This is a genomic window from Paenibacillus sp. FSL M8-0334 (genome assembly GCF_038000405.1).
In the GTDB taxonomy this organism is placed as follows: domain Bacteria; phylum Bacillota; class Bacilli; order Paenibacillales; family Paenibacillaceae; genus Paenibacillus_AQ; species Paenibacillus_AQ campinasensis.
Map to the genome: position 1 here is coordinate 517,645 of NZ_JBBOCH010000001.1, position 115,343 is coordinate 632,987.

General features: G+C 52.8%; 92 protein-coding genes and 1 pseudogene (2 of these 93 only partly in view). 17 read left to right on the plus strand and 76 right to left on the minus strand.

The window, feature by feature from the left end; all coding sequences use genetic code 11:
• From MKX64_RS02315 to MKX64_RS02335, 5 genes are all read right to left on the minus strand, one after another.
• On the minus strand, positions 1-943 hold the 5' portion of the coding sequence (locus MKX64_RS02315; RefSeq protein WP_341036218.1) for a response regulator transcription factor. 671 nt of this gene lie to the left of the window's left edge; 943 of the gene's 1,614 nt are visible here — the first part of the coding sequence; the start codon lies at positions 941-943; the stop codon falls past the left edge of the window.
• Between the two features lie 25 nt (positions 944-968).
• Complete coding sequence (locus tag MKX64_RS02320; protein WP_341035271.1) at positions 969-2,771, minus strand: cache domain-containing sensor histidine kinase; 1,803 nt, start codon at positions 2,769-2,771, stop codon at positions 969-971.
• Positions 2,772-2,793: 22 nt separating this feature from the next.
• Positions 2,794-4,281 (minus strand): extracellular solute-binding protein, encoded by a 1,488-nt coding sequence (locus MKX64_RS02325; RefSeq protein ID WP_230875564.1) that lies wholly within the window; start codon positions 4,279-4,281, stop codon positions 2,794-2,796.
• Between the two features lie 271 nt (positions 4,282-4,552).
• Positions 4,553-4,984 carry a zinc ribbon domain-containing protein gene (locus tag MKX64_RS02330; RefSeq protein ID WP_155617257.1) on the minus strand — a complete coding sequence of 144 codons (432 nt, stop codon included), beginning with the start codon at positions 4,982-4,984 and terminating at the stop codon, positions 4,553-4,555.
• 162 nt (positions 4,985-5,146) lie between these two features.
• On the minus strand, positions 5,147-5,767 hold the full coding sequence (locus MKX64_RS02335) for a copper amine oxidase N-terminal domain-containing protein (protein ID WP_095263025.1): 621 nt from the start codon (positions 5,765-5,767) through the stop codon (positions 5,147-5,149).
• 173 nt (positions 5,768-5,940) lie between these two features.
• On the opposite strand from MKX64_RS02335, the gene MKX64_RS02340 reads away from it, so the two are divergent.
• The 5 genes from MKX64_RS02340 (at position 5,941) to MKX64_RS02360 (ending at position 11,219) form a co-directional block, all read left to right on the plus strand.
• Positions 5,941-6,168: a hypothetical protein gene (locus tag MKX64_RS02340; protein WP_095263024.1), complete on the plus strand. Its 228-nt coding sequence runs from the start codon at positions 5,941-5,943 to the stop codon at positions 6,166-6,168.
• A gap of 703 nt (positions 6,169-6,871) precedes the next feature.
• Entirely contained in the window at positions 6,872-7,363 is a 492-nt protein-coding gene (locus MKX64_RS02345) for a cation:proton antiporter regulatory subunit (protein WP_095263022.1), read from the plus strand.
• Between the two features lie 4 nt (positions 7,364-7,367).
• A complete protein-coding gene (locus MKX64_RS02350) occupies positions 7,368-8,606 on the plus strand; it encodes a cation:proton antiporter (protein ID WP_341035272.1) in 1,239 nt (412 codons plus the stop codon).
• Between the two features lie 21 nt (positions 8,607-8,627).
• The gene (locus tag MKX64_RS02355) at positions 8,628-9,515 is read left to right on the plus strand and encodes a YitT family protein (protein WP_341036220.1); all 888 of its coding nucleotides are present in this window, start codon (positions 8,628-8,630) and stop codon (positions 9,513-9,515) included.
• A gap of 135 nt (positions 9,516-9,650) precedes the next feature.
• Positions 9,651-11,219 carry an IS1182 family transposase gene (locus tag MKX64_RS02360; RefSeq protein ID WP_155619198.1) on the plus strand — a complete coding sequence of 523 codons (1,569 nt, stop codon included), beginning with the start codon at positions 9,651-9,653 and terminating at the stop codon, positions 11,217-11,219.
• A 118-nt stretch (positions 11,220-11,337) separates the two neighbouring features.
• On the opposite strand, the gene MKX64_RS02365 is transcribed toward MKX64_RS02360, so the two are convergent.
• From MKX64_RS02365 to arfA, 5 genes are all read right to left on the minus strand, one after another.
• Positions 11,338-11,553, minus strand: a complete 216-nt coding sequence (locus MKX64_RS02365; protein WP_155617254.1) for a DUF2905 domain-containing protein — start codon at positions 11,551-11,553, stop codon at positions 11,338-11,340.
• 235 nt (positions 11,554-11,788) lie between these two features.
• On the minus strand, positions 11,789-12,622 hold the full coding sequence (locus MKX64_RS02370; protein ID WP_095263018.1) for a carbohydrate ABC transporter permease: 834 nt from the start codon (positions 12,620-12,622) through the stop codon (positions 11,789-11,791).
• 3 nt (positions 12,623-12,625) lie between these two features.
• Positions 12,626-13,519: a carbohydrate ABC transporter permease gene (locus tag MKX64_RS02375; RefSeq protein WP_341035273.1), complete on the minus strand. Its 894-nt coding sequence runs from the start codon at positions 13,517-13,519 to the stop codon at positions 12,626-12,628.
• A gap of 24 nt (positions 13,520-13,543) precedes the next feature.
• The gene (locus tag MKX64_RS02380) at positions 13,544-14,869 is read right to left on the minus strand and encodes an ABC transporter substrate-binding protein (protein ID WP_341035274.1); all 1,326 of its coding nucleotides are present in this window, start codon (positions 14,867-14,869) and stop codon (positions 13,544-13,546) included.
• 294 nt (positions 14,870-15,163) lie between these two features.
• Positions 15,164-16,651 (minus strand): arabinosylfuranosidase ArfA, encoded by a 1,488-nt coding sequence (gene arfA / locus MKX64_RS02385; RefSeq protein WP_095397405.1) that lies wholly within the window; start codon positions 16,649-16,651, stop codon positions 15,164-15,166.
• A gap of 461 nt (positions 16,652-17,112) precedes the next feature.
• Here arfA and MKX64_RS02390 point away from each other — a divergent pair, with 461 nt between their 5' ends.
• The gene (locus MKX64_RS02390) at positions 17,113-18,030 is read left to right on the plus strand and encodes an ArsR/SmtB family transcription factor (protein WP_341035275.1); all 918 of its coding nucleotides are present in this window, start codon (positions 17,113-17,115) and stop codon (positions 18,028-18,030) included.
• Positions 18,031-18,150: 120 nt separating this feature from the next.
• Here MKX64_RS02390 and MKX64_RS02395 read toward each other — a convergent pair whose 3' ends face one another.
• From MKX64_RS02395 to MKX64_RS02460, 14 genes are all read right to left on the minus strand, one after another.
• Positions 18,151-18,468 (minus strand): LacI family DNA-binding transcriptional regulator, encoded by a 318-nt coding sequence (locus tag MKX64_RS02395; RefSeq protein WP_341035276.1) that lies wholly within the window; start codon positions 18,466-18,468, stop codon positions 18,151-18,153.
• Complete coding sequence (locus MKX64_RS02400) at positions 18,405-19,160, minus strand: LacI family DNA-binding transcriptional regulator (protein WP_341035277.1); 756 nt, start codon at positions 19,158-19,160, stop codon at positions 18,405-18,407. Before MKX64_RS02400 ends, MKX64_RS02395 begins: the two co-directional genes overlap by 64 nt.
• A gap of 140 nt (positions 19,161-19,300) precedes the next feature.
• The gene (gene iolB, locus MKX64_RS02405) at positions 19,301-20,107 is read right to left on the minus strand and encodes a 5-deoxy-glucuronate isomerase (protein ID WP_095263012.1); all 807 of its coding nucleotides are present in this window, start codon (positions 20,105-20,107) and stop codon (positions 19,301-19,303) included.
• Positions 20,108-20,212: 105 nt separating this feature from the next.
• On the minus strand, positions 20,213-21,235 hold the full coding sequence (gene iolG, locus MKX64_RS02410) for an inositol 2-dehydrogenase (protein ID WP_095263011.1): 1,023 nt from the start codon (positions 21,233-21,235) through the stop codon (positions 20,213-20,215).
• Positions 21,236-21,329: 94 nt separating this feature from the next.
• A complete protein-coding gene (locus MKX64_RS02415; protein WP_155617248.1) occupies positions 21,330-22,784 on the minus strand; it encodes a CoA-acylating methylmalonate-semialdehyde dehydrogenase in 1,455 nt (484 codons plus the stop codon).
• Positions 22,785-22,823: 39 nt separating this feature from the next.
• Positions 22,824-23,822: a 5-dehydro-2-deoxygluconokinase gene (gene iolC / locus MKX64_RS02420; RefSeq protein WP_095397545.1), complete on the minus strand. Its 999-nt coding sequence runs from the start codon at positions 23,820-23,822 to the stop codon at positions 22,824-22,826.
• Between the two features lie 9 nt (positions 23,823-23,831).
• Complete coding sequence (iolE, locus tag MKX64_RS02425; protein WP_230875539.1) at positions 23,832-24,752, minus strand: myo-inosose-2 dehydratase; 921 nt, start codon at positions 24,750-24,752, stop codon at positions 23,832-23,834.
• 121 nt (positions 24,753-24,873) lie between these two features.
• Positions 24,874-26,739 carry a 3D-(3,5/4)-trihydroxycyclohexane-1,2-dione acylhydrolase (decyclizing) gene (gene iolD, locus MKX64_RS02430; RefSeq protein ID WP_095397400.1) on the minus strand — a complete coding sequence of 622 codons (1,866 nt, stop codon included), beginning with the start codon at positions 26,737-26,739 and terminating at the stop codon, positions 24,874-24,876.
• A 143-nt stretch (positions 26,740-26,882) separates the two neighbouring features.
• Positions 26,883-29,120, minus strand: coding sequence for a glycoside hydrolase family 88/105 protein (locus tag MKX64_RS02435; RefSeq protein WP_341035279.1), 2,238 nt, complete (start codon positions 29,118-29,120; stop codon positions 26,883-26,885).
• A 45-nt stretch (positions 29,121-29,165) separates the two neighbouring features.
• Entirely contained in the window at positions 29,166-30,908 is a 1,743-nt protein-coding gene (locus tag MKX64_RS02440; protein ID WP_341035280.1) for a hypothetical protein, read from the minus strand.
• A 47-nt stretch (positions 30,909-30,955) separates the two neighbouring features.
• Complete coding sequence (locus MKX64_RS02445) at positions 30,956-31,831, minus strand: carbohydrate ABC transporter permease (protein ID WP_095263007.1); 876 nt, start codon at positions 31,829-31,831, stop codon at positions 30,956-30,958.
• 67 nt (positions 31,832-31,898) lie between these two features.
• Positions 31,899-32,801 (minus strand): ABC transporter permease, encoded by a 903-nt coding sequence (locus tag MKX64_RS02450; protein WP_095263006.1) that lies wholly within the window; start codon positions 32,799-32,801, stop codon positions 31,899-31,901.
• Between the two features lie 91 nt (positions 32,802-32,892).
• Positions 32,893-34,500, minus strand: coding sequence for an extracellular solute-binding protein (locus tag MKX64_RS02455; RefSeq protein WP_341035281.1), 1,608 nt, complete (start codon positions 34,498-34,500; stop codon positions 32,893-32,895).
• A 221-nt stretch (positions 34,501-34,721) separates the two neighbouring features.
• Positions 34,722-36,971, minus strand: coding sequence for a helix-turn-helix transcriptional regulator (locus MKX64_RS02460; RefSeq protein ID WP_341035282.1), 2,250 nt, complete (start codon positions 36,969-36,971; stop codon positions 34,722-34,724).
• Between the two features lie 276 nt (positions 36,972-37,247).
• On the opposite strand from MKX64_RS02460, the gene MKX64_RS02465 reads away from it, so the two are divergent.
• Positions 37,248-38,486 (plus strand): S-layer homology domain-containing protein, encoded by a 1,239-nt coding sequence (locus MKX64_RS02465; RefSeq protein WP_176475442.1) that lies wholly within the window; start codon positions 37,248-37,250, stop codon positions 38,484-38,486.
• 375 nt (positions 38,487-38,861) lie between these two features.
• Here the strand turns inward: MKX64_RS02465 and MKX64_RS02470 are convergent, their stop codons facing one another.
• The 6 genes from MKX64_RS02470 to MKX64_RS02495 all read right to left on the minus strand — a co-directional run bounded on the left by MKX64_RS02470 (position 38,862) and on the right by MKX64_RS02495 (position 47,005).
• On the minus strand, positions 38,862-40,037 hold the full coding sequence (locus MKX64_RS02470) for a sn-glycerol-1-phosphate dehydrogenase (RefSeq protein ID WP_095397396.1): 1,176 nt from the start codon (positions 40,035-40,037) through the stop codon (positions 38,862-38,864).
• A gap of 140 nt (positions 40,038-40,177) precedes the next feature.
• Positions 40,178-41,848 (minus strand): ribulokinase, encoded by a 1,671-nt coding sequence (locus MKX64_RS02475; protein WP_095263000.1) that lies wholly within the window; start codon positions 41,846-41,848, stop codon positions 40,178-40,180.
• 73 nt (positions 41,849-41,921) lie between these two features.
• A complete protein-coding gene (gene araD, locus MKX64_RS02480; RefSeq protein WP_095397394.1) occupies positions 41,922-42,611 on the minus strand; it encodes an L-ribulose-5-phosphate 4-epimerase in 690 nt (229 codons plus the stop codon).
• A 121-nt stretch (positions 42,612-42,732) separates the two neighbouring features.
• Positions 42,733-43,812, minus strand: coding sequence for a GntR family transcriptional regulator (locus tag MKX64_RS02485; RefSeq protein WP_095397393.1), 1,080 nt, complete (start codon positions 43,810-43,812; stop codon positions 42,733-42,735).
• A gap of 106 nt (positions 43,813-43,918) precedes the next feature.
• Positions 43,919-45,406, minus strand: a complete 1,488-nt coding sequence (gene araA / locus MKX64_RS02490; protein ID WP_095262997.1) for an L-arabinose isomerase — start codon at positions 45,404-45,406, stop codon at positions 43,919-43,921.
• 714 nt (positions 45,407-46,120) lie between these two features.
• Entirely contained in the window at positions 46,121-47,005 is an 885-nt protein-coding gene (locus tag MKX64_RS02495; RefSeq protein WP_095397391.1) for a glycerophosphodiester phosphodiesterase, read from the minus strand.
• A gap of 267 nt (positions 47,006-47,272) precedes the next feature.
• Here MKX64_RS02495 and kduI point away from each other — a divergent pair, with 267 nt between their 5' ends.
• The 4 genes from kduI (at position 47,273) to MKX64_RS02515 (ending at position 50,773) form a co-directional block, all read left to right on the plus strand.
• Positions 47,273-48,106 carry a 5-dehydro-4-deoxy-D-glucuronate isomerase gene (kduI, locus tag MKX64_RS02500; protein ID WP_341035283.1) on the plus strand — a complete coding sequence of 278 codons (834 nt, stop codon included), beginning with the start codon at positions 47,273-47,275 and terminating at the stop codon, positions 48,104-48,106.
• A 39-nt stretch (positions 48,107-48,145) separates the two neighbouring features.
• Positions 48,146-48,898: a DeoR/GlpR family DNA-binding transcription regulator gene (locus MKX64_RS02505; RefSeq protein ID WP_341035284.1), complete on the plus strand. Its 753-nt coding sequence runs from the start codon at positions 48,146-48,148 to the stop codon at positions 48,896-48,898.
• Between the two features lie 35 nt (positions 48,899-48,933).
• A complete protein-coding gene (gene kduD / locus MKX64_RS02510; RefSeq protein ID WP_095397388.1) occupies positions 48,934-49,686 on the plus strand; it encodes a 2-dehydro-3-deoxy-D-gluconate 5-dehydrogenase KduD in 753 nt (250 codons plus the stop codon).
• Positions 49,687-49,918: 232 nt separating this feature from the next.
• Entirely contained in the window at positions 49,919-50,773 is an 855-nt protein-coding gene (locus MKX64_RS02515) for a transporter substrate-binding domain-containing protein (RefSeq protein WP_230875538.1), read from the plus strand.
• A 121-nt stretch (positions 50,774-50,894) separates the two neighbouring features.
• Here MKX64_RS02515 and MKX64_RS02520 read toward each other — a convergent pair whose 3' ends face one another.
• From MKX64_RS02520 to MKX64_RS02575, 12 genes are all read right to left on the minus strand, one after another.
• On the minus strand, positions 50,895-51,512 hold the full coding sequence (locus MKX64_RS02520) for a 50S ribosomal protein L25 (RefSeq protein WP_095262991.1): 618 nt from the start codon (positions 51,510-51,512) through the stop codon (positions 50,895-50,897).
• Positions 51,513-51,773: 261 nt separating this feature from the next.
• Positions 51,774-54,158: a type I pullulanase gene (gene pulA, locus MKX64_RS02525; protein ID WP_155617424.1), complete on the minus strand. Its 2,385-nt coding sequence runs from the start codon at positions 54,156-54,158 to the stop codon at positions 51,774-51,776.
• Positions 54,159-54,488: 330 nt separating this feature from the next.
• A complete protein-coding gene (gene ptsP / locus MKX64_RS02530; RefSeq protein WP_095262990.1) occupies positions 54,489-56,210 on the minus strand; it encodes a phosphoenolpyruvate--protein phosphotransferase in 1,722 nt (573 codons plus the stop codon).
• Positions 56,203-56,478, minus strand: a complete 276-nt coding sequence (locus tag MKX64_RS02535) for an HPr family phosphocarrier protein (RefSeq protein WP_095263002.1) — start codon at positions 56,476-56,478, stop codon at positions 56,203-56,205. The genes ptsP and MKX64_RS02535 overlap by 8 nt, the downstream gene beginning before the upstream one ends.
• Positions 56,479-56,582: 104 nt before the next feature.
• Positions 56,583-58,658 (minus strand): glucose-specific PTS transporter subunit IIBC, encoded by a 2,076-nt coding sequence (gene ptsG / locus MKX64_RS02540; protein ID WP_095262989.1) that lies wholly within the window; start codon positions 58,656-58,658, stop codon positions 56,583-56,585.
• A gap of 287 nt (positions 58,659-58,945) precedes the next feature.
• Positions 58,946-59,797, minus strand: coding sequence for a glucose PTS transporter transcription antiterminator GlcT (gene glcT, locus MKX64_RS02545; protein ID WP_095262988.1), 852 nt, complete (start codon positions 59,795-59,797; stop codon positions 58,946-58,948).
• Between the two features lie 259 nt (positions 59,798-60,056).
• Positions 60,057-61,598 (minus strand): flotillin family protein, encoded by a 1,542-nt coding sequence (locus tag MKX64_RS02550; protein WP_095262987.1) that lies wholly within the window; start codon positions 61,596-61,598, stop codon positions 60,057-60,059.
• 5 nt (positions 61,599-61,603) lie between these two features.
• The gene (locus tag MKX64_RS02555) at positions 61,604-62,137 is read right to left on the minus strand and encodes a protease (protein ID WP_155617242.1); all 534 of its coding nucleotides are present in this window, start codon (positions 62,135-62,137) and stop codon (positions 61,604-61,606) included.
• A 459-nt stretch (positions 62,138-62,596) separates the two neighbouring features.
• The gene (locus MKX64_RS02560; protein WP_095262985.1) at positions 62,597-63,760 is read right to left on the minus strand and encodes an iron-containing alcohol dehydrogenase; all 1,164 of its coding nucleotides are present in this window, start codon (positions 63,758-63,760) and stop codon (positions 62,597-62,599) included.
• 154 nt (positions 63,761-63,914) lie between these two features.
• Positions 63,915-65,498 carry a UDP-glucose--hexose-1-phosphate uridylyltransferase gene (locus tag MKX64_RS02565; RefSeq protein ID WP_095397384.1) on the minus strand — a complete coding sequence of 528 codons (1,584 nt, stop codon included), beginning with the start codon at positions 65,496-65,498 and terminating at the stop codon, positions 63,915-63,917.
• A 13-nt stretch (positions 65,499-65,511) separates the two neighbouring features.
• Positions 65,512-66,501 (minus strand): UDP-glucose 4-epimerase GalE, encoded by a 990-nt coding sequence (gene galE, locus MKX64_RS02570; protein WP_095397383.1) that lies wholly within the window; start codon positions 66,499-66,501, stop codon positions 65,512-65,514.
• 2 nt (positions 66,502-66,503) lie between these two features.
• On the minus strand, positions 66,504-67,691 hold the full coding sequence (locus MKX64_RS02575; RefSeq protein WP_095397382.1) for a galactokinase: 1,188 nt from the start codon (positions 67,689-67,691) through the stop codon (positions 66,504-66,506).
• A 192-nt stretch (positions 67,692-67,883) separates the two neighbouring features.
• Here MKX64_RS02575 and MKX64_RS02580 point away from each other — a divergent pair, with 192 nt between their 5' ends.
• On the plus strand, positions 67,884-68,753 hold the full coding sequence (locus tag MKX64_RS02580) for an AraC family transcriptional regulator (RefSeq protein ID WP_095397381.1): 870 nt from the start codon (positions 67,884-67,886) through the stop codon (positions 68,751-68,753).
• A 97-nt stretch (positions 68,754-68,850) separates the two neighbouring features.
• Here the strand turns inward: MKX64_RS02580 and mgrA are convergent, their stop codons facing one another.
• The 3 genes from mgrA to MKX64_RS02595 form a co-directional block, all read right to left on the minus strand.
• Entirely contained in the window at positions 68,851-69,858 is a 1,008-nt protein-coding gene (gene mgrA / locus MKX64_RS02585) for an L-glyceraldehyde 3-phosphate reductase (RefSeq protein ID WP_095262980.1), read from the minus strand.
• A 204-nt stretch (positions 69,859-70,062) separates the two neighbouring features.
• The gene (locus tag MKX64_RS02590) at positions 70,063-70,812 is read right to left on the minus strand and encodes an NAD-dependent protein deacylase (RefSeq protein WP_095397380.1); all 750 of its coding nucleotides are present in this window, start codon (positions 70,810-70,812) and stop codon (positions 70,063-70,065) included.
• Positions 70,813-70,858: 46 nt separating this feature from the next.
• Positions 70,859-71,626: an HAD family hydrolase gene (locus MKX64_RS02595; RefSeq protein WP_341035285.1), complete on the minus strand. Its 768-nt coding sequence runs from the start codon at positions 71,624-71,626 to the stop codon at positions 70,859-70,861.
• A gap of 260 nt (positions 71,627-71,886) precedes the next feature.
• On the opposite strand from MKX64_RS02595, the pseudogene MKX64_RS02600 reads away from it, so the two are divergent.
• A pseudogene (locus tag MKX64_RS02600) lies at positions 71,887-72,126 on the plus strand (KGG domain-containing protein); the annotation flags it as partial.
• 243 nt (positions 72,127-72,369) lie between these two features.
• Positions 72,370-74,058: a dihydroxy-acid dehydratase gene (gene ilvD / locus MKX64_RS02605; protein WP_095397378.1), complete on the plus strand. Its 1,689-nt coding sequence runs from the start codon at positions 72,370-72,372 to the stop codon at positions 74,056-74,058.
• Between the two features lie 127 nt (positions 74,059-74,185).
• Here the strand turns inward: ilvD and MKX64_RS02610 are convergent, their stop codons facing one another.
• Positions 74,186-75,592 (minus strand): polysaccharide deacetylase family protein, encoded by a 1,407-nt coding sequence (locus MKX64_RS02610; protein ID WP_095397377.1) that lies wholly within the window; start codon positions 75,590-75,592, stop codon positions 74,186-74,188.
• Between the two features lie 143 nt (positions 75,593-75,735).
• Here MKX64_RS02610 and ytvI point away from each other — a divergent pair, with 143 nt between their 5' ends.
• On the plus strand, positions 75,736-76,905 hold the full coding sequence (gene ytvI, locus MKX64_RS02615; RefSeq protein WP_095262971.1) for a sporulation integral membrane protein YtvI: 1,170 nt from the start codon (positions 75,736-75,738) through the stop codon (positions 76,903-76,905).
• Here ytvI and MKX64_RS02620 read toward each other — a convergent pair.
• The 15 genes from MKX64_RS02620 to cymR all read right to left on the minus strand — a co-directional run bounded on the left by MKX64_RS02620 (position 76,842) and on the right by cymR (position 93,053).
• Complete coding sequence (locus MKX64_RS02620; protein WP_341035287.1) at positions 76,842-78,650, minus strand: peptidoglycan D,D-transpeptidase FtsI family protein; 1,809 nt, start codon at positions 78,648-78,650, stop codon at positions 76,842-76,844. The two genes, ytvI and MKX64_RS02620, sit on opposite strands and share 64 nt — an antisense overlap.
• Before the next feature lie 220 nt (positions 78,651-78,870).
• The gene (locus MKX64_RS02625) at positions 78,871-81,078 is read right to left on the minus strand and encodes a methyl-accepting chemotaxis protein (RefSeq protein WP_095262969.1); all 2,208 of its coding nucleotides are present in this window, start codon (positions 81,076-81,078) and stop codon (positions 78,871-78,873) included.
• 230 nt (positions 81,079-81,308) lie between these two features.
• On the minus strand, positions 81,309-82,646 hold the full coding sequence (locus MKX64_RS02630; protein WP_095262968.1) for a peptidase U32 family protein: 1,338 nt from the start codon (positions 82,644-82,646) through the stop codon (positions 81,309-81,311).
• Between the two features lie 12 nt (positions 82,647-82,658).
• Positions 82,659-83,594 (minus strand): peptidase U32 family protein, encoded by a 936-nt coding sequence (locus tag MKX64_RS02635; RefSeq protein ID WP_095262967.1) that lies wholly within the window; start codon positions 83,592-83,594, stop codon positions 82,659-82,661.
• Positions 83,595-83,612: 18 nt separating this feature from the next.
• On the minus strand, positions 83,613-84,662 hold the full coding sequence (gene mltG / locus MKX64_RS02640) for an endolytic transglycosylase MltG (protein WP_341035289.1): 1,050 nt from the start codon (positions 84,660-84,662) through the stop codon (positions 83,613-83,615).
• Between the two features lie 83 nt (positions 84,663-84,745).
• Complete coding sequence (locus tag MKX64_RS02645; RefSeq protein ID WP_095262965.1) at positions 84,746-85,057, minus strand: DUF1292 domain-containing protein; 312 nt, start codon at positions 85,055-85,057, stop codon at positions 84,746-84,748.
• Between the two features lie 4 nt (positions 85,058-85,061).
• Positions 85,062-85,361 carry a DUF1292 domain-containing protein gene (locus MKX64_RS02650; protein WP_095262964.1) on the minus strand — a complete coding sequence of 100 codons (300 nt, stop codon included), beginning with the start codon at positions 85,359-85,361 and terminating at the stop codon, positions 85,062-85,064.
• A gap of 18 nt (positions 85,362-85,379) precedes the next feature.
• Positions 85,380-85,790, minus strand: coding sequence for a Holliday junction resolvase RuvX (gene ruvX, locus MKX64_RS02655; protein WP_095397374.1), 411 nt, complete (start codon positions 85,788-85,790; stop codon positions 85,380-85,382).
• A 10-nt stretch (positions 85,791-85,800) separates the two neighbouring features.
• Positions 85,801-86,061, minus strand: a complete 261-nt coding sequence (locus MKX64_RS02660; RefSeq protein ID WP_095262962.1) for an IreB family regulatory phosphoprotein — start codon at positions 86,059-86,061, stop codon at positions 85,801-85,803.
• A gap of 180 nt (positions 86,062-86,241) precedes the next feature.
• Positions 86,242-88,869: an alanine--tRNA ligase gene (gene alaS / locus MKX64_RS02665; RefSeq protein WP_341036222.1), complete on the minus strand. Its 2,628-nt coding sequence runs from the start codon at positions 88,867-88,869 to the stop codon at positions 86,242-86,244.
• Between the two features lie 465 nt (positions 88,870-89,334).
• The gene (locus MKX64_RS02670) at positions 89,335-90,402 is read right to left on the minus strand and encodes an AI-2E family transporter (protein ID WP_095262960.1); all 1,068 of its coding nucleotides are present in this window, start codon (positions 90,400-90,402) and stop codon (positions 89,335-89,337) included.
• 172 nt (positions 90,403-90,574) lie between these two features.
• Complete coding sequence (locus MKX64_RS02675) at positions 90,575-90,781, minus strand: hypothetical protein (RefSeq protein WP_095262959.1); 207 nt, start codon at positions 90,779-90,781, stop codon at positions 90,575-90,577.
• Between the two features lie 11 nt (positions 90,782-90,792).
• The gene (locus tag MKX64_RS02680; protein ID WP_095262958.1) at positions 90,793-91,314 is read right to left on the minus strand and encodes a PRC-barrel domain-containing protein; all 522 of its coding nucleotides are present in this window, start codon (positions 91,312-91,314) and stop codon (positions 90,793-90,795) included.
• Positions 91,315-91,476: 162 nt separating this feature from the next.
• On the minus strand, positions 91,477-92,622 hold the full coding sequence (locus MKX64_RS02685; protein ID WP_095262957.1) for a cysteine desulfurase family protein: 1,146 nt from the start codon (positions 92,620-92,622) through the stop codon (positions 91,477-91,479).
• A gap of 11 nt (positions 92,623-92,633) precedes the next feature.
• The gene (gene cymR, locus MKX64_RS02690) at positions 92,634-93,053 is read right to left on the minus strand and encodes a cysteine metabolism transcriptional regulator CymR (RefSeq protein WP_095262956.1); all 420 of its coding nucleotides are present in this window, start codon (positions 93,051-93,053) and stop codon (positions 92,634-92,636) included.
• Positions 93,054-93,351: 298 nt separating this feature from the next.
• Between cymR and mnmA the strand changes: the two genes are divergently transcribed.
• Positions 93,352-94,467 (plus strand): tRNA 2-thiouridine(34) synthase MnmA, encoded by a 1,116-nt coding sequence (mnmA, locus tag MKX64_RS02695; RefSeq protein ID WP_095397372.1) that lies wholly within the window; start codon positions 93,352-93,354, stop codon positions 94,465-94,467.
• Between the two features lie 91 nt (positions 94,468-94,558).
• Here the strand turns inward: mnmA and nrdG are convergent, their stop codons facing one another.
• From nrdG to MKX64_RS02760, 13 genes are all read right to left on the minus strand, one after another.
• The gene (nrdG, locus tag MKX64_RS02700; protein WP_095262954.1) at positions 94,559-95,059 is read right to left on the minus strand and encodes an anaerobic ribonucleoside-triphosphate reductase activating protein; all 501 of its coding nucleotides are present in this window, start codon (positions 95,057-95,059) and stop codon (positions 94,559-94,561) included.
• A complete protein-coding gene (locus tag MKX64_RS02705; RefSeq protein WP_176475440.1) occupies positions 95,056-97,308 on the minus strand; it encodes an anaerobic ribonucleoside triphosphate reductase in 2,253 nt (750 codons plus the stop codon). The genes nrdG and MKX64_RS02705 overlap by 4 nt, the downstream gene beginning before the upstream one ends.
• Before the next feature lie 319 nt (positions 97,309-97,627).
• The gene (locus MKX64_RS02710) at positions 97,628-98,197 is read right to left on the minus strand and encodes a PCYCGC domain-containing protein (RefSeq protein ID WP_230875536.1); all 570 of its coding nucleotides are present in this window, start codon (positions 98,195-98,197) and stop codon (positions 97,628-97,630) included.
• A 53-nt stretch (positions 98,198-98,250) separates the two neighbouring features.
• Positions 98,251-99,558 (minus strand): replication-associated recombination protein A, encoded by a 1,308-nt coding sequence (locus MKX64_RS02715; protein WP_155617415.1) that lies wholly within the window; start codon positions 99,556-99,558, stop codon positions 98,251-98,253.
• 361 nt (positions 99,559-99,919) lie between these two features.
• The gene (locus MKX64_RS02720) at positions 99,920-102,094 is read right to left on the minus strand and encodes a HelD family protein (RefSeq protein WP_341035292.1); all 2,175 of its coding nucleotides are present in this window, start codon (positions 102,092-102,094) and stop codon (positions 99,920-99,922) included.
• Positions 102,095-102,310: 216 nt separating this feature from the next.
• Complete coding sequence (locus MKX64_RS02725; protein WP_095262951.1) at positions 102,311-103,066, minus strand: tRNA threonylcarbamoyladenosine dehydratase; 756 nt, start codon at positions 103,064-103,066, stop codon at positions 102,311-102,313.
• Positions 103,067-103,100: 34 nt separating this feature from the next.
• Positions 103,101-104,876: an aspartate--tRNA ligase gene (gene aspS, locus MKX64_RS02730; protein WP_095262950.1), complete on the minus strand. Its 1,776-nt coding sequence runs from the start codon at positions 104,874-104,876 to the stop codon at positions 103,101-103,103.
• A 75-nt stretch (positions 104,877-104,951) separates the two neighbouring features.
• Positions 104,952-106,205, minus strand: a complete 1,254-nt coding sequence (gene hisS, locus MKX64_RS02735; protein WP_095262949.1) for a histidine--tRNA ligase — start codon at positions 106,203-106,205, stop codon at positions 104,952-104,954.
• A 635-nt stretch (positions 106,206-106,840) separates the two neighbouring features.
• On the minus strand, positions 106,841-107,269 hold the full coding sequence (locus MKX64_RS02740) for a hypothetical protein (protein ID WP_095262948.1): 429 nt from the start codon (positions 107,267-107,269) through the stop codon (positions 106,841-106,843).
• A 58-nt stretch (positions 107,270-107,327) separates the two neighbouring features.
• Positions 107,328-107,849, minus strand: a complete 522-nt coding sequence (locus MKX64_RS02745) for a type 1 glutamine amidotransferase domain-containing protein (protein ID WP_341035293.1) — start codon at positions 107,847-107,849, stop codon at positions 107,328-107,330.
• A gap of 139 nt (positions 107,850-107,988) precedes the next feature.
• On the minus strand, positions 107,989-108,156 hold the full coding sequence (locus tag MKX64_RS02750; RefSeq protein ID WP_155617237.1) for a hypothetical protein: 168 nt from the start codon (positions 108,154-108,156) through the stop codon (positions 107,989-107,991).
• A gap of 91 nt (positions 108,157-108,247) precedes the next feature.
• Complete coding sequence (gene dtd / locus MKX64_RS02755) at positions 108,248-108,691, minus strand: D-aminoacyl-tRNA deacylase (RefSeq protein ID WP_095262945.1); 444 nt, start codon at positions 108,689-108,691, stop codon at positions 108,248-108,250.
• Positions 108,692-108,763: 72 nt separating this feature from the next.
• On the minus strand, positions 108,764-110,938 hold the full coding sequence (locus tag MKX64_RS02760) for a RelA/SpoT family protein (RefSeq protein WP_095397370.1): 2,175 nt from the start codon (positions 110,936-110,938) through the stop codon (positions 108,764-108,766).
• A 304-nt stretch (positions 110,939-111,242) separates the two neighbouring features.
• Here MKX64_RS02760 and uraA point away from each other — a divergent pair, with 304 nt between their 5' ends.
• The gene (gene uraA / locus MKX64_RS02765; RefSeq protein ID WP_095397369.1) at positions 111,243-112,562 is read left to right on the plus strand and encodes a uracil permease; all 1,320 of its coding nucleotides are present in this window, start codon (positions 111,243-111,245) and stop codon (positions 112,560-112,562) included.
• Positions 112,563-112,704: 142 nt separating this feature from the next.
• Here uraA and MKX64_RS02770 read toward each other — a convergent pair whose 3' ends face one another.
• Positions 112,705-113,223: an adenine phosphoribosyltransferase gene (locus MKX64_RS02770; RefSeq protein ID WP_095262942.1), complete on the minus strand. Its 519-nt coding sequence runs from the start codon at positions 113,221-113,223 to the stop codon at positions 112,705-112,707.
• Between the two features lie 27 nt (positions 113,224-113,250).
• Positions 113,251-115,343 carry the 3' portion of a single-stranded-DNA-specific exonuclease RecJ gene (gene recJ, locus MKX64_RS02775; RefSeq protein WP_095397368.1) on the minus strand. 310 nt of this gene lie beyond the right edge of the window, so 2,093 of the gene's 2,403 nt are visible here — the last part of the coding sequence; its start codon lies beyond the right edge, outside the window — the gene reads right to left on this strand; its stop codon occupies positions 113,251-113,253.

Consider the following 115,343-nt stretch of genomic DNA (forward strand, 5'->3'; position numbering starts at 1 on the left):
GCTCGCGATATGGAATCGCAAGATCATGACCGTAGATCACCCGCTCCTGAAGCGCGCGGCAGGCCTGGGCATACAGATGCGGCGCTTCGGCAAGCGTACCGGTACCGGCACAGATGCCTGCACTCGCCGTCACCTTCAGTACCTCCTTCGTCTGGGACAGAAGCTTGGCTACTTCAGCATGAACCCGCAGCATCGCATCTTTCGGATCCCGCTTCTCATCCACAACAAATATGAGCAGCAGCTGGTTGTCTGCATCCGCACAGCCCCAGCAGGCCGGAGCCGGAAGCAGCTCCTGGGCCAGACACTGGACCGTGAACTGCAGCAGCTCCCGGTCTCCTTGGCGAAACCTCGTCTCTTCCTCCGGGATCGGATCGAGATCGACGACGGCTACCGCTATCTGCGCCTCCTTTTTCAGCGGAATGTACAGCTCTTTGCTTTTGGCCAGAACTTCCTGCTCCGCATATTTACCGCCAACCCATTGAATGAAAAAAAGATGCTGCAAGTGAGGCAAGTTGTCCTTCCAGCGCTGCTCCAAGAGCGCCCTGCGCTGCCACTGCTCCAGATCAGCCCGAAGCTGGGTTCTGGCCTCCAGCACCGCCGCAAGTACCTCCTCCTCACCCGCAGGCTTGAGCAAATATTTCGAAACCCCGTACTCAAGCGCATGCTGGGCGAAGGCAAAATTATCATGCCCGCTCAAAATGATCAGCTTCAACCGATCCAGCTCCTGCCGGTCCCTCAGTTCGCGAAGCAAAGTCAATCCGTCCATCTCGGGCATCTGGATATCGAGCAGCATGATGTCCGGCTTCTTGCGGCTTACAAGCTCCAGCGCCTCCAGCCCGCTCGATGCCAGACCGACCACCTCGATGTCATGCTCCTCCCAGGGGATATTGAAGGCGAGGGCATTCCGTAGTCTCGGTTCATCTTCCACAATCATCAAGTTCATCATCTACGACTCCCCCTTGTCTGTGTTATACGTTCTCATCCGCAGGGCTTTCCAATCTGCAGCGATCAAGCGGAATGGACAGTGTAACCACCGTACCCTTGCCGGGCTCACTGTTCACGTCGATATCAGCGTCCCGCCCGTAATAGAGCTTCATTCTGCTCAAGACGTTGCGCAAGCCGAACAGGTCTTTGACATGCTCCTCGTCTTGGGAGAGTGCCTGCACACTCCGCGCACCCATCTTGGCAAGCTCCTCCCGAATATAAATGAGCCGCTCCTCCGCGATGCCGGGGCCATTGTCCTCCACGCTGATTTTGACGATGCTGCCCTGCTCGATCCAGCTGCTGATTATCAGGCTTCCGCCCTCGCTTCTTCCCTCCATACCGTGCAGGATGGCATTCTCCACCAGCGGCTGAAGGAGCAGCTTGAGAATCGGAACCCTTCTGCTGTCTTCCGATATTCGGTACGCCACCGTGAAGCTGTCCAGGAAACGAATCTGCTGAATCCGAACATAGTAGTGAAGGTGAATGACGCTTTCCTCAATGGTGAATACCTGCCTGCCTTTATTCAGGCTTAGCCGGAAGAACTTCGACAGATTCATGACCATCTCGCTGATTTCATCGGCATCATAGTTTTTGGCCATCCAATAAATGGAATCCAGCGTGTTATACAGAAAATGAGGATTGATCTGCGACTGTAAAAACTTCAATTCGGTTGTCTTCAGACGCAGCTGCTGTTCATAGTGATCTTCGATCAGATGCTTCTGCACGGCAGCCATTTTGTTAAAGGACTGGATCAGAAATCCGAACTCGTCCCTCCGCTTTGTATCTACATTGACGTTCAGTTCACCGCTGCTCAGTCTCTTCATCCCCCGGGACAGCTTCAGTACAGGAGCGGCAATGCCGCTGTAGACAACCCAGGAGATGATGATCGCCAGCAGAATGCTAAGCGCAATGATGGCATACGTAAACAGCCTGAGCTGATCTGTTTCCTTGTACAGCTCGCTCCTTGGCTGCACCAGGGTTAGCTGCCAGGAGGAGTAATCCGAGGCGGTTGTCACCACCAGATCCCGCCCTGTCACCTCGTCCTCCAGCGTGCTCCCGGTCTCCACAATGACCTCGCCCTTCTCGTTCACCAACGATATTCGGCTGTTCACCGAAGGAAGCAGCGTTTTGATAATATTGAGCAGCTTCGCCTTTTGAAAAGAAACCATGAGCAGATTGGACTGGCGCTCGCTGTTATACAAATCCATGGCCCGGATGAGCGAGATGCTGTCGGTGTTCGTCATCGAGCCGAAGGTATGCCCGCCTGCAACCGGATAATCAGCCATCACGTAGGAGAAGCCTGTTCCGTTATTGCGCGCGGCCTCCACCATCCATTCCTGCTGCGGCTCTCCTGTCAGCTTGCGGCCTCCGGAATTGGTGGATATCAGCATGTTAGAGGCATGGTGATACACAGCAATCTGCGATACGAACCGGTTCACCGAGACCAATTTGGACAGCTGCTCCAACACTTCAGAGAAATCCACAATCGACTGGGGGGATAGCTGTGTGCTGTTTTTGTTAAGCAGTTCGTTGATGCTGGGGTCCCCCGCAATCAGCGTCGATATTTCCTCGACATTTTGCAGTGCCAGATCAAAATGATTCATCGCCGAGGACAACGCCGTTTCCGTCCGCTCGACGGCCTGCTCATACAGGATGTCCCTCGATTTCTCAATAGCAAACAGGCTGACGACCACCAGCGGCAGCAAGATCAGCAGGAAATAGCCGGTTAACCGTGTCTGTATATGTTGTGAGAACCGGTCTGAAATCCAGCGAAACGGCTTCTTCATCACACCACCTCCCCCGAGCCTCTCATCGGCCTGCCTCCTGTCTGGTATACCATTCATTCACTTCCTTCGTGATTTCATCTCCTCCTTCTTGTCTCCACTGCTCCACATAGGTGTCAAATGCATCCAACGGCTCAATGCCCATAATAATTTTGGTAAAGACATCCTCCATTCGGTCCAGCTTCTTACTGTATTTGCTCATGGCAGGGGTAGGCACACCGTAAAAAGCGTTAGGGATAATATGCTGATTGATCATTTCCAGGTTGTTGTATAAATTAAAATCGCCCAATGAATCCAGCCGCTCCTTGAACAATACCGGGTCTGGCACATCAACCAGCGACTGATAAATGCCCCGATATAAATGCTCGTCATGCAGCGCAAAGTCGGTCACCATCACCCCGTTCTCCCATCTCCATATTTCATTTTCGAAGCCGAGCTTTAACGTTTTATAATCACTCACGATAAAATCCAGCATTTTGATGACCTCTGCGGCATGCTCGGATGTGGCCGGAATCACGTTGTAGCCGCGAATCACGTCTTTGCCGTAAACACCGCTGTGCCCCTCGGGTCCGGTAGGGTATTCCAGCATGATCCATTCCGCATTCGGGTCCTTCAGCTTATTCGCCGCGATGGGACCGCGCGTGTCATACCACGCTGCAGAGAAGAGTCCGACCTTGCCGTTCTCGATTTTTTCGTGGACGCTGGATTGCAAGTTGAGCGGGAATTCACTGTCCAGCAGATTTTCCTGATACAGGCGATTGAAAAAAGCAAGCGCCTCCTTCGTTTCCGGAAGAATATTTCCATACACCAGCTTACCGTCCCGTTCAAACCAGGTATCCAGCTGTGTGCCAAACGCTCCGAAGAACGGGGAGGAGCGTCCCAGCTTCGAGGTTAGCGTCAGACCAATCGTATCCTGCTGCCCGTTCCCATCGGGATCATCGAGCGTGAAGCCGCGAATAACCTCATAGTAATCTTCCAGTGTGACCGGGGGCGCAAGCTCAAGCCGGTCCAGCCAGTCTTTGCGGACATACATCAATTCAACACCGGTCACTTCGTTCAGGCTTGGCACCGCATAGATGTTGCCGCCATACTTGACCCGATCCCAAACTTCGGCTGGAATTTTCGCCTTCAGATTCGGACCGTATTGATCCAGAAGTTCATCCAGCGGATGCAGTGCCCCGAGCTTGGCATAGTGATCAAACCATACCGGGTCATAGGTATGAAGCATATCCGGCAGATTTCCTGATGACATAATGACGTCCAGCTTTTCGTTATAGACTTCAGGGGGCGGGGTGTTGACCCGGATATCGAGTCCGGTCTGTTCTTCAATATAGTTGAGGTAGCGGTTGTCGTTCTCGTCCATACCGGCGGGAAACGTCATCCCAAGATTGGAGATCACGATATTGATGGGGGATTTCGGCTTGGCGTCCGGGGGATGATCTGGTGTGGGCAAGCGTGGCCCGTCGCATCCTGCGGAAAGGACTATGCCTGCCATCAATAAGAGGAGCAGCATCTGTCTACCCGGAAACCATGGATAACCTTTTCGTTTGACATGCCGATGCCAACTGCCAAGACCTGCTTTGTTGATTCGCATTCGTCTGCTCACTCCCTCCATCTAGTAGAATTAATACTACTATATATTGATTTTTTTGTGAGTAGGATCGATTTATTTTCAGACGGAAAATAAATTTCCGCCAAGTCCACAGCCGCCATCAAAAAAAACGGACCTTGACACAAGGAATTCCCCCTGGTCAGGTCCGGTTCATATACACGTTAAGTTCAGTTTATGCTCGCGGGTCGCTGTTGTCATCCGGATTTTGCAGGAGCCGTGTATCCTCCCCCTGATCCGGGTTCACTTGTATAACCTCAAATGTAGCCCCGCAGTGCGGGCAGAATCTGGCGTTCATTGCCGAGCTCTTTCCACAGGCTCTGCACAGCTTTTCGTCCGAAAGATTCGCAATTTGCAGTTCATTTTGCTCCATTTCGAATTTCAGTTCCTGAATGCGCCGCATACAGGCTTCAAAGCTTTGTCTGTCAGGAGGCCATGCCCCTGACTCTGCCGATGCGTATACGATCTTGCCAATCTCCAGCAGCTGTCCGTCAATTTCGCTTCGCTTGCTGCTGTTCTGCAGCTTCAGCTTATTTACTTCCACCAAGATCTTGGCCTTGTTGCCGGCCTCCGACACACCAGCCTTGAATTTATCGAAAAAGCTCAAGGTCCAAACGCTCCCCTCGTTATAGTTGTCGCTTGTCAATCCCCCAGAGCAAGGGGCGTTCATTTCCTACATTATACATGAAAACAGACAGCCGGGTATGAAACAGGCTGTCTGAGAAGTCTCCTGGATAAGGAAGCAAGTTATGATGGCATAGCTTGAAGATCAGAGCGTAATTCGCAGCGCATTCGCGCTCGCGTCATACGACAGGCTGGCACCAAGCCCTCTGGCAAACACCTGAACAGGAACATAGGTCACGCCGTTAATGACCCGCGGAGGGGCAGCTATCGTCTCAGCCTTCCCGTTGTAGTACACCGTTTTGCTGCCGAGCGTGAGTGTCATTTTATAATTTTCTCTCTGTACTCCAATCGCCCCGGCCGACTTGTTCCAGCTCACCTGGGCACCCATGCGTTCCGCAATCTCTCTGAGCGGCACCAGGTTCGTATTATTTTCGATGATCGGATCGCTCCCGAATTGAAGTGCGCTGCCATTGATAAAGACTTTAAGCCCGGACTTTACATAAGCAGGCTTGCTCTCTTTCGGCTTGCTGGCCGACGAGCTGCTCGATTTCGGCGCGCTGGATTTCGATGCAGCAGAACCACCTGAAGAGGAGCTGGAGCTGCCTCCGTTATGATAATGATACTCCCCGTATTTCAATCCCCATCGTTCACAGTTGGTTCTGCAAGTATGACCGCCCTTGGAATCCGTTCTTCCGGGATGTGCCGCGGCTGCAGAAGTGGACATGAGCAATAAAACCAACATGCTTAGCAGTATTCTTTTCTTCATCGCATTGTTCAGCCTCCTGGTATAATATCCCTTTTATATTCTAACATACCTCTATATAATCTATCACTATATAAAGATACTTTATTTAGTACTGATTCATCTTGGTTCACACGGTTAATCGTACATAAAACCATTTGCATTGCACACTATAATTGGGAAAGGAATGAGAAGATATGAGCAATAAAAAAGTCGATTATGAAGGTCAGTTTCCAGGTGTGCATCCCGTTCCCGAATCCGACCATCCGGAGGATCATGCAGCTACGGACATGCTGGATGATCTGGTTCAGGGAGTTCTGGAGAATGAAGATGCAGAGGAAATCCGAAGCAGCTCCAATGAGGCAACAGAGCAACCCAAATCGCCGAACAGCAGAAGAAGCTCCTCTCGTAAAAACACGCAATAATTGGCAGGGACAAGGCAATCGCTTTGGCATTCGCTCCAAATGACACTGTAGGAGCAAACCAAATGATTCAACCCGAAACGAAAATAAAGGGCGAACAATTGCAGAACATTCGCACTTCTTCGCCCTCACTCATCTAAATATATCCAAATATATAAAGAGATTGTAACCCTATAAATGATCTCCCAAACCGTTCCTAAATAATTTATCGTTCTCATTTTGAGATCAATTACATTTATGTTATCATTACCATAGGAAGCTAGGAGCGAAGGGAGGGAAATGACTTGGAGCGTATATTGAAGACAGCACGATGGCTTTGGATGTTCGGTTTGGTGCTCATCACCGCCTTTGCGCTTTATTTTCCATCCCAGGAACAATATAAGGATGAGCATGCAGATCTGCGGTATGTATTTAAGCCTGACATTCACCATAACGCCGCGGTGCTTAAGCCATCTCATATTCTCTCCAAACTCAAGGTCGCCAGCAGCTTGCTGCCGGCATTCTTGACGACTTCGGCGGTCCTTATATTGAGAACGCCTAAGTTCAGGTTGCCCTATCGGTCGATAATCCCACTTCGGCTTCGGCTTTTATTATTATTTCCTATTAAATACACGTCGATATTTGTCAGCTTTTCGTCCCGTTCAGTAGCCCCGGTGTAATTTCAAGCTATAACTAATCATGTCCATTTTTTAGGAGGATTTTACTCATGCATGTACGTGAAACAGATCTGCCCGGAATCGGTAAGAAATTTGTGATTGATACGCGAGGCGGCGATAAGCTTGTCATCATTATTCATGACGATGGCCGCAGAGAAATGTATCATTACGAGTACGACGATCCGGAGGAAAGCATCTCCATGATCTCCGTCGATGACGACGAAGCTCGCCAAATTGCTGCCATTGTCGGCGGGTTGACTTATAAGCCGAAGGCTCTAGAAACGATTGATATGGCACTCGATGAACTCATCATCGAATGGTACCGGATTGAGCCTCATTACTATGGGGTTGGCAAATCCATCGGCGACCTGGGTGTCAGACAGTCCTCGGGCGCAACGATTATTGCGGTTGTGAATAAAAACAGCAAGCAAATTAATCCCGGTCCCGACGTTATTATTACAGCAGACTCGACACTCGTAGTCGTTGGTGAGCGCCAGCAGCAGCGGCTATTTAAACAAATCTTGATAGACGGACGGGGTTGATTGAATGGATCATTTGGTATTAGAAGTAGGACTGGCGATTGCCCTACTCGCCATCGCTGGGGTGCTGTCTGCAAAACTCCGCTTTTCTGTCGTTCCGTTCTATATTCTGATCGGGATGGCAGTAGGGCCACACGCACCCCACTTTGGCCCGTTTGATTTCCGGTTTATCGAGAGCGCACCATTTATTGATTTTCTCGGCCGGATCGGTGTACTGTTTCTGCTCTTCTATCTGGGATTGGAGTTCTCTGTCGGACGGCTCATTAAATCAGGCAAGTCGATTGCCGTCGGCGGAACCATCTATATTGCAATCAACTTCACCCTCGGATTGATGCTTGGTATCTTCTCTGGATTTCCGCTTCCAGAGACGTTGATTATTGCGGGGATCACAACGATATCCTCAAGTGCCATCGTGGCCAAGGTCCTCGTCGATTTGAAGAGAACGGCGAACCCCGAGACCGAGATGATTCTTGGTATTATCATGTTCGAGGACGTATTCCTTGCGGTTTATATCTCGATCCTGTCAGGTCTTGTCCTGAGCGGCTCGTCCTCACTTGGCGGCGTGCTGCTGTCGGCGGTTATTGCCCTTGGCTTCATGCTCTTGGTCATTGTGATCGGACGCAAGATGGTGCCGCTGCTGAACAAGGCATTGAATATTCGTTCCAATGAGCTGTTCTGTCTCGTTATTTTTGGAGCTTTGTTCCTGCTTGCAGGCTTCTCCGAAACGATTCACGTTGCCGAAGCGATTGGCGCTTTGCTCGTCGGGCTTGTTCTGGCCGAAACTGAGCATCAGGAGCGGATCGAGCACTTGATCTTGCCGTTCCGTGACTTCTTTGGTGCCATCTTCTTCTTCAGCTTCGGGCTGTCGATCGTTCCGTCGGAGCTTGGAGGCGCTGTGGTACTGTCTGTAATTGCTGTAATTATCACTCTGTTCGGAAACTTCCTCGCAGGGATGCTGGCAGGACGAAGCGCTGGATTATCCTCCAGAGCTTCCTCAAACATTGGTCTGACTATCGTATCGCGCGGCGAGTTTTCCATCATTCTGGCCAATCTCGGCAAAGCGGGCGGACTTGCGTCCTTCATTCAGCCGTTTGCAGCATTGTACGTGTTGATCCTGGCTATTTTGGGGCCTTTGCTGACCAAAGAGTCGAAGCACGTGTACAATATCTTAAACAAAATCTTCAAGTTCAAGGACCATAAAGAAAAACCGGGCAAATCCCGGCTGAAGGATGAGAGCACCAGCTGATAAAGGAGGTGCGTTGTGTCCATGCCTAATCTTCCGTATCCCATAACGGACGGTGACGCAGAAGACTGGAAACGGACATTCAGAATAAGACGGCTGCTCATGGCGGTGTTGGGCGGACTCATCGCTGCCCTTGGCCTTGATCTGTTCCTGGTGCCAAGCGGGATCATTACGGGAGGCGTGACAGGGATTTCGGCCCTGGCCTCCCACATAACAGGTCTGCATACCGGCATGTTTGTCTTTGTACTGAATCTCCCGCTTCTGCTGCTTGCCTTCCGCCAATCGGCCCGGGAGAAGGCTCTTATAGCAACCATAGGACTTCTAACCTTCTCCATTTGCTCCATCGTGTTTTATCCCGTTCCCTCCGTGATTGACAGCAAGATCGGGTCGGCCGCCATTGGCGGGATCCTGCTGGGCACAGGGATCGGCATCGGAATCCGCTACGGCATTATACTGGATACTCTCCAAATGCCGAAGCTGTCCAGATCCTTGACCAGGCTTCTCAATCGGATCAAGCTTCCTGGCGTCCAGATCGGACTCAACCTGGCACTTCTTACCGTGGCCGGATTGGTGCTTGGCTGGGAGCTTGCTATGTACTCAGCCATTGCTTGCCTGGCGGCACTGGAGGCCATCCGCATCTCCACCTCCAGCTTCTCGTTTCATCTTGGCATCCGGATTAACAGTGCCAACGAAGACGCGCTGGCTCAAGCAATCAACACCTTCTTGAATCGTGAGCCTGAAGAAGCGGACATGGAGGAGCGAAGCAAGTTTACCGCAAACGGCAATCAAGCACAGAGCGAGGCAGTGTCCGGAATGTTGTACCGGATTCATCTGTTCGAGCTGCCCCGGTTCAAGTCAATTGTAAGGAATCTGGACCCCGAGGCTGTTGTAACCTATGATGCAGCGTCATAATTTGAAGGGGGCTGTCTCAAAAGTCATCGTAGATGACTGAGGGACAGCTCCTTCTTTAATTTGTAAAACAAAAAGAAACCTCTCTTTGGTAAAATGAAGGTACCACCCAAACATTTCCCTAAAGGAGAGGTTTCTTTGTACATTCAATATACCATGGACCAACTGTTTCTGCCAATGGACCTTGAGGAAGATATTCCACAAAATCACGTCGTTCGCATCATCAACGATGCCGTCAACCGAATCGACGACAAGATCTTCGAGGCCGCCTACTCTGGAGGCGGTCGTCCTAGCTTCCACCCCAAACTCATGACGAAGATCATCATTTACGCCTACAGCCAACGGATCTATTCATCCCGTCAAATTGCGAAGGCTGTGAGGGAGAACATCCCCTTCATGTGGCTTGCCGCCCGGCAGCGCCCGGACTTCCGCACCATAAACCGATTCCGCTCAGAGCGGATGAAAGACGTTCTCGAAAAAGTATTCACGGCTGTGTTGGAACTGCTTGTGGAAGAGGGCTACATTAAGCTAGAGCATTACTTCGTCGACGGTACCAAGATCGAGGCGAATGCCAACCGCTATACGTTTGTCTGGGGGAAATCCGTTGTCAAGCAACAGGCGAAACTTGAGGAGAAAGTAAAATCGCTCTTCACCGAGATTGAGGAGCAGGAACTGCTGGAAGAAGCGGCTCATGCGGGCGAGGACCTGGCTGAACTGGGCGAGTCCAACGAACTGACCAGCGCTAAGCTGGAGAAGGCCGTTGCGAAATTGGAGCAAAAGCTACAACATGAACCGAAAAACAAACCAGTGAAGAAAGCCGTCCGCCTTCTGCGCAAGGATCTACTTCCCCGCAAGCATAAGTATGAGCTTCAACGGAAACTGCTGGGCGACCGTAACAGCTACAGTAAGACTGACCCGGATGCAACCTTCATGCGAATGAAAGAAGACCATATGCGAAACGGCCAACTTAAGCCAGGATACAATGTTCAGATCGGTACGGAAAACCAATTTATCGTCGGCTACTCCTTGCACCAACGACCGACGGACACGCGCTGCCTCATTCCCCATCTAGAGAAAGTAAAAGAAATGTTGGGTAAGTTGCCGAAGACCATCATTGCGGACGCTGGTTACGGCAGCGAAGAAAATTACGCGCGCTTGGAGCAGGAAGATTGCGAGGCGCTTGTCAAATATAACACCTTTCATAAAGAAAATTCGAAGAAGTGGAAGCAAGACATCAGCAAGATCGACAACTGGACTTACCAGCAGGAGTCCGATACTTGGTTGTGTCCGAATGGCCGCACGCTCCACTTCCTGCGAGAGCGCAAGAAAAAGAACGAAAGCGGATATGAGCAACAGGTACGCCATTATCGGAGTGCTGACTGTGAGGGCTGTCCATTCAGAGAAAGATGCAGTAAAACAAACAGGAACCGAGAGATCGAGGTGAGCATGACCTTTCTTCGCTACAAGGCAGAAGCAAGAAAGAAGCTTCGGAGCGAGGAAGGACGAGAGTTATCCATCCGGCGCATGATTGAGGTTGAGAGTGTGTTCGGACAAATGAAAAACAACCGAGGATTCCGGCGATTCCTGCTTCGAGGCTTGCCGAAAGTAAGCACGGAGGTAGGGTGGCTTTCGCTTGCCCACAATCTGCTCAAGCGAGCGACATTGAGTCAAAAAATTGAAAACGGCCGGTCAGGAATAGACTCCTGACCGGCCGTTTTTCAATGTCTAAAGCAGGGATTACTGATTCGTACGTTCTTTAACCCCCCTTTTGAGACAGCTCCCTTGGCGTTGAATCAATCGCGTGACGGAAAGTTAGCAGCTGCGGCTATTTTCGAAACATTTGAATCAGATACAGCAGCAGCGAGCCGACCACACTGATCACAAGGCAGGTCACGATAGGAAAGTAAATTTTGACATTGGGCCGATCCACTACGATGTCGCCCGGCAAGCGGCCGACCCAGCGGCCAATAAGCGGCCACAGCAATCCGATCACAATTAACGTCCCGCCAATGATCAGCAGCACTCGGGTTACGGGATGCATAGTTTGATCACCTCACGTTAGGTTTGCGTCATGCCATGCGGAATATGCATCTCTACTCTCCATCTTAAAACGGAAGTCTTCATTTTGCCAGTCTAAGAGGCGTTCACGAATGAACCGCCGCCTCAAGCCGGACACCGGAAAGATACCGCCTGTTATGTATGGTTAGCTTGTCCGGACCGTCTATTCCTGCTAATCATGAAAAGGCACGACTCTTGAAAGAGCCGCGCCCTCATTATTATCCCTTCACAGCCCCTGCTGTCATTCCGTCTATAAAGTATCGCTGAAAGGCAATGAACAGAACAAAGATCGGAATGATCGAGAAGAAGGAACCTACAATGAGCAGATCATAATTGTTGCCATACGGGGTCAACAGCGTCTTGAGTCCAATCGGAAGCGTGTATTTATTAGCATCGCTAAGGACCATGAAGGGCCACAGGAAGTTGTTCCAGCTGTTCATCCCGTTCAGAATGGCCATCGCCGCAAAGGAGGGCTTCATTACCGGCAAAATCAGTCTGATATATATGCCGTATTCACTAGCTCCATCCACTCGCCCCGCTTGAATAATTTCGCTCGGCACGCCTCGCAAATACTGCCGGAAGAAAAAGATCGTAGCCGCACTTGCAATCCCCGGCAAAACGATAGCCGAATAGGTGTTCATAAGACCGATATTATAGGTCAATGTGTACAGCGGGAGCAGCAAAATTTCGAACGGAACCATCATAATAAGCAGCACGCAAATAAAAAGCATATTTTTGCCTTTGAACTCGTAGGCGGCGAAGCCATAAGCTACCGTTGCACTGACAATGAGCGTCAAGCTGACCTGGACAATCGTCAGAAGCAGCGAGTTGAAGAACCACATGAAATACGAGTGGCTTCCGGTGAACAGGTATATGAAATTATCCAGACTCATCACCGACAGGTCAAGCCGCAGGTTAAGCCCGTAACGAATCAGTTCCTCACCCGGTTTGAAGGAAGAGATCGTCACTGCGTAGAACGGAACGAGAATGAAGAAGCACAGGACAGAGAAAAAGATTAAAAGCGCAGCGCGCGGCCAAATCTCCTTATTCATCGCTCACTCCTCCTTCTTGAACATCCCGGACAGCGTCAGCTGCGTCAAATTAATGACCATGGTAATGGCCAGCAGGACAATCCCTACCGCTGCTGCATAACCGAGATTATTCCTCTCAATGCCCTGGCGATACAGATAACCGACGATGGTCAACCCGATATTTTTCGGTGAATTGTTACCGTTCCAGAGCATCATGCTTTCGATGAACATCGCCAACCCTGCATAGATGCTGATCGTTATAACATAGATCGTCGTGGGTTTGAGCAGCGGCATCGTAATTTTCATGAATTTCTGAAAGGACGACGCTCCGTCAATCGACGCGGCTTCATAATATTCATCCGGAATATTCTTCAGCCCCGACAAGAAGTAGAGCATATTCACCCCCGTCCACCTCCATGCGGCCAGCGCCAGCAATGCGATGAACCCGGTAACCTGTCCCTTGAGGAATTTGACCGGCTCGATGCCGAACCAGCCCAGTATACTATTGATCAACGAACCCTCCATCTCGCCAAACATGAGTCTGAAGATCGTGCCTGCCACAACAACCGAGGTAAGCGCCGGGAAGAAGAAGGAGGATTTGAAGAACTCTCTCCCCCACATAAATTTATGGTTGATCAGCACCGCGAACAGCATCGGGAAAGGAATTAGAATGACGAGGGTCAGCACCATGTATACAGCGCTATTCAGCACAGCCTTCATAAAGATGCCGTCCCCAAGCAGCTTGTCATAGTTGCTTATGCCAACCCACTCCGCCTCCTGCCCGAGCTGGATCTGCTGAAAACTCATGCCGAGCGAGCTTCCAAGCGGATAGACCCAGAAGATGAGAAAGACCAGAATAAACGGCAGGACAAATACGTAAGGAGCAACTTTCTGGGAGTACAAAAACTTTCTAATCATACACCATGACTCCTTTGACGAACATTATTTCAATTCCTGCTCAATCTGCTGCTGTGCATCATTTAACGCTTGCATAATGTCCTTGCCGTCCTCGAAAATTTCATTGTAGGTCGTGGTGGAGAGTATATTGTTGATCGTTGGTGTTGCGGGGGTCGATTTAATCAATTGAATTTCATCCCGGATCTCATTGAGCACATCAAAAGGATTGTTGACGAAATACTGGACAAACGCGTTCTCGGGATTGTGAGTGACTTCCTTCATCTCCCATACGTCCATATTGACCGGGTCGAATCCAAGTGTATTCCAAATTTCCTTGTTGGCGTCCAGCGACAGTTTGGCAAACGCCAGAAAGTCTTTGGCTAGCTGAATATCCTTGGCTGTCTGGGTGATGACGGTGCCCGTTCCTCCTCCGCCTACCGATCGCGGCATTCCCTCTTCGATGACCGGAATTGGAGCGATGGCAATTTTACCGGACAAGTCTGGTATGTAGTTCGTGTATCGGGACATCTGCCAGAGCGGCATAAACGCCGATACATAATTGCCGGCATTGAACTCGCCATAGGCCTCCTCCGTATCCGGCTGACCGCCTGCAATCGTGGCGATAACTTGGTTGTCCTGCAAATCTTTAAGTACCGTTATCGCTCTTATCATCGCTTCCGAGTTCACCTGAGGATTTCCTGCCTCGTCGGTATAATCCGCCCCTTGCTGTGCAAGCAGCATGGAAGCCTGCCATGAGGCACTTGTATCGGCCGTCCCCATATATTTTCCAGTCTGTTCATATACCTTCATCCCCGCTTGCTTGAAGTCCTCCCAGGTTACAATCTCCTTGTAATCGACACCAACTTCTTCAAGAATTTCGGTATTGTAGAAGGCAACGGATGCGCCCACATGGGTAGGCACTCCATAATTGACGTCATCCTTGCTGTATAAATCCACTCGGGATTGCACAATGGTGTCCCGGTACGGATCGATAACGTCATTCAGCGGAACGAGCTGGGGCGTTCCGGACAGAAAGTCCGGGAACTTGCCAAGCTCGATATCGGCGATGTCCGGTGCTCCGGTCCCCGATTGAACGGCTATGGATAATTTGTTATGCATATCATCATAAGGCATGACCGTCACATTAAGTTTGATTTGACGGTCAGGATTGTCCTGATTCCACTTCCCCAGCATCTTCTCAAAATGCTGTCCGTGCAGCTCCACAAATGTCCAGTAGGACAACTCGGTCGCATCCTCCCCGGCTCCACCGTCGATGACCGAGCTTGTGCCTCCGGCATTATTCGAGCCGCCGCATCCCCACAGCATCGTCATCGCCAAAACCAGAAAACCGACAAACCATTTTTTAATCATTTCCATTGACCTCCCCAGATTTCATTCATACGTCCCTTGATGCCTGCTCGTATGATGTCTGTCAGCCAGAAAATGAAGCGCTTACAAGTTTCGACATGCCTTATGTCTTCTGAGTTATGCCTTATTGTCCGAACCTCCGCCCCTTAGGGACGATGGAACAGTGCCGCTCTAGATGTCACTGCTCCATCTGTGATTATGCCCTAGATCATACCCGGAACTATACATGCTGCATGGCTAGGCTAAATACTGCTAACTGCTCAGATGGCTGCACGCTCTATGCCTTGGCAGAATGCGTTAACCTTTCTTGAGCCGAATGACATTCCAGGAAGCCTTTGCAAGGGATGCGGTTAACATACCGGAGTCCAGCTTCGCCTGTCCCCTGTGATGCGGCTTTACCTTCTCTTCATCCGCCGTATTGACGGCTTTCAAGTCCTCGTGCTCCATCACGATAAACTCCACAAGTTTGAAGCCTTCAAAGCTGCGCACGTCACACGTCAGCTCCAGTGACTGTTCCAGATGGCGATTCACCGCGAATATCGTAATTTCTTCCTCCGCCTCGTTATAAACGACAGCGCTGTCGAGGTAGGGAACATCGGTAAAATCCTTCGAGTCATAGACCGGAGAATCGACGATGGGCTGCAGCGATACACCGCGCCCGTACCGGGAAGCATGCAGGTATGGATAGTAAATCGTCTGTTTCCATGCCCGGCCGCCATTCTCGGTCATAATCGGAGCAATGACGTTGACGAGCTGGGCCAGACAGGCCATCTTCACTCGATCGGCATGACGCAAAAAGGTGATCAGCATGCTGCCGACCAGCAGCGCATCCTCAAAATTGTAGACATCCTCCAGTTGTGGAGGTGCCACGCTCCACGGCTCGATTTGTTTGTCCGCATCGTTGGAGTGATACCAAACGTTCCACTCGTCAAAGCTGAGATGCATCGTCTTTTTGCTGCGCTTTTTCGCCTTGATGTAATCACAGGTAGATTTCACGGTATGGATGAAATGATCCAGATCAAGGGTAAGCGCCAAATAATTGGCCGTATCGTTAGCACGATTCCCGTAGTATTGGTGCAAGGAGATATAATCGACAGCCTCATAGGTATGATCCAGCGTGACGGCCTCCCATTCCGGGAAGGTTGGCATGTTCGCACTCGAGCTTCCACAGGCCACAAGCTCAATTTCCGGGTCTACCAGACGCATCGCTTTCGCCGTTTCCAGCGCCAGTCTGCCGTACTCCTCAGCTGTCTTATGCCCGATCTGCCACGGGCCGTCCATCTCATTGCCCAAGCACCATGTTTTGACTTGATGCGGCTGTTCATAGCCATGGCTGCGGCGCAGATCGCTCCAGTAGGTGCCGCCAGGGTGATTCGTGTACTCCAGCAAATTTCGGGCGGCATCAATGCCGCGCGTGCCAAGATTAACGGCCATCATCACTTCTGATCCGATTTCCTTGGCCCAGGTGATGAACTCATTGGTTCCCACTTCGTTGTTCTCCAGCGTTCTCCAGGCCAGTTCCAGCCGCTTCGGTCTCTCCGCTACTGGCCCCACACCGTCCTCCCAATTGTATCCGGACACAAAATTCCCGCCTGGATACCGAATGATCGGAACTTGCAGCTCTTGAATCAGCTCCTTTACATCCTTCCGAAAACCGCTCTGATCCGCGGACGCATGCCCAGGCTCATAGATCCCGCCGTATACGGCGCGTCCAAGATGCTCGATAAACGAGCCATATATTCGGTTGTCTACTTGCGCAATTCGAAATGACTTGTCAATGGTCATCCGTGCCTTCAATGTCCCAGCTGTCAAAACGCTTCACCTTCCAGTTTAGTTTTTCTTGAAACTTTTTAACAAAACCAATATGAATCCGTTTGCAAAATTAACATAGCACAGGTGTATAATCGTTGTAAATATAAAATGTTTTATGTTTATTGAAAATAATAGAATCGGCTTAATCGGAACATTCGCACGATCACTCTTCAGTAGTACATATAGCACAGAATTATTGTTTAGTGATTTAAGCCTTCATCTTATTCCGGTCTCCTTTTAATTCAATTAAATATAAATAAAACAAGTAAAGTCCGGTCAAAATTCGACGGATTCAGCTTCAATCCTAGTCCATTTCAGATGAAGTTCTTTATTTCGCGACCATATTGATTTATACTCATTTAAAACAAACCGTCATCCGTCCGATTCAAGGGACGAATGGCGATCCCTATACGTGGAAGAAGGGTTGAAATCGTATGATTTACATCAAAGACTTAAAGAGCGGACTGGATATATTCAAAGCGCTTAGCTCTGAAATCCGGATCCAGATCCTTGAGCTGCTGGCTACCAACCAGAGCCTTAACCTGAATGAAATCGCCAATAGACTGAACTTAAGCAACGGTGCGATTACAATGCATATTAAGAAGCTGGAGGACAGCGGCCTTATCGAAATTCAAACGACCGGGGGGAAGCATGGCATTCAGAAGATTTGTTATCTGAACAAAGACAAGCTAATGGTCGACCTTCGGAGCAAGGATGCGGAGAATTTATACGAGGTTGAGATCAAGGTAGGCCATTACAGCGACTACCAGGCTGTGCCAACATGCGGTCTCGCGACCAAGGACAGCATCATCGGCGACTTTGACGATCCCCGCTATTTCGCCGATCCTGACCGGATCGATGCCGAAATTATTTGGCTCACCGAGGGATATTTGGAGTATCGGATCCCGAATTATTTGAAGTCCAACCAGTCCTTCCGGGAAATCCAGTTCTCGCTGGAACTTGGCTCCGAAGCTCCCGGCTATTGCGATAACTACCCGTCCGACATTTACTTTTATATCAACGGGATCGAGATCGGCAGCTGGACCAGCCCAGGCGATTTCGGTGACACACGCGGCAATTTCAACCCGGATTGGTGGCCGCCTCAGCTGAACCAATACGGGATGCTCAAGCTGATCCGGATCAACAAAAAAGGCAGCTTTATTGATGGCTGCCGCATCTCCGATGTCACGCTGGACCAGATCCAGCTGGATTATAAGAGTGAGCTTACCTTTCGCGTCGCGGTCACGGAGAAGTCTGTGAACAAGCGCGGGCTCACAATCTATGGCAAACACTTCGGCAACTACAGCCAGGACCTGCTGGCCCGTGTGCTTTATGATGTAAGAGAGGGTTAGAGCTGTATTCATGCATATCCGTATGTTAAAAAGGGCTATCCCTAAGCCGTTATAAGCTGGCTTTGGGGGTAGCCCTTCATGCGTATTTGAGATCACTCTTTCTATACCAACAGTCTGGCGCTATGACCGCCAGCCCGCGGTAGACTCGCGGACAATTAGCTCCGTCTGCAGCACGATCCTCTGCTTATCCGACGGTTTCTCTTCCAGCTCTCTCACCAACAGATTGACGGCCATGGCGCCAAGCTGTTCCATCGGCTGCGCTACCGAGGTCAAAGGCGGATCCGTTACCGCTGCCAGTATCGTGTTGTCGAAACTTACGATCGACAATTGTTCAGGCACCCTTACACCCGCCTCTCTAGCCGCCTGCAGCGCCCCTACAGCAAGCAGATCATTGCAGCAGAACAACGCCGTAGGACGATTCTCATCGGCAAGGAGCAAGGCGGTGTGGTGTTCCTTCTGCCGTCTTCAATCGAAAACTTGCATATTCGGATGTGGTCATTATGCAAGGGAATGCCCGCTTCCTCCAGCGCCTGCCGATATCCTTGAACCCGCTCCCGGCTGCTAATGATCGTCATGCTCTCCGACAGCACAGCACACCGGCGATGTCCAAGTCCCAGCAGATGCGAAGCCGCCGCCCTCCCGCCTTGATAATCATCGGCTACAACTGTATGGACGGGGACAGACGACCATTCGCGGCCAATGGCAACTACCGGCATCGAGCCGCTCAGTTCAGCTGCCATATCCACCCTTTCGATGCCTGTTCCCATAATGATCCCGTCTACACTTTTTTGCTTCAGTAAACCGATATACCGCTCGACCCGATCATCCTTATTGTCAGTACTGCAAATAATGACGCTATAACCTAGCTGATGGGCCCGGTCCTCCACCGCCCTTGCCACCTCGGCGAAGAAAGGATTGGAAATGTCCGGTATAAGCAGCCCGAACGTATAGGTATGCTTTCCGGTCAAGGCTGATGCGATGACGCTGGGCTGATATTGAAGACGATCCATAATCTCGATAATTTCCCTGCGCCGTTCTTCACTGATTTTTCCTTTGCCATTTATAACTTTAGAAACTGTCGCTATGGACACCCCAGCTTCTCTGGCAACATCATAGATCGTTGCTTTCATCCTGATCCGCCTCTTTCCATCTTTATCCTTCTATTATGATCAGGAAACGACCCATCGTAAAGAACTTCGCCGGTATGACAGATCAGAATGCTATCCTGACCCGGGCACCCAGCCCCTTGAGCGAAACCGCCTGCCATCGCTTATTTAAGCAGCCACTCGTGATGGGGATCATTGTAGAACTTCCAAGTTCTGCGCGGCCCTGCCATCACATTCAAATAGTAGACCTCATAGCCGGCAGGCGCCGCTACAGGATGATAGCCCTTGGGCACGAGCACTGCCTGGCCGTTTCTTACGCACAAGGTTTCATCCAATGATCCGTCATCCGTATATACGCGTTGAACGGCAAAGCCCTGCTCGGGCTGGATACGATAATAATAGGTCTCCTCGAGCAGCGATTCCTCCGGCAGCGCATCCCGGTCATGCTTATGCGGCGGATAGCTGGACCAATGGCCGCCCGGTGTAAACACCTCGACCACCAGCAGGCTGTGCGCAGGCTCGGATTCCGGCAGAATATTGTGAACAAGCCGTGCCATATTGCCGCTGCCCCGATGTTCAACCCCCACATGCCCCGGCTCGATGAGCCTGGCTTCATATTCGCCGCCCCCCGGAGCGGTGCAGACCGCGAGGTCCACGTCCGTCTCGGCCACCACCTCATAGCGGTCTTCGCTTGGGACGTAAACGGAATAGGGCGGCGTTTTCTCGAACACACTCATTCTTTGGCCGATCCCGGTCCAGCGTTTCTCCGCCGTCCTGACATCGCCTTTTCCACTAAGAAAAACCAGACATGCCTCCAAGCGGCCTGTTTCCCGCGTCAAAGCTTCGCCCTTCTTCAACTTGACCATTTCATAACCGACGTAGCTCCATCCCGCCGATTCCGGCGTTACCCGCAGCACAACGCCCTCCTGATTCGGCTGCGATGCTTCAGGAACAATCAGTTTGGATTGCATCCGTATCCGCTCCTTTACTGATTCCCCCGGTACCCAGGGATTCCTCGATGCATCTGAATACCGGGTGATCTATTGAATTATCGATTTTAATCATATAGCCTGCCACTACTCGGCAGCTATGGACAGCTTCACCGGCACCGGCCTGCCCAGACGGAGAGACTCCGCCGCAGCACAGGCCATCAGCTCTGCTTGCATGCCATCCTCGCCGTTAACCGGAACCTGCCGCCCTTCCGCAAGGCAGGCAATAAATTGCCGGGCTTCATCCGCATAGGCTTCATTGTATCGTTCCAGAAAAAAATGCAGCGGATTGTCGCGGCGAACGCCGTCCTCCGTATGAATCTCGGCCGTATTCGGATAGTCGTTGTTTACCCCGACAGCTCCGCCCGATCCGAATACTTCAACGCGCTGATCGTAGCCGTACACTGCCTTTCGACTGTTGTCGATAATGCCTATCGCACCGCTTGCGAACTGAATCGTCACGACGGCCGTATCCACGTCCCCGCACTGTTCGAACACGGGATCAACCAGCACGCTGCCGACCGCGCTGATCGTAACCGCCTCCTCTCCGCTTACATAACGGGCCATGTCAAAGTCATGAATCATCATGTCCATGAAAATCCCGCCGGAAGAACGAATATAGCTTTCCCCGGGTGGACTAGGATCGCGAGATGTGATCTTCACGATATGCGGCTGCCCTATTTCGCCGCTGGACACAATCTCCTTGATCCGTTTGAAATTATGGTCAAATCGTCGATTGAATCCGACCTGCAGCTGTACCCCTGCGGCCTTGACCGCTTCCAGCGCCTCCGCCGTCTGCGAAACCTCCATGCTGATTGGCTTCTCGCAGAAGATATGCTTGCCAGCAGCCGCCGCCAGCTTAATGAATGGCACATGCGTATCCGTTGGCGAGCAGATGAACACGGCCTGGATCGCCGGATCGTCCATCCATTCAGCTGCATCCTTCGTTACGGTCCGGATCCCCCGCTCCGCTGCCCACTGCCGCAGCGCTTCGTCAGCGAACGGATCGCTTACGGCGACCACCTCTGCATTTCCTTGACGCTGTAAATTCTCAATGTGTATTTTACCGATCCGTCCGGCACCGATGATGCCGACCTTTATTGTTCCCATAGGCTTAACGTCCCCTTGTCTCCCGAATTCGTCAGTTGTATGTCAGAAGGAATGTTCCCGTTGCTCCCGGGCCACCCTTCGCACATCCTTCCTCCTACCAACGCGCCGTAACCATTTTCTTGCGGGTATAGAACTCAACGCCATCCGGACCGTTCGCGTGCAGGTCACCGTAGAACGAATTTTTCCAGCCCGAAAACGGGAAAAAGGCCATCGGCGCCGGAACCCCCAGATTAATGCCCAGCATGCCTGCATCGATCGTTTCCCGGAACTTCCGGACATGGCTGCCGTTTTTCGTAAACAAGCAAGCACCGTTCGCAAATTCGGACTTGTTCGCGATCGCGATCGCCTCGTCCAGCGTATCCGCCCGGATTATCGAAAGCACCGGAGCAAAAATCTCGTCCTGCCAAATTTTCATGTCGGAAGATACCTGATCGAAAATCGTGGGTCCGACAAAATAGCCTGTGCCGTCCGTGGCTGCATCCTTGCGTCCGTCGCGAACCAGCAGAGCGCCCTCTTTCTCGCCGATTTCGATGTATTGTAGTGTTCGTTCTTTATGCGCGTCCCGAATAACGGGACCCAGAAACACCCCTTTATCCAGGCCATTGCCGATCACGATTGCATCTGCCGCTTCCTTCAGCTTGGTCACCAGCGGATCCGCCGCTTCGCCGACAGCCACCACAACCGCGCAAGCCATGCAGCGTTCCCCGGCCGAGCCAAAGGCCGCGCTAATAATCTGTTTCACCGCAGCATCGAGATCGGCGTCCGGCATGACGATGGAATGGTTCTTCGCGCCTGCCAGCGCTTGAACCCGCTTGCCATGAGCCGCGCCGGTCTTGTAGACATACTCGGCGACCGGCTGGGAACCCACAAAGGAAATGGCCCGCACATCCGGATGCTCCAGCAGGCCGTTAACCACTTCGTGCGCACCGTGTACAACGGACAGGACGCCTGGGGGCAGGCCGGCCTCCATAAACAATTCGGCCAAGCGATTGGCCAAGAGAGGGGTCCGCTCGGACGGCTTCAGCACGAACGTATTGCCGCAGGCGATCGCCAGCGGAAACATCCAGCATGGCACCATCATCGGGAAGTTAAACGGCGTAATGCCGCCGACAACGCCGATCGGGTAGCGGTACATTCCCGATTCCAGATTGGTGGCGATATCGGGAAGCTGTCTGCCCATCATCAGCGTGGGGGCACCGGCTGCAAATTCCACGCATTCAATGCCGCGCTGAACCTCACCGTAAGCTTCCTCGTAGCTCTTGCCATTCTCGGTCGTGACAATGCGCGCAAGCTCCTCCCAATGCTCCACAAGCAGCTGCTGATACTTGAACAGAATGCGCGCCCGGCGCGGCACCGCCGTCTGACTCCAGGTACTGAACGCGTCCTTCGCCGCGGCTACCGCAGCATCCAGCTCTTCTCTTGTCGATAAAGGCACATAACCGAGAACTTCCTCTGTTGCCGGATTAACAACCGGCAGTGTGTGTGTTGAAACTGAGGTCGTCCACTGTCCGCCAATCAAGTTTTTGATCTTCGTTGCTTCTGTTGCCATGGTACACGCTCCCCTACGATTATTAGCTCTTGGACTTGTTTATTCATCTGCCTGGCTGGATTCTATAAATTCATCAATTTGCCGGGCTGTCGGCATCGCATCCGAGCAGCTGTGGCTGGACACGACGATCGCCGCCGCCGCGCTGCCGTAAGTCATGCTGCGTTCGATCGGCCAGCCCTTCATCAAGCCGTATAACAGCCCCGCGGCATACGAATCCCCAGCTCCAAACGTCTTGATTACCTGCGCCTTAAAGCTTCGCGCGCGGTGGCTTGATCCGTCCTTGGTGTAGGCAATCGAGCCTTCCTTTCCATGCTTGATCACAACGATTTCAGCCCGATAATCGAACCATTTGGAGGCCGTCACCCGGTCGCTTTTGTCCGGATTCGATTCGAAACGCTCCATCATATCAAATTCCTCGCGCGTACCGATCACAATATGGCAGTACTCTGCGGCTAAATTGTAGTAAACCGCTGTCTCTTCATCAGAGCTCCAGGTGTACGGCCGATAGTCCAGATCGAAAGCAACGACAACCCCATGCCTTCGCGCATATTGAAGCGCCTGGAACACCGCCTCCCGTGACGGGCTCTTCGCCAGCGCCGTGCCGGAGATGAGCAGCAACTTCGCCTCGGCGATCCGCTCCTCCTGCACCTCGCCCGGCGTCAGCAGCAGATCGGCGGCATTGTCGCGATACATGAGGATGCTGCAGTCTGTCGGACTTTTGATCTCTGTAAAAGCGAGTCCGGTGACAGCGCCGGAATGATCGGTTACCACATTGCGGGTATCGATGCTGTTCTGTTGTAAATATCGCGTAATAAACCGCCCCATCTGATCATTTGACACTTTGCCAATAAAACCGGTGCTCATCCCTAGACGCGACATTCCGATGCAGATGTTAGCCGGCGAGCCGCCGACATACTTGGTGAAAGTGACCGTATCCTCCATCGGCCGATTGATCTCATTGGCGTTCAGATCAATGCACAGCCGCCCGATCGCAACAAAATCAACCGGCTTGCTGAAATCAAATGCCAGTGTGCTCATCGTGACCATCTACTCCTCTCCTTCCCTGCTGGCCGGAAGCCATGCCTTTAAATATTCAAGGGATCGCCGCGCATACTCGTACGGGGGATGGAGCGCCGGATCCTGCTCTCCCTCCAGCATCGCCCAGCCATCATATTCGCGCTGGACGAGCAGCGCCATAATCGGGGCAAAATCAATGCAGCCATCGCCCGGTACCGTAAAGACCCCCTTGCGGATGCAGGTCACAAAATCGGCACCCTCCCGGCGGGCCTCCTCCAAAACTGCGTCCCTCACATCCTTCAAGTGGATATAAGCGATCCGGTCGTAGTGCTTTTGCAGCAGATTCAGCGGATCGGCACCGCCATAATAAGCGTGGCCTGTATCATACAAGAGGTGCACCAGCGAAGGATCCGTAAGCGCCATTAAACGGTCGATTTCTTCCGGACTTTCCACCACAGTCCCGCCATGATGATGGTAAGCCAGCTTCATCCCGTATTCCGCGGCGATGCGCCCAGCAGCATTCAGTCCCTCCGCCAAAGCCTCCCAGCCGGCTTCATCAAGCCGGATTACTTCCTTCTCATTCGGCGTCCGGCGCGGGTCGAAATGAAGCGAGCCGCCTACCTCCGCCGTGCTGATGACCGTGCTCCCCATTTCATGTAAAAAAGCAGCATGCAGCCGATACGCCTCTAACTCGCTTTGGTGATACGCCGGATCGGAGAACAGCACCGACTTCCACTGAGAAACCAGACGTATCCCCCGGCTTACCAGCGTTTGCTTGAGTACATCCGTCTCCTTCGGGAATTTGCGGCCCATTTCCGTTCCCGTCAGCCCCAGTCTTTGAATATCATCGATAATCTCTTCATAGGTGGTGTTATCCCCATGCTCGCGGACGTCCTCGCCGACCCAGTTAATCGGATGAATGCCCAGCTTCATCTTTAAGCCTCTTCGCATCTCCCGCCAGCCTCCTCATATTTGAAAATGACGACTTCGTGGTGTGAAATCACAAAACAGCATGAGCTCCTTCAGGCTTCCACTTGCGCTTATTGCAGCAGCTCTATGGACAAGCACATCCTTATCTAGGCCTCGCTTGCTCAATTCGCTTTTGCATTTCCCGGTGCGCAGCAAGCACTTTCTCGCTGGACGATGCCCCCGGCACGCCAACCCTCCACCACGATTCATAATCCCCGGTATTGGTGCCAGGCACCACCTTGATGTCAATCAGCGTGGATATCGCCTCACGCTTCGCCTTGACCAGTGCCTCCTGAAGCTCCTCCGCGTTTGTTGCCGTATAAGCTTTGGCTCCCATGCTCCGCGCATGAGCGGCATAGTCGATGGGCATATATTCGCCTGTCAGATTGCCTCCGGGCACACGTCGGCGAAACTCATTGCCGAACCCGTCGCTTCCGTGGCTGCGCTGCAAATTGTGAATGCACTGAAAGCCGTGGTTGTCAAACAGCAGGACGGTGATTTTCGTTCCTTCCTGGAGGCTGGTCACCAGCTCCGAGTGCAGCATCAAGTAACTTCCATCTCCCAAGACGGCGTATACCTCGCGGTCCGGCTCGGCGAGGCTCGCACCAAACGCTCCGCTGACCTCATAACCCATACAGGAAAAACCATATTCCGCGTGATAGGTGCCCGGCTGCGCGGCCCGCCACAAGCGGTGCATATCCCCGGGGAGGCTTCCCGCCGCGAACACCACCACATCCTTCTCCGTCAGGCTGCGGTTAATGATGCCAAGCGCACGGGTTTGCGAAAGTCCCTCAGCACATTCGATTTCATACAACCGGTCAACCTCCCCATCCCACGCTGCTTTCAGATCAGCCAGCTCCTCAGCGGCATACCCGCTTTGATAGGCTCGTTCAGATAGAGCCTCTCGGAGCGCCTCAAGCCCTTCCCTCGCATCCGCCGCAATCGATACGCCGTCCAGCTTCACCGCATCCATGCCGTTCACATTGATGTTCACGAACACGGCGTTGTCTCCAAAGGCAGACTTGGAGGAAGTCGTAAAGTCGGAGTACCGGGTCCCCACGCCAATGATAACGTCCGCTTCTCGTGCTAATCGGTTGGCTGCAGCTGTTCCCGTCACCCCGATCCCGCCCATGCTGAGCGGATGCTTCCAGGAAATGGCGCTCTTGCCTGCCTGGGTCTCAGCGATCGGAATCCCGAATGCTTCCGCGAAAGCCATAAGCTCGGAAGCGGCTTCGCTGTAGTGGACGCCGCCGCCTGCAATGATCAGCGGCCTGCGTTTGCCGGCGATCTGTTCGCTGGCGCGCTGGATCGCTTCCCGTGCAGGAGGCCTGCGGTCTATAACATGAATGCGCTTACGCAAGAATTCGGCCGGATAGTCGTACACCTCGGCCTGCACATCCTGAGGCAGCGCCAGGGTCACCGCACCGGTCTCGGCAGGGTCGGTCAACACCCGCATCGCCTGCAGCGCCGCACTCATCAGCTGCTCGGGACGGGTGATCCGGTCCCAGTACCGGCTAACTGGGCGGAAAGCATCCGCTGCCGATACCGTATAGTCCCCAGGCACCTCAAGCTGCTGCAGCACCGGATCGGGCTGGCGACAGGCAAAATTATCGCCAGGGAGCAAGAGCACCGGAATCCGGTTCACCGTGGCTGTCGCTGCCGCAGTGACCATATTCAGCGCGCCTGGGCCGATTGAGGTTGTACATGCATAAATTTGCCGGCGGCGCTTCTGTTTGGCGTAGGCCGCTGCAGCGTGCACCATGCCCTGTTCATTTTTGCCCTGGATGTAGCATAGCCCTGTCTGTTCCCGCTCGATCGCTTCACCGATTCCCGTCACATTGCCATGCCCGAAGATTCCCATGATTCCTCTGACGAATTTCGTTTCCACTCCGTCCAGCACGACATATTGGTTATCCAGAAAATGCAGAAGCGCCTGGGCCATCGTCAGCCGAACAGTCTTTGTCTTCATTGTGAACTCATCCCCTTACGATTATTGGGTTAAGCGCTTAACTCGCTGAAGAATCATACGGCCAGCTCCAGCCATATGATGAATATTTATATTCCTGAATCCGTGGAAAATATGTTGTCCCTGTCATCAAAAAAGCGACTGCGTCAAGAGCGTTCATCCGCTGATCGCATCAGCGCGGCTTTAAGCTGCATAATTTCAACGCCGGCCAGCATCACGATCCCGATACCGTGGTTATCATTCAGCACGGTCCGCAAATCATCCATATAGTAATAAGGTGAATAGGAGTACCTGGAGCCGCTGCATACACCGTGCACATTCCCCTGCAGGTCGATCGCATGCCTGGCAAGCCCCTCCCAGCCTTTCATAGCTGCTTCGGCGTAAGGGCCCGTTCGATCCAGCCATCCCATACGCACCCCTCGCGAAAAGGCATATACGAACATGGCAGTGCACGACGCCTCCAAGTAAGCGTCAGGACGGTTCAGAACTTGATGCCACAGCCCTGAGTCCGACTGCAGTGCTGCAATTCCTGCGCTCAGCTCCCGAAACATGGCGAGCAAATCTTCACGATCCTTATGATCCTCCGGCAGCCGCTCAAGCAGCTCGCTCAGCGAGAACAGTACCCAGCCGTTGCCGCGACCCCATGGAATGCGGGTGGGCTTCCCGTATTTGAAATCATAGACATGGGACATCACGCCTTGATCCTCCATCAACAAATAACGCCGGTACAGCAGAAACTGCCTCGCTGCTTCATTGATCGCCGCAGGATCGCCCGTCGCCTGGGAATAACGAATCAGGAACGGTCCGCTCATATACAGGTCATCAGCCCACATCGTGTTTGCGGAGTACTCTCCTTCGCACAAGCGATAGAACGCTCCATCCTCCCGCCGCTCCAGCTGTGTCAGCATAAAATCGGCGATGGTGTCCGCGATCTTCCGAAATTCGGGCTGGCCTCCTGAGAGATAAGCTTCCAGCATCGCTGATCCGAAGGAACCGCAATTGTCCAGCATCTTGATCAGCACCAGCTGATGGTTGATCGCCGGAAAGCCATACTCTTCTAGATCCCACAGCGAATATTCATACATCTGCGCGCAGCTTTCGATATGGGACAGCGCATATTTCTCCATATCCGGGCGATCCAATGCTTGTGCCGTTCGCAGCAGGCCATACATCGTAACGCCAAGCGGATAATCCCACCGTCCATAGTTGGTTGCCCCTCCGGTCGTCCATTTGTTACTCAACATGGCGTTCTCATAGTAGGGCCGAACACGCGTGGACGGCGCGTCAACAGTCCAATATACGAAGCCGTCAAGACCGGCGAAAGGGGACTGGATCGAGCGGATCTGAGCTGGCGTGTACGTCGCCTCAACGGGCAGCGGAGCCAGGTACAGCCACGGACTCGTATTCCCGTGAACCGTCACCGGTTGGGACAACGGTAAGGTGCGTCCCTGCGCAGCTGCCTGCAGCTCGAAGCCCCAGCCGTCGTGTGAAGATACTGCCCGGACCAATATCTGGTTCACGCCAGGTGTAACGTCGATCTCTGCCCGAAACGCGCCGCTCTCCGCAACACGGACCACCATCCGATCGTCCAGCCAGATTTGAGCAGGTCCATAGCTCCTGCCGCTCAGTTCAAGCTTCGCTGCCGAGGCCGGCACGCGGATGGAACTCCAGCCGTAACCGGCGGCGGTACGGTCCGGGCGGCCGTACATGCGCTCCAGGTTCGGCAGCGCCAGCTCGCGATACTGCCACTGGACAGCAGGCAGCCACTTCCGTCCACTATCCGCTTCCGATTTCCGCCAATCCGGAAATGCTTGACCGGCCTCACCGAAATCGGCAGACTTGACCGGCTCCGAATACACCCAGCCCGCGCTGCCCTTCCGGTCGGCGAATGGGGCGAGCACTTGCATGATCCGCACCTTCGCCTCATCGGCGCCAAACCGGCAGCCGAAGCCAGACGCCGTCTTTCTCGCTTCAATCAGCAGCGAGTTCCACCCATAACCGAAAGTCAAAGGCACCTTGATCCGCGCGTTCGGGTCAAGCTCGTCTACCACGGTCGAGCGATACTCCAGCTTCTCATTCACGAACAGCCGCACGGGGCCAAGCACTTCCATGACACCATCAATCGATCGCTCGCCCTCGCTCCAAACGAGGCCGAAGGCATACACATAGTCGCCTTCCTCCGCCTGCGGGAGCCTTTCGGAAAAATCCAGGTCATATAAGCCGTCCCTATTCTGCAATATCCCCGCTTTCGAAAAAGCCCGCAGGGCAAATGGGACCGGAGGGTTCGCCCCCATATAGCGTCCGGCCACGAGTTCCAGTATCCGTTCATCCTCATTCCCGAACCAATAACGGGCGCTTTCCCTCTCCTCTACGTACCCGATCATGCGTCTCTCTCCTCCCATCCTTCACGTGAATTAAAGGCATGCCCATTAACGAGATAGTCTTAATTCGAACGTCTGGTCATAAGGCGTAAGCACGTTCACAAGCAGTGTCCGGTAATCGGCCGGGTAACCGGCATTGTTGATGCCCATGGCCCAATGCTCATATGCGCCGCCTTCAAGTTCAATCCAATCCGCTCCTGCTGCCAAACGAACCGGCCCTTGCTTCCAAAAGTACGTTTCGCCCGCGATCTGCTCAAGATCTCCGCCAGCCAATACGCCTTCCTTGCCCAGGACAAATGAAATTTGTGTCAAAATCGGCTCCTCCCTTTGACAGCGGACTCGAATGCTCCAGCCTCGTTCGGTTTCCTCCAGCATGATTTCAACCTGATGCTGCTGTTCGTGGGTCACCTTCCGCAAATGATGCGGCAGCAAATACCAAGGGCTGACAAGCCCGCTTGCCGTTTCGGGCAGGTCCTCCTTAGAAACGGGGCCGTAATATCCTTTTTTCTCAAGCGCACTTAAACGAACACCCTGATCTAATGTCTCCAACCGGCTCGGCCTGACGAAGCCTGGACCGAAGGACGACGCAATCTGAACCCCCAGCAGCCGTACAGCGCCATGGCGCAGCGCGAAGAACGAGTTCGTCTCTGTCATGACGGTCGTGCTAGTCGCTCCGCGTCGATAGCGGGCAATCGGAGCGCCAAAGTCAGGATGAAGCTTGCTGTGATAAATCCGGCCATGATGCCCGGCGGCTTCCATCCCGCTCAGGTAGTGTTCCCGTGCGAATCCGCCGTTAAGAATTACGCCGTAGGAGTCAGGCAAGGCACTTGCCTCTACGGTGGACTCAAGCAGCTTCGGATAGCGCAGCAGCCCGAGCAGCGCATGATTGGGCAACCCGCCGGGATGCTTAAGCGACCGGCCCGCCAGCTCAGCAAGCGCCTCGAATAACGGATCCTGATCGCGGTGAGCCATCAGCTTGGCACAGAGGAAATATCCGCTCATATCGTGCGCATGCCCAAAATCCTGACGTCCGGAATAATCGGTGACCACTTCTCCGTCCGGGTGGACCAGATAGGCCATCATCCTAAGATTCCGGCGCACCGGCTCGAGCAGCTCGGGCCGCTCCAGCTGCTCCGCAGCATAATACAGCACAATATTGCTGACCGCGTTATAAATGCCGTTGCTTCGTTCTGTCCATTCCCCATCCTCCGTACAGTCCATTCCTTCCGCAATCCATTCTTCCGCCCTGGCCTTTAGCTCCTTCCGCCCTGTCAGCTTATACATAAATCCGAGCGCTGAGGATATCACCCATCGGTGATTGGGAGTATGGCATCCGCCCGTGAGCAGAACGGGAATCGTTCGCTCCAGAAACGTATAAATATCCGCCACCACCTTCTGTAGCCGCTCATATCGGTCAGCATGGCTGCTCAGCAGCGCATACACTTGGGCTAGCCCGCTTACAACGAAGGCCGTGTCCGGCGGGGAATGAAGATTGGTCCATGGCGGGGAAATCGAGCCGTCTTCATGCTGGGACCGGAGCATAAACTCCGCAGCCAGTTCCAAACGATGCACCAGCTCATCATCGTGATAAAATCGGGAATCCTTGTTCACGAGGGCACAGGCCCAGGTTGCCATATCTTTTGGTGTTCCGCCGTGACTCGGCCAGGCCAAGCCGTTTGCCGGATCAACGATGCCTCCGTGGAAGCGGCTTTCCTTATCAAGCACCTGATGCTCCATCGCCATCTGTGCGAATTCATCATTCGCTGCAACTAACTTGTCATATATCGCCACATATCTCCCCACACTTTCTTATAAATGTCACGGTAACGCTGGTCATGTCATCCCTTAATTGCGCCAATCATGACTCCGTTGACAAAATAACGCTGCAGCCACGGGTACACAAGCAGAATCGGAACCGTAGCAAACATGACGCTTGCCGCCTTTAATCCTTCGGGCACGAGCTTCGCGACAGCTCCCGCTCCTTCCGCCGCCAGCAGATCGGTAATCATGTTATTCTGGATCAGCTGATACAGCTTCAGCTGCAGCGGGTACAGCTCCGGACTGTTGATGTACATGAGCGTATCTTGAAATCCATTCCACCGTCCCACCGCATAGAACAGGCTGAGCGTGGCGATGACGGGGAGTGACAGCGGAAGGATAATGCCGATTAACGTTCGGAAATGACTGCTGCCGTCGATCTCCGCAGACTCCTCCAGACTCTCGGGAATATTATTAAAGAAGGTGATCAATATGATTAAATAGAACGGATTAATCAAACCGGGCAGCACGAGCGCCCAGATCGTATCAAGCAAATTCAGACTGCGGACCAGAATGTACTCCGGTATGATGCCGCCGCTGAAGAACATCGTGATGACCACGACGGTCATAAGCAGCTTGCGCCCCCTCAGCTTTCTCTTCGACAATGGATACCCGGCCGCGATGGTCATGATCATGCAGAGCACTGTGAATAAAGTGGTCAGCATCACCGTGAAGCCAAGGGAACGGATCATCGAAGAATCGGTAAAGACCTGCTTGTAGGATTCAAAATTAATCTCAACCGGAATCAGATTGACTTTTCCCGATAGAATAGGTCCTGGTGAGCTTAAGGAAACTGCTAATATATGAATAAATGGAGCCAGACACAGCAGTGTGGCGATCGTTAAAACTATAAAATTGACAGTATTGAACACGCGATTGGCTGTTTGCTCACTCACAGACGTCCGCTCCTTTCCAGTAAATCATCCCTTGCATTGGCAGCCATTTCACCGTATCCCGCTCCCCTCACATAATGCCTTCGTCCGTGAGTTTCTTGGAGATATAGTTGGCCGAAAGAACCATAACCAGCCCTACGACAGCCTGAAATAAGCCAACGACGGTAGCCAGCGTATATTGGCCGGATTGAAGACCAATCCGATATACAAAGGTGCTTAATACATCAGAGTACTCGCGTACGGCCAAGTTGCCGATCACATACGGGCGATCGAAGCCGATCGTGATCAGATGCCCCAGATTAATAATGAGCAGCATAACAATCGTCGGTTTGAGACCCGGGAGCGTAATATGCCATATCCGTTTCATTCTGCCGGCGCCATCGATGCTTGCCGCTTCAAACAATTCTCTATTGATGCCGGTCAACGCCGCTAAATAGATGATCGTTCCCCAGCCCGCACTTTGCCATACACCGATCAGTAAGTACGTCACAAGCCAAATATTTTTCTCTGTGAGAAATGGTATAGCCTCATATCCCAGTGAAGTGATAACATTGTTGATCATGCCGGACTGTGTGCCGAACACCTGGGCAGCGATACCGCCGATAATCACCCAGGATATAAAGTGAGGGATATACAGAATGGTTTGGGATAGCTTCTTAAACCAGACGGTCCTCATCTCGTAGAGCAGAATAGCCAATATGATCGGTGCCGGGAACGAGACGACTAAATCCAGAAAATTGAGCATCAGCGTATTGCGAAGTGTAAGGTAAAAGTCCCGCATGCCAAATACTTCTCGGAATGCCTCGAACCCGATCCATTCGCTTCCTTGGATCCCTTGGAAAAAGTTGAAGTCTTTAAACGCGATTTGGATCCCGTACATCGGACCGTACTTGAATATGATGAAAAATGCCAGCGGCAGCATAACCAGCGCATACAGCTGCCAATATCTGCGGAAATATACTTTTGAACTCACAGCGGCCCCTCCCTATGCGATTGGTTCACACAGGAGACGAGAGATCGAGAGATCACCCGAGCTCAGTCTCCCGTTATGACCAAACCTGACTTTATTTGGACTGCATCTCTTGATAGACAGCTGTGCGCTCGTCGAGGATCGCCTGTCCTCCACTTGCCATATAATCCTTCATCATCGTTTCATACACGTTGTCGAATTGGTCCGGCTTTGCCATCGTTGTTTTTACAAGCATCTCTTTGAATTTCTCCTGCAATGTTGTCCCGTATTTCGTCTGGGCTTCAATAGGTCTGCTCAGGACCACCGGCTCAATCAGATCGGTATTGGCAAGCTCCTGCGCGATCGCTACAATATCCTGATATTCTTTCGGGAATTGCATCGCTCTCGCTCTCAGATTCAGCTCCTCGCTTCCAAGCTGCTTGCCGTTGGAGATGATCGCCATGTCGCCACTATTGTACAGGCGGTTCAGCGCTTCCTCCGTTTGATTCTCCATCGCAACGGGAACGTCGTCTACCATCGTGTAGTTCTCTCCTTCAACGCCGTTCTGCATGTGGAACAGGTGATCGTCGGTGGCCATCCATTCGAGATACTTGATGGCTTCAACGGCACGATTGCTCGATTTCGGCACCATAATATACATGCCGTTCGGATTGTACATCGGTTTGGCATACTTGCCTTCAGGATTTAAATAGACATCCACCGCAGCTAAGGTGGCACCTGGGACGTTCTTTTGCAAAGTAGCATACATGCCGTTCTCGTAGAATGGATTAACATCGTCCTCGCTGAAGAAGCCTACTTTGCCTGAAGAAACGTCCTCGCCTAGCTTTTTCTTATCTGTATCCAGCGCAAAGTCCCTGCTCATCAATCCTTCGTTGTACAGCTTATTCATAAACTGCAGCGCTTCCTTAAAGCCTGGCAGAAGGGTCGGATAATCATTGGAGCCGAGTGTTTGCGTCAGCGTGTAGCTCTGTTCTTCCGTGAGCGGCTCGATGAAAGACCAGATCAGCGGCTCATACTGGGCATTTGCCACCGTCATGGCTAACGGAATGACTTGTCCCCCCGTCTCACCCGGGTCTTTCTCTTTGAAAGCCTTCAGCACTTCATACAGCTCCTCTGTCGTTTTCGGCACATCAAGCCCCAGCTTATCAAGCCAATCCTGGCGGATAAAGGAAGCATATTTGCCGACTTGCGAGCGCTTGGCCGGAACCGCGTATTGTGTGCCTTCATAAAGGCCGTACTGCAGGATGTCTTCACCGAGGAAAGCCGTTAAATTCGGAGCATGCTCTTCCAGCAGCGGAGCCAGATCGGTCAAGCCTCCCTGTGAAGCATAGCGGTTAAATGTATTCGTATCATACGTGAACACGATATCCGGCACATCGCTGCCGCTTGCCATCAACACATTCAGCTTCTCCACCTCTTCGGAGCGGGGTACGGGTACGAATTCAACATCGATATTGTTGGGATCGCCGAAGTTCTCCTGAACGTATCTTGTCAAGTAGTTGTCCGTGATGGTGGACCCTGCTGGAGAGTTTCCTCTATCGAACACTTCGATCTTGAGCGTCACCCGTTGTCCGGATTCCGACCCGCTTGATCCGCCTGACTCATTGGAGTTTGAATTTGACGAGCAGGCCGTGAACAGCAGCAGGACCGCTAGAATGACAGAAACCATCGCCATCCCGTTTCTTTTTGTATTTCCAAGCATCTTACCATCCCCTTCTTCGATATGATGTTCATCCGACGAGCCCATGAATGATGGCGTTTTCATAATCGTGGTTGTCGGTCTCTTCGGAATGACCAAAGTATGGCATGATACCGGATAAAGCGGCAATAAACTTGTTTCAAAGCGATAAACTGTTGTGGATTTAGCTTTTCAGTGGTGGGATAAAGCGGATTCGCGCAATAAACTTTTTTCATGAAATGCTGTCAATGGCGGGTTTTGTCGGGCCTTATCTTCAATCTCCGGTACTCTCCCGGCGTAACACCTACCACTCGTTTGAACACGCGGCCAAACGTAATCGAATTGGCGTAGCCGACCTGAGTCGAAATATTCTGTATCGTCTCATTGGTTTCAGCAAGCAATTGCTGTGCCCGCTCCATTCGCAGCTTCACGATAAAATCAACAAATTTCAGGTTGAATTCTTCTTTGAACAAATAACTGGCGTATTTCGGGGAAATATGAAACCGGTCGCTTAAATGCTTCAGGGACAGGTCTGGATTCTCAAAATTCTCTTCGATATAAGCCTTGATCTCGCCGATCATCGCACGATGGTTTTTCGTTTCGCTGTGCGCCACGTACAAGCGGTATACTTCCGTTAAATGCTCGAAGTAACATGCCTTTAAATCCTCCAGCGATCCTGCCGTTCCATCAGCATTCAGCTGTGTGACCATTTTCGGGTTCTTAAGATGGCCATATAAATCATCAGACATGGAGGACAATTCATATCCCAGCATATCCATCATCATTTGCAGCACCGTACGAATGTCCTCATCCTTCAAGCAATCCTTCTTCATTTGCTCGAACAGCCTCTCCATGCAGTTGCGCCACTCGCCGTCCAGATGCCGAAATTCCTTCACCAACTCCGAGCTGATTAATACATATTCATACCATCTGCGGTCCGACGCCTCCGGCAAGTCCTCGCTGATCATAATCGCTTCTTTCCCGAGCGATAACTTATGCTGCAGCACATCCTCCGCTGCTTTATAGGAACGCTTCATATGCTGCCAATCCACCTCCAGCTGCCCGATGCAGAACAAGAGAGAAAAGCGCAGATGCTGCTCAACCCACTCCCTTCCTTTATCCGCAAACCCTTTGATATGATGTAACGCGGAGGAACGACTGTTGCTTACGCCAACAATCATGCCCATCCTCTCCTCGGCAACCCATTCCGCCCAGCAATACATGCCCTCCATTTGAGCAAGCTCCTGCAGCACATTGGTTAAGGCAAATTTCAACGTGCGCTGGTCCCGCTCCGAGAATGTGCTGCGAAAATCATGGTAGTTTCTGATCTCCACCACCACGAATGCCAACTGAGGATCCTCCATATCAGGATGCACCCCGAGCTTCTTCAAGCGTTCATCCAGCCTGCTTAGCTTCTCGCCCAGCATAATGTCATAGAACAGTTGACGCCGGCTAACCAGCAGATTCTCCCGCTGCTGCTTCTCAAAATCGGCTGCCTGACGTATCAGATTCTCCAGCGTTTGATCAATCAGGGCCATCTCATCCCGATTTAGACTCGGCGCATCCTCCCGTTCGTGAAGCGACTCAATCCGGCTCATCATCGTTCGAATCGGCTTATAATTTCTTTTCGTAATAAACACGATGTAGATCAAAGCGAGCACAACCGTAACGATACCGATTACTACCCATATATAAGAAATAAGCGATACCCATAAAAATAGGTGACCGGCCGCAATGCCACTCTCAAACTGCCAGCCGAGCAAATCCAGCGTGATCCGATTCACAACTTTCCCTTGCTGATCATCCTTGCCTGCATCGGCTGAACGGGTAGAAAACAATAGCTCTCCCGAAGCATCCCGCACATCCAGAAAGGAAACCTCATTGCTGTTCATCGAGCGAATCATCTGCTCTACAGCGTAGACATCAATATTGATGACCACCAGGCCATCATTGCCGAAGGGCAGAGGTTCCCTTTTATACATGGAGACAACCTGCTTCTCCTGGTCCAAGCCGAATTCCCTATAGCTTCGGATAGGTGACCAGCTTCGGGTATCCAGCCTGATCAACGCTTGTTCGATGAAGGAGCGGTCGGCGAACCTGTCCGAGTCCACGAGCCCGCTCCGTGTCAGCACCTTTTCGTCTTGAATGCGATAAATGTATATCGAGTGAATCAAGCTGTCGCTGGCTACCAGCTCGCGCAAGCTGCCCGCCACGTCAATGATAATCTGGCTGTTCTGCTCGGTAAGCGCCACGTTCAGAAAATCCTCGTAACGTTTATTTTTTTCGATTTCCTTCAGCACGTCCAATTCAATTCCTTTGAGCGAACTGCTCAGCCGGCCTACCACGTAATCGGTCGTGATCCGGTCGGCTTTGACCGTTTGCTTGTACGAAATATCACTTACGACAATAATAAAAATGAATATGAGCACAGCCATCGTTACGAAAAAAATAGGGAAATAAGATAATAACATTCGCCGATACCAGTTCTTTTTCATTTCACCCCTCCGATCCTCAAACGCCTGTGGACTTGCCATGCTTAACCGACACTTTTTAGTCACCGTAAAAGAAAGCGCTTACCTCGGTATTGTAAAAGACGACCTTCAAATTCGTCAACGAGAAACGAAAGTAAATCTCCCGGATCTCTCTCCTGCATCACGGATTCAGCACCGCCGTCTGTTCGTTTAGGTGATCTATAATGGGTTCGACGAATTCGAATTCATTTTGATATATTGATATTAGGAAAGATGTTAATAAAAGGAGTCGCTTTATTTATGAAAAAACTGATCAAAGGACTATTAGCCGGTATAATCGCGCTTACTACAGTCGGAGGGATTCCCGTCCATGAAGTGCAAGCTTCCGGGGGATTTAAAGATGTGCCTGCGAACCATTGGGCCAAGAGCGCTATCGATTCTGCCGTGAAAAAGGGCTACTTCAAAGGTTATGGGGACGGAACCTTCCGTCCCAACGCGAATATTACCCGAGCGGAGTTTGCTGCATTGATGGCCAGAGTGTCTAATAACGAGAGTATGAGCAGCCAGGGAACCTATCCAGACATTAAAGGCCATTGGGCGGAATCTGCGATTCAGCAAGCCACCACGAAGGGCTTCATTTTAGCTGCGGATTACAAAAACGGATTTAAACCAGGCACGGCTTTGACACGACGAGAAATGGCCAAGTGGATGGCGTCTGGTTTGGCTGCCAAGAATGACGACTTCAAGCAGGCGCTATCCGATACCAAAGACACGCTCGTGCCGGTGGCCGAGTATTTCAAAGGCGGGTTGAATAAAGCAGACTATCCTTATGTTTCCGTCGCGCTTGGTACGGGGCTGATGGCCGGTTATCCGGACGGATCGTTTGGGCCAGGGAAAACGACAACACGCGCCGAAGTGGCCGTCATCCTGGCGAGATACGTAAACGTTCAGAATAAAGATCCGGAAGAATTTCAGGACTTGAGAGAGATGCGCGAAGTCGGTCTGACCGGCACAAATCTGACGACAGCCACGCCGCATAGGTACCGTAAATTTTCTGGGACTGATAAGGAGACAAGCTTTGACCGTATTAAGGATAAGCCATACAAAATGATGTACAACCGAGGTATGATGACGGTTCACCGCATGATTGTGGTGGATGCTGATTCGTCGAAAAATTCAAAAAATTTGTACGGGAAAATGTTTGTTGATAAAGATTTCTCCTGGCCAATATTTGATGATGCGTATAACACTTTCCTTGAGGTTACAGTAGTTCCAAATGATAACACATCCTTAAGCAATGCAGCTTTCCCGAGTTCCACGTTGTACAACTTTACGCAAGGTTTTGGATTTGAAAGTGGGACTATTTCCAAATACGGTATAACTGTTTTGCCAGAGAGAGACAACTTTCTGACCACGGGTTTCTTTAAAAAAGACGTTCCCCGTCGTTTCTGGATGCACAGATATCTAGGGGATAATGGCGGAGAATTGGGGAGCGGTAATACTTTGGTTATGTTTGGGCTCCCGTATACGCCACAATGACAAGGACGTGTATAAATGAAGAGGATTAGCTATCTTATTATCTCTCTTTTGATGAGCTTCTTAACCGTTTCTATCCTTGGGGTTCATTCAGTAAGTGCTGCATTAGATAATGGTCTAGTCGTTGATGTTACACCGATGACTTCAATACATATATACAATACATATACAGTCACAGATTTTGATAAACCGAATTATATATGAGATCTAGGCTAAAGCTAGCTTAAATCCTATCAAGACACTTATCTTTCCGAATAAAAATTCTACCTGTTTAAAGTTCATCAGAGTCACAGCCAAAAAAGACCTCATGCCACTGGAAAAGAGGTACAGGACATCCCTGTGGTCCCTTCCAAGCATGAGGTCTGATTGTCTTAGGTATTATCTCACTTCATTCAGCGCCCGAAGCAGGGTGTGGCGGTTCCGCAAGGTGTGCGCCTCCTGAAGGCTGCGCTGCACCAGCTTCTCCTCGATCCCCAGCTCTTCATGGGTGGACGGCCCTCCGGCCTGCTTCAGCAAAGAACGAAGCCGGTCCGGCGAAGGCACCTTGGTGAGCCAGTCCTGAATTCGCTCCCGATGGCGTGCGAGCCCTTCCGGCTCTGCATAAGGGAAAATGCCGCTGTCGACCGCATCGTGATACAGCTGTGAAATCTCTGCGGCAGCCACACCGACCTTCGCGCCATGCAGCAGCGCTCGTCTGCCCTCGCTTAGGAACTCCATCTCCCAATAATGAGACAGATGGTGCTCTGCCCCGGATGCCGGATGGGACTGCCCGAACAACAGCATGGCGATCCCGGACTCGATCAGCGCGGTCATCAGCACGCGGATGCCCGTCTCCGAACGCTGTCCGATGTCCTGGACATGCTCGACACAGGCCAGCAGCGCCGCTTCCGTAATCGCCGCTACTTGTTCATCATAAGGCTCGCCACCGATGGAGGATGAATGCCTCCAATCAAACAGGGAGGTGTACTTGCCCAGCATATCACCAAAGCCGGCAGCCACCAGAGACTGCGGGGCTTTCATCAGCACGTCCAGATCCGCAAATATCGCTGCTGGCGCCGAAGCCTGAAACGTCTGCTTAACCCCCTTCACAATGATCGGAGCCCCTGCCGAAGTAAACCCATCCACAGACGGTGCGGTCGGAACCGACAGGAAGGGCAGCTGACTCCGATGGCTTACAAAGCGGGTAATGTCATGAATCGTGCCTGATCCGACGGCAATGAGACATCCCGTCTTCTCTGGCGCCGCTTCGATAAACAGCTGCATCAGCGAGCGTTCATCAGCCACCACGTCGCCTTGGGCGTCTGGCTCAATCAGAATGAGTCGGACGTCAATTCCTTCATCCTTCAAGCGGCCGAGCAGTTCCTTGCCTGCCGCTTTGTAGGTGTGAGCATCGGCGACCACGACAGGCTGGGCAAGACCATGCTCTCGTAAATAGCCTCCCACCTGGGCAAGTGCCCCGCGCTCCAGCAGCATCAGCTCCAGTCCGTGAAATGCCGTTCCCCGCTGCTTCATCTGCTCCAGCAGACGCCGTGCATTCATTAAAGCATCTGACATGACCGTCTATTCCTCCCTTCGCTTGACTGATGGAGCAGCTTCCCGATCCCGAGCTCAGGAAGCCTGCTTCAAGAGCCTTCAAACGAATCACCGCTTCAATTGATTCACCTTTTTAAGTCACCTATCCGGTCACATGATGATCATTCAGCTGCTTGTTTAATTCGCTTCAGCCTTTTCATCACATCGTTCTCACCGCGTCCGAAATAGTCATGCAGTCTGCTGTATTCCTGGTACAGCTGCTCGTATACGGCCACATGCTCCGGAATCGGCTTGAAGGTTTCTTCCTTCACGCGCGCCATGCTCGCAGCTGCGTCGATAATGGAGGCGTACCCGCCCGCCTCTTCGCCGGCCGCGACAGCCGCGAACATCGCCGCTCCAAGCGCCGGTGTCTGCTTGGAATCGGCCACGATAATTTCACGATTGGTCACATCCGCGTAAATTTGCATGAGCAGCCGGTTCTTTTGCGGCAGCCCTCCGCAGGCATACAGGACATCAACCGCTACGCCATTCTGATGGAAGGCATCCACAATTTTGCGAGTGCCATAGGCGGTCGCCTCCAGCAGCGCACGATACACTTCCTGCGGCTTGGTAAGCAAGGTCATGCCCAGCATCATGCCGGTCAAATCCGTATCCACCAGTACGGAGCGATTACCGTTCCACCAGTCCAGAGCCAGCAGCCCTGTCTGGCCTGGCTTGTAGCGCGCTGCCTCTCGTTCCAGCCATTGATGGACGCCGATGCCTTCCTTGGCAGCTTCTTCGGCCACATAGGCCGGGAGCGACTCATTCACATACCACTCAAAAATATCTCCGACCGCCGATTGACCAGCCTCATACCCGTACAACCCGGGAATAATTCCGTCTTCCACCACGCCGCACATGCCCTCAACCTGCTTCTCCTCGGTTCCGAGCACCATATGACAGATCGACGTTCCCATCGCCATAACCAGCTTGCCTGGCGTAACCACACCGACGGCCGGAACGGCTGCATGAGCATCGACATTGCCCACCGCAACGGCAATACCAGGTTTCAGGCCCATCATCTCGGCCATCGGCGCGGTCAAGCCGCCTGCATTCGTACCAAGCGGAATCACCTCGCCCCGCAGCTTCGTGTCTGTCAGATTTTCCAGACGGGGATCGAGCGCCTTGAAGTAATCCTTGCTTGGATATCCGTCCTGCTTGTGCCAGATCGCTTTATAACCTGCGGTGCAGCTGTTGCGAACGATATTCCCGGTCATCTGGGCAATCACCCAGTCTGTCGCCTCCAAGAACATATCGGTACGCTCATATATTTCCGGAGCTTCATCAAGAATCTGCCAGATTTTTGCGATCATCCACTCAGACGAAATTTTCCCGCCGTAGCGCGGCAGAAAGCTCTCCCCTCGTTCTGCTGCAATCTGGTTGATTTTGTCTGCCTCCGGCTGTGCTGCATGATGCTTCCACAGCTTCACCCAGCTGTGCGGATGATCCGCAAGCTCCGGCTTGAAGCACAGCGGCTCGCCTTGCTCATCCACCGGCAGCATCGTACAAGCGGTAAAATCAATCCCGATGCCGATCACGCTCTCCGGATCGATTCCCGATTCCTTAAGCACAGCGGGCACGGAGTTTCTAAGCACCTCCAAATAATCTCCCGGATGCTGAAGCGCCCAGTCGTATTCCAGCTTGCGGCCAGAGCCAGGCAAATACTCATCGATGACATGATGCGGATATGGTGTCACATGATCCGCCACTTCCATCCCATTGGACAGATCCACCAGCACGGCTCGGCCGGACTGTGTGCCGTAATCGACGCCGATTGTATACTTCTTCCCCATCTTTCATTCCTCCCCGTCAGTTCCTTATAAGTTCACAAGCTTCCCTTCCCCGAGCATAACGATAGGCTGCGGCTCAGCCTTGCCCGTAATACGCATTCGCCCCATGCTTTCTTAGAAAATGCCGGTCGAGCAATACCTGATCCATCGGCTGGCTGTCCGGATTGATCTGCAGCATTCTCGCCGCAATTTTGGCGCACTCCTCCAGAACGACTGCGTTATGAACGGCATTATGGGCATCCTTGCCCCATGTGAACGGGGCGTGCGAATGCACGAGAACGCCCGGCATCTGATTCGGATCAAGATCGGCAAACCGTTCAACGATCACCTTTCCGGTCTCCAGCTCATAAGCGCCTTCGATTTCCGAACGGGTCATCGGACGGGTCACCGGAATTTCGCCATAGAAGTAATCCGCATGTGTTGTTCCGTATGCCGGCAAGGCTCGCCCGGCCTGGGACCAGCTCGTTCCCCAAGGAGAATGAGTATGAACAATGCCGCCGATTTCTTTGAAATTCTGATATAACACCAGATGGGTCGGTGTATCGGAGGACGGCTTCAGATGCCCTTCCACCACATTGCCCTCCAGATCAAGCACCACCATGTCCTCTGCCTTCAATTCTTCGTACGGCACGCCGCTTGGCTTGATGACAAACAAGCCCCGCTCTCGGTCAATGCCGCTCACATTGCCCCAGGTAAATGTCACTAATCCGTATTTAGGCAGGTCCAGATTCGCCTGCAGCACCTGCTCCTTCAATGCCTCCAACATGAAACATCGCTCCTCTCCGCGCTTAACACAGGTCATAGTTGTACGTACAAGTACAGGACCTCTGGCTCGCTTCGGGGCGGCCATTCCCTTCGCCGCCACCCTTTAGCGATACAGCTGCTGCTTAACGCCGAGCGACAGATTCCCGCTCTACCAATTCAGGCAGGTATACGGTGTCCTCAAACACTCCGCCCTGCTCAATCATCTGAATCAGTTGTCTGGCTGCCATTTCCCCCATTTGCGTTTTCGGATGCGTCAAGGTTGTAAGCTTCAAGCCCGATGCCAGCGAGGAATCGTCAAAGCCGACGATGGACACGTCCTCCGGAATTCGCAGCCCGCACCGTGATGCGGCCTGCATCAGAAGAACAGCCAGCTCGTCATTATAGCCCACCATTGCCGTCGGCCGACCCTCGGCTGGAAGACGCAGCATTTCCACAGCCCGCTTAAGTGGAAGATCCGCCTTTTGCTCCGTCGTATATGTGATTACTCGCTCGGGAGCCGGGGATATTCCTGCTTCACGATGTGCCCGCAAGAACCCTTTTAACCGGTTCACGCCCTGAAGATCATCTCGCTTGAAAAAGCCTGCAATGGAGGTATGTCCCTTCTCCAGCATATGCTTGGCAGCCATGTAACCGCCGGATTCGTCGTCAACTTTAAGGCAGGGGCACTCCAGCTCCCTGTACTTTTCATTAATCATCAAATAGGGAATCCCGCGCTCTTGCAGCGACAGGAAATAACCCAGGTTCGGATTGCCCTCCGCACTCTTCGTCGGCTCAATGATCAGGCCGCTCAGGGGCTGGCTTGTCATAAGCCGCAGGCTCTCCATCTCCTTCTCCTTGTTGTTGTCCGTGCTGGACAGCAGAAGCCGATAGCCCTTGCTCCGCAGCTCCGCCTCTGCGCCCCGTACGATATGGGGAAAGATATAGTCGGAGATATACGTCGTAATGATGCCGATCGTCTTTACCTTCTCGCTTTCCCGCCGCTTCGGATTTCGCGCAAAAGTCCCTTTCCCCTGAATTCGCTCCAGCCAGCCTTCCTTCTCCAGCTCGCCGAAGGCCTGCCGAACCGTCTGGCGGCTCACGCCGAACTGCTCCGCAATCTCATGCTCGGAGGGAACCTGCTTGCCCGTCTCCAGCCTTCCGGCTTCGAACCAGGACAACAGCTCGTTTTTTAATGCCATATACTTCGGAATCCGTCTGCTCATCTATTTATCATCCACCTCTAGCCCTACGAATCGTAAAAGTCAGGATAAAAATTGCAAAGTTATCTCGTTATTGTATCATAGGCCGGGCGAATGCTGACAGATCCGTTTAGCTCAGACGGTAGGCGGCTTCACTCCAGCGAAGCTCATTCTTGAACCGCTGGATGTTCGTGTCCTTGTCGATGACAACGGACTCGATACCTACCATCTCGGACCAATCCGCCAACTGCTCTGCGGTAATCGCATACGACAGCACCGTATGATGCGCACCTCCGGCCAATATCCAGGCTTCGGCCGATTCACGCAGCGACGGCTGCGGCTTCCACAGCACGCGAGCTACAGGCAGCTTCGGCATCGGCTTCTCGACCTTGACGCCATCCACCACGTTAACCAGCAGACGGAAACGATGCCCCAGATCAACCAAAGATGCATTGACTGCAGGACCGTCCTGACCGTTGAATACGAGGCGGGCCGGGTCACTCTTTCCGCCGATGCCAAGCGGATGAACCTCGATGCTCGGCTTCTCAGCTGTAATGGTCGGACACACCTCCAGCATGTGAGAACCGAGAATCATATGATTGCCAGGCTCGAAATGGTAGGTGTAATCTTCCATGAAGGATGTGCTTTGGTTGTTCGCAAGCACCTTCAGCACGCGCGTCAGTGCCGCTGTCTTCCAGTCGCCTTCCCCGCCGAAGCCGTAGCCGGCCTCCATCAGGCGCTGCACCGCAAGGCCGGGAAGCTGCTCCATGCCGTGAAGATCCTCAAAGGTCGTTGTAAACGCGCCAAAGCCGCCTTCCACCAGGAATCGCTTAAGCGCCAGTTCAATGCGGGCCTGATAAGCGATCGAGCTCCGGACAGGACCTTCGGTCAGCCCTTCCTTCGTCAGCGTGTACCGCTCGGCGTATTCGTCCAGCAGCTCCTTCACTTCCGCATCGCTAACCTCGTTCATCACCTGTACCAGATCCCCGATGCCATAACCATTCACGGACCAGCCCAGCTTGATCTGAGCTTCAACCTTATCCCCTTCCGTTACCGCAACCTGACGCATATTATCGCCGAACCGCGCCACCTTCAGCCTGCGGCTTTCCGCATATGCGGCAGCCGTCTTCATCCAGCCGGCAATGCTGCCCCGGACCTCCGCATCTTCCCAGTGACCGACAACCACCTTTCTGGCGATGCCGAGCCGCGCCCCGATATGACCGTATTCGCGATCCCCGTGGGCTGACTGGTTCAGGTTCATGAAGTCCATGTCAATGGTTTCCCACGGAATATCGCGATTGAATTGTGTATGAAAATGAAGCAGCGGCTTCTGCAGCTGAGACAATCCGGCGATCCACATCTTGGCCGGAGAGAACGTGTGCATCCAGGTTAGAATGCCCGCGCAGTTTTCATCGTTGTTCGCCTCCAGAATGAGGCTGTAAATTTCATCAGATGTCGTGACGATCGGTTTGAATACGATCGGGTACGGAAATACAGAATCTTTAGCCAACTCAGATGCAATGATTCGAGAATGCTCTGCAACCTGATCCAGCGTTTCCGGGCCGTACAGATGCTGACTTCCAGTGACAAACCAAAAAGAATGCGGTTTCAATTCCATAATTACGACGCCTCCTGTATAATTGCTGCCTTTATCTTGTACATACATATAATTATAACAATGTATATATAACAAATTTGTACGTACAAGTTGGTTGACTATATTGTAAGCCTGGAAGCATAAAAGATCAAGATCCTCTGTCACAATAAACTGCATGAAGACAAATAAAACAACCCCGGCTTGACGCTCGGGGCTCAGATTCATATAACCAAGTTAACCGTTATGCATTAAGCGTACGATCGGGATCTCGATTCGTGCTGCCTGGGGAAGCTTCCTGCTCTAACCTACGGCTTGACACTAAGATCATGCACAACACAATCGAGGCCCAACCTTTAATAATGACACTCCGTTTCTCCATTGGCGATCCGCTCCTCCCTTCCCACGTATTCATAACCACACATAACCATATATAACCATATATACCTGCTAATTAACATCTATTATAATGACCGCCAACCTCTTGTGTCAATTACATTGACGTAAATTTATTTTATATTATAACAAAATACTGCCTATGTAAATTAAATTCACTCAAATTCTTCATTTCATTCTTTTATTCTGCTTGAAATTTGTTATCAGTATCTTTATACGTAATTTTATATAACAGATATATGACGCGACATATTGAGGATACATTTTCACATCTACCATCTACCTCTTTGAATAACTGTCTGCTTCTAAAATACGCCTCCTTCCATCCTCTAACAATTGAGTCTAAGGCTCACTGTATGTTCTCATATGGGTCGGCACCATATCCGGGAAGTCAGTAATGATCCCATCAACGCTGGCTTCCACAACCAACGGCACCTGCAGTATATTCCGCATCGTCCAGACGAAGGCTTTCAATCCCATCTGATGAATCCTTCCCACCGACGTTTTATTCACAAGCCGGATCGGCAAGCTGATATAGTCCGCATACTGGGCATAACCCAATATATCGTCATGCGACAATCTTCCCGCACGCGTAATCACGACACCAAGCGGAAGCTCCGGCGCAAGCTTGTGCAATCGCTCAAGAAAAGCCGTGTCCGAAGACTGTACAACCAGCGGGACGCGGGGGCGATTCTCCTCGCCCGTTGCCATATACGGCTGCAAAATGTCCACTAATTTCCGCTCGACTCCTTCTGCGGCGACCGCTTCCTTGACTTCAATCAACAGTCCGACCTCCCCACCGTACCGCTCAAGAACCTGCGCCAGCGTCGGTATCCGCTCTCCGCGAAAAGACGTTTCATACCAGCTTCCGGCATCCAGACGCTGCAATTGCGCCAATGTGAGGCTCTGAACAGCTCCCTTCCCGTCCGTGGTCCGGTCAACCGTCGGATCATGAATGACGACGGCATGGCCGTCTTGGCTGAATTGAACATCAAGCTCCAGCATATCCGCCCGCATATTCACCGCCTGATCAAATGCAGCGATTGTGTTCTCCGGAGCATAACCGGACGCTCCGCGATGTGCGATCGTCATCAGCCCGCGCTCTACGGCTGTTGTCCAGGACTCCAACCGATGGACCGGAATCCCTGATCCGTAAATGGCGTTGCATGTGATGCGTAACCCGGAGACGGCAAGGGCCAGCACGATGAGCAGTAATGTTTTTTTCATAAGCTTCTCTCACCCGCCTTCCATAAGAAGTACCGATCTGTGCAGCTATATTTAGTTTTTCCAAGCAGTCATCATTTGAATCCTGCAGCAGAAGCAAGAGAGAAGCACCATTTTACAGGCACTGCTTAGCCTGAATGTACGCAAGCAACGCATGCCCCCCCCTCTTTTTGAGTTCATTTTCTAAATATTATCTTGTAAAATGAACCTAAATGGAGTAATTTGTACATATATGAACCTAAATCAGTTCCAAAGGAGAGGATCTTCATTATGGAAAGACGTTATGCCTCACATCCGCAGGAAGTGAAACAATTCGACACGGCTCGGCTTCGCAAGGAATTTCATATCCCGACCCTGTTTACCGCTGATAAGCTTGAGCTTGTCCTTACGCATGAAGACAGACTGATTATCGGCGGTGCCTTGCCGGTCCGGGAGGAAGTCAAGCTGGAGACCGATCTGAAGGAGCTTGGTGTCGGCTTTTTCCTGGAGCGCAGAGAAATCGGCATTATCAATGTTGGCGGGACGGGGACCGTCACCGCAGACGGAACCGCGTACGAGCTGAACCATAAGGAATGTCTGTACGTTGGAATGGGCACCAAGGAAGTCAGCTTCACCAGCCATGATCCGCATAATCCGGCCAAATTCTATCTTAACTCGGCTCCGGCTCATAAGGAGTTCCCTACCGTGAAGGCGACATTGGAGGAAGCCGACTCCAGCGCCCTCGGCAGCTTCAAAAATTCCAATGACCGTGTCATCTACCGCTTCATTCATCAGAACGGCATCCAAAGCTCCCAGCTTGTGATGGGCATGACGCTGCTGAAGGAAGGCAGCATGTGGAATACGATGCCAGCTCATACGCATCCGCGCCGTATGGAGGCTTATATGTATTTTGACCTGCCGGAAGATGCGGTTGTCTTCCATCTGATGGGTCAGCCGTCGGAAACGCGCCATATCGTCATGCGCAATGAGCAGGCTGTCATCTCCCCGAGCTGGTCGATCCACAGTGGCGTAGGCACCAGCAACTACACATTTATTTGGGGCATGGCCGGTGACAATAAAAAATACGATGATATGGACCCTGTGTCGATGAAGGAATTACAATAGAGAGGAACATCAATACCGACGGAAGAGATGAGAATTCAGATGAACCCGATACGACGTTACGAGAAAATAATGGAATATCTGTTAACCGAGAAAGAGGTCACCGTTGCGGAGCTGAGCGAGCGACTGCAGGTCACTGGGAAAACGATTCGCGAGGACTTATCCAAGCTGGAGGAGCAGGGGCTGATTACGCGTGTGCATGGCGGAGCCGTGCTCGCGCAGAAGGACCATTTTGGCATCCTTCCGTCCCAAGAGCCGCTTACCAAACATGCGGATGAGAAACTCGAGATTGCTCAAAAGGCGGCAGCGTGCATACACCCCGGCGACATTGTAGCATTGGACGGAGGAAGCACTACGCTCGAAATCGCGCGTCAGCTCCAGAACGAGTCATTGACTGTCATCACCAATGATGTGTACATCATCAGTGAACTCGCGTCCAAGAACAACATCCGGCTGGTCGTTCCCGGCGGTTACCGTGTCCGCAACATGCTGGCAGGCCCGGAGGGCGCAGCCTACGTTCGTCAGCTTAATATTCAAAAAGCCTTTATCTCGGCAACCGGGGTTCATCCTGAACATGGACTTTCGATATATACGGGGGATTTGCTCGATTTCAAGCGGGCACTGGTGGAGACCTCGCGTGAGGTATATGCCGTTGTCGATCATCATAAATTCGGACAAACCGCCCTTAGAACCTTCGCATCCTTGAAAGAGCTAACCGCCATTATTACAGACCGGGGACTGGAGGCGGCTACAGCAGCAGCCTACCTTGAAACTGGAGTATCGATTATGCAATAGTTCCAGATTGAAAAAGACGAGGAGTGTGTACGGCCATGCATTTGTTTGATTTGTCTGGCAAAACGGCCATCGTTACCGGGGCCGCCCGCGGGCTCGGTCAGGGCATCGCCATCGCGCTGGCTGAAGCAGGCGCAGATATTGTGGCTGTGTCCATGAGCAGCAGCAAGGAGACGATAGACAAGATTGAGTCCGTTGGAAGAAAAGCATCCGAAATCAGCGTCGATCTCAGCGACCACACGAAGCTGCAAGCGACCTTCGATCAAGCGCTGGAGCTGACGGGCCACGTGGACATTCTGGTGAACAACGCCGGCATCATCCGCCGCACACCAGCCAAGGATCATAGTGCCCAGGATTGGTTTGACGTGATCGATCTGAATTTGAATTCGGTGTTTCTGTTGTCCCAAATTGCCGGCAAGCATATGCTTGAGCGGGGCAGTGGAAAAATCATCAATATCTGCTCCATGCTGTCCTACCAGGGCGGCATCAACGTTCCGGGATACACCGCCAGCAAGCATGGCGTAGCCGGATTAACGAAAGCGTTTGCGAATGAATGGGCAGCTGGCGGCGTACAGGTCAACGGCATCGCGCCAGGTTATATCGAAACGGACAACACCGCTCAGATTCGTCAGGATCCTGAACGTCATAAGTCCATCACCGACCGAATTCCTGCAGGACGCTGGGGAAAACCTGAGGATATCGGAGGCCCTGCCGTCTTCCTGGCCTCTTCCGCTTCGGATTATATGAACGGCCACATTCTATGTGTAGATGGCGGCTGGATGGCACGATAGACTATATCATTTTCGTTAAGGAGCACAAGCCCGTAATGATGCTGCATTTCAGCCTCATTGCGGGCTTTTTATTATGCCTTGATCCCCTTATAGACTGGTTGCGAATTCCTTGCCATCGGTTGGGGTATCCTAACCTGTGACCCCATGCCATGGACCATAATGATGGACCGTGAACGACAGAAAGGAAGGTATCGATATGAGCGGAAGAGGAAGCAGAAGCAGGAGATGGTACATGAACATCATCCTGTTGTTAGTCTTAACCTGTATGCTGCTGCCAGGATGTGTCCCCCGTTCCCATGATCGTGTGCCAACGCCCAATATGGGCGTAAGACCTTACCGGATCAACACCGGGGGCTTGCTGCAGGATGCGGTCGAACGCGGAACGCTTCGTATCGGCATTGAGCGCGACTATCCCCCGTTCAGCTACCATGATGCGGAAGGAAGGTTGAAAGGCTTTGATGTTGATATTGCCGAAGAAGTGGCATACCATATGGAGCTGAATCCGGAATTCATAGAGATGAGCTGGGAGCAGCTGCTTCCCGGTCTGAGCGAAGGAGTATATGATGTTGTATTCGACGAGATTGCAGTCCGGGACGATCGCAGGCAGCTGTACGATTTCTCCCATGCTTACATGACCTCGTTTCCAGTGGTTGTCGTTCGCGATGAGGAGACCCGCATCCGTTCCTTCTCTGATCTGAAGGGGCAGCGAACTGCCGTCCCCATCGTAGGAAGCTATAGAGATATAGCCGAACAGATCGGCGCAGATATCAGAGAGGTCCAGCATGCAGAACAGGGGGCCCGGCAATTAATGGAGGGCGCGGTAGACGCCGCCGTCATGGACAACTTATCAGCGGCCAACCTGATGCTGCAGTTTCCGGATAGGAAGCTGCGTACCGTGCAGTCCTCTGATCATGTGTACCAGGTGTGTGCTGCGATGACCAAAGGCAACAACGATCTGCTTGCCGCCATCGACAACGCCCTGCTGACGATGAAAAGTGACGGCACTTATGCAGCAATATGGGAAAAGTACTTCGGCAGCACACCCTCGAACGATCAGAGGATGCCAGAGGAGCAGCAGCAACCCTAAACCAGCCGCAGGAGAGGACACCCGTCTGCGCTTGAAACACCAAAAGGTCGAAGCCTCCCGCTCTGAACCGAGCCGGCCTTCGACCTTTATACTTGAGTTGTGATGTTGATTATGGCCTCTCTTATTCTTCGGAAGCAGCGATTTCCTGCTCGCCCTCAGCCACTTCTTCAGCCGCCGAGACGGCACGAGGGACGATGACGCTGACCAGCACTTCCTCTTCTGATGCAACGACGGTTACACCTTCCGGAATGTGCAAATCAGCCACCGTAAGCTTGTCTCCAACCTCCAGCGCGGATACATCGGCCTCCAGCGTGGTCGGCAGATCGGACGGAAGTCCTTCCACCTCCACTTCCGTTACCTGCGTCTGCAGAATGCCTCCTGTTTTGGTTCCTGCAGCCGTTCCTTTATATTCGACAGGAATGCTGACACGAACCGGCTTGTTCATCGAAACTCGCAAAAAATCGATATGGGCGACATCCCCGCGGCTTTTCTGAACATCTTTAATCAGAACGGGAACTGAACCCTTTCCGGCCACATCAAGATGGAATACCTCCGAACGTCCTGTTACAAACAGTTTGGATGTCTCCTTCAGATTAACGGCAACCGGAATGCTCTCGGATTGCGCGCCGTATACGACAGCCGGTACCCCTCCGCCTTCACGGATTCTGCGACGGGATGCACGGGTAAACTCCGTCCGGAGTTCGGCTTTAAGTTGAACATTGTTTCCTTTTGACGACATAAATTATATCCTCCTTCTGAAAACAAGTCTAACGAATAATTACCCGCACCGTACGGCCATGAATCAGTTTTTTCCACATCCACGAAAAACATCAAAAGCCCTTACCTTCTAATGAAGATGAGGGCTTTTGCTTACGCTGACACACAGATTGGTCTCCGCGTTCATTCTTCCCCGGAGTCCGGATCATCCATCCCTTCCATGCATGTCTTCTCGTTGAATGTGATACTTTCTTGCCGTCTTGCATAGAAAACACGGGTCTTGCTAGCTTGCCATATCCGGCCGAGGCACTTCCGGCTCCCACCCGGCTTCGCCGCTGCGAACCCTCCATTTGACATGCTGGACACCCGGCGGAATCTCCATATACCGGTCATGCTCTCCCTCGCGATCTTCCCACTCCTTATATCTGACGATGCATCCGACCCGACTCACACCTTCAGCAGCATGAATAACCGCCACCGCCTTGCCGTTATGCAGCCGCGTAAAATCAATCCGGCCATCGCGCACGCCTGTGCCCCATACCCACACATTCCAGCCATCATAGGCTTGATCATCGCGTTCATATTCCAGCTCAATCCGGGTCAGCCGGGTTTTCGGCTGCGTCACCTCTTCCCGCAGCACCATGATCGACAGCCCAGGAACGATGACATCAGCACCGTTCACTACAGCAAATGGTTCTGCCCCCGCGCAGCGGTCATCTGCGAGAATCCCCCACATGGACGGGCTGGGCGGAAGCTCCACCTTCATATCGGATGCATTCCCGTTGATGATGACCACCATCTGCGCTTCCCCGCTGTGATCGCCCGGCGGATTCAATTCGATCGGCAGCTCCGGCTCCGTCAGACGAAGCACAATCAGCTGGTCACTCGAGCGCAGCACCTCCACATGCTGCTCGATCCTGTCTCTTGCTGACATTCGAAATACCGGATATTGTTTGCGCAGCGTGATTAACCCCTTGTAATAGTCAAATACCGCCCGGAATCGCTGCTTATTTTCCCAACGGATCGCGTTGATTGCATCTCCGCTTCGGTAGCTGTTATGATCGCCATATTTCGTACGAAGAAGCTCGTCACCGGCATGGAGCAGAGGGATGCCCTGCGAGAGAAGAACGATGCCGTTCGCCAGCACTGCGCGCCGGACCGCCATGGAAGCAAGCGGGTTGGCCGGATCCACACAGCTATAAGGCGCTGCCGCCGTGACCGCTCCCTGAACATCCCCGCCGCCCGGCAGCTCTCCCTCTGCCATGTGCAGCAGCCCTGCTTCTTCGGCTAAACCTTGGGACACCAGAATTTTATCCCACAGATTCAGATTGTCATGGACCGTTACATAATTGACCGATTCACTTGCTTCATGGGCAAAATCATGAATCGATCCCATCATCCCTTCAATAACAGCTCCCTCGTGCCAGTCCGCGCCTGTGGCAAAACCCTTGCCCGCACCGTCATTATCTCCCTTGATGGCGTGCCGGAAATGATCGTTGAATACGGCAAAGCCTTTTCCGCGCTGAGTCCCCTTGACGGTCTGCTCTGTAAGCGGGCTGTCGCCGCCAGTCCAAGGTTCTCCATACAGCATAATCGTCTCGTCCACTTCGCGCCGAAGCTCCTCGGCAATGTCAGCCATCGTTGTCGTGTCGATCAGTGCCATCAGGTCAAACCGGAAGCCGTCAATATGGTACTCCTCAGCCCAATAACGCAGCGAATCTTTAATGAATTTGCGAACCATCGGTCTTTCGGTAGCCAATTCGTTTCCGACACCGGAGCCGTTGGATAAACGGCCGCTGGCATCTTGTCGGTAATAATATCCGGGAACGATCGGCTCAAAAGGTCCATCATCCACGGTATAGGTGTGATTGTAGACAACATCCATCACGACCCGGATCCCTTGCTTGTGGAGGGCCTGAACCATTTCCTTAAGCTCCCGGATGCGCACTGCCGGATCCGCCGGGTCTGTTGCATACGACCCTTCCGGAACGTTATAGTTCTGCGGATCATATCCCCAATTGTAGATATCACCCGTGCGGTCATCCGGGTCTGCCAATTCGTTGACTGTTCTGAAATCGAACACCGGCAGCAGATGCACATGGGTGATGCCCAGCTCAACCAAATGATCAATGCCTATCGCATTCCCGTATGCATCCCGAAGTCCGGTCTCGGTAAAAGCCTTGTACTTCCCTTTATATTTCATGCCGGAATGCTCATCCACCGAGAAGTCGCGTACATGCAGCTCATACACAACAGCATCGGTAGGCTGCAGCAGCGGTGGCTTGATATCGTTCTCCCATCCCGGCGGGTTCGTTCTTGCCAGATCCACGATGGCTCCGCGGCAGCCGTTCGCTGACACTGCCCGCGCATAGGGATCGACCGCATAGGTATAGCGTCCCTGCTCCCACGCTATCCGGTACATATAATAGGTGCCGTGCAAATCTCCAGCGACCTTGACGCTCCATACACCGTCTGGTGTCCGAACCATCTCATACTCCATACCACCTTCATGGTCGGTTACCTTGCCTTCCTCATTGTAGACGCCAGCATCCTCGTACAATACGAGCGTCACCTGAGGAGCCGTAGGTGCCCACACATGAAAGGCAGTCTCCTCACTATGATAAACAGCCCCGAGCTTCGCCTCGACACTGCTTGGGATCGTGTCCATATTCATCACTATCACCGTCACTTTAAAAGTAGAATATACTTCATAGTATAGGCGCCTGAATCATAAGACAGACCTCTCGCAGCTGAAATGCAAGAAACGCTTTCATAGGATATTGTATGCCATATGTCCTGATCCGGCTTGGGTCCATCCCATATAACCTTATATTTAGGCATTATACAAGGTTCGTGCCAAGCTGTCTCTGTTGCCTGCCGCCCCGGATTATCGGCTATAGAAAAAAAGCATCCGTCCCGGTAGGACAGATGCTATAAACAGAAAAAGCATACTTGTTGGAAAAAAGATATGGAGACATCTAAACGCCTCAAAAAAACATCATTCAGCGGAGGCAGAGATCGAGTCCACCAGGGCCACAACGTCCTCAGCAGTGCTCATCTCAAGCGCCCGTGCAGCAAGATCCTTCATCTCTGCCTGGGACAGGCGGCGAATCTGGCTGCGCGCTGGCAGAATCGAGGTCGCGCTCATGCTGAACTCATCCAAGCCGAGGCCGAGCAGAATCGGAATGGCGGTGGAATCACCAGCCATTTCTCCACACATGCCGACCCAGCGGCCTTCACGGTGAGCAGCATCAATTACCATTTTGACCAGGCGGAGAATGGCCGGATTGTACGGCTGGTACAAGTACGACACACGCTCATTCATTCGGTCAGCAGCCATTGTATATTGGATCAGATCGTTTGTGCCGATGCTGAAGAAATCAACCTCTTTGGCAAACTGATCAGCCAGAACCGCCGTCGAAGGAATTTCAACCATAATACCAAGCTGAATTTCCTCGGATACCGGAATGCCTTCCGCTGCGAGCTTCGCTTTTTCTTCTTCCAGCAGCGCTTTCGCTTCGCGGAATTCTCCGAGTGTGGCGATCATCGGGAACATGATCCGAAGATTACCATGAACGCTTGCACGCAGCAATGCGCGCAGCTGCGTTCTGAAAATATCCTGCCGTTCCAAACACAGACGTACCGCACGGAAGCCAAGGAACGGATTCATCTCTTTAGGAAGATCGAGATACGGCAGCTCTTTGTCACCGCCGATATCCAGCGTGCGGACAACGACCGGCTTGCCCTCCATCTTTTCCAGCACCGTTTTATACGCAACGTACTGCACTTCCTCGGAAGGAAGCTTGTCTCTGCCCATGTACAGGAACTCTGTACGATACAGGCCTACGCCCTCGCCACCATTGTCCAGTACGCCGGCAACGTCGTTCGGAGTTCCGATATTGGCAGCCAGCTCGACATGGACGCCATCACGGGAGATGGTAGGCTCGGTACGGAGCTTTCTCCACTCTTCCACCTGCTTGGCGTATGCCTCCTGCTTCGCGCGATACTCGGCTACCGTTTGCTCAGAAGGATTAATGATGACATCGCCTTCCAGTCCATCCACGATGATCAGATCGCCGCTTTGAACAGAGGAAAGCACATTCTTGGTGCCAACGACAGCAGGAATTTCAAGAGAACGCGCCATGATTGCCGAGTGCGATGTGCGGCCGCCAATGTTCGTTGTAAAGCCCTTTACATATTTCCGGTTCAGCTGCGCTGTATCGGAAGGTGTCAAATCCTCCGCGACAACAACCACTTCTTCACTGATCTCGGACGGGTTCACATAATTGAGACCGAGCAGATGCTTGAGCACGCGCTTGGTCACATCCCGCATATCGGCGGCACGCTCTTGCAGATAGGCGCTTTTCATATTTTCGAACATCTGAATGAACTGAGACGCCGTTTCATTAAGCGCATACTCCGCATTGACCGATTCGGAGGTAATCTTCTCCTTCACCGGATCGATCAGCTCCGGATCATTCAGGATGAGAAGGTGAGATTCGAAAATCTCAGCCTTCTTCTCCCCGAGCTCCTGAAGCGTGCGGGCCTTGATATCCTCAAGCTCAGCCTGGGACTTTGCCAGAGCATCATCCAGCTTCGCAAGCTCTGCCTGAACATCGCTTACGTCTTTGCGGCTGACGGAATAGTCCGGATGCTCCAGCACGAACGCCCGGGCAATCGCGATTCCGGCCGAAGCCGCGATCCCCTTGAGATTACTCATGAAGCTCGCCCAGCCCTTCGTTAATCATCACTTCCTGAAGTGCAGCCAGCGCATCGCCGTCATTGCCGCCTTCAGTGATCAGCGTCAGCGTGTCACCTTGCTCCAGGCCGAGGGACAGCACGCCAAGGATCGATTTAAGCGTTACTTTTTTGCCGTTGGCTTCAGCAAAGGACTCGGTATCTTTGAACTTGTTCGCAGTGTTAACCAGAGCCGTTGCCGGGCGTGCGTGAATTCCGTCTTCGTCAATAATTCTGAATGTTTTTTGCATTGTATTCATCCCACTTTCCTATTTTTTTAGTTTGATTGTATGTGAACCATAAGTTAGTACCTGCTAGGATTTATAACAATCCCCAACAGTAACCTTTAAGGCGGTTACTTCAATGATATCGTAATGATTTTAGCTTCGCCAGTTTTCACCTTGCCGGTTTTATCAAGCGTCACCGAGGCTCCTTCCGGCAGGTTGGAGAAAATGACCGGAGAAATAAGCGACTTCGCATTCTCCTTCACATACTCCAGATCAACCTCCATGATCGGCTGGCCGGCGGTCACGATGTCCCCTTCCTGAACGAGGACGTTGAATCCCTGACCTTTCAGTTTCACCGTGTTGACACCGATGTGCACCAGCACCTCTTTGCCGCCGTCTGACATGATGCCAACGGCATGCTTGCTAGGGAACACATTGAACACTTTGCCGTTGACCGGCGATGCAATCGTGCTGCTCTCTGGCAAGATGGCGAATCCGTCCCCGGTCATTCGTTCGGAGAACACCGGATCAGGAACAAGCGAGATATCCATCAGCTCACCATCCGCTGGAGAGACGATCTCTTCCATGATGAGCGCATCCCCCTCCTGGGCGGCCTGCTGCTCAACAACGGCTGGCTTCTCCTCGATGGACGGAGCTTCGGCTGCTGGCGCCTTCCCGGACATGATGTCCTGGATCTGTGACTTGATCGTATCCGAACGAGTCCCGAAGATCGCCTGAACATTGTTGCCGACCTCTAGGACGCCGGATGCGCCGAGCTGCTTCAGCCGCGACTTGTCGACATTGCCCTTGTCTTTCACCTCAACCCGCAGACGGGTAATGCATGCATCCAGATGCGCGATGTTGCCAGGTCCGCCAAGAGCGCTCAAGATGTTGGCCGGCAGATCGCCGCCTTTTCCTGACTTCTCTTCACCGCCAGCCCCTTCGGCTCCGTCGGCTGCCGGGTCTTCGCGTCCCGGTGTCTTCAAGTTGAACTTGCGGATAACAAACCGGAATCCGAAGTAATAAATCGCCGCTAGAATCAAACCAACGATAATGACGTTCCACCAAGGTGTTCGGTTCGGAACAACCCCGAAGATCAGGAAATCGATCAAACCGCCAGAGAATGTCATACCGATTTTCGTCCCCAGAATATGCATGGTCATGAAGGACAGGCCTGCAAATACTGCATGCACAGCGAACAGCAGCGGAGCTACGAACAAGAATGCAAATTCAAGCGGCTCTGTAATCCCTGTCAGGAACGACGTCAACGCCGCAGAGCCCATGATGCCGGCAACATATTTTTTATGCTCCGGTCTGGCTTCATGATAAATCGCCAGCGCTGCTGCCGGCAGACCGAACATCATAAACGGAAACTTACCCGTCATGAACGTACCGGCTGTAAACTGCACGCCATCACGCAGCTGCTGCATGAAGATATTTTGGTCACCCCGTACGAGCTGGCCAGCCTGGTTCACATATTCCCCAAATTCAAACCAGAACGGCGAATAGAAAATATGGTGAAGTCCGAACGGAATCAGCCCACGCTCCACAACACCGAATACAAATGCGGACAGCGTCCGGTTTTGCTCCAGCATGAAATGTGAAGCCGTATTCAGCCCTGCCTGAATCGGAGGCCAGATGACCACCATCAGCAAGCCAAGCAGAACGGAGGTTGCCGCCGTCATAATCGGGACAAAGCGCTTTCCTGCAAAGAAGCCCAAATAGGATGGCAGCTCAATTTTGAAGAATCGCTGGTACATACTGGCTGCCAATATTCCGACGATAATCCCCCCGAACACCCCTGTTGCCAGTGTCGGTATGCCTAATACATTGGCATATTCATAACTTGACTCGGTCAATGATTCCGGCGTAACGCCCAGAACGGTTCCCATCGTCACATTCATGACAAGATAACCGATAATGGCCGCCAGACCCGCAACCCCTTCGCCTCCAGCCAATCCGACCGCGACCCCGACCGCAAACAGAAGCGGCAGGTTGGTGAACACGATCTGCCCCGCATTCATCATAACGGTAGCAGCCGCTTGCACCCAGGCTGTATCGAGCCATGACGCATAGCGAAGGAAGTCCTCATTGATCAGCATGTTGCCCAGCCCCAGCAGGAGCCCCGCAGCAGGCAAAATTGCTACAGGCAGCATCAATGCTTTACCGACTCTTTGAAGCACGCCAAAAAGTCGTTTGAACATAAATGATCTCACCCTCTGTCTATATTTGGTTAAGATGTATATTAATACTGCCCAAGTAAATCAAAAAAAGGCATGAGTATGCGCAAGAAACGGATTGGTCCTAATCACACGGATTAGATTACCCAGAATTGGGTAATACCAACCAAATTCTTGTTGAATACTCATGCCTGATCGAATCAGTTACACGTTAGATCTGAAGTTTTAACTTACTTGGCTGTTGACTATTTTAGCACCCGTCATGACAGCTTGCAACAGCAATCGACATGTTCATAAAAACTTCACGTTTTTTATCCACCCTGCTCTTTCCGCTGATTGAGACGCTGAAGATGGATCGTCAAGTACCCCGCCTCAGCCGGGTATACGGCCTTACGGAGTCGCTTCTCCATAATTTTGATCAGCTTCCACGCCAAAGAATACATTTCAGGATATTCCCGTTTCATGAGACCGTCAAGCGAGCTGGTCTCTTCCACTTCATCTCCCCTGCGGATTCGCTCCATGGCAAACCTCAAATGCGTCAATAACCGCGAATAATCCAGGGAATCCCTCGGAATTTCATACTCCAGCTGCTGCTCCACCGTTGACACCAGGTCCGATATCAGCTCCGAGTTTTTACGCACTTCGGAAATATGCTGATTGGTCAGGGCACTGTGAAAATGAAGGGCGATGAATCCGATTTCTTCCTGACCAAGATCAACCCCGAGTCGTTCGTGAATGACGCGAACCGCATAATCAGCCATCGCGTATTCCTCCGGATACAGCTCTCTCGTTTCATATATGAAAGGATTGTGTATATAGAGCCCTTGAGCATGCCGTTTAATAGCAAAGGCAATATGGTCTGTCAGCGCGATGTGAATATGTTCATTCAGAGGCGACTGGGTAGATTTCACCGCATGCATAATAATGTCGTTGACCGCCTCAATCAGATTCTCGTCGATATAAGGAACCAGCTGTTTGTATTGCTCCTGCTCCTCCGGCTTCGTCAAAATAAACATTTTCTCAGCTGCAGAGACAGGAATCATATCTTTGCTCTTCCGGTTAAAGCCGATCCCCTTGCCGATAATGACAACCTCATCATGCTGTGGATGTTTCGCTATAATAACATTGTTATTTAATACTTTTGCTACTTGTAAGCTGCTCACATTCGCACCTCTTTTGATCAACACGTATACTCGGTAATCTTAACAGAAATACGCGGATGCAGCAAAGCCAATTCATAGCGGCATTCTGCCTCTCCTGCAGCCGTTAAGCTGGCGCGCCTCGTCTGCCGGTATGCCAGGCGGAAACGCTACGATTCCACTTCATCAAGCAACCTATTATAAAAAGACCGGACAAAGCAAAGGTTCCCCTCCTGCCCTGTCCGGCTGCTCTTCATTGCTTTCCTGTAAAAGGCATCCGCCCTTATTCTCTCACTTCTCTGGCAGCGCTCGCTTCCATCCCGACGAGATCCTGCTCAATGGCAGCTGGCTGCTCCAGCGGCTGCACAGGGGACTTCGTCTTCGTCAATCCGTGGATCAAAGCCTCGACGTCGATGCCCGATACACTCTTCAGCATCTCCGGTGCGGTTGCCATCAGCTCAGTAACATAGTTGCTGACTCTGGCAGCACCTGCGCCATCGCCCTTGCCGGTATCCACGACCGTGAGCTTCTCGATCGAGGAGATCGGCTCGGCAATTTTGCCAGCGAGTTCAGGCAGCATTTTGACGATGATGTCGAGAATCGCGGCTTCGCCATACTTCTGGAACGCTTCGGCCAGCTTCTCCTTCGCTTCCGCTTCGGCCAGACCGCGCAGACGGATAACCTCTGCCTCGGCAGCACCTTTCGCACGCTCCGCATCGGCTACTGCAAGACCATCCAGACGCTTCTGCTCGGCAGAGGCCTTCGCCTGTGTCTCGATGGAATATTGTACGGCATCGGCCTCACGCATTTTGCGGGCCTTTTCCGCTTCCGCAGCCTGCTCGACCGCATAGCGATCAGCATCGGCCTTTTTCTTCACTTCAGCATCATATTGTTTCTGGCGAACCATAATTTCTTTTTCCTGAAGGTCGATTTCCCGCTCTTTCCGAACGAGCTCGATCTTCATCTGTTCTTCGACCATCGTCTGCTTCGCACGGGCCTCCTGAATATGATACGCCTGGTCGGCTTCGGCCTTGGCTGTATCCTGGTCCTTCTTAAAGGAAGCGACCTTCAGCTCTTTTTCTTTCTCCGCCTCGGCGATATTCGTATCGCGCAAGAGTTCGGCCTTCTGACCTTCTTCCTCCGCACGCGCCTTCTGAATCCGGGCATCACGAACCGCTTCAGCTTCTGCGATTTCTGCATCGCGTTTCACCGTGGCAATCCGCGGTTTACCAAGCGCCTCTAAGTATCCGTGTTTGTCGCGAACATCCTTGATCGTAAAGGAAACAATCTGAAGACCCATCTTCTTCAAATCTCTTGCTGCTACCCCTTGCACCTCTTGAGCGAACTTGTCGCGGTTACGGTATACCTCTTCCACGGTCATGGAGCCGAGAATAGCCCGCAGATGACCTTCAAGCACCTCTTGGGCTTCCCCTTTCAACGCCTCAATCGGCTTGCCCATGAACTGCTCGGCAGCGGTAGCGACATCTTCGATAGAGCTGCCTACCTTGATGATCGCAACCCCGTCAGCCATAACCGGAACCCCTTGCTCCGTATAAACTTCCGGTGTCATTACGTCAAGCTTATGCGACAGAAGCGATACGAATTCGGAACGCTGGAATATCGGTAAGATAAACGCGCCTCCGCCGCGGACGATTTTGATCTTGCGCCCCGTTTCGTCCTCCGAAATGTTCTTGCTGCCTAGAAATGAACCTGTTACAATCATTGCTTCATCTGGACTGACCGTCTTGTAGCGGGCCCAAAACGCCAGACCCAGTACGACGATGACCCCTATGACAATAGAGGGGATTACCATAAATTCAGGCATACTGTTTACTCATCTCCTTTTCGTTCTTCCAGTTCAGATACCCGGAGGACACCTTCCACTACGTCGATCACAACAACCCGGGCACCTGCGGGAAGAATCTTGTGGTCAAAGCTGGAAGCGATATGGGCTGTATTGCCCGCTCCCACCCGAACCATGACCTCACCGAACCCCTCTGCCGGAAGCGGCACGGTGACGGTTCCGATTCTTCCTGCCAGTTCTTTCTCCGAGAAGCCTGTCGAATTCTCGCTGTTCTCCATAGGCCGTACATAGCCGAAGTAAACGAGAATCGAGACGACGATGGCCGATAGAATCGAGAGCGTTACATGAGCACCTGCCGCCATATTCGTATATTGTGTGAACATGATTCCTGCTCCGCCGAATACGGTGATTCCGCCTGCAATGACCATCGGGTTGAAGAAATCAAAGGACAAAAAATCAAGCACCCCGTCCATCGCGGAACTAAGCACATCGCCCAGCAACACGGAAACTACCGCAAACAATATGCCGCCGAACAGGCAACCCCAATATAACGCCTCCATACGCACTGCCCCTCTCTCAAGAATCCTCACTGTGTATAACAAGTAATACGGCAAAAAGTTCGTTTTGTTTCAATATTTTACACCTGACATTCCTAGTTCAAATATTGGCTCATATCAGAAGTCAGTGTTTGACATCAAGCGGAGTATGCCGCTCTTGGGAAACGAAGGGACTTCCGGTCGCTGCTCACCCCCAGGTTTCTTGATATTACCGCCTCAGCGGTTGAAGTCAGGGACAAGAGCGAGCGCTTCGCTTCTCCCCGATCCTCTACACCCTTACTTCTGACCCGTGATGATGTCTGGCACGAATGATTAACTTGAGCCCGAATGTGCTATGTAACTTTCTGTCGTTCATGGAATGTCTGCACCCGGTCCCGGATGTCACATAAACGCAGAAAAGGTCGAAGGCAGCAGCTCTGGAAAGCGTTGCCTTCGACCTTATTATAGCATCTGCACAGTAAATTACAGCGACATTTTATAAATTTCGATGACGTCTTCGCGCTGCAATTTACGGAAATTGCCGAACGGGCCGAAACGAACCGTCTTCTCAGCCATCACTTCGATCTGGCTGTCGTCAATGTCATAATCCGCAAGTCTGCTCGGTGCGCCGATCGAGCTCCAGAAGCTGCGGAGCGCCTCGATCCCTTCAAGTCCGACTTGCTCATCCGATTTGCCCGCAGCATCGATGCCGAACACATTCACAGCGAGCGACTTGAAGCGGGCCGGATCAGCCTTCAAGTTGTACTTCATCCAGTTCGGGAAGATGATAGCCAGACCGCCGCCATGCGGAATATCGTATACCGCCGATACGGCATGCTCGATATTGTGCGTTGCCCAGTCGCCGGCAAGACCCATGCTGACCATTCCGTTCAATGCCATCGTGCCGCAGTACAGGATCGTTTCACGCAATTCGTAATTTTCCAAATCATCGATCAGCTTCGGAGCGGTATCAATGACCGTGCGCAGCAGCGTCTCACAGAAGCCGTCCTGAACCGGCGTGTTGGTATCCTGATGGAAATAATGCTCCAGCACATGCGACATAATGTCGACGACGCCATAAACCGTCTGGTCCTTAGGCAGCGTATACGTATGTACAGGATCCAGAATGGAGAATGCAGGATAAGCCCATGGACTTGCCCAGCCCATCTTCTCCTGGGTTGCCTCGTTCGTAATGACCGAGTTGCCGTTCATCTCCGAGCCGGTCGCCGCCATCGTTAGCACAGTTCCAAGCGGCAGCGCATCCTGCGGGATCGCTTTGCGCTCAACGAAATCCCACATATCTCCCTCGTACTTGGCACCAACGGCAATCGCCTTGGCACAATCGAGCACGCTGCCGCCGCCAACAGCCAGCACAAGATCCACTTGATGCTCGCGGCAAAGGGCTACGCCTTTATGAACCGTGGACAGACGAGGATTCGGTTCCACACCGCTCAGCTCGGTCACAACAGCCCCGATTTCCTTCAGCAGCGTGATAACCTGATCATATAACCCGCTCCGTTTGATGCTTCCGCCGCCATAGACAAGCAGCACATTCGTTCCGTATTTCGGAACCTCATTCTTGAGCGAGCTCAGCTTGCCCTGACCGAAAATCAATCGTGTGCCATTATGAAATTCAAAAGCTCTCATCGCGCCTCTACCTCCGTACTCCATATATTAAAGATCATGTTTTGATAACTTGTGCTACGATTTTCATTATATCACTTCCGCTTCTCAATACAAACGGCCGTTCCTTTCACCCGAGGGGAAAGAACGACCGTCCGTCTGTCTATTGAATATAAGTTTACAGAGCGGTATAGCCCATGCTCTCCAAAAATCCGCGAAACGCTTGCTGCCCTTCGCTTGTCTGCTTGTAGACTCCCGCATGTTCGAGGATGGTCGTAAATTTGCGGCCAACCTCCTGACGAATCAGCTCAGCGGCCTGCTCCCGGTCTGCAGCTCCTGGCGTCCGCTCCTTCAGTTCCTGAATCCAGTCGCGGTGGACGAACAGCGGATGACTGTCTTGTCCGCTCGCCTCCAGCAGCTCCTCGTTGCCGGACAGAATGTCGGCAATCATCCCGAGCTCCTCCTTCAGTCGCCCAGGAAGGATCGCCAGCCCCATCACTTCAATCAGGCCGATGTTCTCCTTCTTGATATGATGCATTTCCCGATGCGGGTGGAAGATGCCCTCCGGATGTTCATCACTGGTCCGGTTGTTGCGCAGCACCAGATCCATCTCATACACGCCTTCCGCATTTCTGCGGGCAATCGGTGTCACCGTATTGTGGCGGACAGGGCCTTCTTCGCTATCGGTGGAGGCGATAATATCGACCGAAGGATCACTGTAGCTTTTCCAGGCCTCATAGATGCCGTTCGCGCACTCGAGCAGCACGTCTCTGTCTGTAGCTGACAGCCGGATGACCGACATCGGCCATTTGACAATGCTGACGGCTACATCCGGATATTGGGCATGCTTGAACTCCGCAATTTCAGGCGCGAGCTGGATCGGAAACGTATGCCGCCCGCCCTGGAAGTGATCATGCGTCAGAATGGAGCCGCCAACGATCGGCAGATCGGCGTTCGACCCAAGGAAATAATGTGGGAAAGCATCCACAAAACTGAGCAGTCTGGCCAGCGTATCCTTGGTCAGTTTCATTGGAATGTGGTCGCGATGGAAGACAATGCAATGCTCATTATAATAAACGTATGGCGAGTATTGGAAAAACCACGGTTCACCGTTCAGCTCCAGCGGAATAATCCGCAGGTTCTGCCGGGCAGGATGGTTCACCCGGCCCGCATAACCGACATTCTCCCGGCATAGCTGGCACTTCGGATAAACGGGCGGCGGGAGAAGCTTCGCCATCGCGATTTCCTTTGGGCTCTTCTCCGGTTTGGACAGATTGATCGTAATCTCGATATCCCCGTACTCGCTGCCATATCTCCAGTATTCATTCCGGGATATGCGGTCCATCCGGATATAGTTCGAAGCGATACACAGCTCGTAGAATTGACGGGTCGCCGCTTCGATGCCCCGCTCCTGCTCCGCTGTCTTGAACGCGGCTGTAATCTCGGACGGCCGCCCCATCACTCTGCCCATAATTTTGGCGTCAAGCAGATCGCGGAAGGTATCGGTGTTCTCCGGAATGAGACCTTTAGCTGCGCCGTAATCGATCAGCACATCGAGCAGCGCCTGAGGTCCATCAAGATGCTCCTCGCTTACTTCGCCGGCATAAGGCTCGCTGAAGCCAAAATCGTCAAGCAGCAGATTCCGGCAGTAATCCACATCCGCTTCCTGAATCAGCCCTTGGCGAAGGGCAAACAGCACAAGCCGTTCAATCGCGTGCAGCACCTGCTGATCATCCGGAACGCTGGTTGTCACTTGCTCCATCGTCAAGTCCCCCTTAATTGTCGCCGTATCCGTTCGGATGGCTGCTATGCCATCTCCAGGCGCTTTCGATAATGTCTTCCAGCTTCACGCGAACCGGGTTCCAGCCCAGCACCGTGCGCGCCTTCTCCGAGGAAGCGACCAGAACAGCCGGGTCCCCGGCGCGGCGGGCCTCCACTACGACTGGAATGTCCACCCCTGTCACCTGCTTGGACGTTTCGATCACTTCCTTGACCGAGAAGCCGAGGCCGTTGCCCAGATTAAACACATTACTCTGTTCGCCGCGGCGCAGATAGTCGACCGCCCGCAGATGGGCATCCGCCAGATCGCTGACATGAATGTAGTCGCGAATACATGTGCCGTCCGGCGTGTCGTAATCTTCACCGAAGACGGAAATATGCGAGCGCTGCTTCAGTGCCGTTTGCAGCACCAGCGGAATGAGATGGCTCTCCGGACGGTGATCCTCACCGATTTTGCCGCTGGCATGGGATCCCGCCGCATTGAAGTAACGAAGGGATACATATTTAATGCCAAGCACCTGATCAAACCAGGACATCATCCGCTCCATCATCAGCTTCGTTTCACCATACACATTTGTTGGCTGGGTCCGGTCGGATTCGGCGATAGGCACCTTTTCCGGCTCCCCGTAGGTAGCGGCTGTTGATGAAAATACGATTTTGCGCACATCTGCTTCATTCATCGCTTCCAGCAGGCAGAGCGTACCAAACACGTTGTTGTCATAGTATTTCACAGGGTCCTTCATGCTCTCGCCCACCAAGGAGTTGGCCGCGAAGTGAATGACCGCATCAATGTCGTTCTCTGCAAACAGCTTCTTGAGCAGCGCCTTGTCGCGCAGATCGCCCTCATACAGCTTTCCGCCGAGCAATGCCTCCCGGTGACCTGTCTGCAGATTGTCGATGACCACAACCTCTTCTCCGCGCTCCAGCAGCTCCGCCACCGTATGCGAACCGATATACCCTGCTCCCCCGGTTACCAAAATCGCCATGATCAGTTGCCCTCCTTCACTTCGGTCATTTCATGCACACCCTGGCCTACACCGCACACATAGAAGTCCGGCTTCAACCCCGTTCTTGCCTCATACCGGCTGCCTACCTCCCGAATGAATTCCTCTACGGCATCCTGGTGAACGAGCGACACCGTGCATCCGCCGAAGCCTGCGCCGGTCATTCGGGAACCGAGCGTGCCCGGAACGCGCTGCGCTTCCTCTACCATCGCATCCAGCTCATCACCCGTCACTTCATACTGATACCGCAGGGAATCATGGGACTGATTCATGAATTGTCCAAATGCCTCCAGGTCGTCGTTCTTCAGTGCAGCCACCGAATCCAGCACCCGCTGATTCTCCTCGACAACATGCTTGGCCCGCTTGAGCACCGTCTCATCCGTAATCGCATCCGCTACTTCTGCGAAGGAGACCGGATTCAGTTCTGCCAGATAGCGCAGTTCCGGCACTTTAGCCTGCAGCATTTCCAGCGCCCGGTCACATTCGCTGCGGCGCTCATTATACTTAGAGTCAACCAGTCCGCGCCGTTTGTTGGTATTGCCGATCACAATTTTGTAGTCGCCTGTCTCAAAAGGAACCAGCTCATATTCCAGCGTGTCGCACATCAGCAGAATGGCATGGTTCCGCTTGCCGTTCGCGACCGCGAACTGATCCATAATGCCGGAGTTCACGCCCACGAACAGATTCTCGGCGCGCTGGGACAGCTTGCTGATCTCCACCGTATCCACCGGCTGGCCTTCCATCGTCATAAGCGCGTAGACGGTGACAACCTCAATCGAAGCGGAAGAAGACAGGCCTGCTCCGTTCGGTATGTCCCCGTGGTACAACAGGTCATAGCCTTGCGACAAACGAATGTCCAGCTTGCTCAGTTCGGTGATGACCCCGACCGGATAATCCGTCCATTCCCCGCTCTTTCCTCCAAAGTCCGGCTCGGCGCTGACCACCGCCTCATAGGGCAGATTGGTGGAAGCAAACGAAATCTTCCCGTCCTTGCGCGGACGGATCAGCAATGTTGTTCCGAATTCAAGCGCTGCCGGAAGCACATAGCCTCCGTTGTAATCCAGATGCTCGCCAATCAGATTGACCCGGCCAGGGGCATTAAAAATCCGCAGTTCCTGTTCAGCCTCTCCATACTTTTCCATAAAGCGATCTATTAGCAGTTGTGTGTTCACGATATCACTCCATCCCGTTATATAAGGTGCTTTCACTGTTCTCAGTATATAATGAAACGTAGGGCCCGATAATGAAGTCTTGTGTGTTAGATATGGATTTATGTGACTTTTGAAGTTACAATGTTAACAAACATGCACCGCTCGATCAGCGCAATGTAAAGGCCATCCTCTCAACCAAAGGACGATGCTTGTATGAATGCTCAAACCTACTCCGTCGCTTCAAACCCAGCCCAGACCGAGAACGGAACCCTCCGTGTGCTGTTTGCCGGGGAAAGCCAGACGCCGCCGAAGCATGCACTCGGGCCGAAAATATACGACTATTACCTGATGCACGCCATTGAGTCAGGACAAGGTGTATTTCGGACCGAAACGGATGTGTATCATCTCGGTCCCGGGGATTGCTTTCTCATTCATCCCGGACAGCTTGTCAGCTATGTATCCGATGAAGGAAACCCGTGGCGCTATCGCTGGGTCGCCTTTGATGGCGAGCTTGCCGGCGAGCAGGCGAAGGCTGCCGGCTTCTCCCCCGAGCACCCGGTTCTGCATGTCACGCTGGACAGCCAGGTTCCTCACTATATCGCAATGATCCAGTCCAGGTTCAACTCCCGGCGGGAAAGCGCACATATGGCCGCCATCGGCTGCCTGCATCTGATCCTGGCGGATTGCCTGGACCACGTGGAAAGGCCGGCGCAGCTGACGATGGCCGAGCCCCAGATTCAGCGCACCGTCAAGCAGATGATCAACTATATGACCTCACAGTATGCCCATCCGGTGTCGATTGAACAGATGTGCGCCAGCCTTGGCTACAACCGGGCTTACCTGTCCCGCATTTTCAAGAAGGAAACGGGCATGACCCCGGTAGCCTATCTGCTCAAGCTTCGAATCGACCAGTCCAAACGGCTGCTGCGCGAGCGGCCCGAGCTGTCCGTGGAGCAGGTATCCGCTTCGGTCGGCTTAACCGATCCGCTTTATTTTTCAAGACAGTTCAAGCGCTTCTTCGGTCAATCTCCCACCAGCTACCGCCAAAAAATAGCAGGCCGCTCATCGTCGCCAGACAAATAAACAAGGCATCCCGTCGGGTGATGTCCTGCCCTCAAGGATGCCTTGTTCATTCATTATAAGTCACTCCGTTCAATACCGTCACGTCCGATCGGATCGATTAAGCTCCTTCATTCTCCGTTTTCAGAATGGCTTCAATCCGATCCAGCTCTTCCTTCGAGAATTCCAGATTGTTCAGAGCCGCCACATTGTCTTCAATCTGGCTGACCTTGCTCGCTCCGATCAAGGCTGAGGTCACTCTTCCGCCTCGAAGCACCCAGGCCAGCGCGAATTGGGCCAGGCTTTGCCCTCGGGCTGCGGCGATCTGGTTCAACGCTCGAATCTTGCGAAGCACTTCAGGCGTAATATGCTTCTCGTTCAGGAATACCGAGGCGCCTGCCGCACGCGAATCCACCGGAATCCCGTTTAAGTATTTGTTCGTTAACAGGCCTTGGGCAAGGGGAGTAAATGCGATACTGCCGACCCCATGCTCTTCAAGCACATCCAGCAGCCCGTTTTCCACCGTCCGGTTCAGCAGGGAGTAGCTTGGCTGGTGAATGAGCAGCGGTGTGCCAAGGCTCTTCAGAATCGAAATCGCCTCTTCTGTCTTTTCCGGTGAATAGTTGGAAATCCCGACATACAGCGCCTTGCCGGAGCGCACGATATGATCCAGTGCCATCATCGTTTCCTCCAGCGGCGTTTCGGGATCCAACCGGTGTGAGTAGAAAATGTCCACATAGTCGACGCCCAGCCGCTTCAAGCTCTGATCCAGACTGGAAATGAGATATTTGCGGGAGCCCCATTCCCCGTATGGGCCCGGCCACATATAGTATCCAGCCTTGGAGGAGATGACCATCTCATCCCGGTAGCTTCTCAGGTCTCGCGCCAGCACTCTGCCAAACGTCTCTTCGGCTGAGCCTGGAGGAGGACCGTAATTGTTCGCCAGATCAAAATGCGTAATGCCGAGATCAAATGCTCGTGTAATCATATTGCGCGCATTCTCGAACGTGTCGACACCGCCAAAATTATGCCATAATCCAAGAGAAATAGCCGGAAGCTTGAGCCCCGATTTGCCGCAGCGATTGTATATCATGCCTTCATAGCGATCCTCGCTTGCCACATAAGTCACGTGCGATCCCTGCCTCTCTGTTATCAACGTATATACTACATGTACATCTTATCCCGTTTGCCTATCCTTTTACAAGAAACCGATTTCAGCATGCCTGATCCCGCAGCAGGCTCGCTTGCTTCGGCCTGCGGCATCATGGACAAGCTCTGCACCTGCTTGCCGGCCTTTGCCGCTTAGGACATGGACCGAATCCGGTCCCAGCCGCTAGCGAATCAATCTGTCAACCTCCGTCATGACCTGACCGATGCGGTCGGTAATGATCAGGCCTGCGCGGTGATCATAGGGGGTCGGGTCCGCATTCAGAAGCACGGTTTTGGAGCCATGAAAATAAGTCACCAGTCCGGCGGCAGGATGAACGGTCAACGACGTTCCTCCAATGATGAGCAGATCCGCCGTCGATATTTCTGCAATGGCCCGGGTCAGCACCTGATGGTTCAGCTCCTCCTCATACAGGACGACATCCGGCTTCACAATTCCCCCGCAATCCGGACAACGCGGAACCAGGTCATCCATGCCCATGATGTCCTGAAGCGAGAAGAAGCGGCGGCAATCCATACAATGATTGCGATGAACCGAGCCATGCAGTTCCAGAACCATATTCGAGCCTGCCGATTGGTGAAGCCCATCGATATTTTGCGTGATGATCGCCTTCAGCTTGCCTGCTTCCTCCAGTCTGGACAGTAGCCGGTGGCAGCCGTTTGGCTGAGCATCGGGATGCAGCATCTTGCTCCGGTAGAAATCAAAAAACACCTCCGGATGCTTCATGAAAAACGAATGACTCAGCATCACCTCCGGCGGATACGGGGATTGATGCTCGCTTTGATACAGGCCCGCAGCCGAACGGAAGTCAGGTATACCACTTTCCGTGGAGGTACCGGCGCCTCCGAAAAAAACAATGTATTCGCTTGATTCGATCCAAGTTGCCAACTGCTCGATCTTTTGCCTGCTTTCCATTCCACACACCTCCGTCCAGCCAATATAGGAATAACACCTGTGCTTTTCAAACAAGTACTTTTAATTCATTATAATCCGATATGACAACATCGGCATCCACCAGATGAACCGGCTCCCCTTGCCCCTGGTACAGCCCGATGGCCAGCGCCGCTCCGGCCTGCTTCGCCATCTGCATGTCGGCATTGCTGTCCCCGATCACAACCGCTTCAGCCGGATCGATGCCAAGCATGCTGCACGCCACTTCGGCCATCTCCGGATGAGGCTTGCCGCTGCTTACCCGATCCCGTCCGAGAACAACCGGGAAATACGGCTTCAGTCCGATCCATTCCAGCTGCTCCAGCGTCCCGTCCGTGTTGTCCGAGGTCACTACCCCCATGGGCAGCGAAGCCTTGCGGCATGCCTCCAAAAAATGCTGCAGCCCCGGCATCGGGAAAGCCGGTTTCTGACGCCGCACCTCGTGCATCGCATTTTTGGTGATCTGCCGTACCTGCGTTGTCGCCTCATTCCATGGCATGCCAGCCGCATACAGCTGCCAGGCCAACAAACCGATCGATTCCTCAACCGTGGCCATAGCAAGCGGCCCCTGAACGTCATAATCGCACACCCTGCCGCTTGCATCATGCATGGTGCCAAGCAGCCGCTCGCGCGGACAGGTGAGCTTGGCGCCCATCATTTCAAGGAGCTGCTCCAAATCGTTCAGCACATAATCGGTCCAGCCTCCCCATAGCGCCATGAAATGCAGCAAAGTCCCGTCCTTGTCAAATAAAACTCCTCTACAGGGTACTACGCGCCCTCCTGCCTCCAACCGTGCCAAGGCGTGTCCTCCTTCTATTTCAGCCAGCTTAATTTAAGTTTTATCGTACTCTCCGATTGTACATAACCTTTTCCTTATTTTTCAACAGCGCACTTCGCCGGTCAACATGAACTTTTGATGTTTGCGGCCGCAAAATTGAATGCCGAATATCCCTTGTTAATTTTCCATTCTTTAGTTAAATATTGTGATTCATGACAAATAGGCGGTGGTAAGTAACCTATAACATCAGCATAACAACTACAAGTAGGGAGTGAACAACCGTGGCCAACAACAATAAACGAAAAATGACGCGAGAAGAAGCTGGACGCTTGGGAGGCGAGGCTACAGCCAAAAATCACAGCCGCGAGTTCTATCAGGAAATCGGCAAGAAAGGCGGACAAGCCACCTCCAGAAACCATAGCCGTGAATTTTATCAGGAAATCGGCCAGAAGGGCGGCGAAGCGACTTCCCGCAATCATGACCGTGAGTTTTATCAGAAAATCGGGCGCAAAGGCGGCAAACGCTGATCCCGTCCCGCCCATCCCTTCAAGCCTGCTGCTCTTTCGCAACCGGAGCAGGCTTCTTCATGTTTACCATAAAACTCCCCCTCTTCCCTATGAACACCTGGTAGAAAAACCTCCCTTTTTGTGATAGACTCATTTAAAACCGAATCGTGTACTTGTTCACAGGTACCCGATTGCTTTGTCGGATAACCGCACTAAAGCGCGGTAATATTAGAATGATCTGGGGGGAGAACTGACATCATGACAGCAAAAAAAATGCGTTCAGACATGATCAAAAAAGGTTTTGACCGTGCGCCGCACCGCAGTCTTCTGCGTGCAGCCGGGGTTAAGGAAGAGGACTTCGGCAAGCCGTTCATCGCCGTCTGCAACTCTTATATCGATATTGTGCCGGGCCATGTGCATTTGCAGGAATTCGGCAAATTGGTGAAGGAAGCGATCCGCGAAGCCGGCGGCGTGCCTTTCGAGTTCAATACCATCGGCGTTGATGACGGCATCGCGATGGGGCATATCGGCATGCGCTACTCGCTGCCAAGCCGCGAGATCATTGCGGATTCCCTGGAAACCGTCGTATCGGCTCACTGGTTCGACGGCATGGTCTGCATTCCGAACTGTGACAAAATTACACCGGGCATGCTGATGGGTGCGCTGCGGGTCAACATTCCGACCATCTTTGTCAGCGGCGGTCCGATGAAAGCAGGCGTGGACAGCAAAGGACGCCGCCTTTCCCTCACTTCCGTATTCGAGGGCGTAGGTGCCCATCAGGTCGGCAAGATCAGCGATGATGATTTGCTCGAGCTAGAACAGTTCGGCTGTCCAACATGCGGCTCCTGCTCCGGCATGTTCACCGCCAACTCGATGAACTGCCTCGCGGAAGCGCTCGGTCTGGCTTTGCCAGGCAACGGCACCATTCTCGCAGTAGCCGAAGAACGCAAGGAATTTGTGAAGCAATCGGCTCGCCAGCTGATGGAGCTCGTGAAGATGGATCTGAAGCCGCGCGACATCGTGACGGTTGAAGCGATCGACAACGCATTTGCGCTCGATATGGCTATGGGCGGATCGACCAACACGGTGCTTCATACGCTTGCACTCGCACATGAAGCCGGACTCGACTATCCGCTGGAGCGGATCAATGAAGTAGCTGACCGCGTGCCTCACATCTCCAAACTGGCACCTGCCTCGGATTATTTCATTGAGGATGTGCACATCGCCGGCGGTGTCAGCGCCGTTCTGAACGAGCTGCTGAAGAAGCCGGGTGCGCTGCATGGCGATTGCATTACGGTAACAGGCAAGACGCTGGCCGAGAACGTGACCGGCTGCGAGATCCAGGATACCAACGTTATTCATCCGATCGATCAGCCCTATTCGGAGAAAGGCGGCCTCGCTGTCCTATACGGCAACCTGGCGCCCGAAGGCTCCATCATCAAGGTCGGCGCTGTTGATCCGTCGGTTGGTGGATACCATAAAGGCCCGGCCATCTGCTTCAACTCCCAGGACGAAGCGCTGGAAGGCATCGCGAACGGCAAAGTCAAGGAAGGCCATGTGGTGGTCATCCGCTATGAAGGCCCTAAGGGCGGCCCCGGCATGCCGGAAATGCTGGCCCCAACTTCCCAGATTGCAGGTATGGGTCTCGGCGCCAAAGTCGGCCTGATCACAGACGGCCGCTTCTCGGGAGCTTCCCGCGGGATCAGCATTGGGCATATTTCCCCTGAAGCTGCGGAAGGCGGACCGCTTGCCTTCGTAGAAGACGGTGACATTATCGAGCTTGATCTGAACAATCGTGTCATCCAGCTGCTGGGCGTAAGCGATGAAGAGATGGAGCGTCGCCGCAGCAAGTGGGTTGAGTTCCAGCCGAAAGTAAAAACAGGCTATCTCGCCCGCTATTCCAAGCTTGTCACTAACGCCAGCTCCGGCGGCGTATTGAAAATCTAACCGAATTTCGCCTGAAACATCAAAGGGGTTATCCGCGTTCCGTACACAGATGGTACGGACGGGATAACCCCTTATCTTATATAACGAACTAACGAACGGTATTCCATGAATAAGTGCGTGAACCTTATTATCGTGGCACTGCGGTAATGCCCTTGGAAGAAGCGCCTGCCATGGCGGTCAGCTCACTCATCTCGTCATGCTCGTGAGCCTCGTCGGCAATGGCGGCGACGGCAGAGGATGGCCTCTTTTTGCTGGCGTAGCGCTCAATCAATACTTCAACCGGCATATACAGCATTTTGGGCTCCATCGCCTGGGTCCCATCCTTCAGGCGCGATTTGCCTTTGGGATGAATGACGCTAAGCAGCAGCTTCAGATAGATTCGAGTCGAGCTGGCGAACCAGCCTGACGGCAGATCCAGAATTTGAAACCCGAATTGCTCCGGCCCCCGGGAAATCATGGTCACACCGTACAATCCTTTGGATCCTTGAAGCTCCGGCCGCTCCAGCACCATATCTGCAAGTGTCGGCAGATCCTTCTGAACTGCACGGATCATCTGAATCGCCAGCTGCATCTCCGATCTCGAACGACTGCCAAGCTCAAACAGCTTTTTGTTGTCAAAATGCAACTCAACAATCTTGTCACCCTTCTCAATCCGGCTGCCATCCTCCAGCGTAACCGGCTGCCCCCGATAAGGGCGAACACGGAAGTGCAGCATCGGGTCGGACGGGGTTACAGTCCGAAGTGTGAACAGGGCATGGAACGCTTTCTCCCACAGGAGCCACGCTGATACCAGCATTCTTTTGGCCGGAGACAGCTTCTTGGCCTTAGCCTTGCCTTCCTTCTCCAACATACGGTCGATACGAATGCTTCTCATCCCCTTCTCCTTCGCCACCTTAAGCACACGTTCCAGCGCAATCAGCATCTGCTCGGGAGCATCCGGGTTAGCCCCCATCGTCGTCCCGCAATCATGCAGCAGCATGACCTCTCCATCACGCAGCTTGCTTAGCATCCGCTGCGTCAGCCGGTCAGCGCCGATCTTGCTGCGCCAGTCGTAGAACATGGATGACCATAGAATAATTCTGCAGCCTGTATTCTTAGCGAAGTCAAACAGATTTACGATCCCCCAGGGAGGTCTGTAATAAGTTGTTCGCTCTCCGGTGATCGAGAATATAATATCATCGGTCCGCTGGACTTGCCGGCGAACAGTCACGGGTCTCATCAACCAATTGCTCTTATGAACATAATTATGAATACCGATCAGATGACCTTCCTCATGAATGCGTCGAACGACTTCAGGATGCTGCTCCGCATGGGAACCAACCACAAAAAAGGTAGCCTTCATATCGTAACGCCGCAGCAGATCAAGCAGCTTGGGCGTATAATGAGGATCAGGTCCATCATCAAACGTTAAAGCGAACTCGTTCTCCCCGGACCCCCTGCGGAATACTCGGAAGCCAAAAATCCGGGTTAATATACCGGGAATAAATGCATAAAACGATGAAAGGTAAAATAGCCAAAGCAGTATTGTCTGCATACAAACTCCCCGCTTTTATCTCTATATTTCTGTAACATACTATCATATTTTATCACAGCCCATAAAGAAATAGGCTTTTTTTTAGAAAATCGTGTACAATGATATCATTGATCATTTCTAAAAAAAGGAGCCGATGCCAGACCATGCTTCCCTTATACAAAAAATACTGGAGAACCGCATTTGACATCGCTTTAGTTGTACTAACGGTATACCTGATTATGTTTATTTTCAGTAAACTTTACCAAATTGCGGCGCCTGTATTTCTGTCTTTTCTGGTATTTCTGATTATAGAGCCACTTGCGAAATTTCTGCATCGCCGCGGTTTGCCAAAACCGATTGCTGCAGCCATATCCGTCCTGCTCTTTCTAATGATTATAGCCGGGCTGCTGCTCGGAGCAGGCGCGCTCATTATTTCTCAAATTACACATTTAAACGATAATCTTCCGGCATACACCCGCACGCTGCAAACCCATTTCCAGGAGTGGCTGCTTGTGCTTCAATCCAGGCTGGATGCATTGCCGCCGGATTTGACCGACCGTTTGAACAGCTTCTTCCAGAACATCACGAATTTCGGTGCCAACGTCGCAAAGTCTTTCTTTCTATTTATGGTTGGTTTCATGGGTTCATTCTCCAGTTTTATCGCCAATTTCGGGATCGCGATGATTCTCGCCTTCTTCCTTAGCATTGAAATTACAAGCTGGAGAAAAATTGCCACCGACAAGACACCGAAAACGATCAAAATCGCTTTTCAGTTTCTGAAGGATCACGTATTCAAAGCGATTGGCGCTTACCTGAAGGCCCAACTGAAACTGGTCAGCATTACCTTTGTCATTGTATATGTCGGTCTGCTTATCCTAGGAACCTCAAATGCACTTTCTGTCGCCCTGTTCAGTGCCGTTTTTGATATTTTGCCACTGCTCGGCGTACCGGTTATTTTTATTCCGTGGATCATTTATCTGTTTATTGTCGGCAATAGCGGCCTTGCGATCGGTCTGATTGTGCTGCTTGCAGTCGTCATGGTTTCCCGTCAGCTGCTCGAACCGAAAATTGCAGGAAATTCCATCGGCATCTCCTCTGCGTTCCTGATGCTGTCTTTCATGATTATCTCCTTGTCTATCTTCGGCGTGGCAGGTCTTATCTTGGCCCCGATTCTGCTGATTTTGCTTAAAGAGTTGCTTCAGCAAGGATATTTGCAAAAGTGGATTCATCTGCCCAGCGAAGAGTTTGATGTATCTCCATTCGATATGACTCAACGTGCCGATCCTGAGCCGGAAACAGAAAAGTCCGGAGAAGCCAACAAATCAATCACCTGACCGAACAGCTGCGTAGCCTGATGACTGCTGTCAGGCGAGCGATCTTCCACAAGCACGGCCACCGCATACCGTGGCTGCTCGACAGGGCCGTACCCGATAAACCATTGGTTATTCCGGGCGCGGCCCTTTACTTTAACTTGCGCGGTACCCGATTTTCCTGCCCATCTGGCCTTGTGGTTTAACAGTGATTTTCCTGTCCCCTCACGCACTACATCCTCCATCCACTTACGCAGTATAGCGGATGTTTCCCGGGAAATATTTCCGCTGCCGCCCAGCTTCCCCATAACCACGGGTTTCGCTTCATACAATAGCTGACCATTGGCATAGGTCAGCTTGTCCATCAAACGGGGTCTATGGACCTCGCCTCCATGAAGCAGCGTCACGACCATATTGGCAGCCTGAAGTGGGCTAATCGCCGTATCACGCTGTCCGATGGCCGTTTGTACCCGCTCACCGGCATCTGATCTGTCCGCTGATTTGTCGAATATTGTCCCTTGCTCCTCATGGTCCAGCGGCTTCAACACGCTTAAACCAAGCAGATCTTTAGCTTGCCAGCCCACGGTTTGTCCAAGTCCAAGCGAATTCGCTGCCGCTTCAAGCTGTTCATGCGTCAGCCGTTCGGCCAGTGTGGCGAACACAACATTACATGAATGCGCAAACCCTTCTTCAGCCGTAATCGTCCCATGGCCGCCTTCCTTCCAGCAGGACAGACCGTATTTTCCGTATTCACCGCTGCAATGAAATTTCTCCCGGGGCTTGACGACGCCATGCTCCAGCGCAGCCGCTGCGGTGACCAGCTTAAAGATTGAACCCGGCACCGCAGCCTTAACCGCCCGATTCTCCCATTCCCCCGCTTCCGGATGGATGTCTTCGGGATTATAGAAAGGCCTGGATACCATGGCCAAAATGTCAGCATTGCGGGCATCCAGCACAACAACTGCCCCTTTGCCCATGTTGGCCTTTTCGGTTAAATCCTCAATCGCCTGCTGCATCCCTGCATCGATGGTGCTCTGTACACGCAGAGGATAATAGGGATTACTCGAAGCCTTCACCATCGGTTCCATATCCTGAATAACATGGTTGCCGCCGTTCACCGGGAAATATACAATGGTCGGTTCATCACCGCGTATAATCGGGTCCAGCGCTTTCTCCAGCCCGCTGTTTCCCTTGATCTCGGGATCATCTTTATAGAACAGGTTCTCCTTGCGCTGCCCCGACACATAGCCAAGCCACTGCATGCCGGAAAGCCCGGCAGGATAGCGCTGCTGATAAGGGAGCACTTGAATATATTCCAGCTTCAGCTCATGAATCCGTGCAATCTGTTCACTCGACAAAGCGGTGGGCACAGGCGACGATTGGGCATGCCATAGAATCGGTTCATGACTCTTATGCCATTGGTCAGTCAGCGCATCATAATCGGTATTCAAAATATCGGACAACTGCCGCAGCTTGGGCTGAGCCTCGCTCCACTCTGCCTTATTCATCGGGAACAGAACGGCCGTCCATATCAGATGCCCTGTTAGCGGCTGCCCATAGCGATCCGTAAAATGACCTCGGCCGGAATCCAGCACCACGCCCCGTTCCCTCTGGTACAAGGACGCCTCAATCATCGTATGATTGCTCCCCGGCATACGCTGATGTTTCATGACAAGCTGCACCCAGGCCAGCCTTCCGGCAAGTATGAGAATGAATAAGGTCAGAATCAGCCAGCCGTAGACGACCCGCTGCTTGCGGTCAAGCTTCATCCAACATCCCTCCGTTTGTAAGATTTCTTTTTCAGTATTGCCCGTAGCAGCGCCCCGCAACCTGCCATTCTGAAAGGAGCCTTCCCCGATCAACCCAATATATGCGAAAAACGCCCTTCCCGCATGGGGGCATGAAGCCCCATGTTGAAAGGACGTTTCGTAGGATGACTAACCTTAACATATCCCGGACCCGCGTTTAGGCGAGTCTTTCTCTCTAGACTTAAACCGTGAAGCGAGACAGCGTTTCTTTCAGCTCTTTCGATACGTTCTCCAGCTTGCTCGACAGGTTCACAAGCTGATTGCTGATGTTCTGCTGCTCGTTCGAGAGCGAAGCCACCTCTTCGGACGTCGCCGAAGACTCCTCAGCCACCGCACTCACATTGCTCATCGCTTCAGACAATACATTCTGAGAATCGTTCAGTTCACCAATGGAGCTTGTAGCGGAATCTAGCCGCTCGATGAACTCGCCCATCTGCTGTCTTACCGACAGGAAGATATCGCTGGTTTCCTTCACCGCGTCCATCTGTGCTTTAAAGAGCGGGTTCGCATCCAGCAGCACTTGAACCGTTTCATTCATCTCTGTCATGATGCGGTCTGTAATCTGGCTAACCATGTCAATCGACTGTCTGGACTGCTCTGCCAGCTGACGAATTTCATCGGCAACCACCATGAACCCGCGGCCAGCAGCGCCAGCTCGAGCGGCTTCAATCGTAGCATTAAGCGACAGAATATTCGTCTGCTTCGTAATGTTCTGCATCACATCGAGCACCTTCACAACCGAAGATGTCGTTTCTTTCAGTTCATCAACCTTGCGCATCATCGAACGTGTCATATCTTCCGTCTGATGCGTTTTATCAAGCAGGTCGTTAAGATGCTTCGTACCGAGCTCACTGGAGCTTTCAACATGACGAGCCGATTTGCCCATCTCTTCATTGGCGTTAACAACAACTTTCATCTGCTGGGAAATATGGTTGGTCAGATCGCTGCCGCGCTCTGCTTCCACAGCAAGACTGCTTGCGCCGTTGGCAATCTCTTCGGTGGCCACCGCAATTTCTTTAGCGGAAATAGCTGTTTTCTTGGAGGCGTCGCTAAGCTCAGCCGCCGTACTCAGAACATCCTGCGCCGTATTGTTCGTTTGCTGCACCAGCTTGGTGATCTGCTCCATCATATCGTTAAAGCTGGCCGATAGCTGGCCGATTTCATCCTGGCCTTTGTGATCCGTACGAACGTTCAGGTTTCCTTTGGCCCCTTCCTTCATCAGAAGGTTCAGTTTGCCAAGCGGACGGGCAATCATACGTACCATCCATATGCCGATCAGAATCGCAACCACAACGTCTACCGCAGCTACAATCCAAGTAATGAAAAGGATCGAGGTGGCATCCTTAGTCAGTTCCCTTTCCTGTACAACCCCTACCAGCTTCCAATCGTTCGTGGCGAGCTTGTTGTACACGGCAAGGACCGAACGGTGCTCTTCGTCTCTTGTCGTCAGATTGTCCGTTCTGCTATCCTCAGGAAGCTCTTGCAGGAAGCTCAGATTCGTCTCTGTTCCGTTCAAGCCGATGACAGAGCTTGATACGACCGTTCCCTCCGGACTTACCAGCTGCAGCTGCCCCTGGTCACCAAGGTTGATGCCCGCGAGCTGCTCATTCAGCACACTGACGTCCAGATCAATCATAACGACATAGGTGCTGTTCAGATCATTCATGGAGCCGAGTGCACGCGCTACGGTGAAATAAGGCGCTCCGCTGTTCGCCTTTGTAGGAACCCAAGTCAGTTTCTGTGTTCCTTCCTTCAGTTCGATGAACCAAGGCTCTTCGTATACCGACTTAGCATCCGCAGATACCTGCCCTGCCGAGATCATAATTTCCTGATCGGTCGGGATCAGATACATGGCTCTAATGACCGAATCCGACGTAATTTGGTTGGACAGCCTGTCACGAATGCTCCGTTCAACCGTAAATTTGTCGTAATCGCTCAAATTGTCATGCTTGAAAGAATAAAGCAGTTTTTGCAGATCGTTGTCGTAAAAAATTTGCCGCCCCATATTTTCGTACTTATCCAGAATAATATCGATTTTCTCCGACGTCTGGATAATCATCTGCTGGTTGGCGTTGGCTGCGTTCTTCACAATCGTGTTCCGCGCCTGATTATAGGAGAGCCATCCCAAAATCACCACAAATGCTACGATTGCTGTGAAAAACACGAGGAACAAACGAATTCCTACCGACTTAGCCGGGTTAAAGGATGTCTTACCAAACGCGGTAACCGCCGATGATGCAACCGATTTCACGTTATGTATTCCCTTGGATGACCAAGAACTGAAGAGGCCCTTTCCTTCCTTCGGCTTCTTGTCCTTCTTCTCCCTGTTCTTCTTGTCCTTCAGCTTGTCTTGTTTCGGTTTCTTTTCCTGCTGTTCTACATCTGACATTTGCTGTTCACCTGCCACATTCTTTTTATAATATGGTTAGTTGACGTGACACAACTCCCCTTTACTATTTTATTTCGTCAGGTAGGGGCGTTTTTCTTTGGCTTTTCGCAAAAAAATTAATACAACATCCCTATTTTTTTGAATAAAAAAAGAATCCGGGGGGCGTCGGGCGACCCGGATTCATGTCAAACCTAGTTAATATGACCTAGAACCAGTCCATTACGGACCGACTATCCTTTCCGTTTGCGCATCATATCAAAGTTCTTCAAAGGCTGCTCCACCTTCATCCGAACGAGCTGAAGCGGATGACGCGCCGCGTCAAGCGGAGCCCCGCTCTCATCTTCAAGCGAGCCTACCTTCTGTTTAAAGAAGGTGCCTTCCGGACCAAAGAATTCGATTTCGTCTCCCGGCTTGAAATGATTGCGCTGCTGGATGATCGCGGTTCCGGTGCTATCGTCATATTCCATCACCAGTCCTGCAAAATCATACGGCACCGCTTTCTCCTCCGGCTCATAAATATGATCTTCATGGTCCGGGGTATCATAGAAAAATCCGGTGTTCAGCGGACGGTTTGCCGCCTTGTTGATCTCCTCCACCCATTCCGGCTTCAGAACATAGCCTTCCGGATCTGCCATATACGAATCAATCGCCTGGCGGTACACATTGACGACCGTGGCAACATAATGAATCGACTTCATCCGTCCTTCAATTTTGAAACTGTCGATGCCTGCCTCGATCAGATCGGGGATATGTTCAAGCATGCACAGATCCTTCGAACCCATCGTAAACGGATTGTCTTCCGGCTGAAACAGCGGAATTTGGGTTAGGCCCGGCTTGAACGGCGACAGCGCCGGTGGAGCCTGCTCCATCATACTCTCTTCGGACACCCAGCTCTCCTCGCTTCTGCCGTCCTCGAACAGATCGTATTTCCAGCGGCACGATTGGCAGCAGCCGCCGCGATTGGAGTCCCGATCGGTAAAATGGTTCGAGAGCACGCAGCGCCCGGAGAAGGAAGAGCACATCGCTCCATGAATGAAAGCCTCGATTTCGATATCGACATGTTCTTTAATCGCCGCAATCTCTTCCAGACTCGTCTCCCGTCCGAGTACGACCCTAGGCAGTCCTTCGTCCTTCCAGAACTTTACCGCTTGCCAGTTCAGCGTGGATTGCTGTGTGCTCAGATGAACCTCAAGCTTCGGAGCGGCACGTTTAGCCACTTCGATGATCGCCGGGTCTGCTGCAATAATCGCAGCAATGCCGACTTCCTCCAGCTTCTTCAAATACGCCTCAATGCCCTCGATATCTTCATTATGGGCATAGATATTGGTTGCTACAAACACCTTCGCCCCGTAACGGTTGGCAAACTCGACGCCTTCTCTCATCTCTTCAAAACTGAAATTGTCCGCATTCGAGCGGAGACCATACTTCTGGCCGCCGATATATACAGCGTCTGCACCGTAGTGCACCGCAAACTTCAACTTCTCCAAGTTGCCGGCAGGCGCAAGCAGCTCCGGTTTAGCCAACCGGTAACGTTTGCCTTTATATTGTGGCTTCGCCATAACTTCCATGCTCTCCACTCCTTAATAAACTTGTTCCTTATAGAAAAAGCCAAACGACAGTTCACGCTCAGGGTCCTGAATGGCGCGAATTTCGTCCATCCACGCCTCCTGAAAGGCGTATGCATTCGGATCGGCCGCATACAGGTCTATCGCATTCCGGTAAATGCGAAGCACCTTCTCGTTGTAGGAGAGCGGCTTGAGCAGCGTCTCTACCTTGAAACTGTCGATACCTGCTGACATCAGCAGATGCAAATCCTCGAGAATGCAGATATCTTCAGAGCTCATAATATGAGTTCCGTTCACATCCTCATAGATCGGATACTTCTCTTCCTGTCTTTCGGCCTCGATCAGAAACAGGCCTCTTTCTTTCCCCAGATTCTCCTCGTCACCTACGGGTCTGCCTTGATGCGCCATGTAGCTCTGGACCAGGCGGCGCTTGGAGTGATAGATATTGGTCATGCCATGAATCTGAACTTGCGCCTCCACTTGCAGCTGCGGCTTCATCTCCGTAATTTCATCCATGTTCAGTTCACGGGCAAGAATGACTCGCGATGCTCCCTTGCTGCCCCAATAGTTGGCTGTCGAATAATTCGTGGCCGTCATCTCGGCATTCCAGTGCAGCTTGATCTGCGGCGCGATCGTCTTCACGGACGTCAGCACCGACGGATCGTTGAACTCTACCCCATCCACGCCGATCGCGCCTAGCGTCTTCACATAATCCGGCAGATCGGCAAGCAGATCATTGGTCATCAGATTGTTCATGCATACATAAATTTTTCGGCCGCTGGCATGGGCCAGCTCCGTAACTTCTCGGATATGATCCGGATTCATGCTGCCGGGAAGTCTCATCCCGAACCGGTCTTCACCGACGACAAGGGCATCTGCGCCTGCTTCGAAATAAACGTTCGCTTCAGCGACAGAACCAGCCGCCGCCAACAGCTCTGGTTTTCTAATCATGAGCGTTTCCTCCTACACCTATTGTGCCGTCTTGTTGCTGATTTCGATGTTTTTCAAATGTTCCTGATAGGTTTTAGCGAATAAGTGCTCCTGCGTCCCATCCTTCTTGGTCACATAAAATAAATACTCGGACTTCTCCGGCATCAATGCGGCCTTGATCGACTCCAGGCTCGGGCTTGCAATCGGCCCAGGCGGAAGCCCCTTGTTGCGATACGTATTATAAGGGCTCGGAACCTCAAGGTCGGCATACAGCAGCCGCTCCTTCGGTTTGTCAAGCAAATACTGAACCGTCGCGTCGATCTCGAGCCTCATATCCTGCTCCAAACGATTATAGATGACGCCAGCCACAAGCGGGCGCTCGTGATCGACCACAACTTCCCTTTCCACCAGGGAGGCGATGGTCATCAGCTCATGCAGCGTGACACCCCGCTCCTTCAGCATATCCTCCCAGCCCGGGATTTCCGCCAGACGCTTGTCCATTTCCGCCAGCATCGTCTTGATGACCGTCTCGGCAGAGGCATTCTTCTTCGGAATCTCGTAGGTCGCGGGGAACAGATAACCTTCCAGCACATGCGTCAGATCCTCGTTATCCGGAATTTCTTCGATGATCGGCACGTCCCAGCCCGCCCGCTGATCGGCCAGCTGAAGAAATTGTTCCTTGTCCACATCCCCATCGCGTGCAATCGTCTCTGCCATCTGCTTCACCGTGTAGCCTTCCGGTATCGTAAAGCGGATCATCTCCTCCGGCTTGACCTCACCATTGTTCATCATCGACAAGAGCTGCTCGAAGCTGGTGCCCGGTAAAGCTTCATAAGTGCCGGCCATCAGATTTCTGCCTTCGTCCTTCAGCCTCAGATAACCTTTCAGCAATAATGCATTCTTAATAAGTCCCTTTTCCTCTAATAGATCGGCAATCGCCGCCGTGCCCATCCCCGGACTCACCGTAAACTCAACCGGCGTATCCGAAGCTGGAACAGGCTGAAGACCGTTCCATATATAAAAGGCGCCTCCGCCGCCAATGAGCAGCAGCACCAGAATGACAATACCCAGCTTTTTCAATATTCTCATCCCTTCACAACCAAAAAGGGCGAAGAACTCCGCCCTTTCCAGACTTTCATTTGAAATTATGGGCCTTTCAGCCGATTCTTGCCCTAGTCCTCGTCACCTTCGGGGAATGTCAGCTCATCATAGAGCTCGGACACGTTCTCCCATTCCTCATCATCATCGACGGTGGCAAGCTTCAGGCTGCCGTCAGACTCCTTCACAATACGAAGCACCTCATACTCTTCAGCGCTGCGGTCCGGCTGAACCAATATCGCATAGCCTTGACCGTCCACCTCGAACTCGGCAGCAATATCATAGACTTCAATACGGCCATCCTCATCCTCAAGCTCAACGCTCTCGCCGAATGTTTCTCTCAGCACCTGAGTCCATACGATGTTCTCCACTGAAAAATCTGCCACTTCTTTAGTCGCCTCCGTTCAACTCTTCAACCAGGGTGTTGAAAGTCTCTTCGACAACCGCCCATTCCTCGTCGTCTTCGATCATGTACAGCTTGAGATCGTCCCCATCCTCTTCATAGCGGAACGCATACACCTCATCGGTCTCCTCGTCGGCAGCTTCCCTCGGCACAACCATCAGGTACCTGGCATCCGAGCCGTCCACCTCAAACTTCATGATGACTTCGAACTCTTCCTCGTTGCCCTCGTCATCAGGAATATAAATAATTTCCGGTTCCTCTTCCATGCCAATAAATTCATTCGCCATGTGATATCACCCTCACCTTTACCTTTTAGAATCTAAGTAGTTTTGCAAAATCAAGCTTGCGGCCATTTTATCCACGACCTGTTTGCGCTTCTTACGGCTGACATCGGCTTCAAGCAATGTCCTTTCAGCAGATACAGTTGACAGCCGTTCATCCCAAAGGTGAACGGGTAAACACAGGGCTTCACGAAGCGTGCTCGCGAATTCCATACAGATTTCACCCCGGGGACCAATCGTGCCGTTCATATTTTTAGGCAGACCGACCACGATTTCGCTGACCTCGTGTTCCTTAACGAGCTCAGCGATTCTGTCCAGCTCGCCGCTGTCCTTGCGCCGCTCCAGCACTTCGAGCCCTTGGGCCGTCCAGCCGAACGCATCGCTCAGGGCAACGCCGATTCTGCGATCCCCGTAATCCAAACCCATAACCCTCATGCATGCACTCCTAACGATGATTGGCTAGATAGAACCGGACCAGCTCTTCAATCAATTCATCTCGTTCTTTCTTCCGGATCAAACTTCTGGCGTTGTTGTGCCGAGGTATATACGCAGGGTCCCCGGACAGTAGATACCCGACAATCTGATTGATCGGGTTGTACTCCTTCTCGACCAGCGAATCGTATACCGAGAGGAGTATGTCCTGGGCAGAAGCCTCCTTCTCATCACCTTTTACATTGAACTTGACTGTCTTATCCATGGAGTCCATGTGTGACACCTCGCTTCTTCAAAGAACATGTTAACCATGCTTCGCCCGAATGGATGTAACCAGCTTTGATCTTTCCTTCTATCATAACATAATCCTTCCTCAGTAAGGAAATCCAACCCAAATTTTTAGAGACTTCTCCAAAAAATTCAGGATCGCTTACAGAGGAAGCGCCGCTTGAAACTATACACCCGCGCTGACAAGTTCCTCCGCACGCTTCAGTGCATCCGCAAGCTTCGAGGCATCTTTCCCTCCGGCCTGAGCCATGTCAGGACGTCCGCCGCCACCGCCGCCGCATACAGAAGCAACCTCTTTAACCAGCTTCCCGGCATGGTAGCCTTTCTTCACAAGCTCCTGCGGCACCGCGACTACAAAGTTGACCTTCTCTCCTGCCTTGGCGCCAAGAACCAGAATAGCATCCGGCAGCTTGGTCTTCAGCTCGTCTGCAATGGTGCGCAGGGCGTCCATACCGCCTGCCGAAACTTCAGCCGCCAGTAAGGAAGTATCTCCCACTTGCTTCACTTTATCCGTCAATTGTCCAGCTTCAATCGCGCCGAGCTTCGCCTGCAGCGATTCGTTCTCACGCGCCAGCTCCTTCACCTGCTGATGCAGACCTTCAATCCGTTTAGGCACATCGGTCACGCTGCTCTTGAGCAGCCCGGCCGACTGCTTGAGAAGATCAAGCTGCTCCTCCGTATATTCGTAAGCATAACGGCCGGTGACAGCTTCAATACGGCGCACGCCGGAGCCGATGCCGCTCTCGCCGAGCAATTTGAAGATGCCAATCTGGGCCGTATTGTCCACATGGCAGCCGCCGCACAGCTCGATGCTGTAATCACCGACCTGGACGACGCGCACGATGTCGCCGTATTTCTCACCGAACAGCGCCATCGCGCCCATCGCTTTCGCTTCGTCGATCGGCTTGTTGTCAATGACGACCGGCGTCGCCTTCCAGATCTGTTCATTCACACGGCGCTCAATGTCCGCCAGCTCCTCTGGCGTAATGCTGCCGAAGTGAGAGAAGTCGAAGCGCAGTCGCTGCGGCTCCACAAGCGATCCCGCCTGGTTGACATGGTCGCCGAGCACTTCTTTCAGCGCTTTGTGCAGCAGATGTGTCGCCGTGTGGTTCTTCACAACGTCCTGGCGCTGCGAACGGTCAACCTGGGCTTGTACCGTTTCATTGACCTTCAGCTCCCCGGATTCCACCGTAACGACATGGACATGCTGTCCATGCGGAGCCTTGAACAGCTCCTCGACGCGAGCCCGGGCCGAGCCGCTTTCGATCATCCCCTGGTCGCTTACCTGGCCGCCGCTTTCAGCGTAGAACGGTGTCGCATCCAGAATGACCTGTCCCGTCTCGCCTTCGCTGAGGCTGTCCACGAACTGGTCGCCGGCAACGATCGCCAGCACCTTCGCTTGATGGACCGTGTCGCTGTACCCAACGAATGCACTCTTCTCCGTGTAATCCGACAGCACGCCGCCCTGAATGTTCATGCTGCCAGTCTCATGCCGGGCAGAACGGGCACGCTCGCGCTGCTCCTGCATCGCCGCATCGAAGCCTTCGCGGTCCACGGTCAGCCCGTTCTCGGCCGCATAGTCCTCAGTCAGGTCAAACGGGAAGCCGTACGTATCATACAGCTTGAACGCATCGCTGCCGCTGATGACCGTTTTGCCCTGCTTCTTCACCTCGGCCGTAATATCGGCCAGAATATTCAATCCGTCGGACAGCGTCTTGTGGAACTGTTCTTCCTCTGTCCGGACCACTTTTTCGATGTAATCCCGCTTTTCAATAACCTCTTTGTAGTACACGCCCATGATATCCCCGACGATTTCGGTCAGCGAATACATGAACGGTTTATCCAGACCCAGCACCTTTCCGTAGCGAACAGCGCGGCGCAACAAGCGGCGGATTACATATCCGCGGCCTTCATTGGAAGGAAGCACGCCATCTCCGACAGCGAAGACCACGGTACGGATATGGTCAGCAATCACTTTCAGCGCCACATCGTACTCTTCCTTCTCCTTATACTGTACCCCGGCAAGCTTCGCTGTTGCCTGAATGATCGGCTGGAACAGGTCTGTGTCGAAGTTGGAGTCCACATTTTGCAGAACGGAAGCGAAACGCTCCAGGCCTGCGCCGGTATCGATGTTTTTGTTCGGAAGCGGCGTGTAGCTGCCGTCCTTGTTATGATTGAACTGGGAGAATACGAGATTCCATACCTCAAGGTAGCGCTCGTTCTCCCCGCCAGGGAACAGCTCCGATTCCGGTGCGCCCTTGCCGTATTCTTCACCGCGATCGTAGAAGATTTCGGAGCAAGGACCGCAAGGGCCTTCCCCGATATCCCAGAAGTTGTCCTCCAGCTTGATGATGCGATCTTCTGGAAGCCCTACTTTCTCCTTCCACAGTCTGAAGGCTTCTTCATCCTCCGGATACACCGTCACCGACAGGCGATCCGGATCAAAGCCGATCCATTTCTTGTCTGTCAGGAACTCCCACGACCATACAATCGCTTCTTCTTTAAAATAATCACCGATCGAGAAATTCCCCAGCATTTCGAAAAAGGTGTGGTGGCGGCGGGTTTTGCCGACATTCTCGATATCGTTGGTGCGAATGCACTTCTGGGAGTTGGCGATTCTCGGATTATCCGGCTTTACACGCCCGTCAAAATAAGGCTTAAGCGGCGCCATCCCTGCATTAATCCACAGCAGAGACGGATCGTTGTGCGGAACAAGAGAAGCACTTGGTTCAATGTTGTGACCTTTTGAAGCAAAGAATTCCAGCCATTTGGAACGAATCTCACTAGCTTTCATCATCTAATCCTCCAGTTCATAATGTATCGCTTCGGCAATATCGCCGAAAGCGCAAAAACGCCCCTGAATAAATCAGGGACGAATATTCTCGCGGTACCACCCTGGTTATCGGCCGCTGTTCCAGGACATGCCCCCCGCACGGAAGGGCTGCCTGGCGAACGCAGACGATCGCCTTATTGCTGCTGATAACGGGGGCTCCCGGTGAATTTGACTCACACTCGAAAATTAGCGTTTCGGTCTGGGACACTTTCAGGTTCTCGCAGCCAGACGGTCATTTACGTCAGGAACCTGTTCTCTGGGCAAGGCACACCAGCCTACTTGATTCTCTCATCGTTTTCATCCATATGCGATTTCCTATCGCGGTTAACTTCCATACTTATAACAACTTATAAGATGATTTTGCATTTTTAAGTATATCGACGCCTCTTCTATCTGTCAATGGACCGCCGCACCCCAGCCAACCTGTCAGGCTGACTTTCTCCGTACATAATAGGCAAACACGTGCTGAAGCAGCACCTTGAGCGCCGCCAGCACTGGCACGGCCAGGATGAGGCCGATCGTTCCGGCAAGCTGCCCGCCAACGAGAAGCGCAAAGATGATCAGAATCGGATGCAGATGCAGCTTGCGCCCAACCACCTGCGGGGAGATGACATTGCTCTCCAGCGTTTGACAGATCATGTTGACGATCGCCACCATCAGCACCATTCTCCACGAGATCGTAGACGCCATAATCAAGGCCGGAGCCGCCCCGAGAAACGGGCCGAGATACGGAATGATGTTGAAGATCGCCACAATGCTGGCGAGCAGCAGCGCATACGGCATCCCAATAAGCATGTAGCCGATGTAGGCGAGAATTCCGATGATCAGGCACACCAGAAATTGTCCGCGAATGTAATTGCCAAGCGCCGTATCGATCTCCTTGAGCAGCGTCACAATCGCCCGGCGGTGTCCCCGCGGCAGATAGGCGACCACGGTGCGCTGGAACACGTCGAAATCTTTCAATATATAAAAAATCAAAAACGGAATAATCATCACATTAAACAACACGCTGATCGTATCCCCGATATTGTTAAGAAAGGTCGATATCCCTTGTGCCAGCCTGTTCTCCATCTGAAAAAACCAGCTGTTGACCCCTGTCCGCACCCCCGGCGGAATCAAACGGCTATCCAGGTTCGTCATCAGAGTCTGCGCGTTCATCGAAATTTCAGGCAAATGCTCGCTCAGCTCCTCCAGCTGGCGAATCAGCATCGGGATCATATTGATCAGCACAACGGCCAGCAGCGTCAGAAACACGGCATAAATGAGCAGGACGGCGATGCTGCGCGGCACTTTGCGCTCCGACAGCATGCAGACGATCGGATTCAGCACATAGGATATAATCATGGCGACCGCGAACGGGGCGAGAATCGCCTTCAGGAACCGGTATATGTCCATAAACATCGGCCGCAATAGCCAGACAAAATATAAAGATATCAATCCGATCAGCAGCCAGATCATGAAGCGGAACCACTTGCTCCCCGTCAGCTGTTCCACAGGGCCATCTCTCCTTTTTTCCAGACTTCCCCTGTAGTATGTGTTCAAGACCTCAGAATTAATCGGTCCCGCCCGTCCGCACCATCACAAAAAGGGCCTCCGCAAGCCAAGCAGCTTGATCAGAGACCCTTGAAAGCAAGTAAAACTCGCTATGTAGCGCCCTCGCCCGCGATCAGGAGGACGCGTGAATATGAGGAAACTCCTGAACCTCATCGCCGAAGAACAGATCATCCAGCGAGCTGAGCGTTCCATCCTCTTCTACCTGATAAACAGACATTTTCTCACCGTTTACCGTCAATTCAATAAAGCAGCCCCAGCAATAAAATTGGTGGGAACCGATCTTTCCAATATCCTTGGAATTGCAGTTTGGACACTTCATCCTACTTCACCCTATCCGTTCACAAAATTAATGGCTTTTTCCAGTCGCTGTTCACTCATCGGCGGCACCATCACCGCATGTTCACCGATTACCATGTCCATGGTGCAAGGCAGCCATTTCCGGCCTTCAATAAGATCCGATACAAAACCGTCGGAAATTTCCAATCCTAATATTGTATTGCCCTTTTCCTGCTCAAAATAAACATCGCATATGCGCCCGAGCAGTACGCCGTCCTCTGTCAGGACCTGCATCTCCTTCAGCCTTCGCTTCCCGACATGGTACGTATAAGGGATGTGGCCTGTCCCAAGCTTCTGGACCGCCTCCCGGCTGCGGATCATGACAGCATCTTCACCGTAAGCCGTAATATCCTCCCATGCGATGAATTTCACATAAGAAGAGAACAGCGCCTTGCCTTCCAGCTCCAAACCGGTTATCAGCCATTTACCATCTAGTATAAAATCGTGGATTCTGCCAACTTCCTTGCCGCTCTCCACGTCGAATACAGCCAGTCCTATCATTTCTTGAAGCTTCATATAACGCTCGGACACCTCCTCATCCTATCGTAATTTGGATCTCAAACGCCAGGCGGCTTTATGATCAAAGCCATCACCAGCTGGTCAAAACCTCGTTTGATATCCTCGGATGAAATGGATACATTCATGCCCCCTTCCAAGTCCACGGAGAAATCCTAACCTTTATTTACGCAGCCGATTAAGGATGGTTCCAATTTTTTGGGCAGTATACTCCATTTCTTGAGTAGTATTACCCAAACCGAAACTAAATCGAACCGCCGAACGCAAAACATCATCCGGAAGTTTCATCGCTTGCAGTACATGGGAGATTTCCAGAGATCCTGAAGTGCAGGCCGAGCCGCTGGCTGCGGCAATGCCCTCCATATCGAGGTTCATCAGCATCGTCTCTGTTCCCACGTCGGGAAAGCTGATGTTTAATATATGAGGAAGGTAATGATCAGGGTGTCCGTTAATGACAAAAGCTTCTTCGCCGACCTCCCGGCGCAGCGCTGCAATCAGCGAGCTTCGAAGCTCCTCCAGTCCGGCACGCTTGGCTTCCGCCTGCGATACCGTCAGTTCCACGGCAGCGGCAAAGCCGGCAATGCCCGCCATATTCTCTGTACCCGCGCGGCGCTTCTTCTCCTGAAGCCCTCCGAACAGCCGGGCTTTAAGACCGATTCCGCTCCGTACGACAAGTGCGCCGATGCCCTGCGGGCCGTTAATCTTATGGGAAGAGAAGCTCCACAGGTCAACCGGAAGCTCATGGCAGACGATGGGCACCGCACCCAAAGCTTGGACCGCATCGGTATGGAACAAAATGCCGCGGCTTCGGCATAACTCCCCGATCTCGCGGATCGGCTGAATGGTGCCAACCTCGTTGTTGCCATACATGATAGTCACCAGCACGGTGTTGTCCTGCATAGCCGCTTCCACATCCTCAACCGCCACGCGTCCGTAGGCGTCCACAGGGACATAGGTCACTTGACAGCCTTGGCTCTCCAGCTCCTCGCAGGTATGCAGAACCGCATGATGCTCAATCGCAGAGGTAATGATATGCTTGCCCTTCAGGCCAAGCGATTCCACTACCCCGAATATCGCCAGATTATCGCTTTCGGTTCCACCGGAGGTGAACACAAGCTCTTCCGGCAGGCAACCGAGTCTGGCGGCAATGCTGTCGCGGGCGCCATTCACTATTTTTTTGGCCGAACGGCCGTACTGATGGACGCTGGATGCATTGCCGTACTGTGTGGTTAGTATATGGATCATGCGCTCCGCAACTTCAGGATGAACCGGCGTCGAAGCGGCATGATCCAGATAAATTGAACTCATGACAACCACCCTTATATATAGAACATGTAATTATCCGAAGCCGATTGCTCGTGATAATTAATCAGGTTGTCCAAGGTGGTGGAATCAAGCACCTCAGCGATGCTGTCCCGGATGCGCAGCCACAGGTCCCGCTTGGCCGGATCGTCTTCCTCCGTGAAATCCACCGGCGAGATCGGACCTTCCAGAACGCGAATCACGTCTCCGGCCGTAATGGATTCCGGTTCGCGCGACAGGATGTATCCGCCGTATGCTCCGCGAATGCTCTTGACCAGCCCGGCATTGCGCAGCGGCGCAATCAGCTGCTCCAAATAATGCTCGGATAGCTGATTCTTCTCGGCGATGCTCTTCAGCGAAGTCGGACCCTCACCGAATTTGGCCGCCAGCTCCATCATGATGGTTAAACCGTATCTTCCTTTAGTTGATATCTTCAAAGGTGACACCTCACTTCAAATTTATAACCGTGCCTTATCGTTTGGTTGTTGTTGTACATTAAGCGGGTATTAGCCGAAATCTGACCCTGATGCCGATGCTTGGACCGTTAACCCCAAGTTTTCTCCTTATTCCGATCATTACCCTCAGCTTATGGTAACATATCTAGGGTGCAAATGGGTAATCTTCCGTCGGAAATTACATAAATTGTTCACCGTGGGTGGACAATACGAGACATGTCTAAGCTTGCAAAAGTGTGTTAAAATACGTCCATGGGCACAATTTCATACGAAAATGGTGATGACGATGTCAAAAGACAAACAAAACACGCGTATCGTTGTCGGCATGTCCGGGGGCGTCGATTCCTCCGTAACCGCTCTGCTCCTGAAGCAGCAAGGTTATGAAGTCATCGGCATCTTCATGAAGAACTGGGATGACACTGATGAATTCGGTCATTGTACCGCTGAAGCGGATGCCGAAGATGTCCGCCGGGTATGCGAACAGCTTGATATACCGTACTACACTGTCAATTTTGAAAAGGAATACTATGATAAAGTATTTTCCTATTTTCTTGATGAATATAAGGCCGGACGAACGCCAAATCCCGATGTCATGTGCAACCGGGAGATCAAGTTCGGAGAGTTTCTGAACAAAGCGCTTGATCTGGGTGCTGACTATGTCGCGACCGGCCACTATGCGCGGGTCATTGAAGAGGACGGTCAATATCGCCTTCTCCGGGGCGTGGACAGCAACAAGGACCAAACCTACTTCCTCAATGCGCTGAATCAGGACCAGCTCTCCAAGGCGATGTTCCCGATCGGGCATCTGCCGAAGCCGGAGGTGCGCAGACTGGCCGAAGAGGCGGGCCTGTACACGGCCAAGAAGAAGGACAGCACCGGCGTCTGCTTCATCGGCGAACGGGATTTCAAGGAATTTCTTAGCCACTACCTGCCTGCCCAATCGGGTGATATGGTTGATATCGTATCCGGCGAGATTAAGGGCCGCCATGACGGGCTGATGTATTATACGCTCGGACAGCGCCAAGGTCTTGGCATCGGGGGATCAGGCACGGGAGAGCCTTGGTTTGTAGCCGACAAGGATTTGGAGAAGAACATTCTCTATGTCGTGCAGGGGGATCACCCCAGCCTGTATTCCACAGGTCTGACCGCTTCCGGGATCAGCTGGATAGCCGGGGAAGACGCCATGCCCAAAGACGTCTTCACCTGCACCGCCAAATTCCGTTACCGCCAGCCCGATCAGGAGGTCACCGTCACCCGCCTGGAAGACGGCAACGTCCATGTCGCTTTTGCCAAACCGCAGAAGGCCATTACGCCAGGTCAAGCGGTCGTGTTCTATCAAGGTGACGAATGTCTCGGCGGCGGAACGATTGAATCTGCTGATAAAGTCCCTTATTAACAGGCTCATACGATACAGAAAGACACGCATTGCAGCAGGCATTGAAGCTTGCGCAATGCGTGTCTTTTGTCGTCCCGTTTCATCCTTAACGCTACAATTCAATCTCCACCACCCGTCCCTGCCGGACACTCTCGCGCACATCAACCAAACGCTGATTGCGGCTGCCCCGGAAGGGAAGGGACACATCCTTCTCTGCGGCGATGAATTTTCCATCCACAATAACGTCGCACAGCAGCGCCAGCTGCTTCAGCTCCGGACGCTTCACCAACGCTTCGAACGTAAAGCCGGTGTATGCCCACACATTTTTGTCCGGACAGCGCGCTTTAAACTTGATCAGGAATTCCGCGCACTCCTCGGCAGAGAAGAACGGATCGCCTCCGCACAGCGTAATACCGTCCAGCAGGGAGTTGGTCTTCACGTCGCCGATGATTCGCCCGGCCATTTCCTCCGTAAACCGCTCCCCAGCCTGAAAATCCCAGGACGCCGGATTAAAGCATCCGGGGCAGGCATGCTTGCAGCCGCTGATGAACAGCACCGCCCGCAGCCCTGCGCCCTCATTGATGCTTTCCGGAATATAGCCGCAGATGTTCACAGATGCTTCACCCGGTCCCGGACCTCGGCCTGCTTGGCCGAATTGAAGCGCTCGGTATAATTGCCGGTCAAATACCCGGTCACCCGGCGCAGCCGCTGGAAGTGCACCTCCTGCTCGCCTGCGCCGCATCCTGGGCACGCCGAACCGATAATGCCTTCATAATGGCAGGAAGGACAGCGGTCGAGCGGATGATTGACGGAGAAGTAACCGATATCTTCCTCGAGGGCAAACTGCACGATACGCTTGAAAGCGGCGGTGTTCATTCTCGCATTCCCGTCCAGCTCCACGTAGGAGATGGCCCCGGCGTTGCACAGCTTGTGGAACGGCGCCTCCAGCTTGATTTTCTCAAAGGCCGAAAGCTTGTAATACACCGGAACGTGAAAGGAATTTGTATAGTACTCCTTGTCTGTCACGCCGGGAATGCTCCCGTACTCCGCCTGATCGACCGCCGTGAATTTACCGGACAGACCCTCAGCAGGGGTAGCGAAGAGCGAGATATTCAGATTGTACTTGTCGCTCATCTCATCGCAGAAGCGGCGCATGCGGGAAATCATCTCGAGACCAAGGCGATGGCTGCCTTCGTCCTCCCCGTGGTGCTTGCCTGTCAGCGCCTTGAGGCATTCGGCCAGTCCGATAAAACCAAGCGCAAGCGTGCCATGCTTGATCAGCTCGCGAACCTGATCGTCAGGACCCAGCGAGTCTCCGCCTTCCCATACCCCTTCGCGCATCATGAAATCCGATGCTTTGGCCGGCTGCTTCGCCTGAATCTCAAACCGGTGGACAAGACCTTCCACCGCGATGTTCATATAGCGATCCAATTGACGGAAGAAGCCTTCCAGATCCGGTTCAGTTCGTTTGCCAAATACGATGCCGGATTCCATCCCGAGGCGAACCAGATTAATCGTATTGAAGGACAGGTTGCCTTTGCCGCTGAGCCGGTTGCGTCCGAACCGGTCGGAAATGGTGCGGGTCCTGCAGCCCATCGTGGCAATGATCGTATCCGGATCATCCGGCTGATAATACGGCAGGTTGAAGGAAGCATCCACATTGACAAAATTCGGATACAGCCTCCGGCTGGAGCATTCCACCGCCTTCAGGAACAGATCATAATTCGGCTCCCCTTCGGCCTGGTTCACACCCTGCTTGCACTGGAAAATATGCTGCGGGAATATCGGCGTCTCGCCTCGGCCCAAGCCATCGATCGTTGCATCCAGCAGCGCGCGGGTCACCAGCCTTCCCTCGGTGGAGGTGCACATGCCATAGTTCAGCGAGGTGAACGGAATTTGACCGCCGGCCCGGCTGCTCATCGTGTTCAGATTGTGTATCAGCGACTCCGCTGCCTGCTTCGTCTCATGGACGGTTTCCTCATAGGCATAGGCATAGGTTCGCGGATACGCGGCCTTCAGGGACATATTGTCTATGTAAAGCTCACCATCCTCGAGCAGATGGGCCAGGCTGCCGTCTGCAGACCCTTCATGAGCTTTCCCGCTCGTCTCCCCGAGATAGAGCAGCCCTTTGCGGAAATGTCTGCGAAATGATTTTCCGACATATGGGGCCAGATCCCAGTCGATTTTATTGGCCGAAACCCCGCCAAACTGACTGTTCTGCTGGGACTGAAAAATAATGGCCACAAGCGCCATCGCGGTCATGATGCTCTGCGGCGGGCGCACCGATCCGTTGCCGGTATTAAAGCCTTTAGCCAGCAGACGGTCAAACGGGATAAAGATGCAGTTGGTCGTTCCGAGCGCATATTGATCCAGATCATGCACATACACATAGCCGTCCTTCACCGCCTTGTACAGCTCCGAAGGAAGAACAAAGCGGTTGGCGATCCATTTGGCGTATTCGGAGCCGATGCGGCTCATCTTTCCACTGAAGGATTCCCCGTTCAAATTGGCATTCTCCCGAAGCAGATCAGGATTCGCTGCACCGATCACATCACTGCTGATTTTGTACAGCTCCCCTCTTCTGATCCGCTCCAGATCGCGGGCATCCCGATATTGGCTGTAGGCATCCGCCACTTCCCCATACTGGCTTTCCCTCAGAGCCTGGATGACACAATCCTGAATATATTCCACCGTGAGGCTCTCTGCCTCCGCTACCCGATCCGTCACCTGCTGCCCGATGCGGACCGACACATCGTCTTCAGCGCTGCCTTTGACTGCCCGAAAGGCCTTGTTCACCGCTCTCACGATGCGTGACATATCAAATTCAGTCAAGCTCCCATCCCGCTTCATTACCTGCAACATCTTGATCAATCACTCCCCTGCCGAAATTCAAACAAATCAATATATTGTATGCCAGAACAAGATAACATCAATATGTTGATTTATTCTGTAACAAAAGTCACTGTTTGTTCGAGCAGGATCCGAACGGCTCTGTTTAAGTGCCGGCGAGGCTTGGCCTGACGGCGTTTTTCAAAAAAAATTATGATCCATATCATCCGTAGAGAAGTCCCATACATGGAGAACCCCCCGAGTCCGAATGAGACACGCAAAAAGAAGCTGACCTCCAATCACGATGGTGATCCGAGCCAGCTCCTTTGTTCAGCGGTTATCTATGGATATATTAACTCTCTGCCGGCGGCAGCGGCGTCCGGGTTGGGGCGGCATAACCTGTCTTATATTTCTCGTCGATGGCGGCCCGGATATCGGACAAGTGCATTCCCTCGCTTCTCATCAGTGCGGATTCCACCGCAATGTCCAGGCAGACGCCGCAGCGGGTGCCATGGTCATCCCACTCGACACTGCCGTCCTCCCGGATTTCATGAATGAAGCAGTTCAGATTGCTCTGATGACCGGCGCTATCGCCGCAGCCGCAGTAGCATGGCATGTATTCCAGCACATCGCTGACCTGGGCAGCCAGAGCATAAATCGTCCGCATCTCGCTTACCGCCCCATCCAGGAAGGTTGGAAGTTCCTCGATCGAAGCGGTGACCTCCCGCAAATCCCCGCTCGCATGATGGAGATGGTCATGCTCCCCCGGCGTGTCCCCGGCTGCATGATGCTCCTGCTCAGCCCCGGCGGGCGAGCCGGCCGCAGCGCTATCAGAGTCGGTCGTCTTGCCCGCTTGGCAGCCGCCCAGCACAATCGCTGTGGACAGCAGCAGAATCATATAACGCGACATCTTTCTTGTCATTCCTATTTCCCCCTCCAGCACAATGAATCGTTCATACGAAGCGCAGGACCTGGTTACTCACTCCGGCGAAGGCGCTGGTTATGGGCGATCTTGGCCTCATTCCCCTGCTCCGTAGCCTGATAGAACAGCCGATTGTTCAGCTCCTTCGGCAAATAATCCTGTTTCACATAATGCCCGGGATAATCATGCGGGTATTTGTAGCCAACATGCCCCAGCTTCACCGCGCCTTTATAATGCGCATCCCGCAGATGAAGCGGAACCTCCGCCGACTTCACCTCATCCATGGCAGACATCGCTCTGGATATCGCATCCACAACCGCATTCGATTTCGGGCTTTCAACCGCAAACAGAATCGCCTGGGCGATATTCAGCTTTGCCTCCGGCCAGCCGTTGTTCCGGTACGCTTCCAACGCGCTGACCGCCTGCACCATCGCCTGTGGATTGGCAAGGCCGATATCCTCGCTGCTGGCGGCGATCAGGCGGCGAAGAAACACCATCGGGTCCATCCCGAGCTTCTCAACCGCATACAGAAACCAGAACAGCGCCGCATCGCTGGAGCCGCGGATGCTCTTATGAAAAGCGGACAATACATCGTACTGCGTAGACTCATCCGCCCGCACGGTCGGTCTGCGAATCGATTCCTCCGCCACCTCCAGCGTAATGTGGATGCTGCCGTCCTGCCCCGGGGGCGTGGTGAGCGCGGCCAGCTCCAGTGCATTCAGCGCGCGGCGAATATCGCCGTTAGCCATGGAAGCAATATGATCCAGCGCCGCATCATCCACCTGAAGATCCATAAAGCCCAGCCCTCTGTCCTCGTTCGCCAGCGCTCTTCGCATAGCGATCATGGCATGATCCCTGTTCAGCGGCTCCAGCTGAAACAAGGTTGAGCGGCTCATCAAGGCCCCGTTCACATAGTGAAACGGGTTCTCCGTAGTCGCGCCGATAAAAATAATCGTCCCGTTCTCCACCGCCGGCAGCAGCGCATCCTGTCTGGAGCTGTTGAAGCGATGGACCTCATCGAGGAACAGAATCGTTTTCGTTCCGTACAAACTTTTGTTGCTCTGGGCCTGCTCAATCACTTCCCTGACATCCTTCACAGACGCCTCAACGGCATTCAGCCGCACAAAAGCGCCCTTCGTCTGTGTAGAGATAATGTGAGCGAGCGTTGTTTTTCCACATCCAGGCGGGCCATAGAGAAGAATCGAGGAGACTTGATCAGCTTCAATGGCTCTTCTCAGCAGTTTGCCCGGGCCTATAATGTGCTCCTGCCCGATATATTCATCCAGCGTTTGCGGACGCATACGGTCAGCCAGCAGCCGTCCGTTCCGGTCCTCTTCGCGACTTAAACTGAACAAATCCATGCCGTTTAACACTTCCTTGTCTGAATTCAAGCTTGTCCATCCGTGCCGATATGTGAACATGCGTTTCTATTTATCAGCCTATATCATAACATATTCACCGAGGCCGCGCCCATCATCCGTGGATGATTGCGATTCAGCATCATAGCTGCTGGATGAAGGTGAACAAACCCGGGGGACACAAAGAAAAAACCGAAACCACAGCCCTTGGGACCATGGTTTCGGAGGTGGTGACATTCTGCCGGTCAGAACAGGCTGCGCATATCCGTCCACGCGGCCCGCCTTCCACGGCTCCTCGTATAGCTGGCAGCTCTTTCATGGACGGGCAGGCCGCTGATTGTCTAATAGTGAGCTGCCGCTTGCCTTAAGCCGGCGGCCAGCCTTTGGCCACAATCTCGGACGGCTCAGCATCCACATAGCGCGGCACATGCGTTCCGTGCAGCAGCCACAGCTCATGCAGCGCACGCGTGCAGCCAACATACATCAGTTTGGCGTCCCACGCTTTGTCCGCATAATGATTTGTATCGGCATCGGCCATCACGACGGCGTCAAACTCGAAGCCTTTGGAGAGATAGACGGGAAGGATGGACAAGCCCCCTTGATACGTCTGTTCGCTGCCATCGATCAGGTTCAGCTCCGGCCACTCCGGATTCAGCGCGGCATGAAGCGCCTTAGCCTCCTGCAGCGTCCGGGTCAGGACAGCGACAGTCCGGTACTCCTTCTCCAGCAGCGCTCGCATCGCCTGCTTGATATCCTCTTCCCGCATGGCCGGATCGCTGTATGAAATGAGCCTCACCGCATCTCCGCTGCGGAATACCGGCACGGCCAATAGATCGCTGCGCACCCCATTTTCCAGCACGCGGTTGGCAAATTCAATAATCTCCATCGTGGACCTGTAGCTCCGTGTCAGCGCGTAATACGCCGTGTTCTCCTCCGAGAACAGCGAGCTCATCTCCTCCCAGGCATGCACGCCGCGGTAAGCATGAATTCCTTGGGACAGATCACCGAGGATCGTAAAGGAATGGCCTCTGACGTACATGTCCAGCACCGCTACCTGAAACGGGGAGAAATCCTGGGCTTCGTCAATGACGATGTGATCAAAGCGCTGGTCGCTTGCAATATCGTTCAGCAGGCAGTGAAAATACAACAGCCCCGGCAGATCCTCTTCCCGTACGACATTCTGCTTCAAATCACTGCGTGTCGCTGATTTGACGCTGTCCGGAATCGCAGAGGTCAGCTCTTCTGGCCATAGGCCGGAGGATTTGACCGCCCCGAACAGCATTTTGTACAACGCCAGCGGTTCAAACTTCGGCCATTTGCCGGCATAGGATTTTTCACGCTGGGCTGCTTTTTTCTTCCGTTCCTTCATCACGGCCGCCGACGGCGATTTCTTGAGCTCCATCTCGACCCAGCGATGAATTCTGGTCAGCACCCGCTCCTTCCGCTTCGCAAGCGGATAAGGGCGATATTCCTTGAAGTACCATTCCGCAATCGTCTCCCGCGGCAGCACCGCTCCGTCCCAAGGAGAGAAATCATCGCCAGGCAGCGCACCGGCCTCAAGCGTTTCCACACAGGTCTGGATGAGCTTCATCAGCTCGAGGGAGCCTTTGTAGCGGCCGCTTGTATGCCCGTCAACATCGGGCGTCCCAAGACGAGGATCGCCTTCGAACCATTGTGCCATCGTCTCCAGCCGATCCTGTGATGTTACGTGGATGTCGAGCTGTTCGGCCGCCCAATCGGCAAAGGTGCGCTGCTGAATATCCCCGACGCCCAGCTCAGGAAGCACGTCCGAAATATAGTCCAGAAACATAAGGTTCGGCGCGAAGATGATCATTTTATCCGCCGATACCTGCTCCTTGTACTGGTACAGCAAATAGGCGAGCCGATGCAGCGCTACCGTCGTCTTTCCGCTTCCTGCAACCCCCTGGATAATGAGCGCCGTATTTCTGGCAGCGCGGATAATCTGATCCTGCTCAGCCTGAATGGTAGAAACGATATCGCGCAGGCGGTGATCCTTATTCTCCCCGAGACGATACACCAGAAATTCGTCTGACACAGCAGGACCGCCGCTTTCCCGGTCATAGGTGTCCGATACCCGCTCCAAAATCTGCTTTCGGATGACCACATTGCGCTTTAAATAAACCAGCCCTTCAATGATCCCCTCCGGCGCTTCGAAGGAAGCCGGCTCCGTTCCACCAGTAAAGGAATAGAACAAGCTGGCCACCGGGGCCCGCCAATCGATAACGAGCGGGTATTCCCCGGCCTCTTCCTTATCCAGGCCAACCTTGCCGATGTACAGCCGCTTCCGCTCCCCGACTCCGTTCTCTTGGAAATCCAATCGCCCAAAATAGGGCTCCGGCAAGCTTTTGGCCAGCGCTTGACGCTTCTCCTCTCGCCCTGCCTCCAGCACCTGCTCCGTAAAATCATGGCCGGTATACACCGGAATGCCTCGCAGCCGTTCGAGCTGACGGTCAATTTCGACAATCACCTCTTGTAGCCGTTGCTGCTCTTCTTGATAGGCACTTTGAAAAGCACTCATACTTTCAGTTACCTCCTAAGAAACGATTTTTCTGCATCCGGTTGTTATTTCCAGGCCGTGACACAAAAAGGAGTTCTATTGTAGCATAACCGCGCAGGTTATACTACTGTCTTCTTTCTGTCCTTGACGTAAAAAAAAGAGTGCCCCGGCAGCAGACAGATAATCTGCTCATCGGGACACCCTTTCCTGCAGCCTCTCTCGGCTGCCGCTATCGAATTATACGGAGATTCCGCCTTTTTCAAGCAGATCCCGCACGGTCACGCTGACCATGATCAAACCGGCAACCGGCGGCACAAACGCGTTGCTGGCCGGCGGCTGCTTCGCCTTGCGAATATTCGGCGCGTTCTCCGGCACAATTTTGTCTGTGACGTCCTTGCGGGGCTTCATCGGCTCCTCCATCGAGAACACAACCTTGACCCCTTTTTTAATGCCATCCTTGCGCAGCTTCGTGCGAACGATGCGGGCGATCGGGTCCATCGACGTCTTCGAAATGTCGGCAACCTGGAACTTGGTCGGGTCCATCTTGTTCGCCGCGCCCATGCTGGAGATGATCGGAATGCCGCGCTTCAGACATTCCTTGATCAGATGAACCTTGTAGATGATCGTGTCGGAGGCGTCAATGACATAGTCCAGCTCGTACTTAAACAGCTCTTCATAAGTCTCCTCCGTGTAAAACATGTTGAGGGCGATCGCTTCGCATTCCGGATTGATCAGCTTGCACCGCTCCACCATCAGATCCGCCTTCTTCTGTCCGACCGTCGTGGTCAGCGCATGAATCTGGCGATTGATGTTGGTAATGTCTACGACATCTTTATCAATCAGAATGATACGTCCTACGCCGGTACGGGCGAGAGCCTCCACCGCAATGGAGCCCACGCCGCCGATGCCAAGCACGGCTACCGTGCTGTTCTTCATTATGTCAAGGCCTTCGGGACCGATCGCCAGTTCCGTCCGGGAAAATTGATGCAGCATGCTAGGATGCCAACCTCCTTTTGCAAATACGGTATTACTTCGACTCTACAGGCTTCTTCGCCAGCTTGATATGAAGCTGCTCCAGCTGAGCTGTGTCCACCTCGGAAGGCGCGTTCATCAAAAGATCTGTTGCGCTTGCCGTTTTCGGGAAGGCAATCGTCTCACGCAGGTTGTTTCGACCAGCCAGCAGCATCACCAGACGGTCGAAGCCAAAGGCAATTCCTCCGTGCGGCGGAGTGCCGTACTCAAACGCATCGAGAAGGAAGCCGAATTTCTCGTGCGCCTCCTCCGGGGACAAGCCCAGTGCCGCAAACATTTTCTCCTGAATGTCGCGTTTGTATATCCGCATGGAACCACCGCCCACTTCATAGCCGTTCAATACGAGGTCATACGCCTGAGCACGTACGGCCAGCGGATCGGAGTCGAGCAATTCCAGATCCTCGTCTCTCGGACGGGTGAACGGATGATGCTCGGCAACATAGCGCTTCTGCTCCTCATCATAGCTGAGCAGCGGGAAGTCCAGCACCCATGCAAACTTGTATTCATTATCGTTGATCAGGCCAAGCTGACGCCCGATTTTCAGACGGAGCGCTCCAAGCACATCAGCCACCACTTTTTTCGTGTCGGCAGAGAACAGCAGCAGGTCGCCTTCCTCGGCGCCGGTACGTTCCTTGATCGCTTCGATCTCTTGCTCTGTAAAGAACTTCACGATCGGGCCTCTGAACTCGCCTTCCTTCACTTGAATCCAGGCTAGTCCTTTCGCCCCGTATCTGGCGGCATATGGCCCGAGATCGTCGATTTCCTTACGTGTCCAAGTGCCGCAGCCCTTGGCGTTCAGACATTTCACCTCGCCGCCTTTTTCGATGACGGAAGAGAACACCTTCACACCGCTGCCAGCTACGATGTCGTTCATCTCAATCAGTTCCAGGCCGAAGCGAAGGTCCGGCTTGTCTGAACCGTACTTGCCCATCGCATCCGCATAGCTGATACGCTGGAACGGGGTGGACAGCTCGACGCCGATCGTTTCCTTGAACAATTTCACCATCAGCTGCTCCATCATGTTCAGCAGGTCATCGCGCTCCATGAAGGAAGTCTCGATGTCCACCTGCGTGAACTCCGGCTGACGGTCTGCGCGCAGATCCTCGTCACGGAAGCAGCGGGCGATCTGGTAATACCGCTCCAGTCCGCTGACCATCAGCAGCTGCTTGTAGATTTGCGGCGATTGCGGCAACGCGAAGAATTCGCCCGGATGCACCCGGCTCGGCACGAGATAGTCGCGTGCGCCCTCCGGCGTGCTTTTCGTCAGAATTGGCGTTTCCACATCCACAAACCCTTCGCCGTCGAGGTAGTCGCGGAACACCTTGGCTGCCTTCGAACGCAGCATGAGTGTCTTCTGCATTTCCGGACGGCGAAGATCCAGATAGCGATACTTCAGACGGAGCTGCTCGTCAACCTCAACGCCGTCCTCGATGAAGAACGGAGGGGTCTTCGCAGCGTTCAGCACCTCGATCTCCGTCACCTGCACCTCAATTTCACCTGTAGGCAGGTTCGGATTGTACGTTTCAGGATCACGCTTGACCACCTTGCCTGTCACCGCGATCACATATTCGCTCCGCACCTTGTCGGCTACGGCCAGCGCCTCGCCGGAAAAGTCCGGATTAAATACAACCTGCATAATGCCGCTGCGGTCGCGCAAGTCGATAAACAATACGCCGCCCAGATCCCGGCGGGTTTGCACCCAGCCGCTTAGTGTTACGATTTCTCCGATGTTTGCGGTTGTCAGAAGCCCGCATTGATGCGTCCTTTTCATCTGCTCATCATTCCCCTTTAGTGAATTCAATTGCTTATATTGTGAAGCCGTGCTGCCTTACAGCAAGCAGCGGCATTACATAAACTCGCGGTACAGCTCCTCAAGCTTCACCGTGCGCTGCTCCCCGGTCTCCATCGATTTGACCGCGATCTCGCCCCGGGCCAGCTCATCGTCACCCAGGATGGCGGTGTAACGGGCCTGAAGACGGTCTGCCGACTTCATCTGCGCCTTCATTTTGCGCCCGAGGTAATCCCGCTCGGCCGAAATGCCGCGGCTGCGGAGATCGTAGATGATTTTGACAATTTCACGCTCCGCCGCTTCACCAAGGGCCACCAGATATACATCCAGCGGCTGCATGCCGGACAGATCCACCTGCTGGTGTTCCAGAATAAGCTGGATACGCTCCAGACCGATGCCAAAGCCGATCCCCGGCTGGTCCGGTCCGCCAATCTCGCCTACGAGCCCGTTAAATCGGCCGCCGCCGCCAACCGTATCGATTGCGCCGATGCCCTGTGCCTTGAACTCAAACGCGGTATGCGTATAATAATCGAGGCCGCGCACAAGCCGCGGGTTAATCTCATATTCGATGCCCATCGCATCCAGATACGATTTCACGTTCTCAAAATGTACGCTGCATTCCTCATCCAGGCTATCGAGAATGGACGGCGCGCCTCCGAACTTGTCCTGATCCTTCTTGCAGTCCAGGACGCGGAGCGGATTACGGTCCATGCGGGACTGGCAATCGGCGCAGAGACTCTCCTTCATCGGCGTCAGGAATGCCAATAGCTGCTCCCGGTATGCTGCACGCACCGCCGGTGTGCCGACCGAGTTGATCTCGGCCTTGACGCCCTGAAGTCCCAGCTCCTTATAGAACGAGTAGCCCAGCGCGATCACTTCCGCATCGATTGCCGGATCGCTCGATCCAAACACCTCAATCCCGAATTGATGGAACTGGCGGTAACGTCCTGCCTGCGGGCGCTCGTACCGGAACATCGGCCCGATATAATACAGCTTCGTTACATCCGGCTCGCCATACAGCTTGTTCTGCACATACGCCCGAACGACACCGGCCGTTCCTTCCGGACGGAGGGTCATGCTGCGATCCCCTTTATCCTTGAAGGTGTACATTTCCTTCTCGACAATATCCGTGGTCTCACCGACACCGCGCTCAAACAATTCCGTCTGCTCGAAGATCGGAGTGCGGATCTCATGATAGTTGTAGCGCCGGCACAGCTCGCGCGCCTTCTGTTCAATGAATTGCCATTTCTCGACGGTTCCCGGCAGAATATCCTGGGTTCCCGTCGGCTTTTCAAATCGTTGATTCGCCATCGTTCTTCCCTCCATGGGACCTGGATCTGTACACTACAAATCGGCCCCGATTCTCTGAAAATTAAAAAATCTCCCGCCCTGTCGTCTGATCGAAGACAACAGGGACGAGAGATTGTGTAGACATATCACCCGTGGTACCACCCACATTCCGGCCAGAGAACAACAGGCTTCCTACGCTGCTGTGTTCCAGTCCGCTTAACCGGTTAACGCCCGGCTGTCGCATAACGGCTACTGTCTATCCCACCGGCCTTCCGGTGCTTGCTTCGCCGCCTGTTCTCGGGGAGGTCATTCGTCCATTCATCAAGAGAATCCTTACAGCCTAAGGGGATTCCTCTCTGGTCTTGTGGGGATGGAGTACTTGTTCCCGTCATCAAATCAGATATTACTAACTATAGTTTATCCCAAACATTATATTTTTAGATTCTAATCAACCGATCGAATAAAGTCAAGAAGCTGATTCATAAAATGTCGATAAAAAGAAAAAAACCTACAAACCGCGTCTGTAGGTTCAAAATATAGTATATAAAAAGGGGGTCATGCTGTTATTATAGACAGCTTATATTAACAGAACATTGAACGAACATTACAGTTATGTTACAAGAGTGAAAGCGGTTTCTCTTGGCCGAATCACCCTGTTAATCGTCCAGCCGCTCGACATACGCGTGATTTTCGCGCAGCTTTTGGACAATTTCCTCGTAGTCTTCATCCTGAACCTTGGCCGACAACACATACCGAAGTTCGTCGTTGTCGTTGCCCATCAAGTCATCCACAGCATCTGCGGTGGCTGGCTCTTGATCCGTCGTCGCTCCGGTTGGCGACGTATCCCGCAGCGGGGCGACACCCATGACAGGTCCGCCGCCAAACACCCCGGTCGTTGCCGATGAACCCCCGCCTCCGGTATTCGTCGTCCACGGCACCAGCGGAACGAGCAGGTTCGTCCGGCTGGAGATCCCTTCCTGCAGGGCACCTACCTCAAGCTGCTCGGTGTTGTAAGCCAGCAGACTTGTTCTTGCCCCTTCGGCATCATCCTCTGTTCTGAAGTAGGCTTGAATCAGCTTAGACATGTTCATTCCTCCTTTCATCCGGTAAAAGGATGTGTAATTACCTTCTCATACGCCCTGCTTAAGCGGTGACTTTTTTCAGTGCGTTCAGCAGTTCGCGGACAAAAGCCGGCTCATCCTTCGGGGTGCGGGAAGTGATCAGATTGCGGTCAACCACCACTTCCTCATCCTTGAACTGGCCTCCGGCATTCACCACATCGTCCTTCAGCGGCGGATAAGATGTCAGCGTACGCCCCTTCAACAGATCCGCGCTGATCAGAATTTGTGGTCCGTGACAGATTGCAGCAATCGGCTTGCCTGCACGGTCGGCCTCCTTCACGAACTGAAGGATATTCGGGTCCAGACGAAGGTTCTCCGGGGAGGAGCCGCCAGGAATCACCACCGCATCATAATCGTTCATGTTGGCATCAGCGATCGCTTTATCTGACGTGTACGTTGCCTTGCCCTGCTTCCCTTTCAGCTCTGTCCCCTGCTTCAGTCCGATAATATCCGCTTCATATCCTGCATCTTTGACAGCCTCATAGGGGGTTGTCATTTCGGAGTCTTCAAATTCATTGGCGAGTAGAAATGCAATTTTGCCCATCTGCTAACTCCTCCTTCGACTAGTGATGTTCACATGATGTTATTACCCCATCCGAAATCATTACTAACAGCTGTTTGCAAATCCCGGCCATCATGAAGTGCGGGAGAACTTCTGGTTCCTTGCGTTTCAGCTATGCCGTTCAGCTTCGTGGAAGCGATTGGCGGGGACTGCCCTTCTGCATGATATCCCTGTCCGGACTGACCGGTCCAGATGTCAGCCGCGCCAGGCTTGACGTTTCTCTCATGCCGCCAGACCATCCGCCGGCTGCCAGGCTTTGCCACATCGTAAACTTGGGAGATTGCCGCATGAATGCCAGCTCCTTCGAAAGATTGGAGAACCATCAATTGCGCTTTCTTCAGGATGCCCGATTGTTGTCGTCTCCATGCGGAGGATTGCGCTTAAGCCCTGCTGTCGATGATAAGCGTTACCGGCCCCCAGTTGGTTAGCGATACGTCCATCATCGCCCCGAACACCCCGGTCTCCACAACGAGGCCTTTCTCTCTCAGCTCCCGGTTGAATGCTTCATACAGCAGCTTGGCATGATCCGGTCTGGCCGCCGCCATGAAATTCGGCCGCTTTCCTTTGCGGCAATCGCCGTACAAGGTGAACTGGGAGACCGACAGTACAGCCCCTCCCACATCAAGAACGCTATCGTTCATCTTCCCGTCGGCATCTTCAAAAATCCGCAGGCCTGCCACCTTATCCGCCACATATTTTGCATCCTTCTCCTCATCCTCATGCGTGACGCCTACGAGCACCATCAACCCTTCACCAATGCTGCCTACCGTCTCATGACCTACGGTCACCTTCGCATTCTTGCATCTTTGAACAACGACTCTCATCTCATACCTACTCCTTTGCACAAAAATATAGCGGCCTGCCTTCCCACTAAGGAACGCAAACCGCATGGCTGTTTACTGCATAATCCGATGGACGGTGTACACATCCTTCACCCGTTTGATCCGCTCCACTACCGCGTGGAGATGATCCGTGTTCCGGATCAGGATCGTCATATGAATCATCGCCATCTTGTTTTTGTCCGAGCGGCCCGTCACCGCCGAAATATTCGTCTTGCTCTCAGATACAGCCTGAAGCACCTCGTTGAGCAGCCCGTTCCGGTCGTGACCGGTAACCTCGATGTCGACGCTGTAATTCGCTTCAACTGAGGATTCCCACTCTACCTCAATGACGCGCGCTGCATCCTCCCCTTCGATGACCGAAGGAAGATTCGTACAGTCCGAGCGGTGGACCGATACGCCCCGTCCGCGGGTAACATAGCCGACAATATCATCGCCTGGGACCGGGTTGCAGCAGCGGGCAAAACGGACGAGCAAGTTATCAATGCCTTTGACCCGCACACCGTTGGTCGGACGGCTGCGTTTCTCCGCAGGCTTGATCTCCTTCATCTCCGACGTCAGCTCAAGCTGGCTGGCTTCCTCCTGCTCTTTGCGAAGCTTCTCGGTGATTTTCGTACAGATCTGGGCGGCGGTAATGCCGCCAAAGCCAACGGCGGACAGCATGTCTTCAATATCGTTAAAGGCAAACTTCTTGGCTGCCTCCAGCAATTTGTCGTCTGTCATCCATTCCGAAACTTCAAGGCCGAGTCGCTTGAGCTCACGCTCCAGCATTTCACGCCCCTTCTCCACATTCTCTTCCCGCTTCTCCTTCTTGAACCACTGCTTGATCTTGCTGCGGGCATGCGAGGATTGCGCAATCTTCAGCCAGTCCTGGCTGGGGCCGTAAGAATGCTTGGAGGTCAAGATTTCCACGATATCGCCGGTCTTCAGCTGATGATCCAGCGGCACGATTCTGCCGTTGACCTTCGCTCCAATCGTGCGATTGCCAACCTCGGTATGAATTCGGTAAGCAAAATCGAGCGGTACCGAGCCAGCCGGCAATTCAATGACTTCCCCCTTCGGCGTAAACACAAATACGAGATCCGAGAAAAAGTCCATTTTAAGAGATTCAACGAATTCGGAGGCATCCTTCGTTTCATGCTGAAGCTCCAAAATTTCGCGGAAGAACGTCATCTTGTTGTCGAAATTTCCGGCGGCGGCGGTTCCTTCTTTGTAAGCCCAGTGGGCCGCAATCCCGAACTCCGCCGTGCGGTGCATTTCCCATGTCCGAATCTGCACTTCGGTCGGCTCCCCATTCGGACCGACGACGGTCGTATGAAGCGACTGATACATATTGGTTTTGGGCATGGCAATATAATCCTTGAACCGCCCGGGCATCGGCTTCCACAAGGTGTGAATGATTCCGAGTGTGGCATAACAATCCTTGATGTTGTCGACAATAATCCGGATTGCAAGCAAATCATAGATTTCGTTGAACTGTTTGTTCTTTACGGTCATTTTTTTGAACACGCTGTAGATATGCTTGGGTCTGCCGGACAGGTCTGCGGAAATCCCCATTTCGTCCAGCTTCTCTTGAATACAGACAATGACGTTATCAATGTACTGCTCACGCTCCGCCCGCTTCTTGTGCATCAGATTAGCAATCCGATAATACTGCTGCGGGTTCAGATAGCGAAGCGCAATGTCCTCCATTTCCCATTTGATCGCGGATATACCGAGACGATGGGCAATCGGACAGAAAATTTCCAGCGTTTCATAGGAGATCCGGCGCTGGCTTTCCTCCGACTGATACTTTAGGGTTCTCATATTGTGCAGCCGGTCAGCCAGCTTGATTACGATGACGCGGATGTCCCGGGCCATCGCAATGAACATCTTGCGGTAGTTCTCATTCTGCTGCTCTTCCTTCGACCTGAACCGGATGCGTTCAAGCTTGGTCAGACCATCCACCAGCATGGCGCAGGTCTCACCGAAGCGCTCGCGAATTTCTTCGAGAGAAACCGTCGTATCCTCCACAACATCGTGGAGCAGAGCAGCTATGATCGACAACGTGTCCATCTGCATGTTGACCACGATGTCTGCAACCGCAAGCGGATGAAGAATATAAGGTTCTCCCGACTTTCGCACTTGCCCGTGATGGGCCTGCTCCGCAAATTCGTACGCTTCCTGGATGCGGAGAAGATCGGGTTCTTTTATATAGGCGCCGGCCTTTTCGAGTAATCGCTCTATGCCCATTTTCGAGTCCTTCTCTTCCCTTTCTATATAAAATGGAACCCGCCCTTTGTCTAAACGTGCAGGTTCCCTTATCAATTTGGTTTTCCTATCATTATGACGCTTAACCCTGTTTACGTCAACCGTACGCATACTGGGAGGTTCTGTTGATTTACCCTTATTCTCTCGAACTAAATTTGCAGGATCAAGCCGATCTTTTCGGTTTTTGTAAAATCCTCTCTTGAAAAAACGAACAATAGTATTTAATCTAGTAAAGATCGTACGCGAACGGTCTATATTTAAAGTCCTATAAGAGGAGTGGAATAACTTGCAACGCGAAATTCAGGTAGATGAAAAGCTTCCGTTTGGCCCGGGCTTTCTGCTGAGTCTTCAGCATCTGTTCGCCATGTTCGGAAGCACTGTGCTCGTTCCGAACATTTTCGGTGTAGATCCTGGCATGATTCTGTTGATGAACGGGATTGGCACCCTTCTTTATATTTTTCTGTGTAAAGGAAAAATACCCGCTTATCTCGGATCCAGCTTCGCCTTTATCGCTCCGGTAGGCCTCGTGCTTGTCGATGATCCGGGGGCGAACTACGGAAAGGCGCTTGGCGCCTTTATCATAACCGGACTGATCTTCTGTGCCGTCGCCTTAATCGTCAAATATGCCGGCACCCGCTGGATCGATTTTGTGTTTCCGCCAGCCGTCATGGGCGCGATCATCGCCATGATTGGACTCGAATTGGTGCCGGTAGCGGCTGATATGGCCGGTTTCCTGCCTCCGTCAGATCCCGTGCAAGCCGAAACATGGGCCATGAACCCGAAGACGGTGACGATCGCGCTTGTCACACTTGGCGTCACTGTGCTCGGTGCGGTATTATTCCGCGGATTCCCCAAAATCATCCACATCCTGATCGGCATCGTGGCTGGTTATGGCCTTTCTTTTGCTCTCGGGGAAGTGGAAATTGAGAAAATAACAAGTGCTAGCTTCCTGTCGTTCCCGACAGTGACAACTCCGGTATTTGATATAGCAGCGATTCTGACCATCATTCCGGTTTCCATCGTGGTCATCGTCGAACATATCGGACACCTGCTCGTCACAAGCAACATCGTTGGCAAGGATCTGTCCAAAAATCCGGGACTGCACCGCTCGCTGCTTGGCAACGGGATTTCGACGGTGCTGTCCGGCTTTGTCGGCTCAACGCCCAACACCACGTATGGTGAGAACATCGGAGTGATGGCGTTGACCAAGGTCTACGCGATTCGCGTGATCGCTGGCGCAGCCGTCATTGCGATCCTGCTGTCGTTCTCAGGAACGTTCTCTGCGATCGTGGCTAACATTCCCCGTCCGGTGATGGGCGGCGTGTCCCTCCTGCTGTTTGGCGTCATCGCCGCATCGGGTCTGCGGATCTTCGTCGAGCAGAAGGTGGACTTCTCCAAAGCCAGCAACATGATCCTGGCTACGATCGTCCTTGTAGTCGGCATCAGCGGAGTTACGTTAAAGTTCGGCAATGTCGAGCTAAAAGGGATGGCTTTATCCACCATCGTTGGTGTTGCGCTGGCTCTGCTCTTTAAAGTATTCGAAATTACCGGCCTTTCCAACGAGAAGAATAACGAACAGCCGATTGTTGAGAAAATACCGGATTAAGCTGTACACCGCAGGCTTCACCCGCGAAAGCCTGCATATGCAAAAGCGCGAGCTGAGGGAGCAGTTGCCCCTTCACTCGCGCTTTTTTAATGTTGCTGCATGGATTCATGAATGATTGATTCATGAATTAATTCAGTTGAAATTAGTGATCGTACTTCATCAGCGTGAATACGTCCACTCCCGGCATTTTATCCCGGCCCTTTAAATCTTCAAGCTCGATCAGGAATGCAGCGCCAACCACATTGCCGCCAAGCTTGCGGATCAGGTTCACCGAGGTGGAAATCGTTCCGCCTGTAGCCAGCAGATCGTCGGCAATCAGAACGTTTTGTCCTTCTTTAACCGCGTCGACATGCATAGCAAGCTTATCTTTGCCGTACTCCAAATCATAATCCGCTTCGATTGTTTCATACGGCAGCTTTCCGCTTTTGCGAATCGGTGTGAATCCAACGCCAAGCGCGTAAGCGAGCGGCGCTCCAACAACAAAACCACGAGCTTCCGGTCCAGCGATCACGTCGATTTTCAGATCACCTACCATCGTCTTCAGTTCCTCGATCGCCTTCCGGTACGCCTCCCCGTTCATCAACAGAGTCGTAATGTCCTTGAAGCTGATCCCCGGCTGCGGGAAATCCGGGATAACACGAATGTACTCTTTAAAATCCAAACTAATCTCCTCCTGTACAATTAACGGCTAAGAAACACCTTTAGAGCGGGACATCATCCAGTGGGTTAATTGCTTCGTATCGGCGTGCAGCAGATGCTGCTCCATCTCTGCAAGCTCGCTCAGCTCCCGGAAATGACGGGAGGCATCCAGCGGCTTCTTCTCGGGCTTCGGGATAAACGTGACCAGCCCTTTGGAGCGCTCGATAAACACAAGCTCCTCAAAAACATCCAGCACCTTCGCAAGCATTCGGGAAGACAGCGCCGTCTTCTGGCGAAGTCTTGCAATGACTTCATTCTCGGAAACCGGGGATGCGGCCATTCCAGCCAGCAGGATATACAGCTGTTTGAACTGATCCCGGCTTGGAATGAGCAGCTTCTCCCTTGGCATCCGGGTCGGATGAACCAAAAATATATTCGGAACGGACTGGAAGACGGTCAGCAGCGTTTGAAGCTGTTCCGCCGTCTCCGGTACATCCAATACGAACAATACGGAAATGTCATCAGCGCCGTGTTCTTCGGCAGCGTCATTATCCGGCAAAACGCCAGCATTTCTATCATATACCCAAAGGCACATCTCATACAATTGGCTTTTTATTTCCGGACTCGATTCCCTCGTGTACACGATGGCGCTCCGGTGAGCCGGACAGCGTAGATGCGGCTCCAGCTCCGTTCTCCAGCGTTTTATTTCCTCGACAGGCTGCTGTATCCCCCGATAATCAAATACTTGCCGATACGGCGCGCTGATGTCCTGCAGCATAAGCTGTGTCTTGCGGCTGCCGTTCCATTCGTTAATGGATAGCTCTCCCAGCACATCGACCTTGGTCCCCTCCGGCAAAATATCGGCGAGATGCCCCATCCCGAAGGAGATGGCGTCCAGCTGCTCCTGATTTTGCTGAAGCCGCAGCTTCAGATGCTTGCCTTCCTTGCCGATCTTCTTCGCTTCCTTCACCATCGCTTCCCGGATGATGATCTTCGGCACGGCATTGGCCATCCCGAACGGCCCAAGCTGATCCAGCTGCTCGATCACTTCAATCGTCACATCCGAGATGGTGCATTCCGCATCCGCTTCGCATACCGGCACGAAATGCTCTTCCCGAAGCACCTGGCCTGCAAATTCATGCAGCCCTTGCTCAAAGGCAGCAAGCTGATCGCGATGAAGACTCATGCCTGCAGCCGAAGGGTGGCCGCCAAAATGGTCCATCGAATCCCTGCAGGCACATAACGCTTCGTATATATCAAGTCCAGGGATGGAGCGGGCAGATCCTTTGCAATTGCCTGTCTCTGGATCAATGCCAAGCACGACGACAGGCCGGTAAAATCTCTCCAATATTTTGGAGGCGACGATGCCCACAACACCAACATTCCAGCCTTCACCGGCGACGACTATAACAGGAGGAAGTTCTCCTGCTCCATATCGTTCCCCAATCATGCCAAGCGCTTCCTGAACGATCAGCTCAACTACCTGCTGCCGCTCCTTGTTCAGTCCGTCCAGTTCCCAGGCCAGCCGGTCTGCGTCCTCCGGGCTCTCCGTCGTCAGCAGCGTCACCGCTCTTCCTGCATGGTCGAGCCGCCCGCTGGCATTGATGCGTGGAGCCATCGAAAATGCGATGTTGACGGCATTGACTTTATCGACCTCCACCCCGCCCACTTCAAGCAGGCTGCGGATGCCGACAAACCGGGTCTGTCTCATTGAATCAATGCCATGCTTGACCAGTATGCGGTTCTCCCCGATCAGCGGCATCAGGTCGGCAATGGTTCCAATCGCAACAATTTCCAGCCACTCCTTGGGCGGGTCCCCCAGCAATGCCTGGGCCAGCTTATAGGCAACACCCACACCAGCAAGTCCTTTGAACGGATATGGACAGGTCGGAATTTTCGGATTGATCAGCGCATAAGCCTCCGGCAATTGCTCAGGCGGCTCATGATGATCGGTGACGATAACATCAATACCAAGCTGATTCGCATACGCGATCTGGTCCACGGCACTGATGCCTGTGTCCACGGTAATAATCAGGCTCACTCCCTGCTGATGAGCCCAGTCCAGCGCATGATTATGTAGCCCGTATCCTTCATTGGAACGATGAGGAATATAAATATCGTATGAAGCCCCTAGATGGCGCA

What these genes read in the sequence shown, in the direction of transcription:
- MKX64_RS02320 (WP_341035271.1), bottom strand. Translation starts at nt 2,771, where the DNA reads ATGAAGAAGCCGTTTCGCTGGATTTCAGACCGGTTCTCACAACATATA.
- MKX64_RS02325 (WP_230875564.1), bottom strand. Translation starts at nt 4,281, where the DNA reads ATGCTGCTCCTCTTATTGATGGCAGGCATAGTCCTTTCCGCAGGATGC.
- MKX64_RS02335 (WP_095263025.1), bottom strand. Translation starts at nt 5,767, where the DNA reads ATGAAGAAAAGAATACTGCTAAGCATGTTGGTTTTATTGCTCATGTCC.
- MKX64_RS02340 (WP_095263024.1), top strand. Translation starts at nt 5,941, where the DNA reads ATGAGCAATAAAAAAGTCGATTATGAAGGTCAGTTTCCAGGTGTGCAT.
- MKX64_RS02345 (WP_095263022.1), top strand. Translation starts at nt 6,872, where the DNA reads ATGCATGTACGTGAAACAGATCTGCCCGGAATCGGTAAGAAATTTGTG.
- MKX64_RS02350 (WP_341035272.1), top strand. Translation starts at nt 7,368, where the DNA reads ATGGATCATTTGGTATTAGAAGTAGGACTGGCGATTGCCCTACTCGCC.
- MKX64_RS02355 (WP_341036220.1), top strand. Translation starts at nt 8,628, where the DNA reads ATGCCTAATCTTCCGTATCCCATAACGGACGGTGACGCAGAAGACTGG.
- MKX64_RS02365 (WP_155617254.1), bottom strand. Translation starts at nt 11,553, where the DNA reads ATGCATCCCGTAACCCGAGTGCTGCTGATCATTGGCGGGACGTTAATT.
- MKX64_RS02370 (WP_095263018.1), bottom strand. Translation starts at nt 12,622, where the DNA reads ATGAATAAGGAGATTTGGCCGCGCGCTGCGCTTTTAATCTTTTTCTCT.
- MKX64_RS02375 (WP_341035273.1), bottom strand. Translation starts at nt 13,519, where the DNA reads ATGATTAGAAAGTTTTTGTACTCCCAGAAAGTTGCTCCTTACGTATTT.
- MKX64_RS02380 (WP_341035274.1), bottom strand. Translation starts at nt 14,869, where the DNA reads ATGATTAAAAAATGGTTTGTCGGTTTTCTGGTTTTGGCGATGACGATG.
- arfA (WP_095397405.1), bottom strand. Translation starts at nt 16,651, where the DNA reads ATGACCATTGACAAGTCATTTCGAATTGCGCAAGTAGACAACCGAATA.
- MKX64_RS02390 (WP_341035275.1), top strand. Translation starts at nt 17,113, where the DNA reads ATGATTTACATCAAAGACTTAAAGAGCGGACTGGATATATTCAAAGCG.
- MKX64_RS02400 (WP_341035277.1), bottom strand. Translation starts at nt 19,160, where the DNA reads ATGAAAGCAACGATCTATGATGTTGCCAGAGAAGCTGGGGTGTCCATA.
- iolB (WP_095263012.1), bottom strand. Translation starts at nt 20,107, where the DNA reads ATGCAATCCAAACTGATTGTTCCTGAAGCATCGCAGCCGAATCAGGAG.
- iolG (WP_095263011.1), bottom strand. Translation starts at nt 21,235, where the DNA reads ATGGGAACAATAAAGGTCGGCATCATCGGTGCCGGACGGATCGGTAAA.
- MKX64_RS02415 (WP_155617248.1), bottom strand. Translation starts at nt 22,784, where the DNA reads ATGGCAACAGAAGCAACGAAGATCAAAAACTTGATTGGCGGACAGTGG.
- iolC (WP_095397545.1), bottom strand. Translation starts at nt 23,822, where the DNA reads ATGAGCACACTGGCATTTGATTTCAGCAAGCCGGTTGATTTTGTTGCG.
- iolE (WP_230875539.1), bottom strand. Translation starts at nt 24,752, where the DNA reads ATGCGAAGAGGCTTAAAGATGAAGCTGGGCATTCATCCGATTAACTGG.
- iolD (WP_095397400.1), bottom strand. Translation starts at nt 26,739, where the DNA reads ATGAAGACAAAGACTGTTCGGCTGACGATGGCCCAGGCGCTTCTGCAT.
- MKX64_RS02435 (WP_341035279.1), bottom strand. Translation starts at nt 29,120, where the DNA reads ATGATCGGGTACGTAGAGGAGAGGGAAAGCGCCCGTTATTGGTTCGGG.
- MKX64_RS02455 (WP_341035281.1), bottom strand. Translation starts at nt 34,500, where the DNA reads ATGCTTGGAAATACAAAAAGAAACGGGATGGCGATGGTTTCTGTCATT.
- MKX64_RS02460 (WP_341035282.1), bottom strand. Translation starts at nt 36,971, where the DNA reads ATGAAAAAGAACTGGTATCGGCGAATGTTATTATCTTATTTCCCTATT.
- MKX64_RS02465 (WP_176475442.1), top strand. Translation starts at nt 37,248, where the DNA reads ATGAAAAAACTGATCAAAGGACTATTAGCCGGTATAATCGCGCTTACT.
- MKX64_RS02470 (WP_095397396.1), bottom strand. Translation starts at nt 40,037, where the DNA reads ATGTCAGATGCTTTAATGAATGCACGGCGTCTGCTGGAGCAGATGAAG.
- MKX64_RS02475 (WP_095263000.1), bottom strand. Translation starts at nt 41,848, where the DNA reads ATGGGGAAGAAGTATACAATCGGCGTCGATTACGGCACACAGTCCGGC.
- araD (WP_095397394.1), bottom strand. Translation starts at nt 42,611, where the DNA reads ATGTTGGAGGCATTGAAGGAGCAGGTGCTGCAGGCGAATCTGGACCTG.
- MKX64_RS02485 (WP_095397393.1), bottom strand. Translation starts at nt 43,812, where the DNA reads ATGAGCAGACGGATTCCGAAGTATATGGCATTAAAAAACGAGCTGTTG.
- araA (WP_095262997.1), bottom strand. Translation starts at nt 45,406, where the DNA reads ATGGAATTGAAACCGCATTCTTTTTGGTTTGTCACTGGAAGTCAGCAT.
- MKX64_RS02495 (WP_095397391.1), bottom strand. Translation starts at nt 47,005, where the DNA reads ATGAAAAAAACATTACTGCTCATCGTGCTGGCCCTTGCCGTCTCCGGG.
- kduI (WP_341035283.1), top strand. Translation starts at nt 47,273, where the DNA reads ATGGAAAGACGTTATGCCTCACATCCGCAGGAAGTGAAACAATTCGAC.
- MKX64_RS02505 (WP_341035284.1), top strand. Translation starts at nt 48,146, where the DNA reads ATGAACCCGATACGACGTTACGAGAAAATAATGGAATATCTGTTAACC.
- kduD (WP_095397388.1), top strand. Translation starts at nt 48,934, where the DNA reads ATGCATTTGTTTGATTTGTCTGGCAAAACGGCCATCGTTACCGGGGCC.
- MKX64_RS02515 (WP_230875538.1), top strand. Translation starts at nt 49,919, where the DNA reads ATGAACATCATCCTGTTGTTAGTCTTAACCTGTATGCTGCTGCCAGGA.
- MKX64_RS02520 (WP_095262991.1), bottom strand. Translation starts at nt 51,512, where the DNA reads ATGTCGTCAAAAGGAAACAATGTTCAACTTAAAGCCGAACTCCGGACG.
- pulA (WP_155617424.1), bottom strand. Translation starts at nt 54,158, where the DNA reads ATGGACACGATCCCAAGCAGTGTCGAGGCGAAGCTCGGGGCTGTTTAT.
- ptsP (WP_095262990.1), bottom strand. Translation starts at nt 56,210, where the DNA reads ATGAGTAATCTCAAGGGGATCGCGGCTTCGGCCGGAATCGCGATTGCC.
- MKX64_RS02535 (WP_095263002.1), bottom strand. Translation starts at nt 56,478, where the DNA reads ATGCAAAAAACATTCAGAATTATTGACGAAGACGGAATTCACGCACGC.
- ptsG (WP_095262989.1), bottom strand. Translation starts at nt 58,658, where the DNA reads ATGTTCAAACGACTTTTTGGCGTGCTTCAAAGAGTCGGTAAAGCATTG.
- MKX64_RS02550 (WP_095262987.1), bottom strand. Translation starts at nt 61,598, where the DNA reads ATGCCTGAATTTATGGTAATCCCCTCTATTGTCATAGGGGTCATCGTC.
- MKX64_RS02555 (WP_155617242.1), bottom strand. Translation starts at nt 62,137, where the DNA reads ATGGAGGCGTTATATTGGGGTTGCCTGTTCGGCGGCATATTGTTTGCG.
- MKX64_RS02560 (WP_095262985.1), bottom strand. Translation starts at nt 63,760, where the DNA reads ATGAGAGCTTTTGAATTTCATAATGGCACACGATTGATTTTCGGTCAG.
- MKX64_RS02565 (WP_095397384.1), bottom strand. Translation starts at nt 65,498, where the DNA reads ATGGAGCAAGTGACAACCAGCGTTCCGGATGATCAGCAGGTGCTGCAC.
- galE (WP_095397383.1), bottom strand. Translation starts at nt 66,501, where the DNA reads ATGGCGATTTTGGTAACCGGGGGAGCAGGGTATATCGGTTCGCATACG.
- MKX64_RS02580 (WP_095397381.1), top strand. Translation starts at nt 67,884, where the DNA reads ATGAATGCTCAAACCTACTCCGTCGCTTCAAACCCAGCCCAGACCGAG.
- MKX64_RS02590 (WP_095397380.1), bottom strand. Translation starts at nt 70,812, where the DNA reads ATGGAAAGCAGGCAAAAGATCGAGCAGTTGGCAACTTGGATCGAATCA.
- ilvD (WP_095397378.1), top strand. Translation starts at nt 72,370, where the DNA reads ATGACAGCAAAAAAAATGCGTTCAGACATGATCAAAAAAGGTTTTGAC.
- MKX64_RS02610 (WP_095397377.1), bottom strand. Translation starts at nt 75,592, where the DNA reads ATGCAGACAATACTGCTTTGGCTATTTTACCTTTCATCGTTTTATGCA.
- ytvI (WP_095262971.1), top strand. Translation starts at nt 75,736, where the DNA reads ATGCTTCCCTTATACAAAAAATACTGGAGAACCGCATTTGACATCGCT.
- MKX64_RS02620 (WP_341035287.1), bottom strand. Translation starts at nt 78,650, where the DNA reads ATGAAGCTTGACCGCAAGCAGCGGGTCGTCTACGGCTGGCTGATTCTG.
- MKX64_RS02625 (WP_095262969.1), bottom strand. Translation starts at nt 81,078, where the DNA reads ATGTCAGATGTAGAACAGCAGGAAAAGAAACCGAAACAAGACAAGCTG.
- MKX64_RS02630 (WP_095262968.1), bottom strand. Translation starts at nt 82,646, where the DNA reads ATGGAAGTTATGGCGAAGCCACAATATAAAGGCAAACGTTACCGGTTG.
- MKX64_RS02635 (WP_095262967.1), bottom strand. Translation starts at nt 83,594, where the DNA reads ATGATTAGAAAACCAGAGCTGTTGGCGGCGGCTGGTTCTGTCGCTGAA.
- mltG (WP_341035289.1), bottom strand. Translation starts at nt 84,662, where the DNA reads ATGAGAATATTGAAAAAGCTGGGTATTGTCATTCTGGTGCTGCTGCTC.
- MKX64_RS02650 (WP_095262964.1), bottom strand. Translation starts at nt 85,361, where the DNA reads ATGGCGAATGAATTTATTGGCATGGAAGAGGAACCGGAAATTATTTAT.
- ruvX (WP_095397374.1), bottom strand. Translation starts at nt 85,790, where the DNA reads ATGAGGGTTATGGGTTTGGATTACGGGGATCGCAGAATCGGCGTTGCC.
- MKX64_RS02660 (WP_095262962.1), bottom strand. Translation starts at nt 86,061, where the DNA reads ATGGACTCCATGGATAAGACAGTCAAGTTCAATGTAAAAGGTGATGAG.
- alaS (WP_341036222.1), bottom strand. Translation starts at nt 88,869, where the DNA reads ATGAAAGCTAGTGAGATTCGTTCCAAATGGCTGGAATTCTTTGCTTCA.
- MKX64_RS02675 (WP_095262959.1), bottom strand. Translation starts at nt 90,781, where the DNA reads ATGAAGTGTCCAAACTGCAATTCCAAGGATATTGGAAAGATCGGTTCC.
- MKX64_RS02680 (WP_095262958.1), bottom strand. Translation starts at nt 91,314, where the DNA reads ATGAAGCTTCAAGAAATGATAGGACTGGCTGTATTCGACGTGGAGAGC.
- MKX64_RS02685 (WP_095262957.1), bottom strand. Translation starts at nt 92,622, where the DNA reads ATGAGTTCAATTTATCTGGATCATGCCGCTTCGACGCCGGTTCATCCT.
- mnmA (WP_095397372.1), top strand. Translation starts at nt 93,352, where the DNA reads ATGACGATGTCAAAAGACAAACAAAACACGCGTATCGTTGTCGGCATG.
- MKX64_RS02705 (WP_176475440.1), bottom strand. Translation starts at nt 97,308, where the DNA reads ATGTTGCAGGTAATGAAGCGGGATGGGAGCTTGACTGAATTTGATATG.
- MKX64_RS02710 (WP_230875536.1), bottom strand. Translation starts at nt 98,197, where the DNA reads ATGACAAGAAAGATGTCGCGTTATATGATTCTGCTGCTGTCCACAGCG.
- MKX64_RS02715 (WP_155617415.1), bottom strand. Translation starts at nt 99,558, where the DNA reads ATGGATTTGTTCAGTTTAAGTCGCGAAGAGGACCGGAACGGACGGCTG.
- MKX64_RS02720 (WP_341035292.1), bottom strand. Translation starts at nt 102,094, where the DNA reads ATGAGTGCTTTTCAAAGTGCCTATCAAGAAGAGCAGCAACGGCTACAA.
- MKX64_RS02725 (WP_095262951.1), bottom strand. Translation starts at nt 103,066, where the DNA reads ATGCTGCATCAATTTTCCCGGACGGAACTGGCGATCGGTCCCGAAGGC.
- aspS (WP_095262950.1), bottom strand. Translation starts at nt 104,876, where the DNA reads ATGAAAAGGACGCATCAATGCGGGCTTCTGACAACCGCAAACATCGGA.
- hisS (WP_095262949.1), bottom strand. Translation starts at nt 106,205, where the DNA reads ATGGCGAATCAACGATTTGAAAAGCCGACGGGAACCCAGGATATTCTG.
- MKX64_RS02740 (WP_095262948.1), bottom strand. Translation starts at nt 107,269, where the DNA reads ATGTCTAAGCTGATTCAAGCCTACTTCAGAACAGAGGATGATGCCGAA.
- MKX64_RS02745 (WP_341035293.1), bottom strand. Translation starts at nt 107,849, where the DNA reads ATGGGCAAAATTGCATTTCTACTCGCCAATGAATTTGAAGACTCCGAA.
- MKX64_RS02750 (WP_155617237.1), bottom strand. Translation starts at nt 108,156, where the DNA reads ATGCGGCAATCTCCCAAGTTTACGATGTGGCAAAGCCTGGCAGCCGGC.
- dtd (WP_095262945.1), bottom strand. Translation starts at nt 108,691, where the DNA reads ATGAGAGTCGTTGTTCAAAGATGCAAGAATGCGAAGGTGACCGTAGGT.
- MKX64_RS02760 (WP_095397370.1), bottom strand. Translation starts at nt 110,938, where the DNA reads ATGGGCATAGAGCGATTACTCGAAAAGGCCGGCGCCTATATAAAAGAA.